This window comes from Actinomadura geliboluensis, assembly GCF_043197915.1.
In the GTDB taxonomy this organism is placed as follows: Bacteria; Actinomycetota; Actinomycetes; order Streptosporangiales; family Streptosporangiaceae; genus Spirillospora; species Spirillospora geliboluensis.
In genome coordinates this window covers 1-111,347 of the sequence record NZ_JBICUA010000004.1, presented here as the reverse complement: position 1 = coordinate 111,347, position 111,347 = coordinate 1, and the positions used below count along the sequence as shown (strand labels likewise).

General features: G+C 72.8%; 106 protein-coding genes (1 of these 106 running past the window's edge). 58 read left to right on the top strand and 48 right to left on the bottom strand.

Annotation, left to right across the window (positions count from 1 at the left end; translation table 11 throughout):
- The 9 genes from ACGFI1_RS14785 to ACGFI1_RS14745 form a co-directional block, all read right to left on the bottom strand.
- Positions 1-708, bottom strand: partial view of a LamG-like jellyroll fold domain-containing protein gene (locus tag ACGFI1_RS14785; protein WP_392785680.1) — the 5' portion only. Its footprint begins 225 nt before the window's first position; only the first 708 of its 933 coding nucleotides appear in the window; it begins with the start codon at positions 706-708; its stop codon lies beyond the left edge, outside the window.
- A 62-nt stretch (positions 709-770) separates the two neighbouring features.
- A complete protein-coding gene (locus ACGFI1_RS14780; RefSeq protein ID WP_392785679.1) occupies positions 771-2,864 on the bottom strand; it encodes a PQQ-dependent sugar dehydrogenase in 2,094 nt (697 codons plus the stop codon).
- Between the two features lie 126 nt (positions 2,865-2,990).
- Positions 2,991-4,244, bottom strand: coding sequence for a hypothetical protein (locus ACGFI1_RS14775; protein ID WP_392785677.1), 1,254 nt, complete (start codon positions 4,242-4,244; stop codon positions 2,991-2,993).
- The gene (locus ACGFI1_RS14770; RefSeq protein ID WP_392785675.1) at positions 4,241-5,044 is read right to left on the bottom strand and encodes a sugar phosphate isomerase/epimerase family protein; all 804 of its coding nucleotides are present in this window, start codon (positions 5,042-5,044) and stop codon (positions 4,241-4,243) included. The genes ACGFI1_RS14775 and ACGFI1_RS14770 overlap by 4 nt, the downstream gene beginning before the upstream one ends.
- Entirely contained in the window at positions 5,041-6,165 is a 1,125-nt protein-coding gene (locus ACGFI1_RS14765) for a dihydrodipicolinate synthase family protein (protein ID WP_392785673.1), read from the bottom strand. Before ACGFI1_RS14765 ends, ACGFI1_RS14770 begins: the two co-directional genes overlap by 4 nt.
- Positions 6,162-7,307 carry a Gfo/Idh/MocA family protein gene (locus tag ACGFI1_RS14760; RefSeq protein WP_138635509.1) on the bottom strand — a complete coding sequence of 382 codons (1,146 nt, stop codon included), beginning with the start codon at positions 7,305-7,307 and terminating at the stop codon, positions 6,162-6,164. Before ACGFI1_RS14760 ends, ACGFI1_RS14765 begins: the two co-directional genes overlap by 4 nt.
- Before the next feature lie 30 nt (positions 7,308-7,337).
- A complete protein-coding gene (locus ACGFI1_RS14755; protein ID WP_392785672.1) occupies positions 7,338-8,144 on the bottom strand; it encodes an ABC transporter ATP-binding protein in 807 nt (268 codons plus the stop codon).
- A gap of 20 nt (positions 8,145-8,164) precedes the next feature.
- Entirely contained in the window at positions 8,165-9,187 is a 1,023-nt protein-coding gene (locus ACGFI1_RS14750; protein ID WP_387074159.1) for an ABC transporter substrate-binding protein, read from the bottom strand.
- 41 nt (positions 9,188-9,228) lie between these two features.
- The gene (locus tag ACGFI1_RS14745; RefSeq protein ID WP_171068902.1) at positions 9,229-10,098 is read right to left on the bottom strand and encodes an ABC transporter permease; all 870 of its coding nucleotides are present in this window, start codon (positions 10,096-10,098) and stop codon (positions 9,229-9,231) included.
- 141 nt (positions 10,099-10,239) lie between these two features.
- Here ACGFI1_RS14745 and ACGFI1_RS14740 point away from each other — a divergent pair, with 141 nt between their 5' ends.
- Positions 10,240-11,295: a LacI family DNA-binding transcriptional regulator gene (locus tag ACGFI1_RS14740; RefSeq protein ID WP_138635506.1), complete on the top strand. Its 1,056-nt coding sequence runs from the start codon at positions 10,240-10,242 to the stop codon at positions 11,293-11,295.
- Between the two features lie 67 nt (positions 11,296-11,362).
- On the opposite strand, the gene ACGFI1_RS14735 is transcribed toward ACGFI1_RS14740, so the two are convergent.
- Positions 11,363-11,488 carry a hypothetical protein gene (locus tag ACGFI1_RS14735; RefSeq protein ID WP_274704593.1) on the bottom strand — a complete coding sequence of 42 codons (126 nt, stop codon included), beginning with the start codon at positions 11,486-11,488 and terminating at the stop codon, positions 11,363-11,365.
- Positions 11,489-11,689: 201 nt separating this feature from the next.
- Here ACGFI1_RS14735 and ACGFI1_RS14730 point away from each other — a divergent pair, with 201 nt between their 5' ends.
- Together ACGFI1_RS14730 and ACGFI1_RS14725 are read left to right on the top strand one after the other, a co-directional pair.
- On the top strand, positions 11,690-12,223 hold the full coding sequence (locus ACGFI1_RS14730; RefSeq protein ID WP_205719146.1) for an NADAR family protein: 534 nt from the start codon (positions 11,690-11,692) through the stop codon (positions 12,221-12,223).
- A 36-nt stretch (positions 12,224-12,259) separates the two neighbouring features.
- Positions 12,260-12,622: a hypothetical protein gene (locus ACGFI1_RS14725; protein ID WP_138635504.1), complete on the top strand. Its 363-nt coding sequence runs from the start codon at positions 12,260-12,262 to the stop codon at positions 12,620-12,622.
- Between the two features lie 4 nt (positions 12,623-12,626).
- Here the strand turns inward: ACGFI1_RS14725 and ACGFI1_RS14720 are convergent, their stop codons facing one another.
- Both ACGFI1_RS14720 and ACGFI1_RS14715 read right to left on the bottom strand, forming a co-directional pair.
- Positions 12,627-13,565 (bottom strand): hypothetical protein, encoded by a 939-nt coding sequence (locus ACGFI1_RS14720; protein ID WP_392785669.1) that lies wholly within the window; start codon positions 13,563-13,565, stop codon positions 12,627-12,629.
- Entirely contained in the window at positions 13,562-14,128 is a 567-nt protein-coding gene (locus tag ACGFI1_RS14715) for an RNA polymerase sigma factor (RefSeq protein ID WP_138635502.1), read from the bottom strand. The genes ACGFI1_RS14720 and ACGFI1_RS14715 overlap by 4 nt, the downstream gene beginning before the upstream one ends.
- Before the next feature lie 201 nt (positions 14,129-14,329).
- On the opposite strand from ACGFI1_RS14715, the gene ACGFI1_RS14710 reads away from it, so the two are divergent.
- Positions 14,330-17,827 carry an nSTAND1 domain-containing NTPase gene (locus ACGFI1_RS14710; protein ID WP_392785667.1) on the top strand — a complete coding sequence of 1,166 codons (3,498 nt, stop codon included), beginning with the start codon at positions 14,330-14,332 and terminating at the stop codon, positions 17,825-17,827.
- Positions 17,828-17,845: 18 nt separating this feature from the next.
- On the opposite strand, the gene ACGFI1_RS14705 is transcribed toward ACGFI1_RS14710, so the two are convergent.
- Positions 17,846-20,005 carry a terpene synthase family protein gene (locus ACGFI1_RS14705; protein ID WP_392785666.1) on the bottom strand — a complete coding sequence of 720 codons (2,160 nt, stop codon included), beginning with the start codon at positions 20,003-20,005 and terminating at the stop codon, positions 17,846-17,848.
- A gap of 124 nt (positions 20,006-20,129) precedes the next feature.
- Between ACGFI1_RS14705 and ACGFI1_RS14700 the strand changes: the two genes are divergently transcribed.
- The 6 genes from ACGFI1_RS14700 to ACGFI1_RS14675 all read left to right on the top strand — a co-directional run bounded on the left by ACGFI1_RS14700 (position 20,130) and on the right by ACGFI1_RS14675 (position 26,839).
- The gene (locus ACGFI1_RS14700) at positions 20,130-20,501 is read left to right on the top strand and encodes a phage holin family protein (protein ID WP_364551141.1); all 372 of its coding nucleotides are present in this window, start codon (positions 20,130-20,132) and stop codon (positions 20,499-20,501) included.
- Positions 20,502-20,538: 37 nt separating this feature from the next.
- Positions 20,539-21,405 carry a Cgl0159 family (beta/alpha)8-fold protein gene (locus ACGFI1_RS14695; protein WP_138635498.1) on the top strand — a complete coding sequence of 289 codons (867 nt, stop codon included), beginning with the start codon at positions 20,539-20,541 and terminating at the stop codon, positions 21,403-21,405.
- 49 nt (positions 21,406-21,454) lie between these two features.
- Positions 21,455-21,985, top strand: a complete 531-nt coding sequence (locus ACGFI1_RS14690) for a 2Fe-2S iron-sulfur cluster-binding protein (protein ID WP_138635515.1) — start codon at positions 21,455-21,457, stop codon at positions 21,983-21,985.
- Entirely contained in the window at positions 21,982-22,962 is a 981-nt protein-coding gene (locus tag ACGFI1_RS14685; protein WP_392785664.1) for an FAD binding domain-containing protein, read from the top strand. Before ACGFI1_RS14690 ends, ACGFI1_RS14685 begins: the two co-directional genes overlap by 4 nt.
- Positions 22,959-25,016: a xanthine dehydrogenase family protein molybdopterin-binding subunit gene (locus ACGFI1_RS14680; RefSeq protein ID WP_364551145.1), complete on the top strand. Its 2,058-nt coding sequence runs from the start codon at positions 22,959-22,961 to the stop codon at positions 25,014-25,016. The genes ACGFI1_RS14685 and ACGFI1_RS14680 overlap by 4 nt, the downstream gene beginning before the upstream one ends.
- Positions 25,017-25,195: 179 nt before the next feature.
- Positions 25,196-26,839, top strand: coding sequence for an L-lactate permease (locus ACGFI1_RS14675; protein WP_364551147.1), 1,644 nt, complete (start codon positions 25,196-25,198; stop codon positions 26,837-26,839).
- A 31-nt stretch (positions 26,840-26,870) separates the two neighbouring features.
- On the opposite strand, the gene ACGFI1_RS14670 is transcribed toward ACGFI1_RS14675, so the two are convergent.
- Positions 26,871-27,116 (bottom strand): DUF2630 family protein, encoded by a 246-nt coding sequence (locus tag ACGFI1_RS14670; RefSeq protein WP_138635494.1) that lies wholly within the window; start codon positions 27,114-27,116, stop codon positions 26,871-26,873.
- A gap of 106 nt (positions 27,117-27,222) precedes the next feature.
- Here ACGFI1_RS14670 and ACGFI1_RS14665 point away from each other — a divergent pair, with 106 nt between their 5' ends.
- From ACGFI1_RS14665 to ACGFI1_RS14650, 4 genes are all read left to right on the top strand, one after another.
- Positions 27,223-27,654 (top strand): STAS domain-containing protein, encoded by a 432-nt coding sequence (locus ACGFI1_RS14665; RefSeq protein WP_364551149.1) that lies wholly within the window; start codon positions 27,223-27,225, stop codon positions 27,652-27,654.
- A 181-nt stretch (positions 27,655-27,835) separates the two neighbouring features.
- Entirely contained in the window at positions 27,836-28,681 is an 846-nt protein-coding gene (locus ACGFI1_RS14660) for an acetate uptake transporter family protein (RefSeq protein ID WP_364551151.1), read from the top strand.
- A gap of 88 nt (positions 28,682-28,769) precedes the next feature.
- Positions 28,770-28,967 carry a hypothetical protein gene (locus ACGFI1_RS14655; protein WP_364551153.1) on the top strand — a complete coding sequence of 66 codons (198 nt, stop codon included), beginning with the start codon at positions 28,770-28,772 and terminating at the stop codon, positions 28,965-28,967.
- A gap of 144 nt (positions 28,968-29,111) precedes the next feature.
- Positions 29,112-30,875 (top strand): hydroxysqualene dehydroxylase, encoded by a 1,764-nt coding sequence (locus ACGFI1_RS14650; protein WP_387074140.1) that lies wholly within the window; start codon positions 29,112-29,114, stop codon positions 30,873-30,875.
- 51 nt (positions 30,876-30,926) lie between these two features.
- Here the strand turns inward: ACGFI1_RS14650 and ACGFI1_RS14645 are convergent, their stop codons facing one another.
- Entirely contained in the window at positions 30,927-32,120 is a 1,194-nt protein-coding gene (locus ACGFI1_RS14645; protein WP_392785662.1) for a PucR family transcriptional regulator, read from the bottom strand.
- 97 nt (positions 32,121-32,217) lie between these two features.
- Here ACGFI1_RS14645 and ACGFI1_RS14640 point away from each other — a divergent pair, with 97 nt between their 5' ends.
- From ACGFI1_RS14640 to ACGFI1_RS14630, 3 genes are all read left to right on the top strand, one after another.
- Positions 32,218-33,078 (top strand): SGNH/GDSL hydrolase family protein, encoded by an 861-nt coding sequence (locus tag ACGFI1_RS14640; protein WP_392785660.1) that lies wholly within the window; start codon positions 32,218-32,220, stop codon positions 33,076-33,078.
- Between the two features lie 298 nt (positions 33,079-33,376).
- A complete protein-coding gene (locus ACGFI1_RS14635; RefSeq protein WP_138635489.1) occupies positions 33,377-34,465 on the top strand; it encodes a TOMM precursor leader peptide-binding protein in 1,089 nt (362 codons plus the stop codon).
- The gene (locus ACGFI1_RS14630; RefSeq protein ID WP_392736890.1) at positions 34,462-35,766 is read left to right on the top strand and encodes a hypothetical protein; all 1,305 of its coding nucleotides are present in this window, start codon (positions 34,462-34,464) and stop codon (positions 35,764-35,766) included. The genes ACGFI1_RS14635 and ACGFI1_RS14630 overlap by 4 nt, the downstream gene beginning before the upstream one ends.
- Here the strand turns inward: ACGFI1_RS14630 and ACGFI1_RS14625 are convergent.
- The 6 genes from ACGFI1_RS14625 to ACGFI1_RS14600 all read right to left on the bottom strand — a co-directional run bounded on the left by ACGFI1_RS14625 (position 35,759) and on the right by ACGFI1_RS14600 (position 40,245).
- Complete coding sequence (locus ACGFI1_RS14625) at positions 35,759-36,217, bottom strand: S24/S26 family peptidase (RefSeq protein ID WP_392785658.1); 459 nt, start codon at positions 36,215-36,217, stop codon at positions 35,759-35,761. The two genes, ACGFI1_RS14630 and ACGFI1_RS14625, sit on opposite strands and share 8 nt — an antisense overlap.
- Positions 36,214-38,100, bottom strand: coding sequence for an ABC transporter ATP-binding protein (locus tag ACGFI1_RS14620; protein ID WP_392785656.1), 1,887 nt, complete (start codon positions 38,098-38,100; stop codon positions 36,214-36,216). The genes ACGFI1_RS14625 and ACGFI1_RS14620 overlap by 4 nt, the downstream gene beginning before the upstream one ends.
- Positions 38,101-38,111: 11 nt before the next feature.
- Complete coding sequence (locus ACGFI1_RS14615) at positions 38,112-38,711, bottom strand: peroxiredoxin family protein (RefSeq protein ID WP_392785654.1); 600 nt, start codon at positions 38,709-38,711, stop codon at positions 38,112-38,114.
- 25 nt (positions 38,712-38,736) lie between these two features.
- On the bottom strand, positions 38,737-39,279 hold the full coding sequence (locus tag ACGFI1_RS14610; protein WP_392785653.1) for a MauE/DoxX family redox-associated membrane protein: 543 nt from the start codon (positions 39,277-39,279) through the stop codon (positions 38,737-38,739).
- A 114-nt stretch (positions 39,280-39,393) separates the two neighbouring features.
- A complete protein-coding gene (locus ACGFI1_RS14605) occupies positions 39,394-39,597 on the bottom strand; it encodes a hypothetical protein (RefSeq protein ID WP_392736898.1) in 204 nt (67 codons plus the stop codon).
- A gap of 117 nt (positions 39,598-39,714) precedes the next feature.
- Complete coding sequence (locus tag ACGFI1_RS14600) at positions 39,715-40,245, bottom strand: redoxin domain-containing protein (RefSeq protein ID WP_392736900.1); 531 nt, start codon at positions 40,243-40,245, stop codon at positions 39,715-39,717.
- 211 nt (positions 40,246-40,456) lie between these two features.
- Between ACGFI1_RS14600 and ACGFI1_RS14595 the strand changes: the two genes are divergently transcribed.
- Positions 40,457-41,254: a maleylpyruvate isomerase family mycothiol-dependent enzyme gene (locus ACGFI1_RS14595; protein ID WP_392736902.1), complete on the top strand. Its 798-nt coding sequence runs from the start codon at positions 40,457-40,459 to the stop codon at positions 41,252-41,254.
- Between the two features lie 149 nt (positions 41,255-41,403).
- Positions 41,404-42,297, top strand: a complete 894-nt coding sequence (locus ACGFI1_RS14590) for an MHYT domain-containing protein (protein WP_392785651.1) — start codon at positions 41,404-41,406, stop codon at positions 42,295-42,297.
- A gap of 4 nt (positions 42,298-42,301) precedes the next feature.
- Here the strand turns inward: ACGFI1_RS14590 and ACGFI1_RS14585 are convergent, their stop codons facing one another.
- Both ACGFI1_RS14585 and ACGFI1_RS14580 read right to left on the bottom strand, forming a co-directional pair.
- Positions 42,302-42,814 (bottom strand): nuclear transport factor 2 family protein, encoded by a 513-nt coding sequence (locus ACGFI1_RS14585; RefSeq protein WP_392785649.1) that lies wholly within the window; start codon positions 42,812-42,814, stop codon positions 42,302-42,304.
- Complete coding sequence (locus ACGFI1_RS14580) at positions 42,811-43,686, bottom strand: TIGR03619 family F420-dependent LLM class oxidoreductase (protein ID WP_392785648.1); 876 nt, start codon at positions 43,684-43,686, stop codon at positions 42,811-42,813. The genes ACGFI1_RS14585 and ACGFI1_RS14580 overlap by 4 nt, the downstream gene beginning before the upstream one ends.
- 178 nt (positions 43,687-43,864) lie before the next feature.
- Here ACGFI1_RS14580 and ACGFI1_RS14575 point away from each other — a divergent pair, with 178 nt between their 5' ends.
- The gene (locus ACGFI1_RS14575; protein WP_386874258.1) at positions 43,865-44,812 is read left to right on the top strand and encodes an IclR family transcriptional regulator; all 948 of its coding nucleotides are present in this window, start codon (positions 43,865-43,867) and stop codon (positions 44,810-44,812) included.
- 46 nt (positions 44,813-44,858) lie between these two features.
- Here the strand turns inward: ACGFI1_RS14575 and ACGFI1_RS14570 are convergent, their stop codons facing one another.
- Positions 44,859-45,458: a flavin reductase family protein gene (locus ACGFI1_RS14570; protein ID WP_138635284.1), complete on the bottom strand. Its 600-nt coding sequence runs from the start codon at positions 45,456-45,458 to the stop codon at positions 44,859-44,861.
- 339 nt (positions 45,459-45,797) lie between these two features.
- Here ACGFI1_RS14570 and ACGFI1_RS14565 point away from each other — a divergent pair, with 339 nt between their 5' ends.
- From ACGFI1_RS14565 to ACGFI1_RS14550, 4 genes are read left to right on the top strand one after another with little or no spacing between them, the layout of a single operon-like run.
- A complete protein-coding gene (locus ACGFI1_RS14565; RefSeq protein ID WP_364544818.1) occupies positions 45,798-46,667 on the top strand; it encodes an alpha/beta fold hydrolase in 870 nt (289 codons plus the stop codon).
- Positions 46,664-48,334 carry an FAD-binding protein gene (locus tag ACGFI1_RS14560; RefSeq protein ID WP_392785646.1) on the top strand — a complete coding sequence of 557 codons (1,671 nt, stop codon included), beginning with the start codon at positions 46,664-46,666 and terminating at the stop codon, positions 48,332-48,334. The genes ACGFI1_RS14565 and ACGFI1_RS14560 overlap by 4 nt, the downstream gene beginning before the upstream one ends.
- Positions 48,331-49,344 carry a ferredoxin--NADP reductase gene (locus ACGFI1_RS14555; protein ID WP_138635287.1) on the top strand — a complete coding sequence of 338 codons (1,014 nt, stop codon included), beginning with the start codon at positions 48,331-48,333 and terminating at the stop codon, positions 49,342-49,344. Before ACGFI1_RS14560 ends, ACGFI1_RS14555 begins: the two co-directional genes overlap by 4 nt.
- A 34-nt stretch (positions 49,345-49,378) precedes the next feature.
- Positions 49,379-50,551 carry an acyl-CoA dehydrogenase family protein gene (locus ACGFI1_RS14550; RefSeq protein ID WP_301174714.1) on the top strand — a complete coding sequence of 391 codons (1,173 nt, stop codon included), beginning with the start codon at positions 49,379-49,381 and terminating at the stop codon, positions 50,549-50,551.
- A gap of 81 nt (positions 50,552-50,632) precedes the next feature.
- Here the strand turns inward: ACGFI1_RS14550 and ACGFI1_RS14545 are convergent, their stop codons facing one another.
- On the bottom strand, positions 50,633-51,469 hold the full coding sequence (locus ACGFI1_RS14545) for an SDR family NAD(P)-dependent oxidoreductase (protein ID WP_392785644.1): 837 nt from the start codon (positions 51,467-51,469) through the stop codon (positions 50,633-50,635).
- A gap of 146 nt (positions 51,470-51,615) precedes the next feature.
- Here ACGFI1_RS14545 and ACGFI1_RS14540 point away from each other — a divergent pair, with 146 nt between their 5' ends.
- From ACGFI1_RS14540 to ACGFI1_RS14520, 5 genes are read left to right on the top strand one after another with little or no spacing between them, the layout of a single operon-like run.
- Positions 51,616-52,527 (top strand): VOC family protein, encoded by a 912-nt coding sequence (locus ACGFI1_RS14540; RefSeq protein WP_301174712.1) that lies wholly within the window; start codon positions 51,616-51,618, stop codon positions 52,525-52,527.
- 5 nt (positions 52,528-52,532) lie between these two features.
- On the top strand, positions 52,533-54,005 hold the full coding sequence (locus tag ACGFI1_RS14535) for an FAD-dependent oxidoreductase (RefSeq protein WP_392785642.1): 1,473 nt from the start codon (positions 52,533-52,535) through the stop codon (positions 54,003-54,005).
- 10 nt (positions 54,006-54,015) lie between these two features.
- Positions 54,016-54,897: an LLM class F420-dependent oxidoreductase gene (locus tag ACGFI1_RS14530; protein WP_392785640.1), complete on the top strand. Its 882-nt coding sequence runs from the start codon at positions 54,016-54,018 to the stop codon at positions 54,895-54,897.
- 11 nt (positions 54,898-54,908) lie between these two features.
- A complete protein-coding gene (locus ACGFI1_RS14525) occupies positions 54,909-55,358 on the top strand; it encodes a nuclear transport factor 2 family protein (protein ID WP_392785638.1) in 450 nt (149 codons plus the stop codon).
- On the top strand, positions 55,351-56,157 hold the full coding sequence (locus tag ACGFI1_RS14520) for an SDR family NAD(P)-dependent oxidoreductase (RefSeq protein WP_392785636.1): 807 nt from the start codon (positions 55,351-55,353) through the stop codon (positions 56,155-56,157). The genes ACGFI1_RS14525 and ACGFI1_RS14520 overlap by 8 nt, the downstream gene beginning before the upstream one ends.
- 6 nt (positions 56,158-56,163) lie before the next feature.
- Here the strand turns inward: ACGFI1_RS14520 and ACGFI1_RS14515 are convergent, their stop codons facing one another.
- From ACGFI1_RS14515 to ACGFI1_RS14495, 5 genes are all read right to left on the bottom strand, one after another.
- Positions 56,164-57,126, bottom strand: coding sequence for an ABC transporter ATP-binding protein (locus ACGFI1_RS14515; RefSeq protein WP_392785634.1), 963 nt, complete (start codon positions 57,124-57,126; stop codon positions 56,164-56,166).
- Positions 57,126-58,100 (bottom strand): ABC transporter ATP-binding protein, encoded by a 975-nt coding sequence (locus ACGFI1_RS14510; protein WP_392785632.1) that lies wholly within the window; start codon positions 58,098-58,100, stop codon positions 57,126-57,128. Before ACGFI1_RS14510 ends, ACGFI1_RS14515 begins: the two co-directional genes overlap by 1 nt.
- An 8-nt stretch (positions 58,101-58,108) precedes the next feature.
- Complete coding sequence (locus tag ACGFI1_RS14505; protein WP_392785631.1) at positions 58,109-59,146, bottom strand: ABC transporter permease; 1,038 nt, start codon at positions 59,144-59,146, stop codon at positions 58,109-58,111.
- Entirely contained in the window at positions 59,139-59,987 is an 849-nt protein-coding gene (locus ACGFI1_RS14500) for an ABC transporter permease (protein ID WP_392785629.1), read from the bottom strand. Before ACGFI1_RS14500 ends, ACGFI1_RS14505 begins: the two co-directional genes overlap by 8 nt.
- A gap of 113 nt (positions 59,988-60,100) precedes the next feature.
- Positions 60,101-61,708: an ABC transporter substrate-binding protein gene (locus ACGFI1_RS14495; RefSeq protein WP_392785627.1), complete on the bottom strand. Its 1,608-nt coding sequence runs from the start codon at positions 61,706-61,708 to the stop codon at positions 60,101-60,103.
- 128 nt (positions 61,709-61,836) lie between these two features.
- On the opposite strand from ACGFI1_RS14495, the gene ACGFI1_RS14490 reads away from it, so the two are divergent.
- Both ACGFI1_RS14490 and ACGFI1_RS14485 read left to right on the top strand, forming a co-directional pair.
- Positions 61,837-63,426 carry an AMP-binding protein gene (locus ACGFI1_RS14490; protein WP_386874246.1) on the top strand — a complete coding sequence of 530 codons (1,590 nt, stop codon included), beginning with the start codon at positions 61,837-61,839 and terminating at the stop codon, positions 63,424-63,426.
- Between the two features lie 48 nt (positions 63,427-63,474).
- Positions 63,475-65,118 (top strand): serine/threonine-protein kinase, encoded by a 1,644-nt coding sequence (locus ACGFI1_RS14485; protein ID WP_392785625.1) that lies wholly within the window; start codon positions 63,475-63,477, stop codon positions 65,116-65,118.
- Positions 65,119-65,139: 21 nt separating this feature from the next.
- Here the strand turns inward: ACGFI1_RS14485 and ACGFI1_RS14480 are convergent, their stop codons facing one another.
- The gene (locus ACGFI1_RS14480) at positions 65,140-66,063 is read right to left on the bottom strand and encodes an NADP-dependent oxidoreductase (RefSeq protein ID WP_392785623.1); all 924 of its coding nucleotides are present in this window, start codon (positions 66,061-66,063) and stop codon (positions 65,140-65,142) included.
- 52 nt (positions 66,064-66,115) lie between these two features.
- Positions 66,116-66,580, bottom strand: coding sequence for a nuclear transport factor 2 family protein (locus tag ACGFI1_RS14475; protein WP_392785621.1), 465 nt, complete (start codon positions 66,578-66,580; stop codon positions 66,116-66,118).
- A 25-nt stretch (positions 66,581-66,605) separates the two neighbouring features.
- Between ACGFI1_RS14475 and ACGFI1_RS14470 the strand changes: the two genes are divergently transcribed.
- Positions 66,606-67,199 (top strand): TetR/AcrR family transcriptional regulator, encoded by a 594-nt coding sequence (locus tag ACGFI1_RS14470; protein ID WP_392785619.1) that lies wholly within the window; start codon positions 66,606-66,608, stop codon positions 67,197-67,199.
- Positions 67,200-67,208: 9 nt separating this feature from the next.
- Here the strand turns inward: ACGFI1_RS14470 and ACGFI1_RS14465 are convergent, their stop codons facing one another.
- Genes ACGFI1_RS14465 through ACGFI1_RS14450 form a run of 4 tightly spaced genes read right to left on the bottom strand, consistent with a single transcriptional unit; the run spans position 67,209 to position 70,193 of the window.
- On the bottom strand, positions 67,209-67,997 hold the full coding sequence (locus ACGFI1_RS14465; RefSeq protein WP_392785617.1) for an SDR family NAD(P)-dependent oxidoreductase: 789 nt from the start codon (positions 67,995-67,997) through the stop codon (positions 67,209-67,211).
- The gene (locus tag ACGFI1_RS14460; protein ID WP_138635311.1) at positions 67,994-68,794 is read right to left on the bottom strand and encodes an SDR family NAD(P)-dependent oxidoreductase; all 801 of its coding nucleotides are present in this window, start codon (positions 68,792-68,794) and stop codon (positions 67,994-67,996) included. The genes ACGFI1_RS14465 and ACGFI1_RS14460 overlap by 4 nt, the downstream gene beginning before the upstream one ends.
- Entirely contained in the window at positions 68,791-69,030 is a 240-nt protein-coding gene (locus tag ACGFI1_RS14455; RefSeq protein WP_392785615.1) for a ferredoxin, read from the bottom strand. The genes ACGFI1_RS14460 and ACGFI1_RS14455 overlap by 4 nt, the downstream gene beginning before the upstream one ends.
- Positions 69,027-70,193 carry a Rieske 2Fe-2S domain-containing protein gene (locus tag ACGFI1_RS14450; protein ID WP_387074075.1) on the bottom strand — a complete coding sequence of 389 codons (1,167 nt, stop codon included), beginning with the start codon at positions 70,191-70,193 and terminating at the stop codon, positions 69,027-69,029. Before ACGFI1_RS14450 ends, ACGFI1_RS14455 begins: the two co-directional genes overlap by 4 nt.
- A 146-nt stretch (positions 70,194-70,339) precedes the next feature.
- Here ACGFI1_RS14450 and hsaA point away from each other — a divergent pair, with 146 nt between their 5' ends.
- A complete protein-coding gene (gene hsaA, locus ACGFI1_RS14445) occupies positions 70,340-71,506 on the top strand; it encodes a 3-hydroxy-9,10-secoandrosta-1,3,5(10)-triene-9,17-dione monooxygenase oxygenase subunit (protein ID WP_392785613.1) in 1,167 nt (388 codons plus the stop codon).
- A 42-nt stretch (positions 71,507-71,548) separates the two neighbouring features.
- On the opposite strand, the gene ACGFI1_RS14440 is transcribed toward hsaA, so the two are convergent.
- The 3 genes from ACGFI1_RS14440 to ACGFI1_RS14430 all read right to left on the bottom strand — a co-directional run bounded on the left by ACGFI1_RS14440 (position 71,549) and on the right by ACGFI1_RS14430 (position 75,360).
- Positions 71,549-72,514, bottom strand: coding sequence for a ferritin family protein (locus tag ACGFI1_RS14440; RefSeq protein WP_392785611.1), 966 nt, complete (start codon positions 72,512-72,514; stop codon positions 71,549-71,551).
- Positions 72,515-72,703: 189 nt separating this feature from the next.
- Positions 72,704-73,855, bottom strand: coding sequence for an alpha/beta hydrolase family protein (locus tag ACGFI1_RS14435; protein WP_392786274.1), 1,152 nt, complete (start codon positions 73,853-73,855; stop codon positions 72,704-72,706).
- A gap of 5 nt (positions 73,856-73,860) precedes the next feature.
- Positions 73,861-75,360: an FAD-dependent oxidoreductase gene (locus tag ACGFI1_RS14430; RefSeq protein WP_392785609.1), complete on the bottom strand. Its 1,500-nt coding sequence runs from the start codon at positions 75,358-75,360 to the stop codon at positions 73,861-73,863.
- 166 nt (positions 75,361-75,526) lie between these two features.
- Between ACGFI1_RS14430 and ACGFI1_RS14425 the strand changes: the two genes are divergently transcribed.
- The 3 genes from ACGFI1_RS14425 to ACGFI1_RS14415 are packed head-to-tail and all read left to right on the top strand — an operon-like array spanning position 75,527 to position 77,782.
- Positions 75,527-76,198 (top strand): TetR family transcriptional regulator, encoded by a 672-nt coding sequence (locus ACGFI1_RS14425; RefSeq protein WP_392785607.1) that lies wholly within the window; start codon positions 75,527-75,529, stop codon positions 76,196-76,198.
- A 48-nt stretch (positions 76,199-76,246) separates the two neighbouring features.
- Positions 76,247-76,996, top strand: coding sequence for an SDR family NAD(P)-dependent oxidoreductase (locus ACGFI1_RS14420; protein WP_392785605.1), 750 nt, complete (start codon positions 76,247-76,249; stop codon positions 76,994-76,996).
- A gap of 9 nt (positions 76,997-77,005) precedes the next feature.
- Complete coding sequence (locus ACGFI1_RS14415; RefSeq protein ID WP_392785604.1) at positions 77,006-77,782, top strand: SDR family oxidoreductase; 777 nt, start codon at positions 77,006-77,008, stop codon at positions 77,780-77,782.
- A 111-nt stretch (positions 77,783-77,893) separates the two neighbouring features.
- On the opposite strand, the gene ACGFI1_RS14410 is transcribed toward ACGFI1_RS14415, so the two are convergent.
- A complete protein-coding gene (locus tag ACGFI1_RS14410) occupies positions 77,894-78,814 on the bottom strand; it encodes an SDR family NAD(P)-dependent oxidoreductase (RefSeq protein WP_392785602.1) in 921 nt (306 codons plus the stop codon).
- A 172-nt stretch (positions 78,815-78,986) separates the two neighbouring features.
- Between ACGFI1_RS14410 and ACGFI1_RS14405 the strand changes: the two genes are divergently transcribed.
- The 5 genes from ACGFI1_RS14405 (at position 78,987) to ACGFI1_RS14385 (ending at position 84,809) form a co-directional block, all read left to right on the top strand.
- On the top strand, positions 78,987-80,585 hold the full coding sequence (locus tag ACGFI1_RS14405) for an acyl-CoA synthetase (protein ID WP_392785601.1): 1,599 nt from the start codon (positions 78,987-78,989) through the stop codon (positions 80,583-80,585).
- 110 nt (positions 80,586-80,695) lie between these two features.
- Positions 80,696-81,856, top strand: coding sequence for a steroid 3-ketoacyl-CoA thiolase (locus ACGFI1_RS14400; protein ID WP_392785599.1), 1,161 nt, complete (start codon positions 80,696-80,698; stop codon positions 81,854-81,856).
- A 3-nt stretch (positions 81,857-81,859) separates the two neighbouring features.
- Positions 81,860-84,007: an acyl-CoA dehydrogenase gene (locus tag ACGFI1_RS14395; RefSeq protein ID WP_392785597.1), complete on the top strand. Its 2,148-nt coding sequence runs from the start codon at positions 81,860-81,862 to the stop codon at positions 84,005-84,007.
- Positions 84,004-84,615, top strand: coding sequence for a PaaI family thioesterase (locus ACGFI1_RS14390; RefSeq protein ID WP_392785595.1), 612 nt, complete (start codon positions 84,004-84,006; stop codon positions 84,613-84,615). Before ACGFI1_RS14395 ends, ACGFI1_RS14390 begins: the two co-directional genes overlap by 4 nt.
- A gap of 26 nt (positions 84,616-84,641) precedes the next feature.
- Complete coding sequence (locus ACGFI1_RS14385) at positions 84,642-84,809, top strand: hypothetical protein (RefSeq protein WP_392785593.1); 168 nt, start codon at positions 84,642-84,644, stop codon at positions 84,807-84,809.
- A gap of 43 nt (positions 84,810-84,852) precedes the next feature.
- Here ACGFI1_RS14385 and ACGFI1_RS14380 read toward each other — a convergent pair whose 3' ends face one another.
- From ACGFI1_RS14380 to ACGFI1_RS14370, 3 genes are all read right to left on the bottom strand, one after another.
- A complete protein-coding gene (locus ACGFI1_RS14380; protein WP_392785591.1) occupies positions 84,853-85,776 on the bottom strand; it encodes an RNA polymerase sigma-70 factor in 924 nt (307 codons plus the stop codon).
- On the bottom strand, positions 85,773-86,552 hold the full coding sequence (locus ACGFI1_RS14375; protein ID WP_392785589.1) for an SDR family NAD(P)-dependent oxidoreductase: 780 nt from the start codon (positions 86,550-86,552) through the stop codon (positions 85,773-85,775). Before ACGFI1_RS14375 ends, ACGFI1_RS14380 begins: the two co-directional genes overlap by 4 nt.
- 123 nt (positions 86,553-86,675) lie before the next feature.
- Entirely contained in the window at positions 86,676-87,455 is a 780-nt protein-coding gene (locus ACGFI1_RS14370) for a class I SAM-dependent DNA methyltransferase (protein ID WP_392785587.1), read from the bottom strand.
- 73 nt (positions 87,456-87,528) lie between these two features.
- Between ACGFI1_RS14370 and ACGFI1_RS14365 the strand changes: the two genes are divergently transcribed.
- Complete coding sequence (locus tag ACGFI1_RS14365) at positions 87,529-88,491, top strand: ArsR/SmtB family transcription factor (RefSeq protein ID WP_392785585.1); 963 nt, start codon at positions 87,529-87,531, stop codon at positions 88,489-88,491.
- A gap of 20 nt (positions 88,492-88,511) precedes the next feature.
- On the opposite strand, the gene ACGFI1_RS14360 is transcribed toward ACGFI1_RS14365, so the two are convergent.
- Complete coding sequence (locus ACGFI1_RS14360) at positions 88,512-89,993, bottom strand: aldehyde dehydrogenase family protein (RefSeq protein WP_392785584.1); 1,482 nt, start codon at positions 89,991-89,993, stop codon at positions 88,512-88,514.
- 164 nt (positions 89,994-90,157) lie between these two features.
- Between ACGFI1_RS14360 and ACGFI1_RS14355 the strand changes: the two genes are divergently transcribed.
- Positions 90,158-90,955 (top strand): SDR family oxidoreductase, encoded by a 798-nt coding sequence (locus ACGFI1_RS14355; RefSeq protein ID WP_392785582.1) that lies wholly within the window; start codon positions 90,158-90,160, stop codon positions 90,953-90,955.
- Here ACGFI1_RS14355 and ACGFI1_RS14350 read toward each other — a convergent pair.
- The gene (locus tag ACGFI1_RS14350; RefSeq protein WP_392785580.1) at positions 90,933-91,952 is read right to left on the bottom strand and encodes a YeiH family protein; all 1,020 of its coding nucleotides are present in this window, start codon (positions 91,950-91,952) and stop codon (positions 90,933-90,935) included. The two genes, ACGFI1_RS14355 and ACGFI1_RS14350, sit on opposite strands and share 23 nt — an antisense overlap.
- A gap of 71 nt (positions 91,953-92,023) precedes the next feature.
- On the opposite strand from ACGFI1_RS14350, the gene ACGFI1_RS14345 reads away from it, so the two are divergent.
- Positions 92,024-92,923, top strand: coding sequence for a LysR family transcriptional regulator (locus ACGFI1_RS14345; RefSeq protein ID WP_392785578.1), 900 nt, complete (start codon positions 92,024-92,026; stop codon positions 92,921-92,923).
- A gap of 51 nt (positions 92,924-92,974) precedes the next feature.
- Here ACGFI1_RS14345 and ACGFI1_RS14340 read toward each other — a convergent pair whose 3' ends face one another.
- Together ACGFI1_RS14340 and ACGFI1_RS14335 are read right to left on the bottom strand one after the other, a co-directional pair.
- Positions 92,975-93,475 carry a DUF4240 domain-containing protein gene (locus ACGFI1_RS14340; RefSeq protein WP_392736984.1) on the bottom strand — a complete coding sequence of 167 codons (501 nt, stop codon included), beginning with the start codon at positions 93,473-93,475 and terminating at the stop codon, positions 92,975-92,977.
- A gap of 73 nt (positions 93,476-93,548) precedes the next feature.
- On the bottom strand, positions 93,549-95,150 hold the full coding sequence (locus ACGFI1_RS14335; protein ID WP_387074031.1) for a class I adenylate-forming enzyme family protein: 1,602 nt from the start codon (positions 95,148-95,150) through the stop codon (positions 93,549-93,551).
- Positions 95,151-95,400: 250 nt separating this feature from the next.
- On the opposite strand from ACGFI1_RS14335, the gene ACGFI1_RS14330 reads away from it, so the two are divergent.
- From ACGFI1_RS14330 to ACGFI1_RS14265, 14 genes are all read left to right on the top strand, one after another.
- Positions 95,401-96,162, top strand: coding sequence for an SDR family NAD(P)-dependent oxidoreductase (locus ACGFI1_RS14330; protein WP_392785576.1), 762 nt, complete (start codon positions 95,401-95,403; stop codon positions 96,160-96,162).
- Positions 96,163-96,405: 243 nt separating this feature from the next.
- Complete coding sequence (locus tag ACGFI1_RS14325; protein ID WP_387074025.1) at positions 96,406-97,815, top strand: ABC transporter substrate-binding protein; 1,410 nt, start codon at positions 96,406-96,408, stop codon at positions 97,813-97,815.
- A gap of 42 nt (positions 97,816-97,857) precedes the next feature.
- Complete coding sequence (locus tag ACGFI1_RS14320) at positions 97,858-100,068, top strand: branched-chain amino acid ABC transporter permease (protein WP_392785575.1); 2,211 nt, start codon at positions 97,858-97,860, stop codon at positions 100,066-100,068.
- On the top strand, positions 100,061-100,825 hold the full coding sequence (locus tag ACGFI1_RS14315) for an ABC transporter ATP-binding protein (protein WP_392785573.1): 765 nt from the start codon (positions 100,061-100,063) through the stop codon (positions 100,823-100,825). The genes ACGFI1_RS14320 and ACGFI1_RS14315 overlap by 8 nt, the downstream gene beginning before the upstream one ends.
- On the top strand, positions 100,818-101,567 hold the full coding sequence (locus ACGFI1_RS14310; protein WP_386874217.1) for an ABC transporter ATP-binding protein: 750 nt from the start codon (positions 100,818-100,820) through the stop codon (positions 101,565-101,567). Before ACGFI1_RS14315 ends, ACGFI1_RS14310 begins: the two co-directional genes overlap by 8 nt.
- A gap of 6 nt (positions 101,568-101,573) precedes the next feature.
- On the top strand, positions 101,574-101,927 hold the full coding sequence (locus tag ACGFI1_RS14305; RefSeq protein WP_386874216.1) for a hypothetical protein: 354 nt from the start codon (positions 101,574-101,576) through the stop codon (positions 101,925-101,927).
- 89 nt (positions 101,928-102,016) lie between these two features.
- Entirely contained in the window at positions 102,017-103,216 is a 1,200-nt protein-coding gene (locus ACGFI1_RS14300; protein ID WP_392785571.1) for an NADH:flavin oxidoreductase, read from the top strand.
- Positions 103,209-104,864 carry an AMP-binding protein gene (locus ACGFI1_RS14295; protein WP_392785570.1) on the top strand — a complete coding sequence of 552 codons (1,656 nt, stop codon included), beginning with the start codon at positions 103,209-103,211 and terminating at the stop codon, positions 104,862-104,864. Before ACGFI1_RS14300 ends, ACGFI1_RS14295 begins: the two co-directional genes overlap by 8 nt.
- Positions 104,865-104,895: 31 nt before the next feature.
- Positions 104,896-106,059: an acyl-CoA dehydrogenase family protein gene (locus tag ACGFI1_RS14290; protein WP_392736997.1), complete on the top strand. Its 1,164-nt coding sequence runs from the start codon at positions 104,896-104,898 to the stop codon at positions 106,057-106,059.
- Entirely contained in the window at positions 106,056-107,039 is a 984-nt protein-coding gene (locus ACGFI1_RS14285; RefSeq protein ID WP_392785568.1) for a bifunctional MaoC family dehydratase N-terminal/OB-fold nucleic acid binding domain-containing protein, read from the top strand. The genes ACGFI1_RS14290 and ACGFI1_RS14285 overlap by 4 nt, the downstream gene beginning before the upstream one ends.
- The gene (locus ACGFI1_RS14280) at positions 107,039-108,130 is read left to right on the top strand and encodes an acyl-CoA dehydrogenase family protein (RefSeq protein WP_392785565.1); all 1,092 of its coding nucleotides are present in this window, start codon (positions 107,039-107,041) and stop codon (positions 108,128-108,130) included. Before ACGFI1_RS14285 ends, ACGFI1_RS14280 begins: the two co-directional genes overlap by 1 nt.
- Before the next feature lie 11 nt (positions 108,131-108,141).
- On the top strand, positions 108,142-108,588 hold the full coding sequence (locus ACGFI1_RS14275) for a MaoC family dehydratase (RefSeq protein ID WP_240807857.1): 447 nt from the start codon (positions 108,142-108,144) through the stop codon (positions 108,586-108,588).
- Positions 108,585-109,760 (top strand): lipid-transfer protein, encoded by a 1,176-nt coding sequence (locus ACGFI1_RS14270; RefSeq protein WP_392785563.1) that lies wholly within the window; start codon positions 108,585-108,587, stop codon positions 109,758-109,760. Before ACGFI1_RS14275 ends, ACGFI1_RS14270 begins: the two co-directional genes overlap by 4 nt.
- Positions 109,757-110,602: a MaoC/PaaZ C-terminal domain-containing protein gene (locus ACGFI1_RS14265; protein WP_392785561.1), complete on the top strand. Its 846-nt coding sequence runs from the start codon at positions 109,757-109,759 to the stop codon at positions 110,600-110,602. The genes ACGFI1_RS14270 and ACGFI1_RS14265 overlap by 4 nt, the downstream gene beginning before the upstream one ends.
- Positions 110,603-110,671: 69 nt before the next feature.
- Here ACGFI1_RS14265 and ACGFI1_RS14260 read toward each other — a convergent pair whose 3' ends face one another.
- Positions 110,672-110,950 (bottom strand): ATP-binding protein, encoded by a 279-nt coding sequence (locus tag ACGFI1_RS14260; RefSeq protein WP_392785559.1) that lies wholly within the window; start codon positions 110,948-110,950, stop codon positions 110,672-110,674.
- Positions 110,951-111,347 lie beyond the last annotated feature (397 nt).

Genomic DNA, 111,347 nt, shown 5'->3' with positions numbered 1-111,347 from the left:
CAGCGGCGCGCCGTTCTTGTAGAGCGCCATCTGCCCGGTGTCGTAGTCGAACGTCGCGGCGAGATGCACCCAGGTGTTCTGGGGAAGGACGCTCTGCCAGTCCTCGCTCGCCGCGAACGTCTGCGACTTCGACCCGTCCACGCGGCGGCCCAGCGCGACGACGCGCAGGGTGCCGGACACGTCGATGATCTCCAGCAGGGCGCGCACGCCGTGCCCGTCGGAGTCGCCGGTGAGCAGGCCCGACAGCCCGATCGCGTTGTACTTGTCGTCGGGGTTCGCGGTGACGGTGTTGGGGCTCGGGTTGGTGCCGGTCATCTTGAACCAGCCCATGAGCGTCGCGCCCTTGGCGGCGTTGAACGCGTGCAGGGACGGGACGCCCGTCGCCGAGTAGATCCCCGCCTTCCAGTCGTCGTTCCCGTTCGCGGACGGGTCCACCTGCTTGAGCTGGATGGCGTGCCGCCGCGCGCCGTCCTTGACCCGCATGGCGGCGCCGCCGTTGATCAGGTCGATCGTCGTGCCGGAGCGGCCGCGGTCGGCCTCGCGGGACGGGTCGCCGGGCACGGGGTGCTCGAAGTCGTAGTAGGAGATCAGGTTCTTCTTCAGGGGCGGGAAGACGCCGCCGGTCGATGCCTGGGCGGGGGCGGCGACGGTGAGGGAGGCGCCGAGCAGCACGGTGGCGAGCGCTGCGGGGCCGCGGCGAATCAGCATTGTGGACTCCTTGGAGCCCTCCGGGCGGGCGCCGGTGCCCGCCGCCCGCCCGGAGGAGGCCGTTACTTCGCTGGGGTTCCGCGGACGGTCAGGCCGCGGAGCCGGCCGGTGTTGTCGAACGAGCCGAAGCCCACCCGGCCGGAGCCGAGGGTCGTGTCGAGCGCCGTGAACACGGGGCGGGACGAGCCGTCCACGTACACGGCGGTCTCGCCGGTCTCGGCGCAGCGGTCCACCCGGACGCCGTGCCACGCCTCGTCCGTGATGGACGGCGGCGCGCCGTGCGACCGGTTGGCGTTCCACTGCTGGTCGATGCGCTGCCGGTCGGCGCCGTTCACCAGGAAGATCCCGTTGTGCGGGTAGATGGTGTTGTCGCTGGACAGGTGCGCGTAGTAGAAGTGCGTGTCGTCCTGGTAGCCGAAGACGACGATGACGTCCCGGTTGCTGACCGACACCGGTGTGTCGAGCCGCACCTGCGCCTCGATCCGCGTCGAGCCGAGCACCGGTCCCTTGGTGAGCACCGCGTACTCGAACGGGCGGCGCGGGCCCGGGCGCTGCTCGCCGGCCTCGGCGAGGACGACCTCGCCACCGGTGAACGTCCACTTCGACGGCGTGACCGGCGCCCAGCTCCCGGCGTCCGTCGCGTGCTTGACCTGGACCGGGCCCGCCTTGCAGGATGCGACCCGCTTCGTCCCGACGACCTTCCAGATCTTGCCGTTGGCCTTGGCGAGCAGGTACGGCTCGCCCTTGGCGTCCATGCCGTAGCGCAGGTCGACGCGCTCGTCACCGGCCAGCTCCCGCATCGTGACGGGCTTGCCGGAGGTGTCGTAGGCCGCCAGCTCGTAGATCTGCGCGCGGTTCTTGCCGGACGCGTCGTGCTTCATCTCCGACTCTTCGGTGTACATGAGCCGGCCGTCGACGATGTCGGTGAACAGGTACTTGCCGCGCAGCGCGGGCAGCTTCGCGCCCCGGTAGACGTAGCCGCCGGAGATGGCGTGGCCGACGTCGCTGCGGCAGTCCCAGTCCGGCGGCGGGTCGTGGTCGTAGGCCGCGAGCGGGTACTCGTAGTCGTACTTGTCGTCGTCCAGCGGCAGCGGGTACAGGTGGCAGCGGTCGTCCTTGCGGAAGGTGAACGCGCCCTCCCGCTCGCTCCAGCCGATGTTCGCGCCGGGGTAGATCTCGTGGATCGACTCGATCTCGTGCTCGCCGATGTGCGCGAGGAACATCCGGTGGGTGCCGCCGGTGTCCCAGCTGAACCGGTGCGGGTCGCGCATGCCGTAGGCGTAGATCTCGCCGAGCTTGCCGGCCTGCCCGGCGAACGGGTTGTCGGCGGGGACGCCGTACTTGCCGTTCGCGCTGTTGGTCCCGGCCGGGTCGATGCGCAGGATCTTCCCCTGCGGGACGGCGAGGTTCTGCGGGTCGCCGCCGTTGTCGCCGACGTTGCCGTTGCCGCCGTCGCCGACCGTCAGGTAGAGCATCCCGTAGTCGGCGTCGCCGGGACGGGCGTTGGGGTTGAAGTCGATCTGCTGGAGGTTGTGGATGCGCCCGGAGAACCCGATGCGCAGGACCTCGCGGTGCGTCCCGGAGAACGTGCCGGCCTTCGGGTCGGACGCCGTCCACTCGTCGATGACGCCGTGGTAGCCGGTCTTCGGCTGCGGCGTGAGGTCGGGCGTCTTGGTCTTCAGCGCGTCACCGGCCTCGACGTGCGCGGTGTAGAACTTGCCGTTCTCGCGGAAGTCGGGGTGGAACGCCACGAACCCGAAGCCCTGCCCCAGCCCGGCCTGGGAGAAGAAGTCGGGCGCGAACGTCTCGCCGACGTCCAGGTAGACGCGCGGGGTGCGGGTCTTCTTGTCGAGCAGGTACAGCTTGCCGTTCAGGTCGGGCACGTACAGCCGGCCCGAGTGGTCGGGGACCTCGCCGACGTAGTTGATGCGGTTCCACCGCAGCAGCCGGGGGTCGGTGGGGGTTCCGGTGGGCTTCGACTGCGGGAGCTGCGCGACCTCCTGCAGGACGAGGCCGAGGCCGGAGGGGGCGGGGTCGTCGGGGATCGGGTCGAGGATCGGCGCGTCGTCGCGCGCCTGCGCCGCCGGGGGTACGGCGAGCAGCGGCAGCAGCAGCGCCGCGAGCGCGAGGAGACACCAGTGGAGCCTTCGTTGCATTCCGGCCGTCCAAAGGGGGTTAGGTGGTGGCTGGAAAGCGCTTTCTGGAAGCGCTTTCTCGAACGTACGACCGCCCCCGCCCGGCGTCAAGAACGAATTTCGGACTTGTCGCATGTCCACATCGGGTCACGCCCTCGCCCGGCGGCGCCACGTGTGGGCGAGCGTCCCGGCCACGGACACGAGCAGGCCGACGGGGGCCGCCGCCGCGTGGCCCGCCACGGTCAACGCCACGGCCACCGCCGCTCCGGGGGCCCAGATCCAGGTGGCCACGGGGCGCGCGGGCCGTCCGCGCCGCCGCCGTGCCGCCTCCGCCGCCATCGGCGGGACGAGCGCCGGCAGCGCCGCCGCCAGCACCGTCAGCCAGTCGAGCAGCATCCGGTCCACGCGCAGCGCGGCGAGCACCGCGCCCGGCACGGCGATCGCCAGGACGGCCACCGTCTGCCGCGAGCGCAGCCGCGCCATGACGGCCGCCGGCCGTCCGGCGTCCGGGCGTTCGGCGGGCAGGAAGCGGCGGACGGCGAGCGCGCCGGAGTGCACGGCGGCCAGCGTCGGGGCGATGACCGACGCGGCGACGAACAGGTTCGCGGCCGGCAGCCCGTCCGGCCCGGCGAGGACGGCGACGACGTCGGTGGAGCCGCTCGCCGCCGCCACCCCGGCGCCCACGACGGAGGCCGCGAGCGCCGGGACGACGAGCAGCGCGACGCAGGCCGCGAGGTCGCCGCGCCCGCGCAGGCCGACCGTGAAGTCCGGGGCCCGGACGGCGAACACCGACACGTAGCCGATGTATCCGGCGAGGTCGGCGGCGAGGACGCCCGGCGGCCCGTCCCGCGCGAGCGACACCGGGGACGCGGGCGGCGCGAGCTTCACCGCGACGATGCCGATCAGCGCGATCGCGGTGAGCGTGGTGACGACCGCGATCGCGTTCCACCGCCCGCCGCCCGCGATCAGCACCGCGACCAGCGGGACGGCCAGCGCCGTGACGCCGACCGCGTCCGGGACGCCGCCGAGCGCCGCGGCCGCCGCGCCGCCGAGGCCGAGGTTGAACCCGAACCAGCCCACCATCGCGACCGCGAGCAGCGCGGTGAACGCGCGCTCGGCGACCGGCGGGAGGTAGCGCGGCGCCAGCTCGGCCATGCCCGCGTCCTCCCCGGCGGGCGCGCGCAGGCCGAGCCGTCCCTGCGCGAGCAGCAGCACCGTCATGACGGCGCCGCCGACCAGCAGGACCAGCAGCGGCAGCGCGCCGCCGTGCCGCCCGCCGACCTGCGCGCCGAGGACGAGCGCGCCCGGCGCCGTGCCGATCCCGAGCCACGCGCCGGACGCCGCCCGCCACGTCCGTCCCCCGTCCCCGGGCGCGCGCGGACGGGCCGGCGCGGACGTCACGCGACGTGTTCCGCGAAGCGCGCCAGCGTGAGGGCGAGGGCCTCCGCGCCGGGCATCGCCCAGAGCGCGTCGTTGAAGATCTCGACCTCGATCGGCCCGGTGTAACCGGTCGCGTCCACGGCCTCGCGGAAGCGGCGCAGCTCCACGCACCCGTCGCCGAGCATGCCGCGCCCGGTGAGGACGCCCTCGGGCAGCGGCGTCACCCAGTCCGCGACCTGGAACAGCGAGATCCGGCCCTCGGCGCCCGCGCGGGCGATGCCCGCCCAGGCGTCCGGGTCCCACCACAGGTGATAGGTGTCGATCATGACGCCGACCTGGGCGGCCGGGAACGGCGCCGCCAGGTCGAGCGCCTGCGCGAGGGTGGAGACCACGCAGCGGTCGGAGCAGTACATCGGATGCAGCGGCTCGATCGCGAGCTGGACGCCGTGCTCGCCCGCGTAGGGCGCCAGTTCTGCGAGGAGGTCGGCGACGCGTGCGCGCGCGCCGTCCAGGTCACGGGAACCGTCCGGCAGTCCGCCGCTCACCAGGCACAGGGAGGGCGCGCCAAGTTCGGCGGCCTCCTCGATGGCGCGCCGGTTGTTCTCCAGCGCGTCCGGCTCCTGGAAGAAGCCGCCCCGGCACAGGGACGTGACCGCGAGCCCGTGGTCGCGCATGAGCTTGCCGGTGCGGGCCAGGCCGTACTCGGCGACGGGCTCCCGCCACAGGCCGACGCCCGTCACACCGGCCGCGGCGCAGCCTTCGGCCAGGTCGGGCAGGGCCCAGTGCCGGGTCGTCCACTGGTTGAGACTGAACCTCGTCATGCGGCTCCTTGGACGGTCAGCCAGGCGCGCATCCGGTGCGCCGCCAGCCCGGGGTCGGGGAAGAGGCCGGCGGTGTCGGCGAGCTGGAACAGGCGCACCATGTGCGGCACGGGACGCGCGGTCTCCAGCCCGCCGACCATGCGGAAGTGCGGCTGGTGGCCGGTCAGCCAGGCCAGGAACACCACACCCGTCTTGTAGTAGTAGGTGGGCGCCTCGAAGAGGTGGCGCGACAGCGGCACGGTCGGGGCGAAGATCTCCTCGTACGAGGCGAGGTCGCCGCCGTCCAGGGCGCGCAGGGCCGCGGCGGCGGCGGGCGCGATCGGGTCGAAGATGCCGAGCAGCGCGTGGCTGTACCCCTCGGCGTCGCCCTTGATCAGCTCCGGGTAGTTGAAGTCGTCGCCGGTGTAGAGGCGCACGCCTTCCGGCAGCCGCCGCCGGAAGGCGATCTCCCGGTCGGCGTCCAGCAGGGAGATCTTCACCCCGTCGATCCGGGACGCGTGGTCCTCGATGAGGGCCAGCAGCGCGCCGGTCGCCACGTCGAGGTCGGGGGAGCCCCAGTAGCCGTCCAGCGCCGGATCGAACATCGGCCCCAGCCAGTGCAGGACGGCCGGCCGCTCGACCTGCGCGAGCAGCCGCCCGTAGACGTCGGCGTAGTCCTCCGGGCCGCGCGCCGCGGCGGCCAGGTGGCGGCTCGCCATCAGCACGGGGACGGCGCCGGCCGACTCGATCACCGCGAGCTGCTCGGTGTAGGCCGCGACGATCTCCTCCAGCGTCGCGGGGCCGGGCGGGAGCTGGTCGGTGCCCGCGCCGCAGACGATCCGGCCGCCGACTGAAAGCGCTTCCCGACCGCTCCGCAGAATGAGCTCGCGGGTCACCGCCCAGTCCAGGCCCATGCCGCGCTGCGCGGTGTCCATCGCCTCCGCGACGCCGAGCCCGTACGACCACAGGTGGCGCCGGAACGCCAGCGTCGTGTCCCAGTCGAGCGAGTCGCCGGACAGGTCGGGCACCACGTGCGCGGCCGCGTACGCGACCCGCGCCGTGCTCGGCCCCGGAGGCGGCTCGTAGGTGCGCGGTTCGCCCATCGTGTAGGGCGTGAGCGAACCCGGCAGATCTATCTTCACAGGTCCGGAACCTCCAGCCGGCGGCCCTCCCGCCAGGACCGCAGCCCCAGCTCGGCGAGCTGCACGCCGCGCGCACCCGCGTAGAAGTCCCACGGGAACGGGCCGTCGTCGGCGACGTGCCGCAGGAACATCTCCCACTGCGCCTTGAACCCGTTGTCGAACTCGACGTTGTCGGGGATCTCCTGCCACTGCGAGCGGAAGTCCTCGGTGGCGGGCAGGTCGGGGTTCCACACCGGCTTCGGCGTCATCGACCGGTGCTGGACGCGGCAGCGCCGCAGCCCGGCGACCGCCGAGCCCTCCGTCCCGTCCACCTGGAACTCCACCAGCTCGTCGCGGAACACGCGGGTCGTCCAGGACGAGTTGACCTGCGCGACGATCCCGCCGTCCAGCTCGAAGATGCCGTAGGCGGCGTCGTCGGCGGTCGCCTCGTAGGGCTTGCCGTCCTCGTCCACCCGCTCGGGGATGTGCGTCGCCCCGAGCGCCTGGACGGACCGGACGGGCGCGACCACCCCGTCCAGCACGTACCGCCAGTGGCAGAACATGTCGAGGATGATCCCGCCGCCGTCCTCGGCCCGGTAGTTCCAGCTCGGCCGCTGCGCGTCCTGCCAGTCGCCCTCGAACACCCAGTAGCCGAACTCGCCGCGCACCGACAGGATGCGGCCGAAGAAGCCGCCGTCCACCAGCCGCTTCAGCTTGAGCAGGCCCGGCAGGAACAGCTTGTCCTGGACGACGCCGTGCTTGATGCCCGCCTCGTCGGCGAGCCGGGCCAGCGCGAGCGCCTCGTCCAGGTCCTCGGCGAGCGGCTTCTCGGTGTAGACGTGCTTGCCCGCCGCGACGGCCGCCCGGATCGCGTCCACCCGCGCGCCGGTGACCTGCGCGTCGAAGTAGACGTCGATGCCCGGACGCGCCAGCGCCTCGGCCAGGTCCGTCGTCCACGCGGTCAGCCCGTGCCGCTCCGCGAGGTCGCGCAGCTTGGCCTCGCTGCGCCCGACGAGCACCGGCTCCGGCCACAGCACGGTGCCGTCGCCCGTGCGCACCCCGCCCTGCTCGCGGATCGCGAGGATCGAGCGGAGGAGGTGCTGGCGGTACCCCATCCGGCCGGTGACGCCGTTCATGACGATCCCGATGGACCTGCGTTCCATCCCGTTCCTTCCCAACCTGTGGTGTACGTGTCAATCGGCCGCGGCACCCGCGCCGAGCAGACCTCGGACGCGACTGGTGACGCGGGCGAACTCGGGGCGGGCCATGGTGGCGGAGTAGTCGCGCTCGGCCGGCAGGCCGACGTCGATGACCTCCTCGATCGTGCCGGGCCGGTCGCTCATCACCACGACCCGGTCGGCCAGGTAGGCGGCCTCCGCGATCGAGTGCGTGACGAGCAGGATCGTCGTGCCCGTCTCCCGCCAGATCCGGTTCATCTCGACGTTGAGCTGCTCGCGGGTGAGCGCGTCGAGGGCGCCGAACGGCTCGTCCATCAGCAGGACGGGCGGCTCGTGCAGCAGCGCGCGGCACAGCGCGACCCGCTGCTGCATGCCGCCGGACAGCTCGTGCGGCAGCGCGTCCTCGAACCCGGTCAGCCCGGTCATCTCGATCAGCTCGGCGGTGCGCCGGCGGGCCTGCTCGGCCGGCATCTTGCGCATCTCCGCCTGGAGCAGGATGTTCTTGCGGGCGCTGCGCCACTCCAGCAGCGCGGCGCGCTGGAACACGTAGCCGATGTCGTGGCGCGGTCCGGTGACCTTGTCGCCGCGCAGGAGAACGTTCCCGGTCGAGGGCTTCAGCAGGCCCGCGACCAGCTTCAGCATGGTGGACTTGCCGCAGCCGGACGGCCCGACGATGGCGACGAACTCGCCCATCGCGACGTCCAGCGACACCTCGCGCAGGGCGGTGACGTCGCGCTTGCGGCTGCGGAACTTGACCGCGACCCCGTCGAGGCTGACGGCGGTCTCCCGCCCGGTCTCCGGTTCCGCCGCCGATTTGCTCATGGTCTTCATCGCTCGTCCCGTCATGCCTGCGGAGCGGCCGACGCCTGCCAGTACTCCGACGGCGGCTGCGCCTTCTCGATGACTCCGGCCTGCTGGAAGGTGGTGATGGTCGTCTTCCAGTCGTCCTCGGCGTTCACGCCGGGGGCCTTGCCCTGCGTCGCGGGGGTGTGCAGCAGGGTCAGCGTGGTCTTGAACTGCTCGGTGATGACCTTCTCCGGCGGGAGCTGCTCGGACGCGCCGGCCATGCTCGCGACGGCGCCCGCCTGGTCGCCCTCCGCCGCCGTCCACGACTCGCTCGTGGCGGCGACCATCTTCTTGACGAGGTCGGCGTCGCTCTTCAGCTTCCGCTCGCCGACGATCAGGCCGTTGGAGAAGAAGTTCAGCCCGAAGTCGGCGTACCGCAGGTACGAGACGCCCTTGCCGGACTTGTCGGCCATCGTCGGGCCCTGGTCGTTGGCGAAGCCCATCAGCCCGGCCGTCTTGCCGGACAGCACCGCGGCCATCTTCCCGGCCGGGTCGGTGTTCTGGACGGGCACCTCGCTCGGGTCGATCCCGTTCTTCTGCAGGAACACCGGGAAGGTGCGCGCCAGCGCGTCCCCGGCCGTCCCGGCGATCTTCTTGCCCTTCAGGTCGGCGGGCTTCTTGATCCCGGACGAGGTGAACGACTGCACCGACGCGGGCGTGGTCTGCAGGAACACGCCGACGCTCTTGACCGGCATGCCCTTGTCGACGGCGGCGAGCAGCGCGGGCGTGTCGGCCCAGCCGAAGTCGGTCTGCCCGGCGGCGGCGGCCTGGACGGTCTTCTGCGACCCCTGCCCGGCCTTGATCTCCAGGTCGATGCCGTGCTTCTCGTAGATGCCCTTCTTCTTGCCGTAGTAGAACGGCGCGTGCTCGCCGTACGGGTACCAGTTCAGGGTCAGCGTGACCTTGGTCAGCTTCTTGCCCGAGGCGCTCGTGGTCTCGTCGGAGTCCCCGCCGCAGGCGGTCCCGGCGAACGCCACGACCGGTGCGAGGACGGCGATGGCGAAGGTGCGGAGTTTCATATCGGACGGCCCTCCGTATGGGGTGGGGTTGCGGCGGGGGGTCAGTAGGTGGTGGTGACGGCTTCGCCGCGGTTGCTCGCGTGCCAGGGCAGCAGCAGCTTCTCCGCGACCTCGACGACGACGAACATCACGACGCCGATGGCCGACATGACCAGCAGCCCGGCGAACAGCATCGGGGTGTCGAGGTTGCCGTTGGCCTGCAGGATCACGTAGCCGAGCCCCTCGTTCGCGCCGACGAACTCGCCGACGACGGCGCCGGTGACGGCGAGGGTGACCGCGACCTTCAGGCCGGAGAACAGGTGCGGGAGCGAGGCGGGCAGCCGGATCTTGGCGAACGTGGCCAGCGGGCTCGCGCCCATCGTGGCCGACAGCTGCAGCATCTCCGGGTCCACCGCCTTCAGCCCGGCGACCATCGAGATCACCACCGGGAAGAACGCGATCAGGACCGCGACGACGATCTTGGGGCCGATCCCGAAGCCGAGCCACACCACGAACAGCGGGGCGATCGCGATCTTCGGGATGACCTGCGCGAACAGCAGGATCGGGTAGAGGGTGCGCTCGACCGTGGACGAGTACACCATGATCACCGCGGCCGCGACCCCGATGAGCACCGCGAGCGCGAAGCCGATCAGGGTCTCGTACGTGGTGACCCACGTGTGGTGCCAGATGTAGCCCCATTTGTCGGCCATCAGCCGCAGCGTCGCGCCGGGCGAGGGGACGAGGTACTCCTCGACCAGCTTGAACGCGCTGACGGCCCACCAGGCCGCGAAGCAGGCCAGCAGCAGCGCGACCGGCCGCCACGACCGCTCCAGGCCGTCGCGTAGCCGCTCGCCCGCGCCGGGCCGGCCGCGTTCGACGACGCCGGGCGCGTCCGCTGGGGACGGCGCGGTCGTCGTGCCCTGACTCACCATGGGGTCCTCCGGGACGGGTGCCTGTGAAAGCGCGTTCAGAAAGCGCTTTCTGATGTACCGTAGGAAGCGACGCGCACCGCGGTCAAGAGGGTCTTTTTCCGAGACCCCCCGCGCCGAGCGGCGTCGACCGAGGGGGCGGTGATGACCGAAGCGGCCGAGGAGGAGCGCGCGGAGCGGGCCTACGTGACCCTGCAGGACGTGGCCCGCGACGCCGGCGTCTCCCTCGCCACCGCGTCCCGCGTCCTGAACGGGACCTCGCAGGTCCGCGCCGACCTCCGGGAGCGCGTGCTCGCCTCCGCCGGACGGCTCAGCTACACGCCGAACGCGCACGCCCAGGCGCTGGCCAGCGCGTCCAGCACGTCCGTCGGGGTGATCTGCCACGACGTCAGCGACCCCTACTTCGCCGCCGTCGCCCGCGGCGTGATGCGCACCGCCGCCGACCACGGGATGCTGGTGATGCTCGCCAGCACGTTCCGCGACCCGGCCCGCGAGATCGAGTACGTGGCGATGCTGCGCGCCCAGCGGGCCCGCGCGATCCTGCTCATCGGCTCCGGCTTCGAGGACCGCGACTGGGAGCGCTCGATGGCCGCCGAGCTGGACCCCTACCAGCGCACCGGCGGCCGCGTCGCCGTCCTCAGCCGGCACCGCAGCCTCAAGGTCGACGCCGTGCTGCCGCAGAACCGGGAGGGCGCCGCCGCCCTCGCCCGCGCGCTGCTCGACCTCGGCCACCGCGACTTCGGCGTGCTGTCCGGCCCGCGCGCCCTGACCACCGTGTCCGACCGGCTCGGCGGCTTCGCCGACGCGCTCGCCGACGCGGGCGTGCGGATCCCCCCGGAGCACATCGTCGAGGCCGCGTTCACCCGCGACGGCGGCTACGCGGCGGCGACCGAGCTGCTGCGCCGCGACACCCCGCCCACCTGCGTGTTCGCCGTCACCGACGTGATGGCGATCGGCGCCCTCGCCGCCTTCCGCGACAGCGGCCTGTCAGTGCCCGGCGACATCTCCCTCGCGGGCTTCGACGACATCCCGATCGTCCGCGACCTGACCCCGCCGCTGACCACCGTCGCGCTGCCGCTCGACGCGATGGGGGAGCGCGTCATGGGCCTCGCCCTGCGCGAGCCCTCCGCCCGCCGCAGCCGCATCGAGCGCGTCGCCGGCGAGGTCGTGCTGCGCGCCAGCACCGCCGCACCCCGCTGAGACGCGAAGAGCCGAGACGCGAAGAACCCGCCCGGATCGACCGGACGGGTCCTGATCTATGCGCAGATCAGCGCGCCGCGAGATCCTCGCCGGCCTCGGCCTCGGCGGGACGCTCCGCGTCCGCGTCCATCGGCCGCCGCTCCGGCCACGAGTCGATCTTCGTGCGACGAGGGTTCGCCAGGGCATTCTCCATTGGTACCGCAGTCCTCCCAGTTCGAGCCGGGGTCCAATCAGCAAATGTTCCCGGCCACCGGCCCGCTTTCGCAAAATGGTCTAGACCGCGTCCCTCCCCCGAGCAGGGACGCGGCAGGACCCCCAACGCCGGGAATTGATCATCCATTCCCGACCGGGAAACCCGATGGCCGCCGCGCCCGCGCCCTGGCACCCTTCTCCCATGGACGCAGCCGAACTGGCCCGCCTGCAGAACAAGGGCGCCCGCCTGAAGTTCCTGTTCTTCTGGGGCCATCAGACCCCTGGTCGCGGCTACCTCAGCCAGTGGTGGCCGTCCCCGTTCACCGTGGACGGCGTCACCTATCGGACGGCCGAGCACTACATGATGGCCGGGAAAGCCCGCCTCTTCGGCGACGAGGAAACGGCCGCCGCGGTCATCGCCGCGGCCCATCCCCGCCGCGCGAAAGACCTCGGCCGCCGCGTCCGGAACTTCGACGAGGAAACGTGGCGGAACCATCGTGTGGCGATAGTCACACGGGCCAACGAGGCGAAGTTCGCCCAGCACGAAGAACTGCGCGACTACCTCGCCGGCACCGGCGACCGCGTCCTCGTCGAGGCGAGCCCCCTCGACCGCGTCTGGGGCATCGGCCTCGCCGCCGACGATCCCCGCGCCGAGCAGGTCGCGTCCTGGCGCGGCGAGAACCTCCTCGGCTTCGCCCTCATGGCCGTCCGCGAGTCGCTGTTACCTCCGGGGTAATCGATCCGCGCCGCGGGCTTTGGCAGGGTCGGCGGCATGGAACGCGCACTGGAGATGTTGGCGGGCGGCCGGGTCGCCTGGGGGACGCTGGCGCTCGCGGCGCCCGGCCTCAACCTGAAGCTGGCGGGCATGGGCTCCCGGGACACCCCCGAGCTCCGCTACCTCATCCGCGTCTTCGGCAGCCGCGCCGTCGCGCTCGGCGCCGGCTACCTGATGAGCGACCCGGCGGCGCGGCGCCGGTGGCGGCGGCTCTGCCTGCTGGTGGACGCGTGCGACACCGCCGCGGGCCTGGTCCACCTGGCCCGCGGCGACGTCCCGCGCGGCTCGATGGCCGCCCTGGTCGCGATCACCGGCACCTACGCGGCCCTCGACACCCTCGCCCTCAGCCAGGGCGACTGAGCCGTCAGCCGGTCGGGCCCTGGCCGGGGAGGGCCGGGGCCGGTGCGGGCCGCTCCTTGGGGGTTTCGCCCACGAACAGGAGGACCTGGCCCTTGGCCCAGGGGACCGCGTCGTGGACGTACCACGACTCCGGAACCTGGCCCGGGTACAGGGCCTTGCTCTCGTTGCCGTCCATGTAGCGGTACTCGGGCACCGAGACGTGGCGCTTCTTCAGGGCGGCGAGGACCTCGCCCACGCGGTGGCCCCGGAACGTCATGCCGTGCATGGCCTCGCCCGGCGCGGTGACCGGGGCGCTGCTGTTGTACTGCTCGCCCGGACGGGCGGCGCGGGCGAACACGATCTCGGCGCTGCCCTTGTAGTCGGTGCGGACGCGGACGCCGACCGGGCAGACGTCGCCCCCGCCGCCGGTCTCGCACTCGCCCTTCGCGGTGATGGTCGTGACGTCGTCCGGCTTCGTGCCGTCGCTCGTGTCCATCATGACGACGGTGCCGACGATGGACGGCGACCCGGGGACGAAGGACAGCTTGACCTTGAGGCCGTGCTGGGCGAACTCCTCCCGGTACCGCTGCGGGTCGGCGAGCGGGTCGCGGACCTTCACGTCGATGTAGCCGCCCTTGCGCGTGAAGGACAGGGCCGCCACGAGGGAGACGTTCGGGTTCGGCTTCGCGGTGGTGACGGCCGGGGTGCGCTCGGGTCCGCCGTCCGAGGGGAGGACGGCCACCGCGACGGCGGCGGCGCAGGCCACGCCCGCGGTGGCCAGCGGGAGGCCGAAGGTCAGCAGCGGTGAGCGCCGCCTGCGGGGCGCCGCCGGCGCGGGGCCGGGGGCGGCGGCGGTGATGCGGTCGGCCAGGTCGGCGGCGGCGTCGTCCGGCAGCAGCCGCGCGGCCTGGGCGTCGGTGACGGTGGCGAGCCGGGCGATCTGAGAGTCGATGTCACGGTTCATGCGTGTTCTCCGTTCGGGATGCGCGCGGCGGCGGGCAGGGCGGGCGCGTCCGCGCCGTCCAGCGCGCGGGCGAACCGGCGGCGGGCGCGGTGCAGGCGGATCCGCACGGCGTTGCGGGAGCAGCCGAGGACGGTCGCGATCTCGCCGTGGTCCAGCCCCTCCCAGCCGACCAGGGACAGCAGCTCCCGGTCGCGCTCGGGCAGCGTGCGGAACGCGGCGGCGACGTCGGCGAGGCCCGCCGCGTCCGGGGCGGCGGGGGCGGCGGTGCGCAGCCGGGCGCCGAGGTCGGCGGCCAGCGCGGACCGGCGGCGCTCGCCGCGGTGGTGGTTGGCGAGCACCCGGCGCGCCGTCCCGTACAGCCACAGCCGCGCCTGCCCGCCGGGCGGGACGTCGTCGAGCCGCCGCCACGCCGTCAGGAACGTCTCGGCGAGGACGTCGGCCGCGTCCTGCGGGTCGGCGGTGCGGCGCATCGCGTACCCGAGGATCTGCGCCCGGTGGGCCGCGTAGATCTCCTCGAAGCGGCGCCGCCGGTCATCGGGCGGATCGTCGTAAGGGGATGGCAATCCCGCTCCTCTCGTCGCGCGCGCCGAGGCGCGGCGGATTCGGCTGACACCCCCCACATGTCCGCGCGGCGCCGGGCATTTCGCGGCACCCGGCGGCGAACCGGCCCGGAAGTAGCATGAAGGGTCGGGTGATGATCGAATTCCGGGTCCGGAGGACGGTAAATGGGGCGTCGGCGGGGTCCAGTGTTCCCGGGGTACCTGATGATCCTGCTGGTGGCGCTGCTGGGCCTGGCCTTGCAGGTCTCCCCGCAGACGACCCACGCCGTGCAGGAGTGGGCGCTGCCCGTCATCGTCCTGTGCATGCTGCTGATCCCGCTGGTCCTGGCGTGGGAGAAGGCGCAGGAGCGGCGGTCCCTCGCACGGCCGGTGTGGCAGACCGACCGGTCGCCCTACCCGGGCCTGGACGCCTTCACCGAGGAGGACGACGGCGTCTTCTTCGGCCGCGACGGCGAGGTCCACGAGCTGATCGAGCGGCTGCGGCCGGGCGGCGGCACGCGGTCGATCGCGGTGACCGGGCCGTCCGGGGTCGGGAAGTCGTCGCTGCTGCACGCCGGGGTGCTGCCCCGGCTCCGGCAGCAGCGGGCCTGGATCGTCCTGCCGTCGCTGACCCCGGAAGACGACCCGTTCCGCTGCCTCGGCTACGTCCTCGCGGACGCGGCCGGCGGGACCGGCGACGCCGAGCGCATCGCCGCCGGCCTGCGCGACCGCCCCGGCGACCTGCGCCGCCACCTCGACGCGCTGCGGCGCGGCCGGCGGAACCGGTCCCTGCTGCTCGTCGTCGACCAGGCCGAGGAACTGCTGACGCTCACCGACCCGGAGCGCAGCCGCGCCTTCCTCGGGATGCTGCGGGACGGGCTCGACGCCGACCCGAAGCTGTGGGTCGTGCTGGTGTTCCGCGCCGAGTTCCTCACCGCGTTCCTCAGCGGCGAGCACGCCGCCCTGTTCCGGCACCCGTTCACGGTGACCGCGCTCGACCGGGCGGCGCTGCGGACGGTGATCCGGGAGCCGGCGGAGCGGGCGGGCATCGTGTTCGAGCCGCCGGAGCTCGTCGCGCAGATGGCCGACGACACCGGCGACGGGACGGCGCTGCCGCTGCTCGCCTACCTGCTGCACGAGCTGTACCTGCGCGTCGGCCGGGACGGCACCATCACCGCCGAGCACTACCGCCGGACCGGCGGCGTCGACGGCGCGCTCACCCGCCGCGCCGACCGGGTGATGCGCGAGCTGGAGGCCCTCGACCCGGCGCCGCCCGTCCTGGAGACGCTGCTGAAGTTCGTGCGGTTCACCGAGGGCCGGCCGACGCGCCGCCGGGTGCCGGCGGGCGAGCTCGACGCCGCCGGCCGGCTGGTCGTGGACGCGTTCGTCCGGGAGCGGCTGTGCACCAGCGGCGAGGAGGGCGACGAGGCCGTCTTCGACGTCTCGCACGAGGCGCTGTTCTCAGCGTGGGCGCCGCTGCGGCAGACGATCGCGCTGCACGCCGAGGCGCTGCGACGCCTCGCCGACCTGGCGCAGTGGGCCGCCGAGTGGGACCGCTACGGCCGCCAGGAGGCGTACCTGCTGCGCGGCGAGCGGCTCGCGGCCGCGCGCAAGTGGCTCGCCGAGGCCGACGGGCTCGCCGCCGCCGAGCCGCTGGTCACCGAGTTCGTGGAAATCTCGCACCGGTCCGACGGGGTCGCGATGCGGCGGCTCGCCGACTCGATCGCCCGGCAGGCGCTCACCGGCTTCCGCACCGACCCCGAGCACAGCCTGCTGCTCGCCCTGGCCGCGCACGAGGAGTGCGCGCCGACGCCGCTGGCCCGCCGGGCGCTGTCGGCGGCGCTCGCGGTGTCGCGGGTGCGGGGCGTGCTGCGCGGCCACGACGACCGCGTCTGGGCGGTGGCCTGGTCGCCGGACGGCGCCCTGGTCGCGACCGCGTCCTCGGACCGGACGGTCCGCGTGTGGGACGCCCGGGGCGGCGAGGTCGCGGTGCTGCGCGGGCACGAGGCCCCGGTCGTCGCCCTCGCCTGGTCGCCGGACGGGCTGCGGCTCGCGTCCGCGTCCGACGACGGGACCGTCCGGGTCTGGGACACCGCCGCCCGCACCCGGGTGGCGCTGCTGCGCGGCCACGGCGACATGGTGTGGGGCGTGGCCTGGTCGCCGGACGGCACCCGGCTCGCCTCCGCGTCCCGCGACGGCGACGTCCGGGTCTGGGACCCGGCGGACGGCACCACCACGGCCACGCTGAGCGGCCACGACGGCTGGGTCCGCGACGTGGCGTGGTCGCCGGACGGGACGCGGCTCGCCAGCGCGTCCGACGACCGCACGATCCGGATCTGGGACGCCGCGGACGGCCGGGAGGCCGCCGTGCTGACGGGCCACGAGGACACCGTCCGCACGGCCGCCTGGTCGCCCGACGGCACCCGCATCGCCAGCGGTTCCTACGACCGCACGGCGCGCGTGTGGGACGCGGCGACCGGCGCGGTCGGCCTGGTGCTGACCGGGCACGCCGACATCGTCTGGGCCGTCGCGTGGTCGCCGGACGGCGCGCGGCTCGCCACCGCGTCCCACGACCGGACGATCCGGCTGTGGTCGGCCGCGGAGGGCACCGAGCTGGCGGTGTTCCGCGGGCACGCCGAGGCGCTGCGCGCGGTGGCGTGGTCGCCGGACGGCGCCCGCCTCGCGACCGGCTCCAACGACCGCACCGTCCGGTTCTGGGACGCCGAGCGCGCCGCCGAGGTCGCGGTGATGCGCGGGCACGAGCGCGCGGTGTCGGCGGTCGACTGGTCGGCGGCCGGGATCGCCTCCGCCTCGCACGACGGCACCGTCCGGATCTGGGACGGCGCCGTGATGGGAGGCGGCCCGCGCGTGCTGACCGGGCACACCGACGAGATCTGGGACGTGGCCTGGTCGCCCGACGGCGCCCGCATCGCGACGGCCTCCCGCGACCGGACCGTCCGGGTCTGGTCGGCGGACGGCGCCGAGGAGAGCGTCCTCGCCGAGCACGGCGACTGGGTGCGGGCCGTGGCGTGGTCGCCGGACGGCGCCCGGCTGGCCAGCGTCTCCGACGACCGCACCGTGCGGGTGCAGGCGCCCGACGGCTCCGCGCCGCTCGTGCTGGACGGCCACGAGGACACCGTGCGCGCCGTCTCCTGGTCGCCCGACGGCGAGCGGATCGCCACCGGCTCGCAGGACGGCGCGGTCCTGATCTGGGAGGCCCGGACGGGCCTGCGGGTCACCGCGCTGACCGTGCCGCAGGGCGCCGTCCGCGCCGTGGCCTGGTCGCCGGACGGCGCGCACATCGCCGCCCTCTCCGGCGACCGGGCGGTGCGGGTGTGGAACGCCGCGGAGGGCGCGGAGGTGTCGGTGCTGTCCGGGCACGACGGCTGGCTGTGGTCGGTGGCGTGGTCGCCGGACGGCCGGGTGCTCGCGACGGCGTCCGCCGACCGGACCGTCCGGCTGTGGGACGCCCTGGCCGGCCGGGAGCTGTCGGTCGCCGCCGTCCACGACGACGACATCTGGGACGTGGCGTGGTCGCCCGACGGCGCCCGCGTCGCGACAGCCTCCGGCGACCGCACGGTCCGGGTCTGGGAGGTCGTCACCGACGGCGCGGCGCTCGTCGAGCGGGCCCGGACGCGCGTGTTCCGGCGCCTGACGCCCGACGAGCGCCACACCCTCATGATCCCGGCGCCGCGTCCCGCCCCCGAGCCCGCCGACGCCTGATCCGGGCGGCCGCCCCGGTCACCGGGGCACGGGGTTCCCGCGCCCGCCGCGGCTGAACAGGTAGAACGCCGATGTGCCGATGCCCCTCGGCGTGGGCAGGGCCGGCCGGCGCTCGTCGTAGCGGTCGGACTCGCGGTGCCACTTGAGGATGCCGGCCATCCAGTCGCGGAGTTCGCCGACGTAGGCGTCCAGGGACGCGCGGGCGGTGTCGTCCAGGTCGAGCTCGTCGGCCAGCGCCGGGAGCTCGTGGGCGGCCAGGTGCTCGAACTGGCGGCGGCGGGACGTGATGAGGTCGTTGACGATCGGCAGCGCCTCGTCGCGCCCGCAGCCGAAGAAGTTCTCGATGGCGAGGACGCCGTTGTTCAGCTCGCCCTCGTACTCGATCTCCTTCTGGTAGGAGAAGCAGTCGTTCAGCAGGCAGGCGACGTCCATCACCGACACGTCGATCTCGCGGAGCGTGCGGGTCCGGAACACCTCCGGCGGGATCTCGTGGGAGTGGTCGATCCGGCACAGGGCCATCGTCATCTCGGAGCCGAAGGTGTGCCGCCGCATCTCGACGTAGTCGACGGGGTCGGGGATGCGCGACTGGAGGTGGTTGTTCAGCTCCCAGACCCAGCTCTCCACCATGTGCTCGACGGCGGCGCGGAACTCGCGGCGGCCCCGGTCGTCCATGGGCAGGGCGGTGCGCGGCCACAGGTCGGCGAGCGCGGCCTCGAAGGCGTTCTCGGGCGGGGGAGTGGAGCCGCAGTCCAGCGGCATGAAGCCGCCGACGCGGGCGTTGAACAGCTTCGCCCCGGCGATGTCGCGGTCGCGGTTGTAGATCGCGGGGAAGAAGTCGTCGCCGTAGGTGCCGAAGGCCAGCCACTGGGTGGCGAGGTCGAGCCCCTCGGCGCTGGCATCCGGGTTCAGCGACGCGGCGCAGATCTCCAGCGCCATCCCGGTGAGCCGCTCGGCCGACCACACCGACACGGGCAGCCGCGGATGCGGCGAGAACATGCCCATCTCCCGCGCCCACACGACCACGTTGCGGCCGGCGGCCTCGCGGTGCGGGTTGACGCGCGGCGCGTACGGGATGTCGAACTCCGGCAGCGGCGTCGGGCCGACCTTCTGGAACGGGACGTGCGGCAGGCTGATCCGGGCCGATTTCAGCAGCGCCGGGATGCGGGCGGCCGACATCCCGAGCGACTTCTTGTTCATGTAGCGGCTGGAGCGCATGTGCCACTCGTGGCCGCCGGACTGCCAGTCCTGGAGGGCCTTGACGTAGGCGGCCACGCTCGCCTGCTCGGCCGGGTCGAGCGCGTGGTCGGCGACGATGTGCGGCAGCTCGGTGACGGCGGTGTTCTCGAACTGCCGGAGCCGCGACGTCAGCAGGTCGTTCACCGTGTTGGCGGCCGTCTGCGGCGCCACGTCCAGGAACCGCTCCATCACCAGGACGCAGTTGTTGACCTCGCCCTCGGACTCGGTCTCGCGCTGGTAGGAGAAGATGTCGTTGCGCAGGTGGACGCCGTCGGAGAAGGTGTCCTTCAGGACGCGCAGCGGCCGCGTCCCGACGACGCGCTCGGGGATCTCGACCCCGGCGGCGTGCTCGGCGAGGTCGGCCGACCAGGGCGCCCCGCCGACCTTGCGCCGCATCTCGATGTACTCGACGGGGTTCGGGATGCGCCCGGTGCTGATGTTGGACAGCTCCCACAGCGACTCGCGCAGCAGGTTCACGGTGCTCACCGAGAAGCGCTCGCGCCAGGCGTCCGACTTGGCCGGGACGGTCCGCGCCCACAGGTCGGCCAGGCCGCGCTCGACGGCGTTCGTCGCCTCGGGCGGTTCGAGCGACATGAACAGCGGCAGCCGGTCGAGATAGGTGCGGGCGCCCTCCTGGTCCTGGGTCTTCTTGAACACCTCAAGGAAGTGGTCGTCGAAGTAGAACACCCAGACGTACCAGTCGGTGATGAGGTCGAGTTCGGGGCCGTCGCAGTCGGGATGGGTGTAGGCGCACAGGAGCGCGTAGTCCATCGCTTCGAGCGCCGGCTCGTCCCAGATGTCGGGGGTGCCGGGATCCCGGTCGTCGTCCAGCATCCTCATCTCGCGGGCCCACTCCATCGTGTGCTTCCGCGCGCCCTCCAGGTGCGGGTTCAGCCGGGCGGGATACGGGACGTAGAAGTCGGGCAGCTCGAAAGGTTGCATCGACCGGCCTCTCTGTCGGCTCCGGGGCGTGGTCCGGTCGGAAACCTAGCGCAGTCATCAGGTGACCGAGGGTGACACTTTGCTCTCCCGGTTCCTTCGCCCTCCTGCGGGTAAGCCGGAGGTCATGACGGAGTCGAGCGAACCCGCGGAGGTCGGCGGCTCGCTGGAGCAGAACCTGGTGCTCGCCCGGCGGGTGGTCGACGCCGCGCAGCGGGAGATGGCGGAGAAGGCCCGGCAGCGCGTCCCGGCGCTGCGGCTGGGCGCGGTCGCCGGGGTCTGCGGGGCCCTCGCGACCGCCGCGACCTACCGGATGAACGTGCTGCTGCTGGAGAAGAAGCTGCCGCCCGAGCTGGCGTCGTTCGTCGCGGCGGCCGTGTACGGCGGCGGGGCGGGCGCGGCCGCGCTCGCCGCGTCCCGCAAGTGGCGGGGCCTGCCGCCGCCGCTGCCGGCCGACACGGCCCGGCAGGTCGTGGAGATACTCTCCGACACGGACTGATTGACACACGGTAGCGGGCGTCAGCAGACTCGGCGGCGTGCGCATCAGCGAGCTGACCGACGTGCGGGCCGCGCGGCCGGGCGCGATCGCCGAGGCGGCGGCCGCCCGGCGGCGCCGCGACGCCCCGCTCGGGCCGTCCGGCCGGCTGCTGATCGTCGCGGCCGACCATCCGGCCCGCGGCGCGCTCGGCGCCGGCGGCGACCCGGTCGCGATGGCGGACCGCGCCGACCTGCTCGACCGGCTCCGCACCGCGCTGGAGCACCCCGGCGTGGACGGCGTCCTCGGCACCCCCGACGTCCTGGAGGACCTGCTCCTGCTCGGCGTGCTGGACGACCGGCTCGCGATCGGGTCGATGAACCGCGGCGGCCTCGCCGGGACGTCCTTCGAGATCGACGACCGGTTCACCGCCTACGACGCCGACGCGGTCGCGGCGGCGCGGCTGGACGGCGGCAAGATGCTGCTGCGCGTCGACGACGCCGACCCGGCGACCGCCCGCACGCTGGAGGGCTGCGCGCACGCGGTGTCGGGCCTCGCCCGGCACCGGCTGATGGCGATGGTGGAGCCGTTCGTCGCGCACCGGATCGAGGGCCGCGTGCGGAACCTGCTGACGCCGGAGGCGATGATCCGCGCGGTGTCGGTGGCGTCCGGGCTCGGCACCACGTCGGCGTACACGTGGCTGAAGCTGCCGGTCGTGCCGGAGATGGAGCGGGTGATGGCGGCGACGACGCTGCCCGCGCTGCTGCTCGGCGGCGAGGTCGCGGGCGAGCTCGGCCCGGTGCTGGACGGGTGGCGCCGCGCGCTGCGCATCCCCGGCGTGAAGGGCCTGGTCGCGGGGCGCTCCCTGCTGTACCCGCCGGACGGCGACGTCGGCGCCGCCGTGGACGCCGCCGTCGAACTCCTCTAGCCGGACTCACCCCGGCGGTTCCGGGTAGGGGCGCAGCATGGACACGCCTATGCACGCCGACATCACCCTGGTCGTGAACGGCACCGAGCACCGGCTCAGCGTCGACACCCGCGCGTCCCTGCTGGACGTCCTGCGGGAGGACCTCGGGTTGACGGGTTCGAAGAAGGGCTGCGACCACGGCCAGTGCGGCGCCTGCACCGTCCTGCTGGACGGGCGCCGGGCGAACGGCTGCCTGGCGCTGGCCGTCGCGCACGACGGGGCCGACATCGTCACGGTCGAGGGGCTCGAAGAGGACGGGCGGCTCAGCCCCGTCCAGGAGGCCTTCATCGAGCAGGACGCCTTCCAGTGCGGGTACTGCACGCCGGGGCAGCTCTGCTCCGCCACGGCCGTCCTCGCGGAGGCCGAACGCGGCTGGCCCAGCGCCGTGACCGAGGACCTGGGGTCCGATCCGGTGCTGGACGACGACGAGATACGCGAGCGCATGAGCGGCAACCTGTGCAGGTGCGGCGCCTACGCGGGCATCGTCGCGGCGGTGCGGCAGGCCGCCGCCGCTCGGGCGAGGGAGGCGGCGCAGGCATGAGGCCCTTCGCGTACGAGCGCGCCACCAGCGCCGAGGACGCCCTCGAACGGCACGACGGCGGCGCCGTCTACCTGGGCGGCGGGACCAACCTCGTCGACCTGATGCGGCTCGGCGTCGAGGAGCCGGGCAGGCTCGTGGACGTCGCGCACCTCCCCTACGGCGAGATCGAGCTGCGCCCGGACGGGAGCCTCGTCATCGGCGCGGCCGTGAGCAACAGCGACCTCGCCGCCGACCCGACCGTCCGGGAAGGCCACCAGATGCTGGCGCAGGCCGTCCTCATGGGGGCGTCCGGGCAGATCCGGAATGTGGCCACGGTCGGCGGCAACCTCCTCCAGCGCACGCGCTGCTCGTATTTCCAGGACACTGCCAAGCCGTGCAACAAGCGGAACCCCGGAAGCGGATGCCCGGCCAGGGAGGGCGAGCACCACAACCTGGCGATCCTGGGGCATTCTCAGGCATGCGTGGCGACGCACCCGTCCGACATGGCGGTGGCACTGGCGGCCCTGGGCGCGTCCGTACGCGTCATGGGGCGCGCGGGGGAGCGGACCATCCCCATCGAAGACCTGCACCGGCTGCCAGGTGACGAGCCGCAGCGCGACACCACGCTTGAGAACGGCGACCTCATCACGGCCGTGGAGGTGCCCGCGCTGGGCATGGCGTCGCGGTACCGCAAGGTGCGGGAGCGCGCGTCGTTCGCGTTCGCGCTCGTCTCCATAGCGGCGGCCCTGGACGTACAGGACGGCCTCGTGCACGACGTCCGGCTGGCCTTGGGCGGCGTAGCCCACAAACCGTGGCGGGCCTGGCGCGCCGAAGAGGCGCTGCGCGGCGCCGAGGCCACCGAGGAGGCGTTCCAGCGCGCCGCCGAGGCCGAACTGGAGGCCGCCGAGCCGCTGCGCGACAACGGCTACAAGGTGCCGCTCGCGCGCAACCTCATCGTCCGGACGCTGTCGGAACTCGCGGGAACGGGGGCATCATGACCGAGCGCTTGGAGAGCCGCGAGAAGGTCACCGGGCGGGCGCGGTACGCGTTCGAATACCAGGTCGAGAACGTCGCCTACGCCTCGGCCGTCCAGGCGAGCGTGGGCAAGGGCGAGGTCAGGTCGGTCGACACCGAGGCCGCGCTGCGGATGCCCGGTGTCATCGCCGTCCTGTCCTGCGAGAACGCCCCGGCGCTCAGCGACACCTCCGACGGCGAGCTGGCCCTGTTCCAGTCGCGGACGGTCTCCTACCGGGGCCAGTTCATCGCCGCCGTGGTCGGCGAGACGCTCGAGACCGCGCGGGAAGCGGCCCGCCTCGTCAAGGTCGAGTACGCGGAGGAGCGGCCCGACGTCACGCTCCGCACCGACCACCCCGGCTTCTACAAGCCGGACAAGGTGAACCCCGTCTTCCCCACCGACACCGAGCAGGGCGACCCGGAGGACGCGTTCAGCAAGTCGGCCGTCTGCGTGGACGTCACCTACACGACCCCGGCCGAGCACAACAACCCGATGGAGCCGCACACCACGCTCGCCCAGTGGAACGGCGACGGCTCCCTCACCCTCTACGACTCCACGCAGGGCGCGTCGCCCGTGCAGGCCACGCTCGCGAAGGTCTTCGGCCTGGACCCGTCCCAGGTTCGCGTGGTGGCTCCCCATGTCGGCGGTGGGTTCGGCTCCAAAGGGACACCCAGGCCGAGCGTCGTGCTGGCCGCGATGTGCGCGCGCGCCGCGGGACGTCCGGTCAAGTTCGCCGTTCCCAGGCAGCAGATGTTCGCCACGACCGGCTACCGCACGCCGACCATCCAGCGCATGCGGCTCGGCTCCGACGAGAACGGCCGGCTGAACGCCGTCCTGCACGAGGTGTTCGAGCAGTCCTCCACCGTCAAGGAGTTCGCCGAGCAGACCGCGACGCCGACCCGCGTCATGTACCAGGCGCCTCATCGCCGCACGTCCCACCGCCTGGTGCGCCTGGACGTGCCCACACCGTCCTGGATGCGCGCCCCCGGCGAGACGCCCGGCATGTACGCGCTCGAATCGGCGATGGACGAGCTGGCCGGCGCCGCCGGCATCGACCCCGTCGAACTGCGCGTCCGCAACGACACCGACCGCGAGCCGGGCAGCGGGCTGCCGTTCAGCTCCCGCAACCTGGTCGCGTGCCTGCGGGAGGGCGCCGACCGGTTCGGCTGGGACCACCGCGACCCCGCCCCCGGCTCCCGCCGGGAGGGCCGCAAGCTGGTCGGGATGGGCGTCGCCGCGTCCACCTACCCCGCCTACCTGCAGCCCAACAGGGCGATGGCGCGCGCCGAGCCCGACGGGACGTTCACCGTCCGGATCGCCGCCGCCGACATCGGCACCGGCGCCCGCACCGCCCTCACCCTGATCGCCGCCGAGACGCTCAAGTCCGACCTCGACCACGTCCGGCTCGAGATCGGCGACAGCTCGTTCCCGCGGGCGTCCGTCGCGGGCGGCTCGTCGGGGACGGCGAGCTGGGGCATGGCCGTCGTCCGCGCGTGCGAGGCGTTGAAGGGCAAGCTGAACGGCGCGGTGCCGCCCGAAGGGCTGGAGGCGTCCGCCGACACCACCGAGGAGGTCGGCGGGCGGGACGAGTACGCGCGGCACGCGTTCGGCGCGCAGTTCGCCGAGGTCGAGGTGGACGCCGACACCGGCGAGACCCGCGTCCGCCGCATGCTCGGCGTCTTCGCCGCCGGCCGGATCATCAACCCGACGACCGCCCGCTCCCAGTTCATCGGCGGCATGACGATGGGCATCGGCATGGCGCTGATGGAGGAGAGCGTCATGGACCGGGAGTTCGGCGACTTCCTCAACCGCGACCTCGCGCAGTACCACGTCCCGGCCTGCGCGGACGTCCGCGACATCGAGGCGGCGTGGCTGGAGGAGTCCGACCCGCACCTGAACCCGATGGGCTCGAAGGGCATCGGCGAGATCGGCATCGTGGGCGCCGCGGCGGCCGTCGGCAACGCCGTCCACCACGCGACCGGGATCCGCGTCCGCGACCTGCCCATCACCCCGGCGAAACTGCTCCCCCACCTCTGAACCGCGCCACCACCTCTGAACCGCGCCACCACCTCTGAACCGTGCCACGGCCCTGACCGGGGACGGAGGTCCTGACCGGGCTTGACTGATTGAAAAGTTCACTATCAAGGTGATCTGCGTCACGCGGGTGGGTATCGATCACGTGCTCGGGGGCGCTCCCTACCCGCGAGGTGATCGCCGTGTACCAGCAGGTCCTCGATCCCATCGCCGATTCGCTCGGCTGGAGCTCACTGGTCGCCGCACTGCCGCTCGCCGTGCTGTTCGTGCTGCTCGGCGGCGTCCGCATGCGCGCGTGGCTCGCGTCCCTGATCGCGCTGGCCGTCTCCCTGGCCGTCGCGATCTGGGCCTACGGCATGCCCGCCGGCCAGGCGCTCCTCGCCGGCACCGAGGGCGCCGCGTTCGGCTTCTACCCGATCCTGTGGATCGTCATCAACGCGCTCTGGGTCTACAACATCACCGTCACGACCGGCCACTTCGACGTGCTGCGCCGCTCGTTCGCGCAGGTCAGCGACGACCACCGGCTCCAGGCCGTGCTGATCGCGTTCTCCTTCGGCGCGCTGCTGGAGGCCCTCGCGGGCTTCGGCACGCCCGTCGCGGTCACGTCCGTCATGCTCATCGCGCTCGGCTTCCAGCCGATCAAGGCCGCCGTCCTCGCCCTCACCGCCAACACCGCCCCCGTCGCGTTCGGCGCGATGGCGACGCCGATCCTCACCCTCGGCAAGGTAACCGGGGAGTCCAGCGACACGCTCGGCGCGATGGTCGGGCGGCAGACCCCGATCCTCGCGGTGTTCGTCCCGCTCGTCCTCGTCGCCATCGTGGACGGGCGGCGCGGCCTGCGCGAGACCTGGCCCACCGCCCTGCTGTGCGGCGCCGCGTTCGGCGCCGCGCAGTACGTCACCGCCAACTTCATCTCGGTGCCGCTCGCCGACGTCGTCGCGTCGCTGGTCTCGGCCGCCGCGGTCGTGCTCGCCGTCCGGCTGCGCCCGCGGCCGGCGGCCCGGCCCGCGCCGGTCGCCGGCGGCGCCGCCGACGAGCCCACCCCCGAGTTCGCCGCGCGCGTGGAGAAGGGCGGCGAGCCCGACCCGCGCGCCGAGGTCGCCCGCGCCTACGCCCCCTACGCGATCATCATCGCGGTCTTCGTCGTCTGCCAGATCGACCAGGTCAAGGAGCAGCTCGACAGGGCCACCCGGACGTTCTCCTGGCCCGGCCTCGACCTCACCGGCCCGACCGGGAAGCCGCTCACCCTGCCGACCTTCACCTTCAACTACCTGACCACGCCCGGCACGCAGATGCTCGTCGCCGGGCTGATCACCATGGCCGCGCTCGGGGTCGGCCTCGGCAAGGCCCTGCGCGCCTACTGGACGACCCTCGTCCAGCTCAAGTGGGCGATCATCACGGTGATGGCGGTGCTCGCGCTGGCGTTCGTGATGAACGCGTCCGGGCAGACGGTCACGCTCGGCACGTGGATGGCCGGGGCTGGCGGCGCGTTCGCGCTGCTGTCCCCGGTGCTCGGCTGGCTGGGGACGGCCGTGACCGGGTCGGACACCTCGTCCAACTCGCTGTTCGGCGCGCTCCAGGTCACCGCAGCGAACAAGGCGGACCTGTCGCCGGTGCTGATGGCCGCGACCAACAGCTCCGGCGGCGTCCTCGGGAAGATGGTGTCACCGCAGAACCTCGCGATCGCGGCCGCCGCCGTGGGGCTGGACGGGCGCGAGGGCGACATCTTCCGCCGCGTCGTGCTGTGGAGCCTGCTGTTCCTCGCCGGGATGTGCCTGCTGTCGGGCCTCCAGGCGACCGGCGTGCTCGGCTGGATGGTCCCGTGACCCGGATCCCCGCGACCCGGATCCCCGCGGGCTACTGCAGGTAGCCCTCGACCTCACCGGCGGGGCGGACCTCGGCGTCGTCCGGGTTCTGCCCCGCCGCCATCCGGGCGCGGCGCTGGCGCAGCAGGTCCCAGCACTGGTCGAGCGCGACCTCCAGCCGGCGCAGCCGCTCCTGAGCCTCGGCGCTGGTCGTCTCGGCGCGCTCGTGCGCCTCCCGCAGGCCGTGCTCCTCCTCGATGAACGCGTTGATACGGTCCAGAATGGCCTTCTCGTCCATGAAATCCGCCCGGTTGGGTTCATAACGTGCCGACAGGTGAGAGCCTGGCATACACGGGGCCGCGCACGGTAGCGGCGCCCCGTCCATGGGCGAGGTGCGCAACGACATGACCATCTGGCGGATCGGCGGCGGCGAGGGCGGCCCCGGCTCGGGGGAGCGCCCGGTTCCCCCGTCCGGCGAGGCGCCCCGCTGCGACGTCGTCGAACTCGACACGGCGCTCCTGCACATCGCCGCCGCCTCGTCCTCGCCGTGGCTCCGGATGTCCGGCGAGATCGACGTCTCCAACGCCCCGGACGTGGGCGCCGCGCTGCACGCCGCGCAGGCCCGCGTGCCCGGGGACCTGCACGTCGACCTGGCCGCGATCGCCTTCATGGACGTGGCCGGGCTGCGCGCTCTCACCCTCGCGGCCCGCGAGCTCCACGAGCACGGACGCCTGCTCGTCCTGCACGCGGTGCCGCCGTACCTCGACCGGCTGTTCCGGCTGATCGGGTGGCACCTCACCCCGGGCCTGGCGATCCACTGCCGCCCGCGCGGCTGACCCCGGCCGCCGTGCGCCGGTCCCCCGTGAGGTCATCGGGGGACCATCCCCGCGTCGAGGTCCGGTAAACGAGGCGCCGTGCGGGCGTCTTTCCCGTTCTATCCCGGTTCGTGGCAGTTTGACTGCTCAAACCACGGTTAGGAGGGGTTCTACAGCTCTCCGATTCCAGAGGAGGGATCTCATGGCAAGGCGAAGAGAGCACGCGCAATCGCCGATGTCCGGCGAGCGCGCCGCACCGTCGACGCCCGCGCAGGGCGCCGCCACCCCCGCTCCCGGCGCCGCCACGGCGGTACCGGGCAGGGGCGCCAATGAGCCGGGCGAGCACGCGCTCTGGGAGGACCGGACGCGCGTCATGCTGCAGCCCATCGCGGCTCCGTCCATCCTCGGGCTTTTCGGCTTGGCGGGCGCGACCATGATGGTGGGCGCCTGGCAGGCGGGCTGGTACGGGACCGCGGCCACTCCGCTCATCCTGTGGCCGTTCGTGCTGCTGTTCGGCGGCCTCGCCCAGTTCCTCGCGGGCATGTGGGCCTACCGTGCGCGGGACGGGCTCGCGACCGCCGTGCACGGCCTGTGGGGCTCGTTCTGGTTCGCCTGGGGCCTGTTGTTCCTGCTGGTCAGCGCGGGCGCGGTACCGATCGCGCTGGCACCAGTGCTCGGCGTGGCGAGTCAGGGCTTCGCGTTCTGGTTCATCGCCCTGGCGGTGATCACCGGGCTGACCGCGCTGGCGGCGCTCGGCGAGAACATCGTGATGGCGCTGCTGCTGGCGTGCCTGGCCGTGGGCTCGGGCTTCACGGCGGCCGGTTTCTGGGCGCCGTCCGGCTGGAGCCTGGACGTCGGCGGCTGGCTGTTCGTCGCCACCGCGGTCATCTCGCTCTACGCCGCGGGCGCGCTGATGATGGAGAACACCTTCGGCCGGACGATCCTGCCCACCGGCAAGTACCGTGCCGGCGGCAACATCCCGGGCGGTCGCGGCGTGCGGCCGCTGGAGTACCGGTACGGCGAGCCGGGGGTGAAGATCGGCCAGTGAGTTCGCCGGTCACCGGCGTTTCGCCTTGACATTCCCGTTGCCTTATCCTGGGCCGATCTGGAAGGTTCGGCCCGGAGGGGGAGCGGGAATGTCATCGGCGGTCCGGCGGACGTGGCGGCGCCTCGTCCAGTCCTACATCACGCTCTGCGCGCGCGACGACGCCGCGAAGCACGGCTACAGCATTCCGACCGGCGTCTGGTCGTGCGTGCGCTGCAACCAGCCGCACCTTGAGCTCTCCACGCTCAACCACCACCTCCGCACCGAGCACGGTGTGATCGCGGGCTGAGTCCCGCCGTTTCGGTCTGTCCTCTTCTGAGTGATTTCCCGTGCGGGGCAGACCCGCTGCGGCCGCCTTATTGGCGGTGTGCTAATAGCGTGTTACAAGTAACCCAACACTTATTGGGTCGGGGGCCTGGCACGGGAGGTCGCCGTGACGACACGCAGAAGGTTCCTACGAGACGCGGGCGTGGTGGGCGCCGCCACCGCGGGCGCGATGGCCATGGGGCCCGTCCCCGCGCGGGCCGCGAGCGGGGGAAGGGTCGCCGTCCTCGGGGCGGGCGTCGCCGGCCTCACCGCGGCGCACGAGCTGATCGAGCGCGGCTTCGAGGTCGAGGTCTACGAGCGCACCGCCCTCGGCGGCAAGGCGCGCAGCATCTTCCCGCCGGGCACCGGGACGGGCGGCCGGCTCGACCTCCCCGGCGAGCACGGGTTCCGCTTCTTCCCCGGCTTCTACTTCAACCTCACCGACAACATGCGGCGCACGCCGTTCCCCGGCAACGCCAAGGGCGCCTGGGACAACCTCGTCCGCGCCGACGCCTACATGATGTCGCGGCAGGGGCGCCCCGACCTCACGATCCCGTTCCCCTTCCCGCTGCCGCCGGAGTCGCGGATCTACGACACCAACAGCTTCCTCGCCACGATCACCTCGGGGCTCCAGACGATCGCGAAGCTGTCGCTGACCGAGGCCGCGTTCGCCGCGCAGAAGCTGCTCGTGTACGTCACCAGCTGCGACGAGCGCAAGCTCGGCCAGTGGGAGAACATCACGTGGGCCGACTACATCCGCGCCGACCGGTTCTCGGACGAGTACAACAAGTTCATCGCCGACGGGACGATCCGCAACCTCGCCGCCACCAAGTCCAAGGACGCGAGCACCCACTCGATCGCGATGGTCGGCGAGGCCACCGTGTGGAGCATCCTCGGGCTCGGCAACGAGCCCGGCGGGTCGGTGGACCGGGTGCTCAACGGGTCCTCGTCCGAGATGTGGCTCGACCCGTGGATCGCCCACCTGCGCGATCTCGGCGTCAAGTTCAACGTGGGGTACGAGGTCACCTCGCTCAGCGTCTCCGGCGGGCGGATCGCCTCCGCCGGCGTCAAGGGCAAGGCGCCGATCTCCGCCGACTGGTTCGTGGTCGCGATGCCGTGCGAGCGGGTGTCGGGCCTGCTGAGCGACGCGGTGCTGAGCGCCGACCCGTCGCTCGCGGGGATCAAGGGCCTGCGCACCGACTGGATGACCGGGCTGCAGTTCTTCCTCAAGAAGAAGCTGCCGCTGGCCGCCGGCCACGTGAACTACGGCGACTCGACGTGGGCGGTCACGTCCATCAGCCAGGAGCAGTTCTGGAAGCGGGACTTCTCCACCTACGGGGACGGCACCGTCCAGGACTGCCTGTCCTCGATCATCTCCGACTGGTTCACGCCGGGCACGTTCAACAAGAAGCGGGCGACCGACTGCCTGCCCGACGAGATCGCCGCGGAGACGTGGAAGCAGATCAAGGCGCACCTCAACGACACCGGGGTGCAGCTCACCGACGCCGACCTGCACTCCTGGTTCCTCGACCCGGCGATCGTCCCGAACGGCAGTGGCGGCGTCACCAACGACACTCCGCTGTTCATCCAGCAGCCGGGGTCGTGGAAGCTGCGCCCGAACTCGGGGACGAAGATCCCGAACCTGTTCCTCGCGGGGGACTGGGTGAAGACGCCGATCAACGTCACCACGATGGAGGGCGCCAACCAGGGCGGCCGGCAGGCCGTCAACGCGCTGCTGGACGCGGCCGGCTCCAACGCGGCCCGGTGCGACGTCCACGAGCTGTTCGAGCAGCCGCTGTGGGCGCCGTTCAAGGCCAACGACAAGATCCGGTACGCGCTTCGGCTGCCGCACCAGTTCGACGTCCTCGACACGCGCTGGCCGGGGAGGTGACCCTCGGCCGCAAGCACCGCTAGGGCCGAGCCCGGCTAGCACCGAGCCCGGCTAGTGCAGGGACCGGCGGGCGACCAGCGCCGCGTTCAGCAGCTGCAGGTCGCTCGGCCGGGCCGGGTCGAGCCCGGTCAGCGCGCTGATCCGGCGGACGCGGTAGGCCACCGTGTTCGGGTGGACGTGCAGCGCCGCGCCCGTCGCCCGCCGGTCCAGGTCGCAGGCCAGGTACCGCTCCAGCGTGCGGAGCAGCTCCGGCTTGCGGTCGAGCGGCGCCAGCAGGGCGGCGAGCCCGGCGAGCGCGCCGCTCGGCCGGCTCAGCTGGTAGTCGAGCAGGACGTCCGCGAGCCGGTACAGGCCGGGCGGGCGGCCGGCCCGGCGGACCAGGTCCATCACCTCGGCCGTCCGGACGGCGGCGGCGGGGATCCCGGCGGGGCCGGTGATCTCCGCCGCCGCCGTGACATCGGTGTCGGCGCACTTGGCGGCCCGCGCCACCAGCTCGCACAGGACGTCCCAGCCGGCCGAGAACGGCAGCAGGGCCGTCCCGCCGGCGCTGTCCAGGGCGGTGAGCGCGGGCTCGTCGGCGACCTCGTCCAGCGCCGTCCGGATCCGCCGGATCTTGCGCCGGGCCGCGATCCGGGCGCGCTGGCCCGTGCCCGCCTCGTCCGGGTGCGGGGCGAACGCCAGCGTCAGCACCGCGTAGCGGGGCGCCGGGCGGTGCCCGGCGGTGTCCCCGCCGAGCAGCGCGGTCATCAGGGCGTGCCGCCCGCCGTGCTCCTGGCTGTCGATGATCTGCCGGACCTCCAGGTAGGCGGAGCTGACCGCCGACAGCAGCAGCCGCTGGAAGTCCAGGAAGTAGCCGAGCGCCTCCTGGAAGGCGGGCAGGTCGGACGGCCGCGCCCCGGCGGTCAGCTCCTCCCACGCCATCGCGGCGCCGATCTGGTACGCGGTGAGGATCGCGTCCAGCGGCACCTCCTCCTCGGCGCGCAGCGCCGCCGAGTCGCGCTGGTCGCCGAACTCCTCCGGTGCGGCCGGGCGGCGCCGCTCCAGCACGTCCGCGAACTGCCGCAGGCTGTGCTGGACGATCCCGGCGATGTCCCCGGCGACCTCCTCCTGCGGCAGTTCCGCGTAGACGGGCAGCTCGGTGAGCAGCCGCGCGACGACCCGCCGGGTCAGCCGCGGGGCGCGGGCCCGCAGATGCGCCGCCATGGGCCGTCCCGCCATGCACAGCACCGTGTTGTCCCGCGTCACAACGGCTCCCGCAAGAGTCTGTTTTCACGCCAATTGAACGGTCTGTCCAGATTCTGGACGATCACGGCGACATCGTCCATGACGCCGGGAGTTTGGCATGAAGCGTCTGTTGCACGGCATGGTCGGCGCGCTCGTCCTCGCGGGCACGGCCCTCGTCGCGTCCCCCGCCCACGCGGCTCCGCTCGCGGAGGGGCCGGTGGAGTACGTCGCCCTGGGCGACTCGATGGCCTCCGGGCCGCTCATCCCGAACATCACCGGTCCGATCGGGTGCGGGCGGTCCACCCACAACTACGCGCACGAGCTGGCCGCCGCGCTGGGCGCGAACCTCCGCGACGTCACGTGCAGCGGCGCCAAGAGCAGGCACATGACCGAGCCGCAGAGCACGAGCGTCGCCGGCGTCGACACCGGCACCGTCCCGCCGCAGTTCGACGCGCTCACCGCCTCGACCACCCTCGTCACCCTCACCATCGGCGGCAACGACGTCGGCCTCGTCGGCATCGCGGAGGACTGCGTCAACCTCGACCCCACCGCCACTCCCTGCAAGGGCGAGTTCGAGACCGAGGTCGCGCAGCGCACCCAGGAACTCGGCCCGCGCCTCAGTGCCGTCCTGGACGGCATCCGCGCCCGCTCCCCGAAGGCCCGGATCGTCGTGACGGGCTACGGCCTCTACATCAAGCCGAACGGCTGCTGGCCCGTCCAGCCCGTCCTGCCGACCGACGCCAACTTCCTCCAGGGTGCTGTCAACGCCATGAACGGCGTCATCCGCGACCAGGCGAACGCGCACGGCGCGACGTACATCGACCTGGTCACGCCCAGCGCCGGCCACGACGCGTGCCAGTCGGCGACCAAGCGGTGGGTGGAGGGCTACGTGCCCCTCAACCCGGCCGCTCCGCTGCACCCGAACGCCAGGGGCGAGGCCGCCTACGCCGCCATCATCGGGAACACGCTGAGTGCCTGACCCGCGACGCAAAGATCTGCCCTAATTGATCTTCCCAAGTGTTGATCTTGAACTTATGATCAACATCACAGCGCGCGAGACCGCGCGCCGGCACCGCGGTCCTCCGGGAGGTCCCATGCAGAAGGTCGAACAGGCGAAACCGGCCCCGAAGGCCAAGAAGATCAAGCTGGAGATCAAGCGGCTGGAGAAGGTCGAGACGACCGGTCTCCGCGAAGGCGGCTGATCCTCCCCGAGTGCGTACCGGCCGGCCAGGCCTCGGCCTGGCCGGCCTTTCCCTGTCCACGACCGGAAGGCTCGCATGCGGCTCCCTCGAATCAAACGCGTCCACCAGCCCCTCGCCCTGCCCGGCGACCGCATCCTCATCGGCCTGATGCAGCAGGGCGTCGCCGCGGAGATCCAGGACAGCGAGGACGGCGCCGTCGCGCGGCTCATCACCCTCCTGGACGGCACCCGCACGGTCGACGAGGTGTGCGCCGCGTTCGCCGAGACCCATCCCGGCGTGGACGAGGACAGCGCCCGCGAGGTGATCCAGGACCTGACCGACGGCGGCTTCGTCGAGGACGCCGGTGCGCCGCTGCCCGGCAACCTGGACGAGGCCGAGGCCGAACGCTACGAGCCCGCCCGCAACTTCTTCGCGTGGATCGACACGACGCCGCGCAGCTCGCCGTACGAGATCCAGTCCAAGGTCAAGGACGCGCGGGTCGGCCTGCTCGGCCTCGGCGGCACGGGCTCGGCGGTGGCCGCCGGGCTGGTGGCCAGCGGGATCGGCGCCCTGCACGTCGCCGACTTCGACGTGGTGGAGGAGTCCAACCTCACCCGGCAGCTCCTCTACACCGAGGGCGACATCGGCAAGCCCAAGGTCGACCGCGCCGTGGAGCGGCTCCGCGCCATGAACGGCCTCGTGAAGGTGACCGGAGACACCGTCAAGGCGGACGGCCCGGATGGAATCGCCGCGATGATGGAGGACTGCGACCTGTTCGTCCTCTGCGCCGACGAGCCGCACCCCGACATCATGTTCTGGACGAACGAGGCGGCGCTGCGGACCGGCACCCCCTGGTTCGTCAGCTTCTACACGGGGCCGATGGCCGTCGTGGGCGGCCTGGTGCCGGGCGAGACGGGATGCTGGGCGTGCCTGCGCCGCCACGAGGACCAGCGCGAGTTCAAGGCCCACGGCCGTTCCCTCACCGAGGAGCGCCCCAACGCGGTGATCGCGGCCAGCGCCAACGTCAGCGGGCACCTCTGCGCGCTGGAGGTGCTCTACCACCTCGGGGGACTGCCCACCCAGGCACGCGGCAAGGTCTTCCACTGGAACTACGCGATGTGGGACCACTCGTACTTCATCGAGATCCCGCAGGACAGTGACTGCCCCGCCTGCGGGAAGCCGTGACCGCGGTCGAGTTCCACCCGCTGGTGGTCCGCCCGGACGACGACGACCCGGACGCGGTCGTCGTCGGCCGGCTGCGGATCGGCGAGTTCGTGGAGCTTCCCGCCGTGTACGGGGACGGGATCGTCCTCCTGCGCGACGGCCTGACGGTCGCCGCGGCCGAGGAGCGCATCGCCGCCGAGCACGACATCGAGGTCGACCTCGGCGAGCTCGTCGAGGCCCTCAGCGACCTCGGGTTCGTGCGGTCCGTCGACGGAGAGCCGCTCCCGGACCCGGCCGAGGACGCCCCGCGCAGCCACTTCGCCCGGCTCACCGAACGGAACACGGCCTGGCTGTTCGGCCTCCCGGCGAAACTCCTCTGGTCGGCGGCGGTCGGCGCGGCGCTGGTCACGCTCGTCCTGCGCCCCTCGCTGCTGCCGAGCTACTCGGACTTCTTCTGGAACGACTACGTCGGGTTCACCGTCCTGGTCAACACGGTGATGATGTCGGTGTCGATCAGCGTGCACGAGCTGATGCACCTGATGGCGGCGCGCTCGCTCGGCGCGCCCGGACGCATCGGCTTCGGCACCCGGCTGCACAACCTCGTGGCGCAGACCGACGTCACGGGGGTGTGGGGGGTGCCGCGCCGCTCCCGGTACCGGGTCTACCTCGCCGGGCTCGCCTGGGACCTGCTGCTGATGTCGGCGCTGGTGCTGCTCGTCGCCCACGCCGGGCTGCCCGGGACCGTGGACGCGCTGCTGCAGGCGCTGGTCATCACCGTCCTGATGGCGATCCCCTTCCAGCTCCAGGTCTACATGCGCACCGACCTCTACTTCGTGCTGCGCGAACTGCTGCGGACCCGCAACCTCTTCGACGACGGGCTCGCCTACGCCAGGTACCTGCTCGCCCGGTCGGCCGCCGCGGTGCGCCGACGTCCGGGCGCCGTTGAGGACCCGACGGCCGGGCTGTCGCGGCGGGAACGGCTCGCCACCCGCGTCTACTCGTTCTTCCTCGTGTTCGGCGCCGGCATCACGCTCACCTCGTTCGCGCTGTTCGGCGCGCCGATCGCGGTCACGGCGTTCCTGCGCGCGGTCGAGGGCGTCGCCGACGGCTTCACCGGCGGGCCGGTGCTCCAGGCCCTGGACTCGGCCCTGCTGATCCTCATCGAGGGCGCCATCCAGGCGCTGTTCGTGGTCACCTTCGTCCGGACGCACCGGCACTGGTTCCGCCGCCGCGGCCGGCGGGGCGCCCCGGCCGACGCCTCGGCCGAGGCGGACGCACAGGCCGAGGCGGACGCGCAGGCCGAGGCGGCGCCCGCTAGCTGACCTTCTCGCCGGTGCGCAGCCGCACCAGCACCACCCCGTACATCCGGTCGGACGGGCACAGGCCCCACTGCTTGGAGTCCTCCGACCGGGGGTGGTCTCCGCGCAGCGCGAGCATGCCCCGCGGGACGTCGCCGGTCAGGTCGCCCGCCACCCAGGACGGCACCGGGTCCCCGGCCGCCGCGAGGACCCGCTTGACGTACCAGCCGCCGCCGCCGGAGGGATCGGCGGGGCCGCGCCATCCGGTGCGCCGGTCGGGCCGCTGGACGACCACGATCCGGCCGGGCCGGGCCCGGCGCCGGTGGCGCAGCACCAGCAGCACGTCACCGTGGTGCAGGGTCGGGGTCATGCTGCCGCCCCGCACGGTGACCGTCGAGAGCAGGCTCCGGGCCGCCAGCGCCGCCGCCCCGGCGGCCAGCACCGAGGGGACCGCCCAGCCCAGTGCACGGTTCATCCGGCGGTCACCGCGTCCTCCTGCGGGCTCTGCTCCTGGTAGCCCTCCGCCTGGTTGCGGAAGAGGCGGGCGTAGACCCCGTCCGGGGACGCGGTGAGGGACGCGTGGTCGCCGCTCTCCAGGATGCGTCCGTCCTGCACGACGACGATCCGGTCGGCCTGCCGGACGGCGCTGAGCCGGTGCGAGACCAGCACGCTCGTGGCGCCCGCTCGCAGCTCCCGCAGCCGGTCGTGGACCTCCCGCTCGGCCACCGCGTCGAGGCCGGAGCTGGGCTCGTCCAGGATCATCAGGTCGCGCCCCCGGCGCATCAGGCCGCGGGCCAGCGCCAGCCGCTGCCACTGGCCGCCCGAGAGGCGGACCCCGTTCGTCAGCGCGGCGTCCTCCGGGTCGCCGTCCGCGTCCCCGGCGTGGAACAGCCGGCTCAGCATCGTCCGGTAGCCGACCGGGAGCCGCTCGATGGTCGCGTGGACCCCGGCGCGCTCGGCGGCGTCCCGGATCCGGGCCTGGTCGTCGAGCGCGTCCAGGTCCCCGAGCCCGATGTTCTCGGCGGCGGTGAGGTCGTAGTCCATGTAGTCCTGGAAGACCGCCCCGATCCGCTGCCGCAACTGCTCCACGGGGACGTCGCGGACGTCCACCCCGTCCCACAGCACGGCGCCGCGCTGCGGGTCGTAGAACCGGCAGAGCAGCTTGACGAGCGTGCTCTTGCCCGCGCCGTTGAGACCCACCACGCCGAGGGTGGTGCCGTGCGGGATGGTCAGGTTCAGCCCGCGCAGCACCCACGGGGCGTCGTCGCTGTAGCGGAACCACACGTCGCGGAACTCGATGGCGTGGGACAGCGGGGCGAGTTCCCGTGGCCGGGTAGGCCCGGCCAGGTCGTCGTCGCTCCCGACGACCATCAGGTAGTGGTGGAAGAGCAGCGCGGCCTGGTGCCCCTGGGCGATGCCCTCCACCAGGGCACCGAGCCCTGCCTGGAGCCCCGCCAGCGACGCGATGAACACCGACACGTCGCCGACGCTGATCGTCCTGGTGGCCGCGGCGTGCACGGCCCACAGCAGGCCCACCGCCGCCAGCACCGCCCCTAGCGCGGCGAGGAGGATCTGGACGCGCACCACGCTCCGCTCCAGCCGGTCCTCGGCGTCGTTGGCCGCGCGCAACTCGGTGAGCATCCGGCCGTGCAGGAGGTTTCCCAGCCCGAACAGGCGGACCTCCTTGGCGGCCTGCAGGTCCGTCAGGAGCATCTGGTAGAAGAGCTTGCGCCGCAGGCCGGGGCTCATGTGCCAGAGCAGCCCGGCCCGCCGCCGGCTCAGCGTCAGATGGGCGAACAGCGCGGGCGCTGCCGCCGCCAGCGCGGCGCCCGCCATGACCGGGCTGATCGCCACGAGCGCGCCGAGGAACCCGGTGACGGCGAGGGTGCCCCGCAGCGTGGCGAGGCCCATCTGCACCAGCTGGTCGGGGGCCTGCTCGGCGGACTGCTGGGCCAGCCGCAGCCGGTCGTGGTAGCGCGGCTCCTCCAGGCGGGCCAGCCCGTTCATGCGGTTGACCGCGGCGAACATCCGGTCCTGGGAGTGCAGGCCGATGGCGCGCCGGGCCCGCCCCTGCGCGTACGTGGTGACGGCCGAGGTGACGGCCGTCGCGATGCCGAAGGCGCCGATGGCGGACGCCAGCCACACGAGCGTCCCGGTGCGGGGGTGCGCGGCGGTGAGCTCGTCGATCGCCACCTTGGTCAGCCATGCGGTCGCCACCGGCGCCGTACCGCCGACCACCGCCATGGCGAGCTGGAGGGCCAGCATGCCGGGGCAGGCGCGCCATGCCAGCGCGTAGGCCGCCTTCATGCCGCGCAGGACGGAGACGCCGGGCTCCGTCCCGTCACTCGGCTCCGTCACGTCGCCGCCGCTCATGGCACCGACGGGTGCAGGGCCGCGTCCAGCCCGTCCAACCCGACGCCGGCGGCGGTGGCGACGCCGTCCGGGCCGTAGTGGGCGAAGCCGGGGTAGAGGCGGACGCCGAAGGCGGCGCCGAGCGGCGCGTCGAGGAACTCGGGCACCACATGGTCGGCGACGTCGGCGAGCTGGGCGGCCAGGTCGCTGACGGCCGCGTCGACGCCGACCACTGTGGCCAGCACCCGCCCGCCCGCGTCCCGGACGCGCCGGGCGTGCTCGGCGAAGCCCGGCACGCTGTCGTCGCAGCCGGGGCACTCCAGGGACAGGAAGGCGAGCAGCGCCGGACGGCCCGCCAGGTCGGCCGCCGTGACCGTTGTGCCGTCGGCGGCCGTCGCGGTGAAGGCCGGCATCCGGTCGCCGGGCGCGATGCCCAGCTCCGGCTCTCCGCCGCCGTGCCCGTGGTCGTGGTCGTGGTCGTGGTCGTGGCCGGGATGGCCGCCGTCCGGTGGGGCGGTCGCGTGGGCGCGCCAGCGGCGCACCGCCGCCACGGTGAGCAGGAGGTTCAGCGCGGTGAGCGCGGCGGCCAGGAGGAGCCCGGCGACGAGGTATTCCACGGATGTCCTTTCCGGCTCCGGCGACTCACCGGCCCCCGCCCCCGGCGGGGACCGGGGACCGGAAGAGCGCGGCGATGTCGTCGACGAAGACGGCCAATGTGGTGAGCAGGGCCGCCGCCACCACCGCCAGGGCGATCCCCGGCGGCTCGCCGGGAACGCCGCCGCCGCGGGTCAGCGCCACGGCCGAGCCCAGGCAGGCCGCCGCGAGCAGGACCGCGTTGCGGGCGATGTGCACACCGCCCATGGGCGTCTCGGAGGCGCCGAAGCAGGTGCACGCGACCTGCTGCCCGCGGACCACGACGAGGGTCGGGACGGCCGTCAGGCCGCAGCAGAACAGCGCGGCGGCGAGGAAGCCGGCGGTGACGGTGGCGGGGAGCGCCAGCAGCAGCGCGATGAGCAGTTCGGCGGCCGGGACGAGCACGGCGAGCGGGCGGCGCAGCCGCGCCGGGACGAAGCCGAACCCCTCCAGGGAGGCGGCGAAGGCGCCCGGCGCGCGGAGCTTGGCCACCGCCGCCAGCGTCATCACCGCCGCCAGGGCGAGGCGGCAGGCGAGCGAAACGAAAAGCACGGGGGCTCCTGGACGGGGCAGGGCGAGGGGAGAGCGGTGCCGGGGCGCGGCGTTCCTCGCCCGAGGGCCGCCGCGCCCCGGCGTCAGGCGGGTGTCACACCCGCCCGCGCGGCGTCAGCAGTTGTTCTTGTTGGTGCTCTCCCAGAGGCCGCAGTAGACCTTGCAGGCGCCGTTGGTCGAGCAGGTGCGGCCGAAGCAGACGCCGCCGATCGTCTTGAACTCCATCCAGGAGTCCGGCGGGCAGCCGGCGTCGGCGGTGGCGGTGGGGAGCATCCCCTCGATGGCGCGGGTGACGCGCCGGGTCACGCTCTGGAGCATGGTTCCTCCTTGTGGTGGGGGTGACTGATTCCGCGCACGGGCGGGTACCGCCGAGAAAAAGGGTGGATCGCGGCGGAGGGTGCCCGTGGGGCATTTGGTAGCGGCTTTTCCAGCGCGCTAAGAAGTGACCAGTTCGGTACGCAGAGCGGCGATGCCCGCGCCCGCCGAGGTCACCATTCCATCGGCTCCGTACCAGGCATAGGTCGGATAATTCTTGGCGCCGTACCGGCGCGACAGCTCGGCGTTCGCGTCCTCGGTGATCACGAGGTCCATCACCTCGTCCAGCGCCGCGGCCAGGTCGCTGCCGGCCGCGCCGTCCCCGTGGACGATCGCCAGCGAGACGCCCCCGCCGGCGCGCAGCCGCTCGGCGTGCCCGGCGAACAGCGGCACCGAGTCGACGCAGGCCTTGCAGGTCAGGGAGAAGAAGCCGACCAGGGTCTCGCGGCCGAGCAGGGTCCGCTCCGTCACCGGGGTGCCGTCCGCGGCGCGCGCGGAGAAGGCCGGGATGCGGTCGATCATCCGGACGCCGCCGGCGGCCCGCGCGGCGGGCGGCCCGGCCGCCTCCGCCAGTTCCCGCCACCGCCGCAGCATGATCAGCAGAATCGCCAGGTTGAGCACGCTGACGATACCGACCAGTACGAGCCCCACTGATGCGAATATCACGACAGGCGTCCTTTCCCATAACCTGGGTCACCGGTCGGCCGCGGCCACTCGCCCATGATCACCTAGGAATGATCATTAAGCAATACCCGATTTTCGGACCCGGCGCCGCGGCGGGGATAAACGCCCGCTGTGCCATCATCGTCGCAACGCGTTCGACGCCTGGCCGCGAGGCCCGGGCGGCCGATGGAGGGCTGACATGAACGACGCGATGCGCGCCAACACCGCCGCCTACGAGCAGACGATCCGCTCCTCCCTCGCGCTCGCCGCGACGCTCGGCGAGGACGACTGGGACCGTCCCACCGAATGCCCGGGCTGGACGGTCAAGGACCAGTTCGCCCACCTGGCGGGGGTGGAGCTGAGCATCCTCGGCGATCCCGGGCCCGAGGTCGAGCTGCCCGAGTTCGCGCACGTCCGCAACGACTTCGGGCGGGTCATGGAGGCCCAGGTGCACGCGCGGCGCCCGGTCCCGGGCCCGGCCGTGGCGGCGGAGCTGGCGGCCGCCCTCGACCGCCGGCTGGCCGAGCTCCCGTCCATCGACCCCGACCGCGTCGTCATGTGCCCGGACGGCAAGGAGGGCCCCTACTCGCGCTTCATGGAGTTCCGGGCCATGGACTGCTGGACGCACGAGCAGGACGTCCGCCGCGCGACCGGCCGCCCCGGCAATCTGGACGCCCCGGCGGCGCGCTGCTTCTGGGACCTGCTCAGCGCCGCGCTGCCGTTCCTGGTCGCCCGCCGCGCGAAGGCGGCGCCGGGCGAGTCCGTCGGGCTCGTGATCTCCGGCCCGCCCGACTTCGCGGTGGCCGTCGAGGTCGACGCGGACGGCCGCGCCGCCTGGACGTCCGGGGGCCCGCACACCGCCGAGCTGGCGATGGACTGGGAGAGCTACGTCCGGCTGGCCGCCGGGCGCTGCGGCCCCGGCGACGTCTCCGTGACCGTCTCGGGCGACCGCGACCTGGCCGCGCGGCTGCTGGCGGTCATGGCCGTCACGCCCTGACACGACACGTTCCGGCGTCCTTGACGACACCTGCCGGTCGTCCGATATCGGCCAGAACCACACTCGGTTTTCTGTCGGGATTCGGCTGATCTGCGCTGGTCAGCGTGCCATGATGCGGCGGTCGCGGTTGGAACGTTCCGGGGGAGCCCATGACCGAGGTCCACCACTTCTCCTACGGCCTGGTCACACCGGTGGCCGCCTACCTCATGTCCTTCGTCGGCTCGCTGCTCGGGCTGCTGTGCACGGCGCGGGCGCGGGCCACCGCCGGCCGGTCCCGGGCGTCCTGGCTCGGCCTCGCGGCGCTGGCCATCGGCGGCACGGGGATCTGGGTCATGCACTTCATCGCGATGCTCGGCTTCAGCATCCCGGACACCGAGATCCGCTACGACGTGCCGCTCACGCTGCTGAGCTGCGCCACCGCGATCGCGGTCGTCGCGGTCGGGCTGTTCATCGTCGGCTTCGCAGGAGAGGGCGCGCCGGTGGTCGTCACGGGCGGTGTGCTCACCGGCATCGGCGTGGCGAGCATGCACTACACCGGCATGACGGCGATGAAGATGGGCGGCGACATCGGCTACCAGCCCGGCCTCGTCGCGCTGTCGGTGGTGATCGCCCTCGTCGCGGCCACCGCGGCGCTGTGGTTCGCGCTCAAGGTGCGCGGCCTGCTGCCGACCGCCGGCGCCGCGCTGATCATGGGCGTCGCGGTGACCGGCATGCACTACGTCGGGATGGCCGCCATGCGCATCACGCTGCACGAGCACGCGCACGGCACGCCCCGGGGCGGCGTGGAGCCGACCGACTTCCTGCTGCCGCTCGTCGGCGGCGTCGGCGCGGTCGCGACGGTTCTGCTGATCATCATCGCGATGGCGCCCGGCGAGGACGAGATGCGCGTCGAGGCCCAGCTCCAGGAGCGGCTGGCGGCCCACCGGCAGCGCCCGCGGCCGAGCGCCCCGGCCGACCCCGCCGACCCCGGCAGCGCCGCGGACGCCGCCGAGCGGGGCCGCACCGCCGGCGAGTGGTTCGGCGGCGGCGCGCCCCCGCGCTGACGCGTCAGCGGTGGCGGACGGCGCCCGGGAAGTGCGAGGCGAGGAGGTCGGGGGACTCCTCGCGCCCGTCCAGGACCCGGTTGGTGCGGTCGACGGCGCGCCAGCCCCGGTCGGTGCGGCGCAGGCGCCAGTGGTTGGCGGTCGCGCGGCGCAGCACGAAGCCGTCCCTGTTGACGATCATGAGGGTGTAGCCGACGGCGGTGGCCTCGTCGCCGTCCACGGTGACGTGCGGCGGCCCGACGACGTGGGCGCAGCCGCCGGAGATCCAGCGCTGGTGGTTGCCGGACCGGACCATCGCCTCGATCTCGTCCGCGCCCCGCATGAGGATCTCGTCCACGTCGTAGACGCCGTCCTCCTCCCACAGGCCGGCGACCTCGGCGGCGCAGCCGCTGTCGACGAGCGGGCCGTAGGACAGGATCAGCCGGGTGATCTCCCGCTCGTCCTCCAGCGCGCGCAGGCGACCCTCCAGGGCGGCCGATCGGTCTTCAAGTGCCGCAAGGCGGTCCTCGACGGTCACGGCTTCTCCTCGAAGGTCAGCCCGTAGGCGCCGGACAGCTCGCGCAGCGCGGCGAGCTGCTCGCAGTAGTGCTCGGCGGACGAGGATTCGAACTTGACGCCCGCGATGGTCGCGCCCGCCTCGCGGAGCCGGGCCAGGGCGGTCCCGGCGGCCTCCGGGTCGCCCAGCGGGTCCAGCGGGCGGGACGGGGCGAGCACCACGTCGAACCCGGACGGGACGTCGGCGCCGGCGAGCATCTCGGCGAGCGTCTTCAGCGGCAGCCCGAACGGGACCCAGCCGTCGGCGGTCAGCGCGCGGCGCAGGGAGCGCCCCGACCGGCCGCCGATCCACAGCGGGAGCCGCTCCTGGACGGCGTGCGGCTCCACGACCAGGCCCTCGAAGTCGTAGTGCGGGCCGTGGTACTCGGGGACGCGCCGCCCCAGGGCGGCCCGGAGCGCGGCGAGGGCGTCATCGGCGCGGGCGCCGCGCCCGGCGAAGGGCGCGCCGAGCAGGTCGAACTCCTCCTCCAGGCTGCCGACGCCGAGCCCGAGCACGAGCCGGCCGCCGCTGACCCGGTCGAGCGTCCCGTACCGCTTGGCGATGGCGAGCGGGTGGTGGTAGCCGAGCACGAGGACCTGCGTGGCGAGCCGGATCCGGGACGTCCGGGCGGCGAGGTAGCCGAACGTGGCGAGCGGGTCCCAGTAGACGCCGCCGCGCTGCTCGGCCGCCTCGGCGGGGACGGCGACGTGCTCGCTGCAGGTGACGTGGTGGTAGCCGAGGCGGTCGGCCGCCTCCGCGATCCGGGCGATCTCCTCGATTCCCGCGTCCCGCTCCCATGCGGCGTTGCCGGGCGGCGGCTGCGCCACCACCGGCGTGACGATACCGACACGCATCGTTGCTCCCCTCCTCGGCAGGAAAACGTTCTATCACGGGGTTCGCGGCGCCCCGGGCGGCGGATCCCACTGCATGGACTTCGCTGACCTGGTCTTATGGGGGGTCTTCCCATGGCAACAAGCGGTTGCTACATTCCAGGTAACAAGAATTCATTTCAGTCATGTTCTGGGAGGTGCGATGACCGAGGCGATGATTCGCGGGGCAGCGACGCCGGAGGCCATGACGGCGGAGGGCCTCACGGGTCCGGAGCTGAGCGGCGCGCGGCGGGAGTCGCCGCCGTCGATGATCGAGCGGATGACGCTGATCCTGGACGCGTTCAACGGGCCCACCGCCCGGCTGACCCTGGAGGACGTCGCGCGCCGCACCCGGCTGCCGCGCTCGACCGCGCACCGCATCCTGGACCAGCTCGTCCGGCAGCGCTGGCTCGCGCACCACTCGTTCGGCTACGGCCTCGGCCAGCGCGCCCTCGGCCTCGGCGGGCAGGACGGCGGGCACGGCAAGATCCGCGAGGCGGCGGCGCCGCTGCTGCACGAGCTGCAGGTCACCACCGGGCTCGTCGCGCACCTGGCCGTCCTGGACGGCGCCGAGGTCTTCTACCTGGACAAGCTCGGCGGGCGCCTCGCCACCTCGGTGCCGTCGCGGGTCGGCGGGCGCGCCCCGGCGCACTGCACCGCGCTCGGCAAGGCGATGCTGGCCTGGCTGGAGCCCGAGCAGGTCGACGCGCTGCTCGGCCCGGAGATCACCCGGTTCACCAACCGGACGATCGGCGAGCTCGGCACGCTGCACCAGGAGCTGCACCGCATCCGGCAGCGCCGCGGGCTGGCGTTCGAGCGCGGCGAGTCGTTCCCCGGCATCGCCTGCGTCGCCGCCGCGATCCGCAGCGCCGAGGGCCCGGTCGCCGGCATCTCGCTGGTCGGCGACATCCGGACGCCGCTGGAGAACGTCGCCCCGCTGGTGGTCACCGCCGCCCGCGAGACCGCCCAGATCCTCTTCCCCGGCTCGGCGCCCGGCGCCGACCGCCCGCGCGGCCGGCGCGGGATCCGCCGCGCCGGCGAGGCGCCGACCTGGTCGCCGGAGACGATGAACCGGCTGCTCGCCGTGGACGGACGCGGCGACTGGATGTGAGCGGCCCCGGAGACGGCGCCCGGCGCCGCGGTGCCGGGGGCGGGGCTCAGCCCCAGCCCCACCGGTCGCCGAGGCCCCAGGGGTCCGGGGCGATCGGCGCGTCCGGCTCGCCGACGCCGAACCGGCTGCGGAAGAACACCATCGGCCGCCGCCACGCGCCGTCCCGGACGTCGTGCCGCTCCACCTGCAGCACCCGCCCGATCACCACCTCGTGGTCGCCGGCCTCGTGCACGTCGTGGACGACGGCGTGGACGGCCAGCAGGACGTCCGGCAGCGTGGGCGCGCCCCACGCGGACACGCCCCAGTCCAGCCCCTCGAACTTGGCGCCCCGGCTGGAGCCGAAGCGCTCGCACAGGTCGCGCTGCTCCTCGCCGAGCACGTTGACGCAGAAGTGCTCCGCCGCGCGGATCCGCGGCCAGGACCGGCCGCGCTTGTCCGCGCAGAACAGGATCAGCGGCGGTTCCAGGGACACCGACGCGAACGACTGGCAGGCGAACCCGACCGGTTCGCCGCCCTCGCAGGCCGTGATCACGGTGACCCCGGTCGCGAACTCCGCCATGGCCTTCCGGAACTCCGCCGGGTCCGGCGCGGCGGCGTCGGAGGGCGTGCGGCCGTTCTCTGCGGTCAGCGCTGGCTCGGCAGGCATCTGTTCCCCTCGGGGCTCGGTGGGCGGGACGGTCCCCGTCAGCGTCCCTCGTCGTCGACGTCCAGGTTCAACAACAACATGTCCGTGAACAATGCCCTATAAGCAGCAATGTCCGATAAGCAGGGTCGGAGCGGTGCCGTTCCCGGCGCCGGTCGAGGCCGACCGTAGGCATGCCCCGGACGGCCGGCGCGCACCGATCCCGATGAGTGGAAGCGCGCGCGGAGGCACCCTCGGACGGCCCCGCTGAGACCCGCGTCCCGCTGATCGGGATCCGCGGGGTGACCTTGCCCCGACCAGAATTACGTTCACGTCAAGCCACCGTCGAAGGACTGGGAGATCATGCCTGCGGAGCTGACCTACGAGTCGACGTTGCGCGAGCTCGCCACCGACCAGGGCGTCCTGCGCTACCACGAGGCCGGCGACGGCCCGCCGCTGCTGATGCTGCACGGGTCCGGTCCCGGCGTGACCGGCTGGCGCAACTTCCGCGGCAACCTCGCCCGGTTCGCCGAGCACTTCCGGTGCCTGGTCCTGGAGTTCCCCGGCTTCGGGGTCAGCGACCCGACCGACGAGCACCCGATGATGGCCGCCGGCGGTTCGGTGATCCGCTTCCTGGACGGCCTCGGCCTATCCCAGGTCGACGTGATCGGCAACTCCATGGGCGGCATCATCGGCGCCCAGGTGGCGCTGGAGCACCCCGACCGCGTCGGCCGCCTCGTCACGATCGGCGGCATCGGCCGGAACGTCTTCAGCCCGTCGCCGGGCGAGGGCATCAAGCTGCTGATGGAGTTCACCGACGAGCCGAGCCGCGAGCGCCTCGTCCGCTGGCTGCACTCGATGGTCTACAACCCGCGGATCGTCACCGAGGAGATGATCGAGGAGCGCTGGCGGCAGGCCACCGACCCCGAGACCCTCGCCGCCGCGCGCCGCATGTACGGGTCGAAGGCGATGGCCGCCCGCGCCAAGGCGATGGCCGCCTCCGACGAGCCGCCCTACTGGGCGATGCTCCACAAGCTCAAGGCCAAGACCCTCATCACGTGGGGCCGGGACGACCGGGTCAGCCCGGTCGACATGGCGCTCATCCCCATGCGGACGATCCCCGACGTCCAGGTGAACATCTTCCCGAACTGCGGGCACTGGGTGATGATCGAGCAGAAGGCCGCGTGGGAGAGCGCCGTCCTCGCCTTCCTGACCACCAAGGAGCAGGGATGAGCGACGGCGTGGAGTGGGACCACGAGTACGACCTCGTCATCGTCGGCAGCGGCGGCGGCGGGATGACCGCCGCGCTCACCGCGCACGACGTCGGCATGTCCGCGCTGATCGTCGAGAAGGGCAAGCGGTTCGGCGGCTCCACCGCCGTCTCCGGCGGCGGCATCTGGATCCCGAACAACCCGACGCTGAAGGCGCGCGGCCACGACGACAGCCGCGAGTCGATCCGCGCCTACCTGGACGAGCTCACGCAGGGCCGCGTCCCCGGGGAGCGCCTGGACGCCTTCATCGACAACGGCCCCGCCGCGATGGAGCTCATCGGCAAGAGCAAGTGGATGCAGTTCTTCTGGACGAAGGGCTACGCCGACTACCACCCCGAGTACGAGGGCGGCCGCCCGCTCGGCCGGTCCATCGAGGCCAAGCCGTTCGACACCCGCAAGCTCGGCGAGGACGAGAAGTACCAGCGGCCGAACAGCATGAAGGGCCCGCTCGGCCTGTGGATCACCGCGAAGGACTACCACGACCTCGCGATGGCCAAGCGCACCTGGGCCGGCCGGCGCGCGTCGCTGGTCGCGGCGTGGCGCGTCTCGTCCAACATGGTCCGCCGCCGGCACATGTCGACCGGCGGCCGGGCCCTCGCCGCCCGGCTCCGGATGGCGCTGAAGGACGCCGGGATCCCGCTCTGGCTGAAGACCACCATGACCGAGCTGGTCACCGACGACGACGGCCGCGTCACCGGGATCGTCGCGACCCGCGACGGTGCGACGGTCCGCATCCGCGGCCGCAAGGGCGTCCTGCTCGCGACGGGCGGGTTCGACCACAACCAGGAGATGCGCGACAAGTACCTCCCGAAGGGCGGCCAGGAGGACTTCGCGATGGGCGCCCGCGAGAACACCGGCGACGGCATCCGCGCCGGCGAGAGCGTCGGCGGCGCCCTGGACCTGATGGACGACGCCTGGTGGATGCCGGCCGTCCGGCACCCGGCCGGCGCCGTCATCCCGCTGCTGTCGGAGCGGTGCATCCCGCGGTCGGTGATCGTCGGCCAGGACGGCCGCCGGTTCACCAACGAGTCGGCCCCCTACGTCAACTTCGTGCACGACCAGCTCGAGGGCGGGCACGTCCCGTGCTGGTTCGTGATGGACGCCAAGGCCCGCGCCCGCTACCCGTTCGCGCAGGTCCTGCCGGGCGCGCCGATCCCGAAGGCGTTCTACGACAAGGGCATCGCGTTCAAGGCGGACTCGCTGGAGGAGCTCGCCGGGAAGATCGGCGTCCCGGCGGACGCGCTGGCCGACACCGTCCGGAAGTTCAACGGGTACGCCCGCGCGGGCAAGGACCCCGAGTTCGGCCGCGGCGACTCCGCCTACGACCGCTACTACGGCGACCCCAACCTGAAGAACCCGAACCTGGACGTCATCGAGGGCGGCCCCTACTACGGCTTCCGGATGGAGGTCGGCGACCTCGGCACCAAGGGCGGCCTCGTGTCGGACGAGCACGCCCGCGTCCTGCGCGAGGACGGCTCGGTCATCGAGGGCCTGTACGTGACGGGCAACTCGTCGGCGTCGGTGATGGGCAACGAGTACGCCGGCCCCGGCGCGACGATCGGCCCGTCCATCGTGTTCGGCTACATCGCGGCGCGGCACGCCGCCGGAAAGGCCCCGGAACGGTCATGACGGCTCTGAAGGCGCGGGTGGTGGAGGTCGTCCGCGAGACGGCCGACGCGCACTCGCTCGTCCTCGAACCCGCCGAGGGCGACCGGGACCGGTTCGCCTACCGCCCCGGGCAGTTCCTCACGGTCCGGGTCCCGGCCGAGGACGGCTGGGCGGCGCGCTGCTACTCGCTGTGCAGCTCGCCGCTCACCGACGACCGGCTGAAGGTCACGGTCAAGCGGGTCGCCGGCGGTCTCGGGTCCAACTGGATCTGCGACAACGTCACCGCCGGCGACGTGCTGGAGGTGCTGCGCCCGGCGGGGACGTTCACCCCGGCGTCGCTCGACGAGGACCTGCTGCTCGTCGCGGGCGGCAGCGGCATCACCCCGGTGATGTCGATCCTGAAGTCGTGCCTGGCCGGCGGGACCGGCAAGGTCGCGCTGCTGTACGCGAACCGGGACGAGAAGTCGGTGATCTTCGCGGCCGAGTTGCGGGAGCTGACCGAGCGGCACCCCGACCGGCTCACGGTCGTCCACCTGCTGGAGTCGGTGCAGGGGCTGCCGACCCCGGCCGTCCTGCGGTCGCTGGCCGCGCCCTACACCGGGCGGCAGGCGTTCGTGTGCGGGCCCGAGATCTTCATGGACCTCGTCACCGGCACGTTCACCGACCTCGGCGTCCGCGTCCACGTCGAGCGCTTCTTCTCGCTGGAGAACGACCCCTTCGAGGAGCCCGAGGACCCCCCGGAGGACACCGGGGACGCCGGCGAGGTCGAGGTCGAGATGGACGGGGAGACCCGCACCGTCCCCTGGGCGAAGTCGGAGCGCCTCCTCGACGCGCTGCTGCGCGCCGGCGTCGACGCCCCGTTCTCCTGCCGGGAGGGCAACTGCTCGGCCTGCGCCTGCATCCGGCTGGAGGGCGAGGTCACCCTGGACGCCAACACGGTCCTCGACGAGCAGGATCTCGCCGACGGCCTCATCCTCGCCTGTCAGGCGAGGCCGGTCACCGACCGGCTGAAGATCACCTACGACGGCTGAAACACATCACGGGAGACAGGCGATGGCGAACCGCGTGCTTGACACGATCATGGAGAGGGCGGAGCAGATCCGCGAGCTGGGGCCGGCCAACGAGGCCCTCGGCCGGCTGGACGACAAGGCCGCGTCGATCCTGCGGGAGGCCGGCGCGATCCGGCTGCTCCAGCCGAAGGAGTACGGCGGCCTGGAGGTCCACCCCCGCGAGTTCGCCGAGACGGTGATGGGGATCGCGTCCCTGGACGGCTCCACCGGCTGGATCGCCGGCATCGTCGGCGTCCACCCGTGGGAGATGGCCTACGCCGACCCGAAGGTGCGCGAGGAGATCTGGGGCGCCGACCCCGACACCTGGATCGCGTCCCCGTACGCGCCGATGGGCATCGCCCGCCCGGTCGACGGCGGCTACGTCTTCAACGGCCGCTGGCAGTTCTCCTCCGGCACCGACCACTGCGACTGGATCTTCCTCGGCGCGATGCTCGGCGACGACGAGGGCAAGATGGCGCAGCCGCCGCGGTCGCTGCACATGATCCTGCCCCGCTCCGACTACGAGATCGTCGAGGACTCGTGGGACGTCGCCGGGCTGAAGGGCACCGGCAGCAAGGACATCATCGTCAAGGACGCCTTCGTCCCGGCCTACCGGACGCTGGAGTACTCCAAGGTCGTCGACGGGTCCGCGCCGCGCGAGGCCGGGCTGACCAACCCGTCCTACCTGATGCCGTTCTCCTGCGTGTTCCCGCTCGGCATCACCTCCGCGGTGATCGGCATCGCCGAGGGCGCGCTGCACCACCACCTCGCCTACCAGCGCAACCGCGTCCAGATCACCGGCACCAAGATCAAGGACGACCCGTACGTGCTGTACGCGATCAGCGAGGCGGCCGAGGAGATCAAGGCGTCCCGGACCGCGCTGCTCGACAACTGCTCGCGGATGTACGACATGGTCGCCGCCGGGCACGTCCCGACGTTCGCCGAGCGCGCCGCCGGCCGCCGCACCCAGGTGCGGGCCGCGTGGCGGGCCTGCCAGGCGATGAACGAGATCGTCGTCCGCTCCGGCGGCAACGCGATGCGCAACGACAACCCGATCCAGCGCTTCTGGCGGGACGCGCACGTCGGCCTCGCCCACGCGATCCACGTGCCGGGCTCCGTCTACCACGTGAGCGCCCTGACGGACCTGGACATCGAGCCGCCCCAGGGCCCGATGCGCTCGATGATCTGACCGTCCTCCAGATCCCCCGCCCCCTAGACGGCGTGCCGTGGTCGGAGCGCCTTCACGACCACGGCACGCCTTCCAATCGGGTCAGTCCAGGAGCCCGAGTTCGGCGACGAGCTTGGGCGTCCAAATGACCCGCCCCAGGAACTTCTCGGCCTCCGGGTGCGCGACCAGCCAGACGATGGCCGCGCCCGGGGCCTCCTCCGGCGTCGCCTCGAAGCCCTTGCCCTTGAGCGCGTCGATCCCGCCGCGCGCGGCGCCCGCGTCCGTGACCACGAAGCCGGGGTCGAGGTTGAACGCGCGGATCCCGCGCCCCCGGTACTCGGCGTTGACCGCGCCCGCGAGCCGTCCGAAGGCCGCCTTGGACGCCGAGTACGCCACGCCCCAGCCGCCCTCGCCGGGCGGCGCCGGCGGGTCGCTGGTGGCCGACCCCGAGCACAGGTTCACGATCGTCCCGCCGCCCTGCTCCACCATCGCCGGGAGGACGGCCTGGAGCAGGACGATCTGGTTCAGGTAGTTGCCTGCGGCGACCTGCTCCGCCACGTCCACGTCCAGGTCGAGGAACCGCTCGTGGGTGCCCGGGATGTGCGCCACCGCGTTGTTGACCAGGACGTCGATCCGTCCCCACGCGTCCAGCACGGTCCGCGCCGCGGCCCGGACGCTGCCGCGGTCGAGCAGGTCCATGCGCACGGGCAGGGCCCGCGCGCCGAGCGCCTCGATCTCCGCCCGCGTCCGCTCCAGGCTGCCGGGGACGGGGATCGCCGCCGCCGTGCCCTGCCGCGGCGGGATCCGGCCCTCGCCCTCCGCGACGGTCCGCGCGGTGAACGCGACGTCGTGCCCGGCGGCGGCCAGCGCGAGCGCCGTCCGCCGGCCGATTCCCCGGCTCGCCCCGGTCACCAGCGCGACCGGCCTCGTTGCTGTCATCACAGGATGATGACACCGGCCGCCCGGCCGCGGCCGCCGCGCGACTCTCACTCAGCGGGAAGCCGCGGGCGCGCCACCACCGCGTTTGGCAGGTTGAGCGTTGACCGCCGTCCGCGCGGGCCGCGACACCGAAGGGATCGAGGACAGTGACGCAGATCCGAGGGCTGGGTTATCTCAAGGTCCAGACCCGCCACATCGACCGCTGGCGCGAGTTCGCCCTCGACGGGCTCGGATTCGCCGAGGGAAGCGGCCCGAATCCCGAGGGCCTGTACCTGCGCATGGACGAGCGCCGGTCGCGCCTGCAGGTGCTGCCCGGCGACAGCGACCGGGTGCTGGCCGTGGGCTGGGAGGTCCGCGACCAGTTCGCGCTGGCCGCCGTCCGCGAGGCCGTCGAGAAGTCCGGGACGGCCGTGACGGCGCTGTCGGCCGAGGAGGCCGCGGAGCGCGACGCCGAGGAGGTCATCGCGTTCACCGACCCGGGCGGCACGCCCGTCGAGGTGTTCTTCGGCCCGGTGCTCGACCACAGCCCGGTCCGCACCGGCTTCGCGCAGACGTTCGTCACCGGCCCGATGGGCATGGGGCACGTCGTCCTGCCGACGCCGAACTTCGCCGAGACCGTCACGTTCTACAACGAGGTCCTCGGGTTCCTGCCGCGCGGCGCGATGAAGGTCGGCGGCGGCGCCGTCCGCATCCGCTTCATGGGCGTCAACCAGCGGCACCACAGCCTCGCGATCTGCCCGGCCCCGCACGACGGCGACCCGGGCCTCGTCCACCTGATGGTGGAGGTCGACACCCTCGACGCGGTCGGCATCGCGCTCGACACCGTCAAGGAGAAGGGCTTCTCCATCTCCTCCACGCTCGGCCGGCACACCAACGACAAGATGGTGTCGTTCTACGTCCGGGCCCCCGGCGGCTGGGACGTCGAGTACGGCTGCGAGGGCATGCTCGTGGACGAGACGTACTACACCGCCGAGGAGATCACGAAGGACAGCTACTGGGGCCACGACTGGTCGGGGTCCGAGCCGCTGGCCGCGTTCACCCCGCGGAAGAAGGGCTGACGCCGATGGCCAAGCCCTCGGTGGAGCCGGTCGGCGCCGCGGAGGTGGAGTTCGACCACGAGTGCGACGTGCTCGTGGTCGGCTTCGGAGCGGCCGGCGCCGCCGCGGCGTACGAGGCCGCGGCGGCGGGCGCCGACGTGCTCGTCCTGGAGCGGTCGAGCGGCCCCGGCGGGACGTCCGCCCAGTCCGGCGGGGAGCTGTACCTCGGCGGCGGCACGCGGGTGCAGCAGGCGTGCGGCTTCGACGACACGCCGGACGACATGTTCGCCTTCCTCAAGGCGGCGCTCGGCCCGCACGCCGACGAGGAGAAGCTGCGGCTGTACTGCGACGGCAGCGTGGAGCACTTCGAGTGGTTCCGCGCGCGCGGCGTCCCGTTCAAGGAGAGCCTGTTCGAGGCGCCGTGCTGGATGCCGTACACCGAGGACGGCCTGATGTGGCTCGGTGAGAACGCCTGGCCGTACAACACGATCGCCCGCCCCGCGCCGCGCGGCCACCGGCCGGAGACCCCGATGTTCGCCGGCGGGATCCTGATGGAGAAGCTGATCGCGGCCGTCGCGGAGGCGGGCGCCGTCACCCACCAGGACACCTATGCCACGAACCTCGTCGTGGACGGCTCCGGCCGCGTCACGGGCGTCGTCGCGCGCAAGTTCGCCGACACGGTCGTGTACCGGGCGCGCAAGGGCGTCATCCTGACCTCCGGCGGGTTCGTCGACAACGAGGAGATGCTCGCCGACCACGCCCCGGTGCTGCTCGGGCACGACAAGGTCAGCGACGGCAGCAGCGACGGGTCCGGCATCCGGATGGCGACCGCGCTCGGCGCCGCGACCCGCCGGATGGCCGCCGTGGAGATCGCGCTCACCGCCAACCCCGCCGTCATCTGCCGGGGCATGCTCGTGGACGGCCTCGGCCGCCGCTTCATCAACGAGGACGTCTACCCGGGCCTGTTCAGCCACCGGGCCGTCCAGCACCAGCCCGGACCCTACTGGGCGATCATCGACGAGACCGGGCACGACGAGATCTCCGAGGCCGACATGTGGGGCGTCCGCCCCAAGCACGCGGCGGAGACCCTCGCCGAGCTGGAGGAGTCCCTCGGCCTGCCGCCCGGCTCGCTGGAGGCGACCGTCGAGACCTACAACCGGTTCGCGGAGCGGGGCGAGGACCCCTACTTCCACAAGGACCCCAAGTGGCTGCGCCCGCTGAAGGGGCCGTTCGCGGCGATCGACCCGGCCGACGGGTTCTTCGGCGCGGGCAAGCACGGCGCCGGGACGGGCGCCGCCGGGTTCACCCTCGGCGGCCTGGACACCACCGTGGACGGCGAGGTCCGCAACCACTCCGGCGAGCCGATCCCCGGCCTGTACGCCGCGGGGCGCACGGCCGCCGGCATCCACGGCGAGGGCTACATCAGCGGGACGTCCCTCGGCGACGGCACGTTCTTCGGCCGCCGCGCCGGACGCGCCGCCGCCGCATCTTCGAACTGAGAGGTATTGCATGAAGTACGCCGTCCTGCTCCCCGTCGCAGCGGGCGTGACCGCCGATCCGGCCTGGATCGGCGCGTACGTCCGGCACGCCGAGGTCTGCGGCTTCGAGTCGGTCGGCGCGGTCGAGCACGCGGTGGTGGCGAGCGGCTACTCCAGCGTCTACCCGTACGACACGTCCGGGAAGATGGAGCTGGCCGACGACCTGGACATCCCCGACCCGCTGGACCTGCTCGCGTTCCTCGCCGGGCAGACCTCGCGGATCGGGCTCGCCACCGGCGTGCTCGTCCTCCCGAACCACCACCCGGTGGTGCTGGCCAAGCGGCTCGCGACGGTCGACGCGCTGTCCGGTGGGCGGCTGCGGCTGGTCGTCGGCATGGGCTGGATGCGCGAGGAGGTCGAGGCGTGCGGCGCCGACTTCGACTCGCGGGGCCGCCGCGCCGACGAGCAGCTCCAGGTGCTGCGCAAGCTGTGGGCCGACACCGCCCCCGAGGGCGCCGCCCACGACGGTGAGTTCTTCCAGTTCAAGGGTGCGATGAGCTACCCGAAGCCCGTCCAGGAGGGCGGCGTGCCGATCCACGTCGGCGGGCACACCAAGGCCGCCGCGCGCCGCGCCGGCCGGTACGGCGACGGGCTCCAGCCGCTCGGCGTCGCCGGTGACGAGCTGCGCGCGCTCGTCGCGCTGATGCGCGAGGAGGCCGAGAAGAGCGGCCGCGACCCCGACGCCCTCGAACTGACGCTCGGGCACACCTTCGCCGGGATCACCCCGGAGAAGTCGGAGAAGCTCGCGGCCCGGGGCGCGAGCCGCCTCGTCCTGCGCGGCAACCCGACCACGGACCTGAACGAGGCCAAGGACGAGCTGTCGGCCTGCGCCGAGCGCCTGGGCCTGGCATGACGCTGGGAGTCGTGGACCAGATCGCCCTCGGCGATCTGGTCGCCCGGTACGCCCTCCACGCCGACCGCCGCGAGATCGACGCGATGGCGGCCCTGTTCGCCGAGGACGCCGTGCTCGTCCTGCCCGACGCCCCCCGCGACCTCGACCCGGTGCGCGCCTTCAGCGGCCGCGAGGAGATCACCGCGACGCTGTCGGTGCTGAACGGCATACCCGTCACGTTCCACGCCCTCGCCGGGCAGGTGTTCGACGTCGGCTCCGAGCCGGGCACGGCCACCGGGGAGATCGCCTGCGTCGCCCACCACCTGACGAAGCGGGAGGACGGCACCGTCTCCGACCTCGTCTGGCACTGCCGCTACACCGACACCTACCGGCTGGACGGCCAGACCTGGCGGATCGCCCGGCGCGAGCAGCGCATCGACTCGATCGAGACCCGTCCCGTCCGGAGGTGGCGCGGTGAGTGAGAGCCCGCGGGTCAGCGTCGTCACGGGCGGCGCGCTCGGCATCGGCGGCGCGATCTCGCGCCGCCTGGCCGCCGGCGGCGACCTGGTGGTCCTGAACGACATCGACGCGGACGCCGCCGCCCGCGCCCAGGCCGCCATCGAGGAGGCGGGCGGCCGCTGCGTCACCGTCATCGGCGACATCGTCGAGGACGAGACCGTCGCGAAGGTTGTGGCGGCGGCAAAGGGCCGCGTGGACGTCCTGGTGAACAACGTCGGCGACTTCCGCCCGGCCGCGCCGTCCTTCCAGGACAGCACGCCCGACCAGTGGCAGCGCCTCTACGAACTGAACCTGCTGCACGTCTTCAAGCTCACCCACGCGCTGCTCCCCGGCATGATCGAGAGGCGCTCCGGCAGCATCGTCAACAACTCCACGGTCGAGGCGTTCCGCGGCATCCCGCAGCACCCGGTGTACTCGGCGTTCAACGCGGGCGTGTCGGCGTTCACCCGCAGCCTCGCGGTCGCGGTCGGCCGGCACGGCGTGCGCGTCAACGCCATCGCGCCCGACCTCGCCAACACCGAGCAGACCCCGGTCGAGTGGATGCGGCGCGGCTACGACGAGGGCCTGGAGCACACCTGGGTCCCGCTGGCCCGCTTCGGCGAACCCGACGACTACGCCGCCGTCGTCGCGTTCCTGGCGTCCGACGACGCCCGGTTCGTCACCGGCCACACGATCCCGGTGGACGGCGGCACGCTCGCCGCGTCGGGCTGGTTCGTCCGCGCCGACGACCAGGGCTGGACGAACCGCCCCCACCGCGCCTGAGCCGGCTCAGACCAGGTGGCAGGCCACGTGGTGGCCGTCGGCGGTTTGGCGTAGTTTCGGTTCTTCCTCGGCGCAGCGGTCGGTGGCGAGGGGGCAGCGGGTGCGGAAGCGGCAGCCGCTCGGCGGCGCGATCGGGGACGGTAGTTCCGACTGCTCCTGCTCCGCCGCGTCCTGTGGCGCGTCCGGGACCGAGGCGAGGAGGAGGCGCGTGTAGGGGTGGAGTGCCGACCCGGCCAGGGCGCCGGACGGGACGACCTCGCACACCTTCCCCAGGTACATCACCATGATCCGGTCGCTGACGTTCTTCACCACGGCGAGGTCGTGCGCGATGAAGATCATGCTGAGGCCGAGCCGCTCCCGCGTCGCCTCCAGCAGGTTGAGGATCTGCGCCTGCACCGACACGTCCAGGCTCGACACCGGCTCGTCGCAGATCAGCACGCGCGGGTCGAGCAGCAGCGCGCGGGCGATGCAGACGCGCTGGCACTGCCCGCCGGACAGCTCGTGCGGACGGCGGTCCCAGACGGTCGCCGGGTCGAGGCCGACCGCCTCCAGCGCCGCCTCGATCGCGGCCCGGTCCGGCTTGCCGCCCCACACCACGGGCCCCTCGGCGACGAGGTCGGCGACCTTGCGGCGCGGGTTCAGCGCGGCGACGGGGTTCTGCAGGATCATCTGCATCCGGCGGCGCCGCTCGCGCAGCGCGGACCGTCCGAGGCCGGTCAGCTCCGCGCCGTTCAGCTTCACCGAGCCGCCGGTGGGCGGCGGCAGCTGCATCACCGCTCGCCCGGCGCTGGACTTGCCGCAGCCCGACTCGCCGAGGATGCCGAGCGTCTCGCCGTCCAGCAGGTCGAAGCTGATGCCGGAGACGGCGTGCACGGTCCGGCCGCGTCCCGCCGGGAACTCGACGACGAGGTCCTCGACGGACAGGACACGCTCGCCGCCGCGCAGGTGGGTGGTTCCGGTGCCGGCCATCAGGCGCCTCCGATGCTGACGGGGTGGTGGCAGGCGACGGCGTGCCCGCCGTCCGCGACGAGGTCGGGGGCCGTGCCGCAGGCCGCCGTCGCGTACCGGCAGCGGGGCGCGAACCGGCAGCCGGGCGGCGGCGCCGCCATGTTCGGCGGGGCGCCGTCGATCGCCTGGAGCGGGGAGTGCGGCGGGTCGGCGAGGCGCGGCACGGACGCCAGCAGCGCCTCGGTGTAGGGGTGGCGGGGGCCGCCGAACAGCGCCTCGGCCGGGGCCAGCTCCGCGAGCCGTCCCGCGTACATCACCGCGACCCGGTCGGCGCGCCCGGCGACGACCGCGAGGTTGTGGCTGATCAGCATGATCGCCGTGCCGAGCTCCGCCTGGAGCCGGCCGAGCAGGTCGAGGATCTGCTTCTGCACGGTGACGTCCAGCGCGGTCGTCGGCTCGTCCGCGATCAGCAGCGACGGCTCGCCGGCCAGCGCGACCGCGATCACGACGCGCTGCCGCATGCCGCCGGACAGCTCGTGCGGGTACTGGCCGAGGCGGCGGCGCGGCTCGGGGATGCCGACCAGCCGCAGCAGCTCCTCGGCCCGGTCGCGGGCGGCGGCGCGGGACAGGCCCCGCATGCCCTCGGTGAGGTGCCGGCCGACCTTCTTGACGGGGTTGAGCGCGGTCGACGGGTCCTGGAAGACCATCCCGACCTCCGACCGCCACAGCCGCCGGCGCCCGGCGGCCGAGAGCGCGTGCACGTCCTTGCCGTTGAGGACGACCTTGCCCGACACCGTCATCGTCGGCCCGGAGGTGTAGAGGCCCATGACGGTCCGGCCGAGCACCGACTTGCCGGAGCCCGACTCGCCGACGATGCCGAACATCTCGCCGGGGCGGACGGTGAAGGACACGCCGTCCACGGCCTTGAGCGGGCCCCGGGCGGTGCGGATCTCGGTGCGCAGGTCCTCGACCGTGAGAAGGGGGCTGTCGTTCATAACCGCTCCTAGAGCTTCGCCTGGCGGGGGTCCCAGCGCTTGCGGGCCTTCTCGCCGATGAGGTTGAACGCGAAGACGGTCAGGAAGAGCGTGATGCCGGGCACCAGCACGATGTGCGGGTACCGGGTGAAGGCGTCATTCTCCTCGCCCTCGGCGATCATGTTGCCCCAGGACGGCGCGGGCGGCTGGACGCCGAGGCCGAGGAAGCTCAGCGACGCCTCGGCGACGATCAGCACCGACACCATCACCATGCCGTAGGACGCGAGCGGCAGCAGCACGTTCGGCAGCAGCTCCCGCGTCATGATCCGCCACCGGGACGCACCGATCGCCTCCGCCGCCGTGACGAACTCGCGCTGCGCGAACGCCAGCGTGCTCGCCCGCGCCATCCGGATCATGCTGGGGATCGCCAGCAGCGACAGCGCGACGGAGATGTTGCGCAGGTTCGGCTCCAGCACGGTGCCGAGCGCGATGAGCAGGATCAGGGGCGGCACGGCGAGCAGCGCGTTCGTCAGCACCCCGACGCCCGCGTCGGTGGCGCGCCCGAAGTAGCCGGCGACGATCCCGACCGTCCCGCCGACGACGATGCCGATCGCGACCGCGCCGAGCGACACCACGAGCGACGACCGCGCCCCGTAGACGACGCGGGACAGCTGGTCGAGGCCGAAGTTGTTGGTGCCGAGCGGGTGCGAGGTGGACAGGTCGGGGACGGCCATGCCGGGCGTCCCGAGCGTTTTGACGATGTCCTGGTGCTCGCCGAGCGGCAGCGCCGGCGCCAGGACCGCCGCCCCGACCAGCAGGACGAGCCACACCGCGCACAGCCAGAACATGAGGTCGAAGGAGGCGCCGAACAGGTCCCGCCCGGCCGCGTTCAGCCCGGCGTAGGCGGCGGCGAGGCCCGCGACGACCGCGGCGGCCTGCGTCCAGCCGTCGCCCGCGAGGACCGTCACCGACAGCCCGAACACGGCGAGCCCGGCGACGGCCAGGGCCCCGCCCCACCAGCGGCCCGCCGGCCGCGACGCGGCCGGCGCTACGGAGATGTCAGACATGTGCCCGCCTGATTCGTGGGTCGAGCCGGCCGTAGGACAGATCGATCAGCGCGTTCACCAGCACGTAGATCAGCGCGATCACGAGCACCGCGCCCTGCACCATCGGCACGTCGCCGGCGTCCGCCGCGCCGATGATCAGCGTGCCCATACCGGGCAGCGCGAACAGGTACTCCACGATCACCGTGCTGCCGATGAGCCGGCCCAGGCTGATCCCCATCAGCGTGATCAGCGAGAAGGACGAGGGGCGCAGCGCGTCCCTGACCAGCACGTGGACCGGCGTCATCCCCTTCGCCTTCGCCGACAGGATGAAGTCCTCCTGAAGCGTCGTGATGAGGTCGCCGCGCAGCACGCGGGTGAACGTCGCCGTCTCCATCAGGGCGATCGTCAGCGCCGGGAGGAACGCGTGGTAGAGGTTGTCGCCGATCCCGTCGCCGAGCCGCGCCCACTCCAGCCGGGGGAACCAGCCGAGCCGCTCGGCGAACAGCGCGATCAGCAGCATGCCGGCGAGGAAGCTCGGCACCGACAGGATCCCGAACGTCCCGGCGCTGACGATCCGGTCGACGAGGCCGCCGGCCCGGTACGCCGACCACATCGCCAGCGGTACCGCCAGCAGCAGCGCCATCAGCATCGCGAGGACCGCCAACTCGGCGCTCACCGGCAGCGCCGCCGCGACCCGGTCGGCGACCTCGCCGTTCGGCGGGACGAACGAGGTGCCGAGGTCGCCGGTCAGCGCGTCCCCGAGCCACGTCCCGTACCGGACGGGCAGCGGGTCGGTCAGCCCCATCGCCTCCCGCTGCGCCGCGTACTCCGCCGCCGTGTGGCCCTCGCCGAGCACCACCACCGCGGGGCGCCCGGCATCAGGTCCACCAGCGCGAACGTGCCCATGCTCACGATCAGCAGGACCAGCACCAGCTCGACGAGCCGCCGCACAAGATCACGCGCCATCTCGTCCCCCTAGCCCTTCGCGAGCCATGCGTCGTCCAGCAGGACCATGCTGTTGACGGTGCCGACGACGCCGTGGACGTCGTCCGTCCAGGCGACGAGTTCGGGTTGCGGGCCGAACACCAGCGCGGGGACGTCCTCGTTCCATTGCTCCTGGACGCGGCCCATGACCGCGCGCTGGTCCTCCAGCGACCCGGCGCCGCGCAGTTCCTCGATCAGCGCGGACATCTTCGGCGTCGTCGGCATGCCGACCGTGAGGTTGCCCTTGCCGTGCAGCGTCGCGTACATGCGGCCGAACGGGCCCGCCTCGCGCCAGCTGATGCCCCAGCCGGACACGTCGTAGCTCTTGCGGACCGACACCTTCGTGATCTGGTCGGCGATCGAGCGGACCAGGTCGAGTTCGACGTCGAAGCCGACGTTCTCCAGCATCGCCTTGGCGGCGAGGGCCGTCGTGCGGGACGCGGGGTCCTGCGCGTCCAGCCAGGTGACCTTGCCGTCGTAGCCGTCGGCCTTCGCCTGCTTGAGCAGCTCGCGGGCCTTGTCCGGGTCGTAGGGGAGCGGCTTGACGCCGGTGTGCCAGACCGAGAACTCGGGGAAGAGCGCGTTGCTCGCGAGGCCCGTCCCCGGATAGGCGCGCCGGTAGATGACCTCGGGCTGCATGGCGTAGTGCATGGCCTTACGGACGCGCGGGTCGGCGCCCGGATGCCCGGGGGTCGCGTTGATGACGGCGACGTTGCCGAGCGCGACCATGCTCAGGTAGCCGTGCTTGCCGTCCTTCAGCGCCTTCTGGACGACGACCGGATCCCGCAGGAACGCCGACTGGATCCGCTCGGTGTTCAGCGTGTCCAGCGCGGCGTTCGGGTCGTCGACGTAGACCATCCGGATGCGGTCCAGGTGCGGCTTGCCGTCCCAGTAGTCGGCCCGCGCCTTCAGGACGGTCTCTTCCTTCGGCTTGTAGCTCTCGAACGTGAACGCGCCCGCGCCGACCGGGGTGAACTTCCCCTTCGCGTCGGACGACTTCGCGACGATCATCCCGGGCCCGGTGGTGAGCATGAACGGGAACGTCGGCCACTTGTGGGCGAGCTTGAACACCACGGTCAGGTCGTCGGGCGTCTCGACGGCCGTGACGTTGTTCTTCCAGAGCGCCGCTTCGTCGGCGCCCTTCTTGACGTAGCGCTCGATGCTCCACTTCACGGCCTGCGCGTCCAGCGGCGTCCCATCGCTGAACGTGACGCCGTCGCGGAGGCCGAGCGTGAACTCGGTGGCGTCGCCGTTCGCCTTGAGGTCCTTGGCGAGCTGCGGGTGGAGTTCGCCGGTCTTGCCGTCCCAGCGCATGAGCACGTCGTAGATGGCGGCCATCTCCACGCCGCCCGTCGATCCCGCGACGATCGTCTCGGCGGGGTCGAGCAGCCCGGCCTCGGCGTAGGCCGCGAACGTCATCGTGCCGCCCTCGGCGGGCTTCTCGCCCCCGGCGTCGCCGATCATGCCGACCCTGTACTCGGCGGGCTTCCCGGCGCCGGCGTCCCGGCCCTCGCCGCCGCTCTGCCACGCGCACGCCGACGCCATCACCGCGACGGCGAGGAGCCCGGCGGCGCGGCGGCTCTTCCCGGAAGTCTTCACAGTCCTCCTGCTGCCTTTATGTCGGGCCGGAACGACATAAACAGGGCAGTCCGCATCGAGTGCACCCCCGGTCCCGCTGAGTGGGATCTGGATCACAGTCGGTGCCCGCGGTGGCCACCGTGGTCGGCGTGGAACAGGAGAAGACCGCCGTCCTGGGCGACGACCGCCCGGGCCGCGAGACCGCGTTCGCGGAGCTGGTCGCGGCCCGCGCCGGCGACGACCGCACGGCCCTGGCCTTCGAGGACGCGTCCTGGACGTGGCGCGAGGTGGTCGCCGAGTCCCGGCGCCGCGCCGGGCTCGTCCGCGGGCTGCGCGGCCACGCCGGGCTGTTCCTGGAGAACGGCCCCGAGCACCTGTTCTGGCTGCTCGGCCTGGCGCTCGCGGGGATCCCGGTCGTCGAGCTGAACCCGACCCGCCGGGGCGCCGAACTGGCCCGCGACATCGCCCACACCGACTGCGGGCTGCTGGTCACCGAGACGTCCCGCGCGCCGCTGCTCGACGGCCTCGCCGACATCCGGACGCTGACCGTCGACACCCCCGGCTACCGCGACAGCCTGGCCGCCGCCGAGCCCGCGCCGCCCGTCACCGTCTCCCCGGAGACGATCTTCTCCCTGGTCTTCACCTCCGGCACGACCTCGGCGCCCAAGGCCGTCATCTGCTCGCAGGGCAGGCTCGGCCGGATCGCCGTCCAGCAGCGCGACCGCCGCGCGCTCACCCGCGACGACGTCTTCTACGTCGTCATGCCGATGTTCCACTCGAACGCCCTGATGGCCGGGATCGCGCCCGCCGTCGCGACGGGCGGCCGCATCGTGCTGCGCCGCAAGTTCTCCGCCTCGGGCTTCCTGCCGGACGTCCGCCGCCACGGCGTCACGTTCTTCAACTACGTCGGCAAGCCCCTCAACTACATCCTGGCCACCCCGGAGCGGCCGGACGACGCCGACAACCCGCTGCGCATCGCGTTCGGCAACGAGGCGAACGAGCGCGACATCGCCGAGTTCGCGCGCCGCTTCGGCTGCAGGGTCATCGACTCCTACGGCTCCAGCGAGGGCGAGATCCGGCTGAACCGCGTCCCGGGCACGCCCCGGGGCTCGCTGGGCGTCGCCGAGGCCGGCACCCTCGTCATCGACCCGGACACGCTCCAGGAGTGCCCGCGCGCCAAGTTCGACGAGAACGGCACGCTGCTCAACGCCGCCGAGGCCATCGGCGAGATCGTCGACACCGACGGCGCCGGCAAGTTCGAGGGCTACTACAACAACCCGGAGGCGACGGCGAAGCGCGTCCGCAACGGCTGGACGTGGTCGGGCGACCTCGCCTACCGCGACGAGGACGGCTACTGGTACTTCGCCGGCCGCGACGACGAATGGCTGCGCGTGGACGGCGAGAACTTCGCCGCCGCCCCCGTCGAACGCCTCCTGGCCCGCTACGAGCCCTTCACCGACGTCGCCGTCTACGCCGTCCCGGACGCGCACGTGGGCGACCAGGTGATGGCCGCCGTGACGCTCGCCGAGGGCCGCACCTTCGACCCCGCGTCCTTCACCGCCTTCCTGGCGGCCCAACCGGACCTGGGCACGAAGTGGACGCCCCGCTACCTCCGCCTGGTGGACGCCCTGCCCCGCACCCCCACCAACAAAGTGATCAAACGCACCCTCCGCGACGCGGCCTGGAACACCCCCGACCCCGTCTACGAGTACCGCGACGGCACCTACGAACTGACCTGAGCCGCACTGCCCGAGATCGTCATCTGACAGGATCCTGATCATCGGCGGGTGCGGGAGGGCGTGCGGGTGTCGAGCGAGAAACTGAAACCGCTCCAGGCGGGCGACCCGAAGAAGATCGGCGAGTACCGGCTGCTGGCACGGCTCGGGGCGGGCGGCATGGGCCGCGTCTACCTGGGCCGCTCGAAGGGCGGGCGGCCGGTCGCGGTCAAGGTGATCCACCCCCACCTCGCCGAGGACGCGCAGTTCCGCCGCCGGTTCGAGGCGGAGGTCGCCGCGGTGCGGCGCGTCGGCGGCATCCACACCGTGCAGGTGGTGGACGCCCGCGCCGACGCCGATCCGCCCTGGCTCGCCACCGAGTACATCGCGGGCCCGTCGCTGCACGAGGCCGTCACCGAGCACGGCGCGTTCTCCGCTTCGGCGGTCGCGGAACTCGGCGCCGGCCTCGCCGAGGGCCTCATGGCGATCCACGAGCGCAACGTCGTCCACCGGGACCTCAAGCCCGGCAACGTGCTGCTCGCGCAGGACGGGCCCCGCATCATCGACTTCGGCATCGCCCGCGCGCTCGACGCCGCCTCGCAGACCACCACCAGCACCGTCGGCACGCCCGGGTTCATGTCGCCCGAGCAGCTCCGGGGGCGCGAGGTCGGCCCGGCCAGCGACGTGTTCTGCCTGGCCGCCGTGCTGGCGTTCGCCGCCACCGGGCGGCGCCCGTTCGGCGACGGGCCGATCGAGGCCCTCGGCTACCGCGTCGTCAACGAGGAGCCCGACCTGACCGGCGTGCCGGAGCCGCTGCTCCCGCTGATCACGGCCGGCCTGGCGAAGGACCCCGCCGACCGGCCCGCCCCGGCGGAGTTCCTCGACCGCTGCTCCGCGCTCGCCCAGGACGAGGACCCCGCGCTGCCGGAACCCGTCACCACGATGATCGCCACGCGCGTGGCGGAGACCGAGGTGGTGGCGCCGCCGCCGGGGAGCGCGCCGCGGATCCCGCCGCTCGGCCGCCCGAAACCCCCGCTGCTCGCGGCCGCGGCGGCGCTGGCGGGCGTCCTGCTGGTCGCCTTCGCCGTCTGGGCCCTCGGGAGCGGCGGCGAGGCGCCGACCGCCCCCGCCGCCGGGGCCACGACCGCCGCGACGTCCCTCACCCCTTCTGCGACGCCCACCCCTCAGCCGTCGGAGACGGCGAGTGCGTCCGACAGCGCCTCCGCCGCCCCCGACCCCGTCCGCAAGGCGTTCGAGAAGATCTCGCCGGGCGACTGCCTGGACGCCTACGAGCGCCCGTCCGGCAAATGGAGCAGGACCAGGCCGCGCGCGGTCGGCTGCGGCCGCCCGGACGCCTACATGAAGGTGTACAAGGTGGTCCGCGACCACGGCGAGTGCTCCAGGGGCGAGCGCGGCGAACTGGACGGCGAACTGTGGTGGACCCATGGCGAGGAGGACGACGAGATCGCCCTCTGCGTGCAGCGCCAGTTCCACACGGGCGAATGCTTCCTCGCAGACAAGGGCGCGGAGGAGAACACGGTCGCCATCAGCAACTCCGACCTGATGACCTCATGGCCGTGCGGGAAAGCCCCTCCGGAGGACTACGACTACGTCCTCCGCATCACCGCGTACACCACCGCGTCCTCCTGCCCGCCGGGCGGCAGAAGGGTCGACTGGGAGATCCGCGGCCGAACCCTCTGCACCCGCATCGTCTGACCGCCCCGCCCGTCCCGGCGGTCAGGTCAGGAGGACGACCTTGCCGCGGCCGTGGCCGGTGGCGACCTCGCGGTGGGCGTCGGCCGCGCGGTCGAGGGGGAACACGGCCCGCACGTGGATGCGCAGGCGGCCCTCGTCGTAGAAGCGGGCGGCCTCCGCGACGCGGGACGCCGAGCGCTTGTGCGGCGTCGTCCGGACGCCCAGTTCCTCGGCGCGGTGGTGGTCGACCAGCGTGAAGACGCGGTCGCGGTCCTTGACGAGGTCGAGGGACACATCCAGGGCGTGGCCGCCGGCGCCGTCGAGCGCGGCGTCGACGCCGTCCGGGGCGAGGGCGCGGACGCGCTCCTCCAGGCCGTCCCCGTAGGCGACCGGGGCCGCGCCGATCGAGCGCAGGTAGTCGTGGTTGGCCTCGCTCGCGGTGCCGATGACCGCCGCCCCGGCGATGCGGGCGAGCTGTACGGCCACCGTCCCGACCGCGCCCGCCGCCGCGTGGACGAGCAGCGTGGTGCCCGGCCCGACGCCCATCTCCTCCAGCGCGATGTGCGGAGTCATGACGGCGGCGGGGAAGCCGCCCGCCACCTCCCAGGGCATGCTCGCGGGCTTGGCCGCGAGCGCCTGCGCCGGGACGACGACGTACTCGGCGTAGGCGTGGAAGAGGCAGTAGCCGAGCACCTCGTCGCCGGGCCGCGTCCCGGTGACGTCCGGGCCCACCGCGTCGACCACGCCCGCGAACTCGTTGCCGGGCACGCGCGGGAAACCCTCCGGCGTTCCGGGCGGCGACCAGCCCTCCCGGACGGCCAGGTCGTACGGCTGCACCCCGGCGGCCCGCACCCGCACCCGCACCTCGCCCGGTCCCGGCTCCGGCACCGGCAGCTCCAGCGTCTTCAACACGTCCGGCCCGCCCGGCTCATCGAAACCCATGGCCTTCATGACGTCCCCCTTCATCAGTGATCAATAGCGATCAAGGACGACGCTAAGACCTCGACCAATCTTGAGGTCAAGTCGTGCGGGAGCGGAGCAGCCGCGGCCAGCCGGACGGGCGGCGGAGGCCGGTGAGCAGCACGGGGAGCGGGTCGGAGTAGGAGGCGCGGGACCGGATCGTCCCGCCGGAGATGGCGAACCGGTCGCAGACCCGGAAGTGGACGGGCTTCCGCCCGAGGTTCGCGGTGCAGTCGGACTCGATGAACACGGTGCCGCCCTGCACCGCGCTGCTCCGGACGGTCAGCGCCATGTCGGGGAACAGGGCGAACAGCCGCCGGAACATGCCCTCCACCTCGGAGCGCCCGTGCGCGTCGGGGAACATCGGCTGGGTGAAGACCGCCTCGCCGTGGATGAGCGGCCGGAAACGGTCGAGGAAGGCGTCCGGCTTGGGCAGCGCCCAGCCTTCGGCGAAAACGGCGGGGAAGTCGTCCGGCGTCATCGGGCCGCCCTCTTCATGACCGGCAGTCGAAAACTGACTCATGGTCGAAGACTGTAATCTGGTCGGCATGCCCGTCAAGAGCCGCCGTGCCGAATACAGGGAACTCACCCGGGGCGCGGTGCTCCAGGCCGCGCGGGAGCTGTTCACCGAGCGGGGCTTCGCGGCCGCCACGATCGACGACGTCGCCGACGCGGCGCGCGTCAGCAAGGGGTCGGTGTACTACCACTTCACCGACAAGGCCCACCTGTTCGAGGCGGTGTTCACCGAGGGCCAGAACCGGCTGGTGGAGGCGGTGGCCGCGGCGGCGGCCCGGCACGAGACCCCGTGGGAGCAGCTCATGGCGGCCCTGGACGCCTACATGGACGGGACGGTCGCCGATGCCGCGCACCGCTCCCTGCTGCAGCAGGCGCCGGCCGCGCTGGGCGTCGAACGGTGCCGGGAACTCGACGCGGAACTGGGGCTGCCCGCCGTCCGCGCGCTCCTTGAGAGCCTCGCGGCGGCCGGCGAACTCGCCGTCGACTCGATCGACATGCTCACGCGCCTGCTGTTCAGCGCGCTGTGCGAGGCGGCCATGACCGCCGGGGCCGCCGCCGACCCGGCCCGGGCACGGGACGAGGCGGCCGGCGTCCTCCGAGCGATCATGGCCGGCCTGCGGACCTGATCGGCGGGGCTAGGACGGGTCGGGCAGCATTCGCTTCATCGCCTCGTGGGCGCCGAGGACCTTGCGGTCGCGGGGGAAGCCCGCCCGCTTCCGCGCCGCCTCGTAGTTGCCGCCCGCGACCCAGATCGGGCCGTCCTTCAGGTGCTCCAGGCCCTCGCGGGCGATGTCGTCGGGCTCGGCGACGTTCAGGCCCGGCATGTCCATGTTGAGGCCGGCGCGTTCCATCGCCGGGGTGCGGGTCACGCCGAGGACGAGCTCCAAGACGTCCACCCCGTGCTCGCGCATCTCCAGCCACAGGCCCTCGGCGAAGACCCGGCCGAACGCCTTGACGGCGGAGTAGATGCTGATCTGCGCCTGCCCCATGTACCCGGCGAGGGAGCCGACGAGCAGCAGGCCGCCGCGGCCCCGCTCCTTCATCAGCGCGCCGAAGTGGTGGGTGAAGGCGAGCTGCGCGGTGATGTTCAGGTCGATGACGCCCTGGAAGCGCTCCAGGTCGCCGGTGACGAACTCGTGGCCGTAGCTGTTCGCGCCCGCGTTGAAGACCAGCAGGCCGACGTCCAGGCCGTCGGTGACCTCGCGGACCTTCTTCAGCGGGTCGGGGGAGATCAGGTCCAGCTCCAGCGTGCGGACCTCCACCCCCTTCGCCCGGACCGCCTCGGCGGTCTCCGCCAGCGGGCCCGGCTTGCGGGCGATCAGCACGAGGTTCAGGCCCGCGTCGGCGAGGCGGTGTGCGAACGCGGCGCCGACCCCCTCCGAGCCGCCGGCGATGACGGCCCACGGGCCATAGGTGTCGATCATTGCTCTCCGTCCAGGTCCGGGGTCCAGGCGACGCCGTTGACGTGCGCGCCGCCGTCCGCGAACAGGGTGTTGCCGGTCAGGTAGCGGGCGTCCTCGGACGCGAGGAACACCGCCACCGGTGCGATGTCGGTCTCCGGGTCGCCGAGGCGGCCCATCGGGTTGGCGCGGTCGGCCGCGGCCTCGATCTCCGGGTGCTCGGACGCCATCCGCCGGAACGCCGCGCTCTTGGCGCCCGGGCAGATCGCGTTCACGACGACGCCCGTCGGCGCCCACTCGCGGGCGGCGGTGCGCGTCAGCGTCCGGAGGGCCTCCTTGGCCGAGTTGTACTCCAGGGTCCCCATGTGGGCGTTGACCCCGTTCAGCGAGCACATGTTGATGACGCGTCCCCACCCGCGCGCCTTCATGTGGGGGAACGCGGCCTGCATCGCCCACAGCGGGCCGTAGTAGCCCATCGCGAAGCCGCGGGCGAGCTGCTCGTCGGTCTTGGTCTCGACGCGGCTCACCGTCCCGGCGCCCCAGGCGTTGTTGACCAGGACGTCGACCGAGCCCCACGCCTCGACGGCCGCCGCGACCATGCCGTGGACCTGCGCCTTGTCGGTCACGTCCGTCCGGACGAACCGCGCCTCGGCGCCGAACTCCGCGGCCAGCTCGCGCGCCACCGCCGCGCCGCTCCCGGCGTTCAGCTCCGCCACCAGGACGCGGGCGCCCTCGGCGGCGAAGCGGCGCGCCACGCCGCGTCCGATGCCGTCGCCCGCGCCCGTCACGACCGCGACGCGCCCGGCCAGCCGTCCGGTCACTCGACCACCTGGACGGCGCCGGTCAGCGCCGCCTCCTGGATCGCCGAGCGCAGCGCCGGGCAGGTCTCGTGCGGGTCCTCGGCGAGGTTCACGCACGCGGCCCGCGCGGCGGCGTTCCACTGGATGCTCGTCTGCTCCCAGCTCGACTTGCGCACCAGCACCTCGGCGGCGCAGCGGCGGCAGGAGACGGGCACCAGCGGGCCGTCCAGGAGGCGTTCGTCCTGGCGTGCCGTCACGCCGAGGCCCCCTCGGCGTCCAGGCGCGCGAGGTTCTCCTCGACCTCCTTCTTCCACGACTCCACCGGACGGGTCGTGTCGATCTCGAACTCGAACCGGTCGGTCATCTCCGGCTTGACGTCGGCGACGTCCACGTAGAACTGCTCGTACCAGCGGCGCAGCTGGTAGACGGGCCCGTCCTCCTCGCACAGCAGCGGGTTGTCGATGCGGGTCTTGTTCTTCCAGATCTCGACGTCCTGCTGGAAGCCGATCAGGATGAACTCCGACAGCTTCTGCGCGGTCGCCTCGGCCGCCTCCGGCGGGAGGGCGTCGCTGTGCTGGACGATGATCCCCGAGTGCAGCGAGAACGAGTTCTCGTCGATCGGGTAGTGGCAGTTGATCAGGACCGAGTTCAGGTCGTACCCCTCGTAGTGGTACGTCAGCTCGTCGATCATGAAGGAGGGGCCGTGGTAGGACGCCACGGAGGTGTTGCCGAGCATCCGCGGCCCGCCGCCGCCGGAGCCCTCGCGCCTGCGGCGGGAGTCCTCCCGGGTCACGCCCTTCATGATCTGCGTGGCGGTCTGGCCCTCGAAGATGTTCTTGAAGTACGTCGGGAACGACTGGTGGATGTAGAAGAAGTGGGCCATGTCGACCACGTTGTCGATGACCTCCCGGGCGTTGGTGTGGACCACCTGCTCCGTCCAGCGCCAGTCGGTCCAGTCGTCGCGGGTCGCGCCCTCGATCACCGGGATCGTCACGTCCGCCGGGGGCTGGTTGCCCTCCGGGTCGTTCCAGACGAACAGCAGCTTGTCCTGCTCCATCGTCGGCCACGCGGCGGTGCGGGCGCGCAGCGGGACGCGGCGCGAGTACGGGATCTTCTTGCAGCGCCCGTCGCCGCCCCAGCGCCAGTCGTGGAAGGGGCAGGCGATCTCGTTGCCCTTGACGGTGCCCTGGGACAGGTCGCCGCCCATGTGCCGGCAGTAGCCGTCCAGGACGTTGGTCTTCCCGTCCTCACCGGTGAACACGACGAGCTTCTGGCCGAACGCGTGGACCGTGTGGGGCTTGCCGTCCTTGAAGGACTCGGCCAGCCCGAGGCAGTGCCATCCCCGGGCGAAACGGCGGGAGATCGCCTCCGCCTCGATGGCGCGGACGGCGTCCGACTCGGTTGCGGTCACGTGGATCATCCCTTCGGCGATGGCTGGGTAAATCGAACGTTAGGTCGCAGGTCACCGTCCCGGCCGGTGAGTCCCGGTGGCCGGGACGCCCGCCCTCGCGGCGGCACGGCAGCATGGTCTCCTGCAGAGGCCGTATCAGGAAGACGGGAGCAGGGATGAGCAACGAGGTCCTGGACGCCGTGCGCGAGCTGCTGCCGGGCATCGCCGAGCGGGCCCGGTCCGTGGACGAGAAGGGGGGCATCCCCGCCGAGACGATCCGCGAGCTGACCACCGCCGGGGTGTTCCGGATGCTGCAGCCCGCCCGGTACGGCGGCGCCGAGGGCGACCCGGTGGCCTTCTACGAGGTGGTCCGGGAGATCTCCGGCGCGTGCGGGTCGACCGGCTGGGTCGCCGCGATCCTCGGCGTCCACTCCTGGCACCTCGGCCTGTTCGACGACGAGGCGCAGCGCGAGGTGTGGGGGGCCGGGCCCGACACCCTCGTCTCCTCGTCCTACGCGCCGATCGGCCGGCTCACCCCGGTCGACGGCGGCTACGAGCTGACCGGCCGCTGGTCGTTCTCGTCCGGCGTCGAGTTCGTCTCGTGGGCGCTGCTCGGCGCGCTCGTCGTCGGCGCGGAGGGCCGCCCGGTCGACTTCATGACGGTGCTCGTCCCGAAGCGGGACTACGAGATCCGCGAGGTCTGGGACTCGATGGGCCTGCGCGGCACCGCCAGCGACGACATCGTGGTGGAGCGGGCGTTCGTGCCGTCCCACCGGGCCATGCGCAACTTCGAGCAGGCGCAGCTGCGCAACCCGGGCCGCAAGGTCAACACCGGCCCGCTGTACCGGATGCCGTTCGGGACGATCTTCACCAGCACCGTCGCGGCCAGCGTGATCGGCATGGCGGCCGGCTGCCACGACCACTACGTGGCGAGGATGCGCGACCGGATCCGGCTCAGCCTCGGCGGCGGCCGCTTCGTCGAGGACCCGCACGCCCAGGTCGCCGTCGCGCGCGCCGCGTCGGAGATCGACGCCGCGATCCTGCAGACCGACCGGAACGTCCGGGAGATCCACGAGTACGCGGCCCGCAACGAGAAGATCCCGATGGAGCTGCGGCTGCGCGCCCGCCGCGACCAGGTCCGCGGCACCGAGCGCGCCATCGAGGCGATCGACATCCTGTTCAAGACCGCCGGCGGCAACTCGCTGCACCGCGGCAACGTCATCGAGCGCGCCTGGCGCGACGCCCACGCGGGCAGCGTCCACGTGGCCAACGACGTCGAGCACGCCCTGTCCATGTGGGGCCGCGGCATCTTCGGCCTCAAGGTCGAGGACAACCTGGTCTGAGTCCGGCGCACGCCCCCGCCGGAGGCGTGCGCCGGATACCCGTCAGGAGTTGGTGCGCCCGGCGGGGCGGTGGTGATGGAGGTGCTTGAGCGCCTTCTTGAACGCCCGCGCGTGCGCGGCCTCGTCCCCGGCGATCTCCGTGAAGAGCGCCGCGGCCTTCAGGTTCCCCTCGGCCCGTGCGGTGCGGGCGAAGCCCGGATACATCTTCGTGGCCTCGTAGGTCTCCCCGGCGATGCTCCGGCGCAGGTTGTCCGCGGTGTCGTGGACGAATCCGGCGAGTACGGCCTCGCCGGCGAAGTGCTCGGTCAGCTCCACCGCGGCCGCGCGCCGGAACAGCTCGGCCACCTTCGGGTGGCGGGCCTTGGCGTGCTCGGCGTACAGCGTGTACTTGGCGTTCGCGAACGCCTCGCCGCGCATCGCGGTCTCCAGGTTGCGCAGCGTCCGCTTCGACCGCACCTTCGGCTTGCCCGCGACGACCCGGACGGGGTCGGCCTTCTGCCCGGCGGGGACGTGCCCGCGGTGGTGCGTGATGGCGTACAGCGCCTTCGTGAAGTCGCGGGCGTGCCGGGCCTCGTCGCGGGCGATCTCGCTGAACAGGCGGGCGGCGTTGTAGTCCTTGTCCTCCCGCGCCTCGCGGGCGAAGCGCGGGTACATGCGCGTCGCCTCCTCCCGCTCGCCCTTGATGCTCTCGCGCAGGTTCGCCGCGTCACCGTGGACGAAGTGGATGAGGCGCGCCTCCTTGGTGAAGTGGTCGTGGAGTTCGGTACGCGCGGCGTCGGTGAACAGGCGGCGCGGCTCGGCCAGATGCTCGTGACCGGCCTGTCCGGCGTAGAAGTGGTAGCTCGCGTGCGCCATGGCCTCACCGTGCATCGCGGTGAGCGTGTTCTGCCGGGTCTTGGGGTGGTTCTCCGCGGCGGACGCCACTTCCGGCGGGAGCGCCGTCCCGATCAGTACCGCCGCCGCGCAGGCGACGCCGGCGCAGGTCCGGGTGAGCCCCGATGTGGTCATGCTCGGTCCTCCTCGATCGTGTGCGCGACGGCAGACCACCGCATACACAGTGAATGCATTTGACCACATTGTGTTACCAGTGCCGGTCGCCTGCGCTACCCGAGGAGGATCGGGATTCGGTCAAACCGCCGTGAGGGCGCGCATCATGCGCGCCCTCACATGCTGCTTCCGTCGGGGTGCCCGCGCCGGTCAGCAAGTCGTGGGCGGGGTCTCGCCGTTCTGGACGGACGTGGCGAACCGCAGGGCCGCGTCGAAGGACGCCGGGATGGCGCCCCGGTGGTCGGCTCCCTCGAACGGCCGGTAGGCGATGCTCCCGTAGCGATTGCAGAGGTCGCCGACGATGTTCTGCGTCGCGGCGGGGGAGACCTCGCGGTCGGCGGTGCCCTGGACGACCAGCGTCGGGACCTTGATGGTGAGGCCGAGCGCCTCCTGCGAGTCGTAGTACCGCTCGAACCGCGTGAGGTCGGCGTCCGGGCGGAACACGTTGTCCAGCGCCAGGTTCTTGCTGAGCTGCTTGAGCTGGAGCAGGCACGCGTCCGTGCGGCCGGCCTTGGCGACGGCGGCGGCGTCGCCGGTCAGCAGGTCCTCGGGGACGAACGTCGGGTCGGCCGCGTTCGCCCCGTTCAGCAGGACGAACAGGAACGGCAGCGCGATCTCGGCGCCGGGGTACTGCGCCTTGACGTACTGCGCGGTCTGGCTCATCAGGGAGCCCGGCGCGATCGCCACAGCGCCCTTCAGCCGCACGTCGCGGGGCTTCTGCGCGGCCGCCGCCGTGTAGAGCGTCGCCTGGCCGCCCTGGCTGTGCCCTGCCACGTACCAGTCGCGTCCGATGCGGTGGTCGGCCTTGCGGGCGGCCCGGACGATGTCGGTGACGGTGTTGGCCTCGCTGTCGCCGTTCATGTACGGGTGCCCGCCGGGCGTGCCGAGGCCCTCGTAGTCGGTCTGGACGACCGCGAACCCGTTCGCGACCCACTTGTCCAGGTACTGCTCGGTGACCGACAGGTAGTCGTGGGCCGGGCCGTCCGCGGTGTCGGCGGACGGCGCGCACCGGTCGGCGGTGCCGGTGGTGCCGTGCGCCCAGCTCAGCACCGGCCAGCCGCCGGGCGGCGGGGTGCCCTCCGGCACGGCGACCGTGCCCGACACCGTGATCGGCTTCCCGCCCACGCCCTCGGAGACGTAGGTGACGAAGCGGTTCGCGGACGCGCTCGGCAGCGCCGCGGCGTTCGCCAGCGGGCGGCTGCTCAGCAGCTTGCCGCGCTGGGCGGGCGCGGCCTGCGCGGGGACGGCGGCGATCCCGGCCGCCGCCGCGCAGGTGACGGCCGCGACCGCGACCCTTCCCATGATCTTCACGTGTGGTCCCTCCTGAGGTGCTGGACGGCGCGGTAGGCGAACGCCATGGCCGACCCGATCGGAACGCCCGGCCCCGGGTAGACGGGGCCGGTGAACGAGGCACTGGTGTTGCCGGCGGCGTAGAGGCCGGGGATGGGGCGGCCCTCGCCGTCCAGGACGCGGGCGTCGGCGTCGGTGCGCAGCCCGCCCTTCGTCCCGAGGTCGCTCAGCACGACCTCCGCCGCGAAGTACGGGGCCTGGTCGACGGCGACGACGCACGGCCTCCCGCCGGAGAAGTACAGGTCGTAGGGGTCCTCGCCGCGGTGGAAGTCGTCGTCGGCGCCGTTGGCGGCGAAGCCGTTGAAGCGCTCGACGGTCGCGGCCAGCGCGTCGGCGGGCAGGCCGATCTTCGCGGCGAGGTCGCCGATCGACCCGGCCTGGACCCAGCGGCCGGACGCCACCTGCTCGTCGGCCGCCAGCGGCGGGACGGAGATCGCGGGCAGCCCGTCCGACCGTGCGTCGAAGATCAGATGGAACGGTCCTTCGGCGGCGGCCATCGTCCGGCCCATCTGGTCGTAGGGGAGCGACTCGTTGGCGAAGCGGCGGCCCGCGCCGTCCACGATCAGCCCGCCCCGGAACCCGAGCGTGAACGCGGGCCGCCCGTCGGCGGTGAGCAGGCCGGGGCAGAACCACGCCTGGTCGAGCAGGCCGGTGGCCGCGCCGATCCGCACGGCCGCCTCGATCGCGTCGCCGGTGTTCGCGCCGTCCGGGGCCATCGTCCAGCCGGCGCCGCCCGGCACGCCGCGCGCCGCCCGCAGCTCGGCGGACGCCTCGAACCCGCCCGCCGCCAGCAGCACGCCCCGCGCGGCGCGGATCCGGCGGCCGCCCGCCTCGACGCCCGCGACCCGGCCGTCCTCGACGATCAGGCCGGTCAGCGGGGTCTCGGTCAGGACGGACCCGTTCCCGGTCGCGGTGATCGCCAGCAGCAGCCGCCCGATCAGCGCGCGGCCCTGCGCCAGCGGCTTCGCCGAGTGGCCCCGCCCGGCCCGGTCGCGGTCGACCGGCGGCCGCACCAGCCCGGCCCGCTCGCCGAGCCGCTCGACCGGCAGTTCCAGCGGCACGAACGACCGGCCCATGTCCATGCGGCCCGGCGCGGCGAAGTAGTCGGGGAACGCCTGGAACCGGAACTCGATCTCCGGGTCCTTCTCCAGGAACTCCACCAGCTCGGGCGCCGTCGCGAGGAACGCCTCCCGGCGCTCCTCCTCGGCGTCACCGAGCAGCGCCCGCAGGTACGTGCGCGCCGCCTCCGTCGAGTCACCGAGCCCGGCCCGCTCCTGCACCTGCGTGCCGGGCAGCCAGATCGCCGACCCCGAGTACGCGGACGTCCCGCCGAGCACCGCCGTCTTCTCCAGGACGGCCGTCCGCAGCCCTCCGGAGGCCGCGGCGAGCGCCCCGGCCATCGCGCCGGCCCCCGAACCGGCCACCACCACGTCGTACTCGTCGTCCCATTTCCCCACGGTGACGTCCCCTCCAGCCTCGCGATCTCGGCGCGGGCACAACGTAAACGTGGCGTGCGACACGGGGGGCCGGCGCGTCCCACTGACCGGTATCGGCGATCGCGGGAAAGGCGCCGAGCCTGGATATTCTTCCTTGTCAGCACACCGATGGACCGGGGGGAGGACCGTGGCGAGGATCGCAGCGGCGAGGATGTCCGCCGAGCCCAGCTCACCCGAGCAGCACGACCGGCGGCAGCGCATCCTCCGCGCCGCGTCGCGCATCGGTACGGAGAAGTCCCTCGAACGCGTCCAGATGCACGAGGTGGCGAAGGCGGCCGGGGTGGCGATCGGCACCCTGTACCGGTACTTCCCGTCGAAGGTGCACCTGTTCACCGCGGTGATGGCGGCGCAGGTCGACCGGCTCCGCGAGCAGGTGTCCGAGCCCGCGCCCGGCGTCGCGCCCGAGGACGCGGTCGCCGACCTGCTGGTGCAGGCCAGCCGGAACCTGATGGCGCAGCCCGTCCTGTCGGCGTCGATGCTGCACGCGTCGAACACCGCGCACGTCGCGACCGTCGCCGACACCGTCCACATCGACAGCACGTTCCGCGAGATCCTGCTGCGCGCCGTGGGCATCGACGTCCCGACCGCGCAGGACGTCACGCTCGTCCGGCTGCTGATGCAGTGCTGGTACGGGGTGCTCCAGTCGAGCCTGAACGGCCGCGCCTCCATGGCGGACGTGGAGAGCGACATCCGGCTCGCCTGCCGGCTGCTGCTCGCCCCCCGCTCCAACGCGTCCGCGAGCGGCTCCGGGGACGACTCCCCGGGCGACTCCGCCGGCGGCGGGGCGGCCTCCCGGTGATCGGGACGGTCCCGGCGGGCCGGCCGGGACCGCGGCTAGCGTGCCGCCATGAATCGCTATGACGGCGTGAAAGTGCTGCTCACCGGGGTGGCGTCCGGCATCGGACGGGCCACGGCGATCCGCCTCACCTCCGAGGGGGCCGCGGTCTACGCCGTGGACCTCGCCGAGAAGGGCCTGGCCGAGACCGCCGCCGCGGTCACCGGGCCCGGAACCATCGCGACCCGCACCGCCGACGTGACCGACGAGCCCGCCGTGATCGCGGCCGTGGCGGACGCGGCGGAGACCCTCGGCGGCATCGACGTCCTGGTCAACGTGGCGGGGGTCCACAAGACCACCCCCATCGAGACGCTGACCGTCGACGACCTGAACCGGCTGTTCTCCGTCAACCTCGTCGGCACCGCGCTGTTCTGCCGCGAGGCGCTCAAGCACCTGCCCGACCGCACCGGCGTGATCGTCAACACCGCCTCGCTGTCGGCGACGCAGGGCAACCCGTACATGACGGCGTACTCGGCGTCCAAGGGCGCCGTCCTGGCGTTCTCCCTCAGCCTCGCCGCCGAGCTGGCCGCGCGCCGCATCCGCGTCGTGCCGATCTCCCCGGGCGCGGTCGACACGCCGCTGGTGCGGTCGCCCGACATGTTCCCGCCCGGCCTCGACCTCGACTACTTCTCCAAGATCCGGTCCTACTACGGCGCCGCGCGGCCCGAGCAGATCGCGGCCGCGATCGCGTTCGCCGCGTCGTCCGACGCCGGCTACTACACCGGTGCCGACTTCCGCGTCGACGGCGGCGCCCACACCTAGGAGAGAGATATGGCACGCACCATCGCCGTCAGCGGTTCGGCGTCCGGCATCGGCGGATCCCTCGCCGGGATGCTCCGGGACGCCGGCGAGACCGTCATCGGCATCGACCTGCGCGACGCCGACGTCTGCGCCGACCTCAGCGTCCCCGAGGGCCGGGCGCGCGCGGTCGCGGAGACGCTGGGGAGGGCCGGCGGGCGGCTCGACGCCGTCGTGGCCTGCGCGGGAGTGTCCGACTTCACGGTCATGCCGGTCAAGGTGAACTTCTTCGGCGTCGTCGGGCTGCTGGAGGGCCTGCGCCCCGCGCTCGCCGCGGCCGAGGCGCCGCGCGCCGCCGTGGTCGGCTCGATCTCCGGCACCCACCCGGTGGACGACGACGTCGTCCGCGCCTGCCTGGAGGGCGACGAGCCCGCGGCGATCGCGGCGGCGACGAAGGTCGAGGAGAGCGGCGCGGGCGGCCGGCTGTACCCGTCGTCGAAGTCGGCGCTCGCGCAGTGGCTCCGCCGGGTCTGCACCACCCCCGAGTGGGCGGGCGCGGGCATCCCGCTGAACGCGATCGCGCCGGGCGTCGTGAAGACCCCGATGAGCGCGCCGCTGTTCGAGGACGAGGGCATGTTCGAGATCATGAAGGAGGCCGTCCCGATGCCGCTCAACGGCTTCGCCGGCCCCGAGGTGATCGCGTCGGCCCTGGACTGGCTGATCTCCCCGGCCAACACCCACATGACCGGCCAGGTCATCTACGTGGACGGCGGCGCCGAGGCGACCTTGCGCGACGCCGCGCACTTCTGACCTGCGCGACGCCGCGCACTTCTGACCTGCGCGACGCTGCGCACTTCTGACGGGCACCGGTGGCCGCCCCTCGCGCCGAGGGCGGCCACCGGTGGGTCCGAAGGCGGGGGGTCAGTACTTGCTGGTGCCGGTGTTGTCGAGCGCGGCGACGCTGTAGGCCGCGTAGGTCTGGTGCGGGTCGCGGCCCTCGAAGTACGGCGTGATCTGCGCGCCGAACTCCTCGACGGAGAACACGCCCTCGGCGGCGGTGAACTTCTGCTCCACGGTCGGCGCCGCCATCAGCGCGACCATGTCGCCGTACACCACGAACACCTGGCCGGTGATCTTCTCGGACGCGGGGGAGGCCAGGTAGCCGACGAACGTGCCGACCCGCTCGGGCGCCATCACGTCCACGCCGCCGGGCGCGGTGCCCTCGGCGAACGTCGCCTCCGTCATCGCCGTCCGGGCGCGGGGGCAGATCGCGTTGGCGCGCACCCCGTACCGGCCGAGCCCGGCGGACGTCGACAGCGTCAGCGCGACGATGCCGGCCTTGGCGGCGGAGTAGTTCGGCTGGCCCGCCGACCCGAACAGGAACGCCTCCGACGCGGTGTTGATCACGCGCCCGTAGACGGGGCCGCCGGCGGCCTTGCTCGCGGCGCGCCAGTGCACGGCGGCGGCGCGGGACACCGACGCGTGCCCCTTCAGGTGGACGCGGACGACGTCGTCCCAGTCCGACTCGGAGAGGTTGAACAGCATCTTGTCGCGCAGCACGCCCGCGTTGTTGACCAGGACGTCCAGCGAACCGAACGTGTCGACGGCCGCCGCCACCAGCGTGTCGCCCATCGACCAGTCGCCGACGTCGCCCTTCACCGCGACGGCCGCGCCGCCCGCCTTCTTGATCTCGGCGACGACGTCGTCCGCAGCCGGGCCCATGTCGTTGACGACGACGTTGGCGCCCTGCGCGGCCAGGGCGAGGGCCTCGGCGCGGCCCAGCCCGGCACCCGCGCCGGTGACGATGGCGGTGCGGCCCGCCAGGGAGAGGTCGGCGTTCATCGAAGCCTCCGGGTCGGTGTGTTCGGTTGCCGGTGACGGAGGCTAGTACGAATTCTACTTCTACCCGGGATCCGGTCCCGCTGAGCGGGTGCCGGAGGTACCCGCCATCGGCGCGACCGCTGAGTGGGACTCTCGTTGCCTCCCGATGAGAACGAATTCTAGTGTGACGGGCATGACGCTGAACCTGGCGACCCTCTTCGAGGCCGTGGCGGCGGCCGTCCCGGACCGCCGCGCCCTCGTCTGCGGCGACCGCGGGCTGACCTTCGCCGAGCTGGACGCCCGCGCGGACGCGGTGGGGCGCCGGCTGCGCGCGGCGGGCATCGCGCCGGGCGAGCACGTGGGCCTGCACATGCTGAACGGCACCGAGTACGTCGAGACGCTGCTCGGCTGCCTCAAGGCCCGCGCCGTGCCGGTCAACATCAACTACCGGTACACCGACCGCGAGCTGCACTACCTCTACACCAACGCCGAGCTGACCGGCCTGGTCGTGGACGACGCGTTCGCGCCCGCCGCCGCCCGCGTCGCCGGCGACTGCCCGGACCTGCGCGCCGTCACCGTCGTCCGGACCGGCGAGACCGCCGAGAAGCCCGAGTGGCCGGACCGGATCAGCGTCGAGGACTACACCTCCGAGCCCGGCGAGCCCGACCCGTCCCTCCGCGAGGGCCGCAGCGCCGACGACCGCTACGTCCTCTACACGGGCGGCACGACCGGGAACCCCAAGGGCGTCGTCTGGCGGCACGAGGACTTCTACTTCGCCGCGCTGAAGGGCGGGAACCCCTACGGCGACCCGCGCCTCACCGCCGGCGAACTCGCCGAGGCCGCGAAGGACGGCTTCGAGCTGAGCTTCCTGCTCACGATGCCGCTGATGCACGGCGCCGCGTCCTACACGCTGCTCATGGCGCTGCTCACCGGCTCCAAGACGATCCTGATGCGGCGCTTCGACCCGGTCGACGCGCTCCGCACGATCGACCGCGAGCAGCCCATGATCGTCGCGGTGGTCGGGGACGCGATCGCGCGCCCGCTCGCCGACGCGATCCGCGCGCACGGCGCCGAGCACGACCTCTCGTCGGTGAAGGTGCTCGGCTCCGGCGGCGCGATCCTGTCGCGCAGCGTCCAGGACGAGTTCGCCGAGCTGATCCCCGGCATCCACATCAACAACGGCTTCGGCGCGTCCGAGTCGGGCGTGGACGGCAACATCAGCGTCGGCGACGACGGCCTGATGCGCCTCGCCGCCGACCCCCGCGTCACCGTCGTGGACGCGGCCATGCGCCCCGTCGCGCCCGGCTCGGACGAGGTCGGGTACGTCGCCCGCTCCGGCAACGTCCCGCTCGGCTACCACAACGACCCGGAGAAGACCGCGAAGACGTTCCCCGTCATCGGCGGGAAGCGCTGGTCGATCCTCGGCGACATGGCCCGCGTCGAGGAGGACGGCACGGTCATCGTCCTCGGCCGAGGTTCCGGCTGCATCAACACCGGCGGTGAGAAGGTCTTCCCCGAAGAGGTCGAGCAGGCGCTCAAGGCGCACCCCGCCGTGATGGACGCCCTCGTCGCCGGCGTCCCCGACGACCGCTTCGGCGAGCGCGTCGCCGCCGTCGTCGAGCTGCGCCCGGACGCGTCCGCCACCGTCGAGGACCTGCGCGCCCACTGCCGCGAGCACCTCGCCGGCTACAAGATCCCCGCGGCGGTCACGTTCACCGACGCGGTCGTCCGCTCCCCGAGCGGGAAGGCCGACTACCGGTGGGCCAAGCGCGTCCTCACCGCGACCGACTGACCCCCGGACCGCCCAACACCGGCCTGATCAGACGGGTCTGATCACACCGGTCTGACCACAGCGGCCCCGGCCCGGCCGGGGCGCCCGCCACGCACTCAAGGAGATCCCCCATGCCCGAGGCCGTCATCGTCGATGCCGTCCGGACGCCGGTCGGCAAGCGCCACGGCGCCCTGTCCGGGCTGCACCCGGCCCAGCTGCTGGGGTTGACGCAGCGCGGGCTGCTCGACCGCGCCGGCGTCGACGCGGCCGCGGTCGGGCAGGTCGTCGGCGGCTGCGTCACCCAGGCGGGGGAGCAGTCCAACAACGTCACCCGCAACGCATGGCTGTACGCGGGCCTGCCCTACACGACCGCGTGCACGACGATCGACTGCGCGTGCGGCTCGTCCCAGCAGGCCGTGCACCTGATCGCCGGGCTGATCGCGGCCGGGACGATCCACACCGGCATCGGCTGCGGCGTCGAGGCGATGAGCCGGGTGTTCCTCGGGCAGGCGCTGACCCCGGAGACCGGCAGCCCCGCCCCCGAGGGCTGGGAGATCGACTACCCCGACCAGTTCACCGCCGCCGAGCGCATCGCGAAGAAGCGCGGCGTCACCCGCGAGGCCGCCGACGCGCTCGGTCTGGCCTCGCAGGCCAAGGCGAAGGCGGCCTGGGCGGACGACCGGTTCGCGGGCCAGATCCTCCCGGTCGAGGCGCCCGTGATGACCAGGGAGGGCCCGACCGGGGAGACCGCCGTGGTCACCCGCGACCAGGGGCTCCGCGACACGACCGCCGAGGCGCTGGCCGGGCTGAGGCCGGTGCTGCCGGACGGCATCCACACCGCGGGAAACTCGTCGCAGATCAGCGACGGCGCCGCAGCCGTCCTGCTGATGTCCGCCGACCGGGCCGCCGAGCTGGGCCTGCGCCCCCGCGCCCGGATCGTCGCGTCCGGCATGGTCGGGTCCGACCCGTACTACCACCTGGACGGGCCGATCGAGTCGACGCGGCACGTCCTGGACCGGGCGGGCATGAAGCTGTCCGACATCGACCTCGTCGAGATCAACGAGGCGTTCGCGTCGGTCGTCCTGTCCTGGGCGTCCGTGCTCGACGCGGACATGGACAAGGTCAACGTCAACGGCGGCGCCATCGCGCTCGGCCACGCGGTCGGCTCGACCGGCGCCCGCCTCATCACGCAGGCCGTGAACGAGCTGGAACGGTCCGACCGGTCGACCGCGCTCGTCACGATGTGCGCGGGCGGCGCGCACTCCACGGCCACGATCATCGAACGGATCTGAGCAATGACCATCGGGCTGACCGAGGAGCACCGCGACCTGCGCGACGCCGTGCGCGCCTTCACGTCCCGGCAGGTGACGCAGGCCGCGGTCCGCGCCAGTGTGGACGCCGACCGCGCGAAGGCGCCGGAGTTCTGGACCGACCTCGCCGCGCAGGGCCTGCTCGGCCTCCACCTCCCCGAGGACGCCGGAGGCGCGGGCTACGGCATCGTCGAACTGGCCGTGGTCCTGGAGGAACTGGGCCGCGCCATGACGCCGGGGCCGTTCCTGCCGACCGTCCTGTCGAGCGCCGTCCTGCACCGCGCCGGCCACACCGAGCACCTGCCGTCCCTGGCCGACGGGACGAAGACCGCCGCCCTGGGCCTGGACGCGGGCACCCTCGAACTCACCGGAACCACCCTCACCGGCAGGTCGGGCCCCATCATGGGCGCCCCCCTGGCGGACGTGCTGATCGTTCCGGCCGAACAGGGCGGCGAGACCGTCTGGGTCGTCCTCTCCCGAGACACGGCCGTGGTGGACGAGCACCCGAGCCACGACCTGACCCGCCGCCTGGCCACCGTCGAGGTGACCGGCGCGCCCGTCACCGTCCTGGACATCGACGCGCAGACCGTCCGCGACCTGGCCGCGGTGCTGTTCGCGGCCGAGGCGTCCGGGCTGGCCGACTGGGCGACGGCGACCGCCGCCGACTACGCCAAGGTCCGCGAGCAGTTCGGCCGTCCCATCGGGCAGTTCCAGGGCGTCAAGCACCGCTGCGCCCGCATGCTCGCGCACGCCGAGCAGGCCCGCGCCTGCGCCTGGGACGCGGCCCGCGCCCAGGACGAACCGGCCTCCCAGGAGGCATCCCTCGCGGCCGCCGTAGCGGGAGCGACCAGCGTCGAAGCGGCGTTCCAGACCGCCAAGGACTGCATCCAGACCCTGGGCGGCATCGGCTTCACCTGGGAACACGACGCGAGCCTGTACCTGCGCCGCACGCAGACGCTCCGCGTCCTGCTCGGCTCCACGGCGTCCTGGCGCCGCCGCGTCGCCCGGCTCACACTCGACGGCGTCCGCCGCGAACTGAGCGTCGAACTCCCGCCGGAGGCCGAGGAGATCCGCACCGGCGTCCGCGCCGAACTGGAGCCCGCCAAGGCCCTCACCGGCAAGGAGCACACCACCTACCTGGCCGACCGCGGCTACACGTCCCCGCACCTCCCGGCCCCCTGGGGCAAGGGCGCGGACGCCGTCACCCAGCTGGTCATCGCCGAGGAGATGCGCGCCGCCGGCCTGCGCGCCCACGACATGATCATCGGCAACTGGGTGGTGCCGACGCTGATCGCGCACGGCTCGGCGGCCCAGCACGAGCGGTTCCTGCCCGGCTCCCTGCGCGGCGACATCCGCTGGTGCCAGCTGTTCTCCGAGCCGGGCGCGGGCTCCGACCTCGCGGCCCTGTCCACCCGCGCGGAGAAGGTCGAGGGCGGCTGGAAGATCACCGGGCAGAAGGTGTGGACGTCCATGGCCCGCGAGGCCGACTGGGGCATCCTGCTCGCCCGCACCGACCCGTCCGTCCCGAAGCACAAGGGCCTGTCGTACTTCCTCCTGGACATGAGGTCCCCGGGGATCGACATCCGCCCGCTCCGCGAGCTGACCGGCGACACCCTCTTCAACGAGGTGTTCCTCGACGGCGTCTTCATCCCGGACGACCTCCTGGTCGCCGGTCCCGGCGACGGCTGGAAGCTCGCCCGCACCACCCTGGCCAACGAGCGCGTGTCGCTGTCCAACGACTCGTCCCTCGGCAGCGGCGGCGAAGCCCTTCTCAAGCTGGCCAAGGACGCCGACGACGAGCGCCTCACCACCCTCGGCGGCATCCTCTGCGACGCCCAGTCCAGCAGCCTGTTCGGCCTGCGCACCACGCTGCGCACCCTCGCGGGCGGCCAGCCGGGCGCCGAGTCGAGCATCGGCAAGCTGATCGGCGTCGAGCACATCCAGCAGGTGTGGGAGACCGCCGTGGACTGGATCGGCCCCGAGGCCCTCACCGGCCGCGGCGAGGGAGGCATGGGCGACCCGACCTGGATGTTCCTGAACTCCCGCAACATGTCGATCGCGGGCGGCACCACCGACGTCCAGCTCAACATCATCGGCGAGCGCATCCTCGGCCTGCCCAGGGACGCCGCATGACGATCGACCTCCCCTCGGGCACCCGGCCCGCCGGAGTGGACGCGGCCGTCGAGGCGGCCCGCCGCGTCATCGACGCCCTCGTCCGCTCCGGCGACATGACGGACGCCGACATGGCGTCCGTCACCGGCCGCCTCAACGCCGTCGCCGACGACCTGGAGGCGACGGCCCCGCCCCTGCGCGACCGCCTGGTCGACATGTGGCGCGGCGACGGCATGACCCGCCACGACCCGGTCACCGGCTCGGAGAACCCGATCGCCCCGCCCGTCGCCTACAGCGCCGTCGACTCCCGCACCATCGAGGGCACGGTCACGCTGGGCCTGCCCTACCAGGGGCCGCCGTCCAGCGTCCACGGCGGAGTCTCCGCGCTCCTGCTCGACCACACCCTCGGCGTGGCGAACGGCTGGGCGGGCAAGTCAGGCGTGACGGCGGAACTGACCCTCCGCTACCACCACCTGACCCCCCTCTTCGAGCCGCTGACGATCACCGCCCGCCAGACCTCCGTGGACGGCCGCAAGATCCGCACCACCGGCGAGATCACGGCGGACGGCAAGACCTGCGTCTCCGCCGAGGGACTCTTCATCGCCAAACATCCGCCACGCCCCCGCTGACGGAGGTATCGGGGCATGATGGACATATGAGCGATGACGAGCGGTCCGAGAACACGGATGGCCGTTGGCGGGCCCTGCCGCCGCGCGTCCAGCTGGAGGACACGGTGCCCGGCCAGGAAGTCCCGCCCAAACCCCAGGTGATAGCGGACCCGAGCAGCGTCCAAGTCGACGAGGCGACCCGCTACCCGATCTAACCCTTCCGGAAATCCTCCCCTCCGGCGCGTGCGGGCGGGCCCATCAATCCGCGAGCGGCTGGTTCGCCGCGCGCAGAGCGTCCCACGCGTCGGCCACGGGGCCGACGTGCCGGAGCTTGTCCGGGTTGTTCACCGTGCGGATCGTCTGGATCCGGCCGTCGAGGACGTCCAGCGCCCACGTGCTGAGGACCTTGCCGTCCCGGTCGCGGACGATCGCGCCCGGCTGCCCGTTCACCTCCCGCTGCTCCAGCACGGCGCCGGCCCGGACGAACCGCGAGACGGACCAGGCGAGCGCGTGCGCCACCTTCTCGATGCCGATGATCCGGCTGCCGAGCTGCGGGGCCTTGCCGCCGGCGTCGCCGACCATCTGGACGTCGGCCGCCAGGAGCTCCCGCAGTCCGTCGACGTCCCCTTCCCGGAAGGCGTCGAGGAACCGCGCGGCGAGTTCCGTGCGCTCGGTCCGGTCGGCGGTGAACCGGGTGCGGCCCGCGTCCATGTGGCGGCGGGCCCGGACCGCGAGCTGGCGGCACGCGGCCTCGGAGCGCCCGACGGCCGACGCGACCTCGTCGAAACCGAACCCGAACACGTCCCGCAGCACGAAGACCGCTCGTTCGAGCGGGCTGAGCCGCTCCAGCAGGAGCAGGGCCGCCATCGACAGCGAGTCGGCCAGTTCCGCCGCGCGCTCCGGGTCCTGGTAGGGGTCGGTCAGCAGCGGCTCGGGGAACCACGGCCCGGCGTACTCCTCCCGGCGCAGCCGGGCCGACCGCAGCACATCGATCGAGATCCGGGTGACCACCGCCGAGAGGAACGACTTGGTGGACGCGGGCCGGGTCGCGGAGGCCGTGTACCGCAGCCAGGTCTCCTGGACGGCGTCCTCGGCCTCGCTGACGCTGCCCAGGATCCGGTAGGCGATCGAGAACAGCAGCGGCCGCAGCTCCTCGAAGGACTCGTCCCCGCCGCCCGTCACCAGGCCACCGGTCCGTCTTCGGCGAAGAAGCCGGCGGTGGACCCGTCCGCGTCCAGCGTGGCCAGGCGCACCACGGTCGCGGCGCCCTGCGCGACGGTGAGGAACCCGGTGTGGTTGTTGCTGTCGGTGTCGACGAACCCGGGCGCCACGGAGTTGACGAGGAAGCCGTCCTTCCGCAGCTCGTTGGCGTAGTGCACGGTCAGCGCGTTGAGCGCGGACTTGGACGGCGAGTACGCCGCCGACGGCAGCAGCGCCGCGAAGGGGCCGTCCGGGTCACTGAGCAGGGTCAGCGACGCGGCGTGGCTGCTGACGTTCACGATGCGGGGCGCCGGGGAGCGGCGCAGCAGCGGCAGCATCGCGTTCGTCACCGCGATCACCCCGAACACGTTGGTCTCGAACACGGCCCTGACCATGTCCAGATCGACCGTACTGGGCACCTGGTCGGTGGCGTCCGCCGGGGAGACCTGGCCCGATCCGGTGATCCCCGCGTTGTTGACCAGCACGTCGAGGCGGCCGGAACGCTCCCCGATCAGGCGCGCGGCCGACGCGGCGGTGGCCGGTTCGGTGACGTCCAGCGCGACCGCGTGCACGTCGCCGCCGCCCGCCTCGCGCAGCGCCGCGGCGGCCTCCTCGCCGCGCCGCGCGTCCCGGGCGCCGAGGAAGACCGTCATGCCCAGCGCGGCGAGCTGCTCGGCCACCCCGCGCCCGATCCCCTTGTTCGCCCCGGTGACCAGCGCGACCTTCCGCTTCCCGACCTGCTCGACCTGCTCGCTCATGGTGTCCCGCTCCTTAGGGTGCTTTTGGTGAACCCGTCTTCGAGACCCGAGACGAGACAGCCGCGCCCCCTGTGACACGCCGAGCGGAAAACCCTGCGAAACGACCTTCGCCAGTCCCAGGGTTCAGCAGTCGGCGGCGGGGTCGTGTTCGTAGACGCTGATGTGGCGCCAGCTCGCGGACGTGTACGGTTCGCCCTCCCAACCGCCCCACCGTTCGCGCAGGCGGAGCCCCGCGAGCCGGGCCATCAGGTCGAACTCGGGCGGGTGGGCCAGGCGGAGCCTGATGGGGTCGAAGGTGATGCTCGACGTGCTGATCCGGACATGGTTCTTGTCCAGGATCTGCGTCACGGGGTCGTACCGGCAGACGTCCAGGCCGACGCTCTCGGCGTCGATGTGCTCCGGGTCAACGAACCGGTGGCCGGGACGGGCCGGGGCGGTGGGGACGCGGCATTCGAGGACGAACGCCCCGTCGCCGTCCAGGTGGCGGGCGGCGTTCTGGAAGCAGCGGACCTGGTCGTCCTGGCCGAGGAGGTTGCCGATCGTGTTGAACACCAGGTAGACGAGCCCGTAGGTGCGCCCGGTCGTGACGCGGGACATGTCGCCCATGGTCACGTCGATCCGGTCGCCGTCCGGCTTCGCGCGCAGCCGGTCGACCATGGCCGGCGACTGCTCGATGCCGTCCACCCGGACGCCGGCGGCCCGTGCCAGCGGCAGCGCGCTGCGGCCGGTGCCGACGGCGAGCTCCAGGACGGGACGCCCGTCCGCCAGGCCGGCGAGGAACGCGACCGTCTCCCGCTCGTCGCCCCGGGTCTCCTCGGCGTCGTAGTGCGCGGCCACGTCCTCGCCGAAGCTGGTCCGCGGATCGAAGCCCTTCATGTGCGCGTCCTTCCGTTTCGGTGCCATGAGCCGTTCGGTGCCATGAGGACGAGTCCACGCCGCGCGCCCGCTCCCGCCAATCGATGTAGCGTGGGGCTTAATGATCAGCTTCGAGCTCGGGGTCGAGGACCTCGCGGACACCCGGTTCGCGCTGTCGCCGCTGGACGAGACGTGCCTGAGCCTGCGCGTCCTACGCGAGCCCGGCCTGCAGACGCTGCACCTGCCATGGCGCCGGGCGGCGCTCGCCCGGCTCGACCCGGACGACGTCCGCCTGCTGATCTCCCTCGTCGGGACGAGACTGGCCATCCCGGACTTCCTGGCGCCCCGCCCGACGACCTTCGCGCCGCGTTTCGAGGACCAGCTGTCCCTCGTCCGGCGGACGCCTCCGGAGAAGGTCCGCAGGGACATGGAGGCGGCCCTCGTCAAGGCGACGCCCCCGGACGACGCCTCGGCCGCCGAGCTCCGCGACGTCGCCTGCGACGTCCTGCTGCGCTACTGGCGGACGGCGGTCGAACCGGTGTGGCCGCAGATGCGGCTGGTGCTGGAGGCCGACATGACATACCGGGCGCGGCAGTTGGCCGTCGGCGGCGCCCGCCTGCTGTTCGCCGACATGCACCCGAACCTGACCTGGCGGGACGGGGTCCTCTCCATCGACAAGATGATCGGACGCCATCACGTCGCGGCGTCCGGGCGCGGGCTGCTCCTCATGCCGGCGGTGTTCGCCCACAAGCCCGCCCCGCCCGTCCACCCGGACGAGCCGCCCAGCCTGTCCTATCCGTGCCGAGGCGCCGCCACCCTGTGGACACCGGCCCCGGCCCCCGACACCGCCGCCCTGTCGGCGCTGCTCGGCGCGCGCCGCGCCGAACTGCTCGCCGTCCTCGACGAGCCCCTGCCCACGATCGAACTCGCGCGCCGCCTGAACGTGACCCCCAGCGCCGTCTCGCAGCACCTGAAGATCCTCCACGACGCGGGGCTGCTCACCCGCGCCCGGGACGGCCGGCACGTCCTGTACCGCCGCAGCGCCCTCGGCGACCGACTCGCGGCCCCGCACCTCGACCAGTGAGGACGAGCCGTCGCGGGGGTTCAGTACTGGAAGTCGCGCGGCCGCTGCTGGAGGCTGACCCAGTGGTTCGTGGTGAACTCGTCCACGACCCAGTCGCCGCCGAAGCGCCCCAGCCCGGACGCCTTCTCGCCGCCGAACGCGATATGGACGTCGTCGTTCACGGTGGTGTCGTCGATGTGGGTCATCCCCGCCTGCACCCGGAGCGCGAAGTTCAGGCCCCGGTCCCGGTCACCGGAGTAGACGCCGCTCGACAGCCCGTACTCGGTGTCGTTCGCCAGCTGAAGGGCGTGGTCCTCGTCGTCCGCCTTGACGATGGTGGCGACCGGCCCGAAGACCTCCTCGGCCGCGGTGGCCACCGTGTTGTCGCCGATGAGCACCTGCGGCGGGAGCACCTGCCCCGTGGGCCCCACCGGGTCACCGCCCAGCAGCAGCTCCGCGCCGTCCTCGACCGCCCGCGACACCTTCTCGCGGATCGAGTCGAGCTGCTTGGCGTTGATGACCGGCCCCAGCTGCGTCCCGTCGCCGCGCGGGTCGCCGTAGCGCAGTGACGCCGCGGCGGAGACGAACAGATCGACGAAGGCGTCGTGGACGGACGCGTCCACGATGATCCGGTTGGTCGCCATGCACACCTGGCCCATGTGGAAGTAGCTCCCGTACAGGGCGCCCGCCACGGCCTGGTCGAGGTCGGCGTCGTCCAGCACCACCAGCGGGCCGTTGCCGCCCAGTTCGAGCGCGAGCCTCTTCAGCCCGGCCTTCGCGGCGATGCCCCGGCCGACCGGCGTGGACCCGGTGAAGGAGACCACCCGCGGGACCTCGTGCTCCACGATCGCGTCGCCGATGTCGCCGCCCTTGCCGATGAGCACGCTCAGCAGGCCCGGCGGCAGCCCCGCCTCCTCGTAGACCTTGGCCAGGAACAGCCCGCCGGTGACCGGGGTGTCGCCCGCCGGCTTCAGCACGACCGCGTTGCCGAGCGCCAGCGCCGGCGCCACGGAGCGGTTCGACAGCTGGACGGGGAAGTTCCATGGGCTGATCACCGCCACCACGCCCGCCGCCTGCCGGTAGACGCGGTTCTCCTTGTCCGGGATGTCGGAGCCCGTGCCCATGAACGTGTTGATCCGGTCGGCCTGCTCGGCGGCCTTCTCCGTGACGGCGCGCACCAGCGCCAGCTCCATCCCGGCCCGGCCCCGCGTCGCCCCGGCCTCGCGCTGCAGCCAGTCGACCAGCTCGCCCTCCCGGTCGGTGAGGACGCGCGCCGCGTTCGCCATCACCTCGGCGCGCTCGGCGGCGGGCCGCGCCGCCCAGTCCGGCTGCGCGTCGCGCGCCGCCCGGTACGCCTCGTCGAGGTCGTCCGCGCCGGCCAGGGGGATCTCCGTCAGCACGTCCCCGGTGTAGGGGTCGGTGTCCTCCCGGCTGCCGCCCGCCCGGCCGGCCCGCCACTCGCCCGCGATGGGCATCCGGTCGAACCCCGTGTAGACGTCGAGCATCGTTCCCCCCGCCATCATGTGTGCCTCCTCGCATCGGCCAGCGGTCCCTCTGCCCTTGCCCGGACGGGCCCGTCCACACCGCCCGCCCGGCAAAAACACCCCCTCGTCCCGGAGATGTCACATTCCGGGCGGCTATCCCGTCCGCACGGTGAAGCCACGGAGAGAGCCCAGTTGGAGGAGTCATGAGCGCGCCCATCCTGGTCACCGGCGGAACCGGCACGATCGGACGGCAGGCCGTCCCGCTGCTGCGCGACGCCGGCGCCGACCTCCGGGTGCTCAGCCGGCAGACCCGCGAGCCCGCCGACGGCGTCGAGTACGTGACCGGCGACCTGTTCAAGGACGAGGGCGTCGAGGCCGCCCTGGACGGGGTCGAGACCGTCCTGCACCTGGCCGGCGGCAACAAGGGCGACGAGGTCGTCGCGCGCAACCTCACGCGGGCCGCGGCGAAGGCGGGCGTGCAGCACCTGGTGCTGATCTCGGTGATCGGCGCCGACCGGGTCCCGCTCGCCTGGATGCGGACCCAGGTGGCGACCGAGCAGGCCGTCGTGGACTCGGGCGTCCCCTACACGATCCTGCGCGCCGCCCAGTTCCACGACCTGGTGCTGAAGGTCGTGGAGAGCATGGCCAAGCTGCCGGTCGTCCCGGTCCCGGGCGGGCTGCGGTTCCAGCCGGTCGACACGCGGGACGTCGCCCCGCGGCTCGTCGAGCTGGCACTCGGCGCCCCGGCGGGACGCGTCCCCGACCTGGCCGGGCCCAAGGTGTACGGGCTGGGCGAACTCGTCCGCGGGTACCTGGAGGTGCGCGGCAAGCGCCGGATGACGATGCCCGTCCGCATACCGGGCAAGGCCGGGCGCGCCTACCGCGCCGCCGACAACCTCACCCTGGAGGGCGCCGACCACGGCACCCGCACCTGGGAGGACTTCCTGGACGAGCGCCTCCGCCAGACCGGCAAGCCCCTCACCGGTGCCCGAGCACGCTGAGCGCGCCCAGCGAGACCGCGCCGACCAGCACCGTCGAAAGGAGGCCGAGGAGGAGGCCGCGCCGTCCCGTCCGCAGCAGCGCGCCGACGCGGACGGACGTCCCCAGCCCGAACATCGCCGCCGCGAGCAGCACCGTCGAGACCTCCTTGGCCCCCGTCACGACCGCGCCGGGCACGACACCGGCGCTGCGCACCAGCAGCAGCACCAGGAACCCCGCGACGAACAGCGGCACGATGGGCGGACGCCTCCCGTCCACGGCGCCCCCGGCCCGGCGCTCGACGACGCCCATCCCCGCCACCATGGGCGCGAGCAGCACCACCCGGGTCAGCTTCACGATCACGGCGGTGCCCACGGCCGCCGCACCGGCGGGGGACGCGGCCGCGACGACCTGCGCGACCTCGTGGACGCTCAGCCCCGCCCACATGCCGACGGTCTCCGGGTCCAGCCCCAGCACGTGCGAGCCGAGGAACGGGACGACGGCGATGGCGGCGCTGCCGTAGATCGTCACGAGCGTGACGGCGGTCGCGACGTCCTCCTTCTCGCTGCGGGCGACGCCGTCCATCGCGACGATCGCCGATGCCCCGCAGATCGAGAACCCGGTGGCGACCATCAGCCCCAGGCCGCGGGACACGCCGGTCAGCCGGGCGAGGGCGAGCGTCCCGGTGAACGCGAGCAGCACGGTGGCGACGACCACGGTGAGCATGCCCGGCCCGAGCCGCAGCACCTCCGCGAGGCTGAGCTGGAGACCGAGGAACACCACCCCGGCGCGGAGCAGCGCGCGGGTCGCCCACCGCAGGCCCCGCGCGGTCACCGCGGGCAGCGCCCCGCCGACCAGCACCCCGGCGAGCACCGCGACGGTGAGCGCGCTCAGCGCGGGGACGAGCCGGTTGACCGCCATCGCCACGCCCGCGCCGCCCGCCGCCACCGCCAGGCCCGGCGCCGTCCGCTCCCACCACGACCGTGCCCGCCCGGTGCGGACCGCTTCCAGAACGCTCATGGATCCGAGGCTTCCGCGCACCCGGCCGTCCCGGTACCGGCCGGTTCGGCCTCACGTCATAGCCTGGGGGCATGACCCCCGAGCCCGACATCGAGTCGCTGCGGCTGCTGGTGCTGGTCGCCGAGCGGGGGAGCCTCACGGCCGCCGCCGGGGAGCTGCGGATCAGCCAGCCGTCGGCGAGCAAGCGGCTGTCCCGGCTGGAGCGCCGGCTCGGCGTCCGGCTCGTCGACCGGACCCGGCGCGGCTCGTCCCTCACCCCCGCGGGGACGGCGGTCACGGGATGGGCGCAGCGCGTCCTGGACGCCCTGGCCGCGCTCGGCGCCGGCGTCGAGGCGCTGCGCCGCGAGCACACCGGCAACCTGACCGTCGCGGCCAGCCTCACCGTCGCCGAGCACCTGCTGCCCGCCTGGATCGGGGAGCTGCGCCGTGCCGACCCCGACCTGCACGTGGGCATGCGGGTGACGAACTCGGCGCACGTCTGCGAGCTGGTCCGGCAGGGCGAGGCCGACATCGGCTTCATCGAGTCGCCGGGCCGCCCGGCGGGGCTGCGCTCGCGGACCGTCGCGCGGGACCGGCTGGTGCTCGTCGCGCCGCCCGGCCACCGCTGGACGCGCCGCAAACGGCCCGTCCCGGCCGCGGAGGTCGCCGCGACCCCGCTGATCAGCCGGGAGGCGGGCTCGGGCACCCGGCAGGCGGCCCGCCAGGCGATGGCCGCCCAGGGCCTGGACCTCGTCCCGCCGCTGCTGGAGTTCGGCTCCAGCACCGCCGTGCGGAACGCGGTCGTCGCCGGCGCGGGCCCCGCGCTGATCAGCGACCTGGTCGTGGGCGGCGACCTCGCCTCCGGCGCCCTCGCCGAGGTCCCGATCGACGGCGTGGCGCTGGAACGTTCCCTGCGCGCCGTCTGGCGGACCGGCACCACCCCGTCCGGCCCGGCCGCCGCCCTCCTCGCCCACGCCCGCCGCGCTCCCTGACCCGCCGGTCCCGCCCGGCGAGGCGCAGCCGGTTGCTCGCGCGTTACTCCGTCAGTCCCGCCAGCCCTCGGGGTTCATGCAGGACTCGCGGGAGATGCCGGAGCCGGTGTCGGGGAAGTCGCCGAAGCGCTCCCGGTGCACGTGCGCGAACAGGTAGCACATCGACTCGCAGCCGGCGTCCTCGACGGCGATCCGCGGGTCGGCGGCGACGGCGGTGTAGAACTCGCGGCCCAGCGCGAGGATGAAGCCGCGCGCGTACAGGAAGCCGTCGTCGGACCCGTCCGTGACCTCGTGGACGTCGCGGCGGTCGATGGCGTGGAGCAGGCGCTCCGCCACCCGGTCGAGGTCGGTCAGCTCCGCCGGGCCGAGGTCGCGGGCGAGCCCGCGGAGGTTGTCGACGAACCCGTTGAGGGCCTTGTCGACCGCCGTGAACTCCGGCATCTCGTAGCCGGCCGACTCCGGGTCGCGGGTGGCGAGCGCCGTGCGCGCCGCGTCGACGCCCAGCGGCGCCCACGCCGCCTCGATCAGGTCCCAGAACCGCTGTTCGTCCACGTCGTCCTCCTTGGCTCGGTGGCCCGCATTCGACCAGCCGCCTCCGACAGAACGCCCGGTGGACGGGGAGATCTCAGGAGATCTCCTCCTCGACCCGCTTGCGGAGGACCTTCCCGGTCGCGTTGCGGGGGAGCGGGTCCGAGGTGATGTGCCAGCGGGACGGGACCTTGAAGTAGGCGAGCCGCTCCCTGGCGAACGCCGTCAGGTCCTCGACCGCGGGGGGCGTGCCGCCGCACACGACGACCGCCGCGACCTCCTGGCCGAGGTCCGGGTGCGCGACGCCGATGACGATGCACTCCGAGACGCCCGGGTACTCGGCGAGGACGTTCTCGATCTCGGTCGGGTAGACGTTCTCGCCGCCGCGGATGATCAGGTCGGAGCGGCGGGTGGTGAGCCGCAGCCGGCCGTCGTCGATCCTGCCGAAGTCGCCGGTGCGCAGCCAGCGGTCGCCGTCGATGGCGCCGGCGGTGGCCTCCGGGTCCCGCCAGTAGCCGATCATGTTGTAGGCGCTGCGGGCGCAGACCTCGCCCTCGGTGCCGTCCGGGACGGGCTTGCCCTCGGCGTCGCGGATCTCCAGCTGGACGCCGATGTTCGGGGTGCCGAGCGTGCCCGGCGCCTCCGCGAGGTCCATCGGGGTGGCGACGGAGATGGCGGTGCACGACTCCGTCAGCCCGTAGCTGTCGACGAGGGCGCCCCGCGCCGGCGGGAACACCGACTGGAGCCGCTCCTTGAACGCGGGCGACGACGGCGCCGAGGCCAGCGCGAACGCGGTCAGCGACGACAGGTCGTACTTCGACAGGTCGCCGTGCTCCATCATCCGGTGCGCCATCGTCGGGACGGCGCCCCAGTTCGTGACCTTCTCCTTCTCGACGAGGCTGAGCACCTTGTCCACGTCGAAGCCGCCCATGTGCATGACCACGGCGGTGCCGGTGGCGAGCCGCGGGACGGCCAGGTTGTGCAGGGACGCGATGTGGAAGAGCGGCAGCGCGAGCAGGTAGCGGCGGGCCGAGGGGTCGATGCCGAACAGGCCCATCAGCGCGTCGTTGTAGCGGTGGTACTCGATCACCGAGGTCAGGTTGCGGTGCGAGTGGACGGCGCCCTTCGGGCGGCCCGACGTGCCGCTCGTGTAGAGGATGACCGCCGGGTCGTCCTCGGCGACCTCGGGCACGTCGAGTTCGGCCCCGGGGTAGCGCGCCATCAGCGACGGGACGTCCTTCTCGATCGTCAGCACGTCCTCGGAGATCAGCGCGGCCCGCTTCTCGTCGGCGATCACGATCTTCGGGTCGGTGTGGCCGAGCGCGTACTCGATCTCGGCCGGCGCCCACCAGGCGTTGTAGCCGACGGCGACCGCGCCGGCGGCGATCGCCGCCCAGAACGACACGATCCACTCGGGGGAGTTGGCCGCGTTGATCGCGATCCGGTCGCCCGGCCGGACGCCGAGGTCGTCGCGCAGCGCCTTCGCCATGGACGCGACGGCGGCGGCGTGCTCGGCGAAGGACAGCCGGCGGGACGCGGTGACGATGTAGTCGCGATCGCCGTGGGCGGCCGAGCGGGCGAGCACCTCGCCGAGGCTGCGGGCGCGGCCGGCGAACACGGGCAGCCGGGTGCCGAGCACCTCCTCCTCGCGCAGTTCGAACTCGCCGCCGGGACCGGTCAGCTTCGCGATGCCGTCCATCGAACCCCCTCCTCCTCGCCGGGACGGCCCATTGTGGGCTGCGGCACACCGGCTCCACCAGGGCATTCCGCTCAGCGGGACGGTCACGGACCGTTCCAGACCGAACTCATTCCCGCTCAGCGGGACTGGAGCTTTTACGTGCGCCGCGTCACATCACCATGACCGCACCAGGACTGAGCAGACCGGACCGGCCGGGCACGACCCCGGCGGACCGGGCTGGGCGCGCAAGCAGGACTGAGCGGGAGAACCAATGGGAAGCCTCAGCGACAAGGTCGCGATCGTGACCGGAGCGGGACAGGGCGTCGGACAGGGCATAGCGCTCGCACTGGCGTCGGAGGGCGCGGCGGTAGCCGTGCTCGGCCGCACCGGAGCCAAACTGGACGCGACCTGCGGGCTGATCCGGGAACGCGGCGCGAAGGCGGAGCCCTTCGTGTGCGACGTCGCGGACACCGAGGCGATCCCCGGGGTGGTGGAGCGGGTCGCCGGCGCGTTCGGCGGCGTCGACATCCTGGTCAACAACGCCTACGCGGGGTCCTACGGCCCGCTGCTGGAGATGAGCGACGCCAAGTTCCAGAAGGGCTTCGTCACCGGCCCGTTCGCGGCATTCGCGTTCATGAAGGCGTGCCACCCGCACATGAAGGCCCGCGGCGGCGGCAGCATCGTCAACCTGGTCACGTCGGCCATGGTCCGGTGGGACCCGGCCACGTACGGCGCCTACGCGGCGGCCAAGCAGGCCCTCCGCTCGCTGACCCGGACGGCCGCGGCCGAATGGGGCCCGGACGGCGTCCGCGCCAACAACATCGCCCCGCACGCCCTGTCGCCGGGGCTGAAGTGGTGGGCCGAGAACAACCCCGAGGCGGCCGAGGAGTTCCGCAAGACGATCCCGCTCGGCTACATCGGCGACTGCGAGGACGACATCGGCAAGGCCGTGGTCGCGCTCGTCCAGCCGGCGATGCGCTACCTGACCGGTGCGACGATCCCGCTGGACGGCGGCCAGGCCAACTTCGGCTGACTCAGGCCCGGACGGAGCCGTCCGGACCTCCCACAAGACACCCGCCGCACCACACCGCGGCTGAACGCACCCCACAACACCGGTAACTCCCTCTGACGCCCGGCCATGCCGCGGTGCGGCAGTGACGCAGCGCCGCAGAGCCCCAGTGCCGCCGGGCCGGATCCCCCTACCCGAGAACCACGTCCCCCGCCTGCCCGAAACACCACTTGCCGCCCCGGCGGCCGGTGAAAGGAGTACGACCGAATGAAGGTCGACAAGATCGGGCGCCTCGCCGCAGGCGCCCTCGCGGTGGCGCTCGTGACCGCGTCCTGTTCCAGCGAGCGCTCGGGCACCGACGGGGTGTCCGGCGGCGACTCCGGCGGCGCGACCGCCGCCGCGAGCAAGACGTTCGGGACGCTGGCATCCCCGTGCGGCCCCGGCGACGCCAAGGGCAAGACCGACCAGGGCGTCAGCGACGACGCGATCACCATCGGCTTCGGCGACGACCGCGGCTTCGCGTCCGCGCCGGGCCTCTCCAAGGAGATGGGCGACGCCGTCGCCGCGATGATCGACTGGTGCAACCAGCAGGGCGGCATCAACGGGCGCAAGATCAAGGGCAACCAGTACGACGCCGCCTACGCGCAGTCCGCGAAGGTGATGCAGGAGTCCTGCAAGCAGGACTTCATGCTCGTCGGGCAGGGCTTCGCGATGGACGAGGCCGCCGAGCAGTACCGGGTGGCGTGCAAGCTGCCGACGGTCGCCGGCTACACCGTCGGCCCGAACGCCGCGATGGGCCCGATGAAGTACGAGGCCGTCCCGTACCCGGTCGACATGATGAACATCGGCGGGCTCCGCCTCGCCGAGAAGCAGTTCCCCGACTTCAAGGAGAAGACGGACCTGCTGCTGTCGACGTCCCCGGCCGTCAGCACCGGCACCGGCAAGATCGCCGGCGCGATGAAGGAGATCGGCGTCAAGCCGCTGGAGTGCGGCGTCCGGCTGAACGACGCGGGCGAGAGCAGCTACATGCCGTTCGCCGAGAAGATCAAGAAGTGCGGGGCGGGCTACCTGTGGTCGTCCGACTCGCCCGACCCCGGCCAGTTCAGCCTGCTGGAGTCGATCGAACGGGCGGGCGCCGAGCCGAAGTACGTGTTCGAGGCGACCTGGTACAGCACGATGGTGTCGAAGTGGAACACCTCGGGCGCCGGTGACAACCTGCACGTCGGCATGATCTTCCAGCCGTTCGAGAACGCCGAGAAGGTCCCCGCGGTCAAGCAGTACATGGACGTCGTCAACGCCAAGCAGGGCAAGGTCGCGCTGCTCGGCATGCAGGCGACCTCCGCGTTCCTGCTGTGGGCGCAGTCCGCGCAGAAGTGCGGCTCCGACCTCACCCGGCAGTGCGTGATCAACGAGCTGTCGAAGGTCCACGAGTGGACGGGCGGCGGCCTGCACGCGCCGACCGACCCGGGCAACAACAAGCCGGCGTCCTGCTCGCTGATGGTCAAGCTCAACAAGACCAAGTACGAGCAGGTCTACCCGAAGAACGTGGGCGAGTTCGAGTGCGGCCCCGAGTTCGTCGTGAAGACCGACCCGAAGGCGTCGGGCGTCCAGCTGAACGGCGACCGGATCTCGACGAAGTTCCTGACCGACGACGTCATCAAGCCCCAGTCCTCCTGATCCGAACCCGCCGGAGGCGGTGACCCACATGGCGGTGAGCAAGTGACGACGTTCCTGACCTACACGATCCTGGGGCTGGTCCTCGGGTCGGTGTACTCCATCGCGGCATCGGGGCTCGTACTGACGTACAACACCTCGGGCATCTTCAACTTCGCCCACGGCGCGCAGGCGATGTTCGGCACGTTCCTGTACTGGCACTTCACCGAGCGGTGGGGCTGGCCGGTCTGGCTCGCGCTGGTCGTCGTGATCGGGGTGGTCGGTCCCGCGATGGGCGCCGCGCTGCACGCCGCGATCATGAAGGGGCTGCGCGGCACCGCCGACGTCACGAAGATCATCGTGACGGTGGCGGTGCTGCTCGGCACCGTCTACCTGGCGCAGTGGATCTGGAATCCGGACGAGGCCCACACCGTCGACATGTTCTTCGGCGCCGGCTCGAAGATCACGGTCGGCGGCGTGGTGGTCCGCTACCACGAGATCGTCTGCCTGGTCGCCGCCGTGGCGATCGCCGCCGGGCTGCGGGTGCTGTTCACCCGCAGCCGGATCGGCGTCGTCATGCGCGGCTCGGTCGACGACCCGGACCTGCTCCGGCTGAACGGCCACGACCCCGAGCGCGCCGCGATGCTGTCGTGGGCGCTCGGCTCCACCCTCGCCGTGCTCGCCGGTGTGCTGATCGTCCCGATCAGCGGTGGCGGCCTGGACGCGAACATGCTGACGCTGCTGGTGATCGACGCGTTCGCGGCGGCGATGTTCGGCCGGCTCCGCAGCATCCCCCGCACCTTCGTGGGCGCGATGGTGCTCGGCCTGGCCGCCAACTACGTGCTCGCCTACCTGCCGTCGGCGGGCACGTTCACCGGCAACCTGCGCGTCTCGCTGCCGATGATCCTGCTGTTCGTGGTGCTGGTGGTGCTGCCCCAGGACCGGCTGCGCGGGGCCGCGATCCGGACCCGCGAGCGGTACCGGGTGCCCACCGTCCGGGGCGCGGCCGTGTGGGGCCTCGTGCTCGTCGCGGTCGTGTACCTCTACAGCCTGCTGCTGTCGGACGGCGCCGTCACCACGTTCGCGCTCGGCATGACGTTCGCGATCATCGCGCTGTCGCTGACCGTCCTCACCGGCTACGCGGGCGAGCTGAACCTCGCGCCGCTGGCGTTCGGCGCGGTCGGGACGGTGGTGGCGTTCCACGCCGGGGTGGCCGGCACCGGCCTGGACGCCCGGATGAACATCCAGGGCGTGCTGCTGGCCGTCGTCGCGGCGGCGGTCGTCGGCGGGCTCGTCGCGCTGCCGGCGCTGCGGCTGCGCGGCCTCTACCTGGCGCTCGCCACGATGGCGTTCGGCGAGTTCCTGTCGAACATGGTGCTGCGCGACACCACCCAGCACGAGCTGTTCGGCGTGAAGTTCACGCTGTTCCCGGACGGGTCGCTGATCGTCCCGCCGCTGAAGGTCGGCCCGCTCGACCTGCGGAACGGGACGACGTCGCTGATGACGGCGACCGTACTGTTCGCGCTGATCGCGGTCGGGCTCGCCGCGCTGCGCAACAGCGGGTACGGGCGGCGGCTCGCGGCGATGAAGGACAGCCCGGCGGCGTCGGCGATGCTCGGGCAGAACCTGGTCCGGCTGAAGCTGAGCGTCTTCATGATCTCCGCGGCGATCGCGGGGCTCGGCGGCGTGCTGATGTCGGCGGCGACCGGCACCGTCGCGCAGGAGAACTTCTCCTTCGTCGGCAGCCTCGCGCTGCTGATGCTCGTCGTGGTCGCCGGCATCGGCTACCTCAGCGGCGCGCTGCTCGGCGGGCTGATGGCGGGCGTCGGCTCCGCCGTCCTCGTGTCGACGTTCGGCGACCTGGCCCTGGACAACGAGGGCCTGGCGACCATCTACACGGCCCTCGGCCACCTCGTCCTCGTCGGGACGGCGCTGGTCGGGATGGGCGTCGGCCGCAACCCGAGCGGCTTCGTCCACGACATCATCGACGGCTACCGCGCGACGCGGGACGCCAAGCCCGTCCTCTACGGGGCGGGGGCGTTCGGCGCGGTCCTCTACGTCCTCGCCCTCACCGGCGTCATCGGGACGTGGCTGTTCGCGATCATCGCGCTCTGCGCCGTCATGCTGCTGCCGGTCTTCGGCCGCATGTACCTGGACGAGGGGCGGCGCAACCGTCCGACGCCGCTGGAACTCCTCGGCGTGGACGAGCCCTACACCGACGAACTGCGCGCGCGCGTCGACCGCGAACTCGGCCTGAAGGGAGGGGTCCATGCCTGACACGACGTCAGAGCCCGCAGCGGCGCTGCTGGAGACGCGGAACATCACCGTCCGGTTCGGCGGCAACACCGCCGTCGACGACGTCGGCCTCGTGATGGCCGGCGGGCAGATCACCGGGCTGATCGGCCCGAACGGCGCCGGCAAGACCACGATGTTCAACACCATCACGGGCCTGCAGAAGCCCGCGTCCGGCCAGGTGCTCCTGGACGGCGACGACATCACCAAGCTGTCCCCGGCCAAGCGCGCGCGGCGCGGCATGGCGCGGACGTTCCAGCGCCTGGAGCTGTTCCTGTCGCTCTCGGTGCGCGACAACGTCCGCGTCGCGGGCGACATCCTGCGCAGCCACAGCCGCAAGCGCTTCGACCTGGACGAGCAGACCGACATGGTCCTCGAACGGACCGGGCTCACCGACATCGCCGACCGCGATGTGTCCGACATCCCGATCGGGCGGGCCCGCGTCGTGGAGGTGGCGCGCGCGCTGATGACCTCACCGCGCGTCCTGCTGCTGGACGAGCCCGCGTCCGGCCAGACCGAGCGCGAGACGGACGCGTTCGCCGAGATGCTCACCGGCCTCGCCGGGGAGGGCCTCGCGATCTGCCTGGTCGAGCACGACCTGCCGCTCGTGATGAAGCTGTGCGCCACGATCCACGTCCTCGACTACGGCGCGCTGATCGCGTCCGGCACCCCGGCGGAGATCAAGGAGTCGCCGGAGGTCATCGCCGCCTACATCGGCACGGAGGAGGCGTCCCATGCCTGAGTCGAAGGTGGTCCCCGAGCCGCGGGCGGCGGCCGAGGCGGAGGCCGAGCCGCTGCTCGAACTGGCCGGGGTCCGCGCGGGCTACGGCGCGATCGAGGTGCTGCACGGCGTCGACCTGGCGCTGAAGCCCGGGTCGCTGCTGGCGCTGCTCGGCCCGAACGGCGGCGGCAAGTCCACCACGATGCGCGTGTGCGCGGGCCTGCACCCCCCGACCGGCGGGGAGTTGCGGTTCGCAGGCCGCAAGGTGAACGGCATCTCCGCGCAGGACGCGGCCCGCCTCGGCGTCTGCTCGATCCCCGAGGGCCGCGGGATCTTCCCGAACCTGACGGTGCGGGAGAACCTGTGGGCCGCCACCGGCACCGGCGCCCGGCTGGAGGACCTGGAGGAGAAGGCGTACGCCCGCTTCCCGATCCTCGGCAAGCGCCGCCGGCAGCTCGCCGGATCCATGTCCGGCGGCGAGCAGCAGATGCTCGCGCTGTCCCGGGCGCTCGGCACCGATCCGGCGGTGCTGCTGCTCGACGAGCTGTCCATGGGCCTCGCGCCCATGATCGTCACCCGGATGTACGAGACGGTCGCCGAGCTGGTCGAGGGCGGCCTGTCGGTGCTGGTCGCGGAGCAGTTCGCCCGCGCCGTCCTGCCGATCGCCGACACCGCCGCGCTGATGCTGCACGGGCGCGTGGCGGCGGTCGGCCCGCCCGCCGAGATCGAAGACCGGCTGTCCAGCGACTACCTGGGAGGTTGACCCCGAATGCTCACTGAGGAACGACGCAAGCAGTTCAAGGACGACGTGGCCGGCCAGAAGCTGAGGACCGACGGGTCCCGCTTCGACGGCGCCCTGCGCATCGCCGGCGCCCTCGCGATGGTCGCCGGCGTCGTCGGCGCCTTCATCGCCTACAACGTCTCGCTCACCAAGGACGACATGCGGGACGTGGGTTCGCTGCAGACGCTCGCCATCGGGTTCCTGGCGGTGACCGTCCTCGGCGCGGCCCTGTACCTGGCCGCCGCCGTGACCCGCGTCCTGCGGCTGTGGCTGCTGCGGCAGCTGATGGAGCAGCAGGCGCAGGCCGACCAGATCGCCGCCGCGCTCCGCGACAAGGGGTAGCGGGGCAGGTCGACGCTCCCAGTCAGCGGGATGTCCGGAGTGCCCGGACATCCCGCTGATTACCGTCTAGTCCGGATGGAGGACTCTGAATGAACGACCCGAAGCCCGACGTTTTCACCCCGGCCAAGCTCGGCCCGGTCACATTGCGGAACCGCACGATCAAGGCGGCGACGTACGAGGGCCTGACCAAGGACGGCCAGGTCACCGACGCGCTGATCGACTTCCACGTCCGGCACGCGCGCGGCGGCGTCGGGATGACCACCGTCGCCTACTGCGCGGTCGCGCCGGAGGGGCGCACCGACCGCAGGCAGATCCACTGGCGGGACGATGCCATGCCCGGCCTCCGCAAGCTGACGGACGCCGTGCACGCCGAGGGGGCCGCCGTCCAGGCGCAGATCGGGCACGCGGGCCCGGTCGCCAACCCCAAGAGCAACAAGCTCCCGGCGCTCGCGCCGAGCCGCCACTTCCACCTGACGACGCAGACCGTCGCGAAGGCCGCCACGCACGGCGACATCGCGCGGGTCGTCGAGGCGCACGCGCGGGCCGGCCGGATGGCGATCGAGGCGGGGTTCGACTCCATCGAGATCCACATGGGGCACAACTACCTGACCAGCTCGTTCCTCAGCCCCAAGGTCAACCACCGCAAGGACGAGTACGGCGGGTCGCTGGCGAACCGGGCCCGGCTGGCGCGCGAGATCGGCCGCGCCGTCCGCGACGCCGTCGGCGACCGCATCGCGGTCACCGCGAAGCTGAACATGGACGACGGCGTGCCCGGCGGCTTCTGGATCGACGAGGCCATCCAGGTCGCGCGGTGGCTGGAGGAGGACGGCTCGGTCGACGCCCTCCAGATGACCGCGGGCAGCTCCCTGCTGAACCCGATGTACCTGTTCAAGGGCGACGCGCCGCTGCACGAGTTCGCGTCCGTGATGAAGCAGCCGACCAAGCTCGGCATCAAGCTGATCGGCAAGCACTTCCTGAAGTCCTACCCGTACGAGGACCTGTACCTGCTGAGGGACGCCCGGCAGATCCGCGCGGCGGTGAAGCTGCCGATGATCCTGCTCGGCGGCGTCACCGACAAGGCGGGCATGGACACCGCGATGGCGGAGGGCTTCCAGTTCGTCGCGATGGCCCGCGCGCTGCTGCGCGAGCCCGACCTGATCAACCGGATCCAGGCGGAGCCCGCGACCGAGTCGCTGTGCATCCACTGCAACAAGTGCATGACCGCGATCTACGGCGGCACGCACTGCGTCCTGTCCACCGAGCCGGCCTGGGGTGCCGCGAGTGCGTGACGAGACGATCGCGGCGATGCTGCTGAACCGGGTGGGCGACACCCGGCACGGCCTGCGCAGCCGCGAGCGGACGTGGACGTGGGACGAGGTCGTCCGGGAGAGCGCCGCGCGCGCGTCGCTCGCCCGCGAGCTGCGGCGGGACGGCCCGTTCCACATCGGGGTGCTGCTGGAGAACGTGCCGGAGTACGTCCTGTGGCTGGGCGCGGCGGCGCTCAGCGGCGCGACGATCGTCGGGATCAACTCGACGCGGACCGGCGCCTACCTGGAGCAGGAGGTCCGGCACACCGACCTGCAACTGCTCGTCACCGACCAGGCCGGGCTGAAGCTCCTGGACGGCCTCGACATCGGCGTCCCCCGCGACCGCTTCGTCCTCATCGACGACGAGGGCTACGCCGCGCGGGTCGAGGCCCACGCCTGCGAGCCGTGGGTGGACGCGTCCGTCACCCCCGAGACGCAGATCCTGCTGCTGTTCACGTCCGGGACCACGGGCGCGTCGAAGGCGGCGCGCTGCTCGCAGGGCCGCCTCGCCGAGCTGGGCCGCAACAACAGCGCCAAGTACGACATCAAGCGCGAGGACATCAGCTACTGCTCGATGCCGCTGTTCCACGGCAACGCGCTGATGGCGCTGTGGGCGCCGTCGCTCGCGGTCGGCGCGACCGTCGTTCTCGCGCCGAAGTTCTCCGCGTCCGGGTTCCTGCCGGACGTCCGGTTCTACGGCGCGACGTTCTTCAACTACGTCGGCAAGGCGATCGGCTACGTCCTCGCCACGCCGGAGCGGCCGGACGACGGCGACAACACGCTCACCCACGGGTTCGGCACCGAGGCGTCCCCCGAGGACAAGGCCGAGTTCCTGCGCCGGTTCGGCGCGCGGCTCGTGGAGGGCTACGGCTCCAGCGAGAGCGCCGGCATGATCAAGCGGGACCCGGCCGCGCCGCCGACCGCGTTCGGCCGCCCCGCCCACGACGGCGTCCGCATCGTCAACCCGGAGACGCGCGAGACCTGCGCCCGCGCCGTCCTGGACGAGCACGGCCGCGTCACCAACGCCGAGGCCGCCGTCGGCGAGATCGTCGACGTGCACGGCGCCGCCAAGTTCGAGGGCTACTACAAGAACCCGGAGGCGGACGCCGAGCGCGTCCGGCACGGCTGGTACTGGACGGGCGACCTCGGCTACATCGACGGCGACGGGTTCCTGTACTTCGGCGGCCGGTCCGGCGACTGGATCCGGGTCGACTCGGAGAACATCTCGGCGCTGCTCACCCAGAACGTCGTCCGCCGCCACCCGCGGATCGTGGACGCGGTCGCGTTCGGCGTCCCCGACCCGCGCTCCGGCGACCAGGTGATGGCCGCGATCGAGATCCCCGCGGGCGTCGCGTTCGACGACCTGGACCTCCCCGCGTTCCTCGCCGCGCAGGACGACCTCGGCACCAAGGGCGCCCCGCGGTTCGTGCGCGTCTCGCACGCGCTGCCGACGACGGGCTCGGGCAAGCTCAAGAAGAAGGAGCTGCAGCTCGACGGCTGGCGCACGTCCGACCCCGTCTACCGGTGGGCGGGCCGCGGCGCCCCCGAGTACGTGCTGATGACCGAGGCGGACAAGGCCGCGCTCCGGGACGAGTTCGTCGCCGCCGGACGCGTGCGCTTCCTCCCATGAACTGTGGCTCCGTAACCGAGAAAGGGCAGGTATGGATCTGCGTGAGTCCGACGCGCATCGCGAACTGCGCGCGGAACTGAGGGCGTACTTCGCGGGCCTGCTGCCCGAGGACGTGCGCCGCCGCGCCGGCGAGCAGGGCGTCGGCGGCGACCGGTTCCGCGAGATCGTCAAGATGCTCGGCAACGACGGCTGGCTCGGCTACGGCTGGCCGACCGAGTACGGCGGGCAGGGCAAGTCGATCGCCGAGCAGTACGTGTTCTTCGACGAGGTGCAGCGGGCCGGGCTGCCGTTCCCGTTCGTCACCGTGAACACGGTCGGCCCGACGCTGATGCGCTTCGGCACGGACGAGCAGAAGAAGAAGTACCTGCCCGGCATTTTGTCCGGCGACATCGTCTTCGCGATCGGCTACACCGAGCCCGACGCCGGCACCGACCTCGCGTCGCTGCGCACCAGGGCCGTCCTGGACGGCGACGAGTTCGTCGTCGACGGCAGCAAGGTGTTCACCAGCGGCGCCAACACCGCCGACCACATCTGGCTCGCCGCCCGCACCAACCCGGACGCGCCGAAGCACAAGGGCATCTCGATCCTGATCGTCCCGACCGACGCGGACGGGTTCTCCTGGAGCCCGATCCCGACCGTCGGCGGCATGGTCGTGACCTCGACGTACTACCACGGCGTCCGGGTGCCCGCGTCCTCGGTCGTCGGGGACGTCGACGGCGGCTGGAGCCTCATCACCACCCAGCTCAACCACGAGCGCATCGGCCTCGCCGCCCTCGGCGGCCGGATGATCCGGCTGTGGGAGGACGTCCGGGACTGGGCCCGCGAGAACGGCGTGATCGACCTGCCGTGGGTGCGCGCCGACCTCGCCCGCGCGTACGCGCGGCTGGAGGCGATGCGGCTGATGAACTGGAAGATGACCATGGCGGTCGACGCCGGGGAGCTCACCGGCGCGCAGGCCGGGGCCACCAAGACGTACGGGACGGAGACGCACATCTTCGTCCAGCGGACGCTGACCGGGGTGCTCGGCGCGGCCGGGCGGATCCGTCCCGAGTCGCCGGGCGCGGTGCTGCACGGGCAGATCGAGCAGCTGTCCCGGCAGGGGATCGTCAACACGTTCGGCGGCGGCGTCAACGAGGTGCTCCGCGACATGGTCGCCGTCCAGGGCCTGGGCCTGCCGAGGGTGAAGCGGTCATGAGCGACTACGCCGTTACGGATGATTACGAGGAGAGGCTGCAAGCCTGGGTCGGCAAGGAACTGCTGACCCGGCGGTTCGGGCAGGACCCGGTGAACGTCCCCATGATCCGGCACTGGGTCGAGGCCATGGAGGACGGCAACCCGGTCTACCTGGACGAGGACGCCGCCCGCGAGACCGGCCGCGACGGCGTCGTGGCGCCCGCGTCGATGGTGCAGGCGTGGACGATGCGCGGCTACGCGGCGTCCGTCCGCCCCGACCCGGAGCCGACGGGCTCCGACGAGCTGACGGCGCTGCTCGCCGAGGGCGGGTACACCTCCGTCGTCGCCACCGACTCGGAGTTCGAGTTCGTCCGCGAGCTGGTGCCGGGCGACCGCGTCAGCGTCGAGGAGGTCGTGCAGGCGATCTCCCCGGAGAAGAAGACCGGCCTCGGCGCCGGCCGCTTCATCACCACCCTGCGGACCTACCGCGACGCGTCCGGCGAGGTCGTCGCGACGCAGGGGTGGCGGCTGCTGCGCTTCCGCCCCCCGGAGAAGGCGGCCGGGCCGGCGGACGAGGCGAAGCCGAAGGCGCTGCGGCCGCGGCCCGCGATCAACCTGGACAACGCGTTCTGGTTCGAGGCGGCGCGCGAGCACCGGCTCGTCATCCAGCGCTGCGCCGACTGCAAGTCGCTGCGGCACCCGCCCGGCCCCTGCTGCCCGCAGTGCGGCTCGTTCGAGTGGGACACCGTCGAGGCGCAGGGGAACGGCCACGTCCACAGCTACGTGGTCAACCACCACCCGCGCCACCCGGCGTTCGAGTACCCGCTGGTCGTCGCGGTGATCGAGCTGACCGAGGGCACCCGGCTGATCGCGAACATGACCGGGGTCGCGCCGGAGGACGTCGAGGTCGGCATGCCCGTCGTCCTCGACTGGATCGACCCGGACCCCGACCTGTCCCTGCCGGCGTTCCGCCCGGCCGACGCAGACGCTAAGGAGCGCTGATGGACTTCACCCTGGGCGAGGAGCTGGAGGCCGTCCGGGACCTGGCCCGCCAGATCTTCACCGATCAGGCGTCCCAGGCGCGGATCAAGGCCGCGGAGGCGTCCGAGCGCGGCGTGGACGAGGGCCTGTGGGCCGAGCTCGGCGAGACCGGGCTGCTCGGCGTCGCGGTGGCGGAGGACGCGGGCGGGGCCGGGCTCGGCGCCGCCGGGCTGGCCGTCCTGCTGGAGGAGCAGGGCCGCGCGGTCGCGCCCGTCCCGGTCTGGCCGGTCGTCGTCGCGGCGATGACGCTCGCCGCGCACGGGTCGGCGGCGCAGCGGGAGATCCTGCCGCCCGTGCTGGACGGGTCCGTGCGGCTGACGGTCGCGCTGGAGGAGTTCGGGCCGTCCGACCCGGCCGCGCCGCGCTGCGCCGCCGTCCGCGACGGCGCCGTCCGCGACGGCGACGGGTGGCTGCTGACCGGCACGAAGGCGGTCGTCCCCACCCCGTTCGGGACGAGCCACGTGCTGGTGTCGGCGTCCGCGCCGGACGGCCCCGGGCTGTTCCTGGTCGAGACGTCCGCCGCCGGGGCCTCCTGGGAGGCGACCGAGACCACCACGCACGACAAGGCCGGCCACCTCACTCTCGACGGCGTCCCGGCGCGGGCCCTCGGGGAGGGCGCGCTGGCGGAGGCGCTGCGGCTCGCCCGCGTCTCGGTCGCCGCGCTCCAGGTCGGCGTGGCCGAGGGCGCGCTGCGGATGGCCGCCGACTACCTGTCCGGGCGGGAGCAGTTCGGCCGCCCGCTCGCCACGTTCCAGGCCGCGCAGCACCAGCTCGCCGACTGCTACATCGAGATCGACGCGCTCCGCGTCTGCCTCTGGCACGCGGTCTCGCTGATCGGGGCCGGTGAGGACGCCGAGACCGCCGTCCTCACCGCCAAGTGGTGGTCGGACGAGGGCGGGCTGAACGTCGTCCACCGCGTCCAGCACCTGCACGGCGGCATCGGCGTGGACGTCGACTACCCGGTGCACCGCCACTTCCTGTGGGGCAAGCAGCTCGCCGGGACGCTCGGCGGCGCGTCCGCCGACCTCGACCTGCTGGGGGCGGCCCTGTGAGCGAGAACGCTGTGAGCAAGAACGCTGTGAGCCGCGCCTACGCCGACGTCGCGGTGGGGGAGGAGCTCCCCGAGCTGCGCGTCCCGCTGACCCGCACGATGATCGTCGCGACCGCGCTGGCGAGCCGCGACTACCAGGACGTCCACCACGACCCGTCGCTCGCGGTCGAGCGCGGCTCCAAGGACGTCTTCATGAACATCCTGACGACGAACGGGCTCGTCGACCGGTACGTCACGGGCTGGGCCGGGCCCGCCGCCGTGGTCAAGGCCATCAAGATCCGGCTCGGCGCGCCGAACTACCCGGGCGACACGATGGTCCTGACCGGCACCGTCACCGAGAAGCGGGACGGTGGCCGGGTCGAGATCAAGGTGCGCGGCGTGAACGCGATCGGCCCGCACGTGACCGGCACCGTCGTGGTCCAACTGCCCGTCGTCCAGCTGGAAGGGAGCGGGGCATGAGCGTGCTGCCCGGAGCGGCCGCGATCGCCGGGATCGGCGCCACGGAGTTCTCCAAGGAGTCCGGGCGCAGCGAGCTGCGGCTCGCCTGCGAGGCCGTGCTCGCCGCGATCGTGGACGCGGGCCTCCAGCCGTCCGACGTGGACGGGATGGTGACGTTCACCGCCGACACCAGCTCCGAGATCCACATCGCCCGCAACCTCGGCATCGGCGAGCTGAAGTTCTTCTCCCGCGTCGGGCACGGCGGCGGCGCGGCCTGCGGCACCGTCCAGCAGGCCGCGATGGCCGTCGCGACCGGCGTCGCCGACGCCGTCGTCTGCTACCGGGCGTTCAACGAGCGGTCCGGCACCCGCTACGGCCTCGGCCAGGCGAACCGGCCGATGGACGTCAGCGCCGACAGCGCCGCGTACGCGTGGATGAACCCGTTCGGGCTGTCGACCCCCGCGCAGTGGGTCGCGATGTTCGCCCGCCGCTACATGTACGAGTACGGCGCGACCAGCGAGGACTTCGGCCGCGTCGCCGTCGTCGACCGGGCGCACGCCGCGAAGAACCCGGCCGCGTGGTTCCACGGCCGCCCGATCACCCTGGAGGACCACCAGGCGTCCCGCTGGATCGCCGAACCGCTCCGGCTCCTCGACTGCTGCCAGGAGAGCGACGGCGGCCAGGCGCTGGTGATCGTCTCCGCCGAGCGCGCCCGCGACCTCCCGCACCGTCCCGCGCTGATCTGGGGCGCCGCGCAGGGGTCCGGCAACGACCAGCACATGATGACGAGCTACTACCGCTCCGAGATCACCGGCATCCCCGAGATGGGCCTGGTGGGACGGCAGCTGTACGCGCAGTCGCGGCTCACCCCGGCCGACGTCCAGGCCGCGATCCTCTACGACCACTTCACGCCGCTGGTGCTGCCGCAGCTCGAAGAGCTCGGCTTCTGCGCCAAGGGCGAGGCCAAGGACTTCATCGCGGACGGCAACCTCGAACTCGGCGGCCGGCTCCCGTTCAACACCCACGGCGGGCAGCTCGGCGAGGCGTACATCCACGGGATGAACGGCATCGCCGAGGGCGTCCGCCTGGTGCGCGGCACGTCGGTGAACCAGCCGGGCGACGTCCACAACGTCCTGGTCACCGCCGGCACGGGCGTCCCGACCAGCGGCCTGATCCTGGGAGCGGACGAATGACCGAGCGAAGCGAGCCGGGGGGTGCGGGGGGCCGCCCCTCCACAGGAAACACGAGCGAGTGGATCGGCAAGGACCTCGGCACCCGGACCGTCACCTATGACGAGACCCGGGCGATCCTCTACGCGCTGGCGGTCGGCGCGGACGCCTCCGACCTCGACCTGGTCTTCGAGGAGCGGCTGCGCGTCCTGCCGACGTTCGCGCTGACCCTCGCCCAGTGGGCCCTGGACGCCCTCGGTTCGGCGGGCGCGTTCGACACCGGGACGGCCGTCCACGGCACTCAGCGCCTTCACGTGCTGAAGGATCTGCCACGCTCGGGGGCCGTCGAGATGAGCGCCCGCGTGGCGGACGTCTGGGACAAGGGCTCGGCGGCGGTCTTCGACGTGGCCGTGGAGAGCGAGTACTTCGAGGCGACGTGGTCGGTGTTCGCGCCGGGCGCGGGCGGCTTCGGCGGCGACCGCGGCCCGTCCGCCCGCCGCCGCCCCGAAACGCCGCCGTCCGCCACGCTCGACATCCAGACGGCCACGAACCAGGCGGCCCTCTACCGCCTCCTGGGCGACCGCCACCACCTGCACATCGACCCGGAGGCGGCGAAGACGGCCGGGATGCCGCGCCCCATCATGCACGGCCTGTGCACACTGGCAGCGATCACCCTGCCCCTGGCCTCGTCCGTTGGCGCCCACCCAGCCGACCTACGCGAACTGGAGGGCCGCTTCGCCGCCCCCGTCTTCCCAGGCGACGCCCTGCGCGTCGAGACCTGGAAGGACGACGCCGGGGCAACCCTCTTCGAGGCCGCCGCGGACGACCGCACGGTCATCTCCGCCGCCCTCGCCCGCTTCGCCTGAGTCCAATCCTCGCGGGGGGCTCGGCAACACACCGCGTCCCCCGCGTGCCCTCGCTCTCTTGACACGGGGTCAGGCGGGCATCTGGGCCCAGACGATCTTTCCTACGCCGGTGGCGGAGGGGCGGGTGCCAGTCTCCTTGGCGTAGGCGGAGACGATGGCGAGGCCGCGTCCATTCTCGGCCGTGAGGGACGGCGGGGCCGGGGCCGGCAGATCGGGGGACGGGTCCCAGCACTCCAGGAGAGGGGTCCCGTCCTCCAGAGCGCAGCGGAGCCGGATCTCCCGGCCGCGCGCCGCCGTGACGGCGTTGGTGACGATCTCGCTCATCACGAGGGTCGAGTCGTTGATCACTGCGCGGCTGGGAGGTGGCGCGATACACCCGTGGGGGAGCGATGAGTGTTCGAGAGTCGATCGACCCGGCGTCCTCACTGTGGGCCTGGCTGGCCTTTGACCTGTGGTTTCATCGCACCCAGCGAGGTCTCTCGCTCGCACAGACCGCCATGGTCGTCCACGTGACCGGGCGACCGTATCGAATTGGGAGGCCGGTCGCCTTCGGCCGCGCGATACAGACATGAGGCGGCTCGACCAGGCATGGGAGACCGGCGGTCACTTCGAGAGAATGCACATGTTCGCGTGCGGTGGGCACGACCCGGACTGGTTGTGCGACGTGAAGTCGCACGTTTCGAGTGAATGCATGATTGGAGGTCGATGGAAGGTCGGAATGCATTCCAGGCTAGTGCTTGAGCCT

What these genes read in the sequence shown, in the direction of transcription:
- ACGFI1_RS14780 (WP_392785679.1), bottom strand. Translation starts at nt 2,864, where the DNA reads ATGCAACGAAGGCTCCACTGGTGTCTCCTCGCGCTCGCGGCGCTGCTG.
- ACGFI1_RS14770 (WP_392785675.1), bottom strand. Translation starts at nt 5,044, where the DNA reads ATGACGAGGTTCAGTCTCAACCAGTGGACGACCCGGCACTGGGCCCTG.
- ACGFI1_RS14760 (WP_138635509.1), bottom strand. Translation starts at nt 7,307, where the DNA reads ATGGAACGCAGGTCCATCGGGATCGTCATGAACGGCGTCACCGGCCGG.
- ACGFI1_RS14755 (WP_392785672.1), bottom strand. Translation starts at nt 8,144, where the DNA reads ATGAGCAAATCGGCGGCGGAACCGGAGACCGGGCGGGAGACCGCCGTC.
- ACGFI1_RS14750 (WP_387074159.1), bottom strand. Translation starts at nt 9,187, where the DNA reads ATGAAACTCCGCACCTTCGCCATCGCCGTCCTCGCACCGGTCGTGGCG.
- ACGFI1_RS14745 (WP_171068902.1), bottom strand. Translation starts at nt 10,098, where the DNA reads ATGGTGAGTCAGGGCACGACGACCGCGCCGTCCCCAGCGGACGCGCCC.
- ACGFI1_RS14740 (WP_138635506.1), top strand. Translation starts at nt 10,240, where the DNA reads ATGACCGAAGCGGCCGAGGAGGAGCGCGCGGAGCGGGCCTACGTGACC.
- ACGFI1_RS14735 (WP_274704593.1), bottom strand. Translation starts at nt 11,488, where the DNA reads ATGGAGAATGCCCTGGCGAACCCTCGTCGCACGAAGATCGACTCGTGG.
- ACGFI1_RS14730 (WP_205719146.1), top strand. Translation starts at nt 11,690, where the DNA reads ATGGACGCAGCCGAACTGGCCCGCCTGCAGAACAAGGGCGCCCGCCTG.
- ACGFI1_RS14725 (WP_138635504.1), top strand. Translation starts at nt 12,260, where the DNA reads ATGGAACGCGCACTGGAGATGTTGGCGGGCGGCCGGGTCGCCTGGGGG.
- ACGFI1_RS14720 (WP_392785669.1), bottom strand. Translation starts at nt 13,565, where the DNA reads ATGAACCGTGACATCGACTCTCAGATCGCCCGGCTCGCCACCGTCACC.
- ACGFI1_RS14710 (WP_392785667.1), top strand. Translation starts at nt 14,330, where the DNA reads ATGATCCTGCTGGTGGCGCTGCTGGGCCTGGCCTTGCAGGTCTCCCCG.
- ACGFI1_RS14705 (WP_392785666.1), bottom strand. Translation starts at nt 20,005, where the DNA reads ATGCAACCTTTCGAGCTGCCCGACTTCTACGTCCCGTATCCCGCCCGG.
- ACGFI1_RS14700 (WP_364551141.1), top strand. Translation starts at nt 20,130, where the DNA reads ATGACGGAGTCGAGCGAACCCGCGGAGGTCGGCGGCTCGCTGGAGCAG.
- ACGFI1_RS14690 (WP_138635515.1), top strand. Translation starts at nt 21,455, where the DNA reads ATGCACGCCGACATCACCCTGGTCGTGAACGGCACCGAGCACCGGCTC.
- ACGFI1_RS14685 (WP_392785664.1), top strand. Translation starts at nt 21,982, where the DNA reads ATGAGGCCCTTCGCGTACGAGCGCGCCACCAGCGCCGAGGACGCCCTC.
- ACGFI1_RS14680 (WP_364551145.1), top strand. Translation starts at nt 22,959, where the DNA reads ATGACCGAGCGCTTGGAGAGCCGCGAGAAGGTCACCGGGCGGGCGCGG.
- ACGFI1_RS14670 (WP_138635494.1), bottom strand. Translation starts at nt 27,116, where the DNA reads ATGGACGAGAAGGCCATTCTGGACCGTATCAACGCGTTCATCGAGGAG.
- ACGFI1_RS14665 (WP_364551149.1), top strand. Translation starts at nt 27,223, where the DNA reads ATGACCATCTGGCGGATCGGCGGCGGCGAGGGCGGCCCCGGCTCGGGG.
- ACGFI1_RS14660 (WP_364551151.1), top strand. Translation starts at nt 27,836, where the DNA reads ATGGCAAGGCGAAGAGAGCACGCGCAATCGCCGATGTCCGGCGAGCGC.
- ACGFI1_RS14655 (WP_364551153.1), top strand. Translation starts at nt 28,770, where the DNA reads ATGTCATCGGCGGTCCGGCGGACGTGGCGGCGCCTCGTCCAGTCCTAC.
- ACGFI1_RS14640 (WP_392785660.1), top strand. Translation starts at nt 32,218, where the DNA reads ATGAAGCGTCTGTTGCACGGCATGGTCGGCGCGCTCGTCCTCGCGGGC.
- ACGFI1_RS14635 (WP_138635489.1), top strand. Translation starts at nt 33,377, where the DNA reads ATGCGGCTCCCTCGAATCAAACGCGTCCACCAGCCCCTCGCCCTGCCC.
- ACGFI1_RS14625 (WP_392785658.1), bottom strand. Translation starts at nt 36,217, where the DNA reads ATGAACCGTGCACTGGGCTGGGCGGTCCCCTCGGTGCTGGCCGCCGGG.
- ACGFI1_RS14605 (WP_392736898.1), bottom strand. Translation starts at nt 39,597, where the DNA reads ATGCTCCAGAGCGTGACCCGGCGCGTCACCCGCGCCATCGAGGGGATG.
- ACGFI1_RS14595 (WP_392736902.1), top strand. Translation starts at nt 40,457, where the DNA reads ATGAACGACGCGATGCGCGCCAACACCGCCGCCTACGAGCAGACGATC.
- ACGFI1_RS14590 (WP_392785651.1), top strand. Translation starts at nt 41,404, where the DNA reads ATGACCGAGGTCCACCACTTCTCCTACGGCCTGGTCACACCGGTGGCC.
- ACGFI1_RS14580 (WP_392785648.1), bottom strand. Translation starts at nt 43,686, where the DNA reads ATGCGTGTCGGTATCGTCACGCCGGTGGTGGCGCAGCCGCCGCCCGGC.
- ACGFI1_RS14575 (WP_386874258.1), top strand. Translation starts at nt 43,865, where the DNA reads ATGACCGAGGCGATGATTCGCGGGGCAGCGACGCCGGAGGCCATGACG.
- ACGFI1_RS14570 (WP_138635284.1), bottom strand. Translation starts at nt 45,458, where the DNA reads ATGCCTGCCGAGCCAGCGCTGACCGCAGAGAACGGCCGCACGCCCTCC.
- ACGFI1_RS14565 (WP_364544818.1), top strand. Translation starts at nt 45,798, where the DNA reads ATGCCTGCGGAGCTGACCTACGAGTCGACGTTGCGCGAGCTCGCCACC.
- ACGFI1_RS14560 (WP_392785646.1), top strand. Translation starts at nt 46,664, where the DNA reads ATGAGCGACGGCGTGGAGTGGGACCACGAGTACGACCTCGTCATCGTC.
- ACGFI1_RS14555 (WP_138635287.1), top strand. Translation starts at nt 48,331, where the DNA reads ATGACGGCTCTGAAGGCGCGGGTGGTGGAGGTCGTCCGCGAGACGGCC.
- ACGFI1_RS14545 (WP_392785644.1), bottom strand. Translation starts at nt 51,469, where the DNA reads ATGACAGCAACGAGGCCGGTCGCGCTGGTGACCGGGGCGAGCCGGGGA.
- ACGFI1_RS14535 (WP_392785642.1), top strand. Translation starts at nt 52,533, where the DNA reads ATGGCCAAGCCCTCGGTGGAGCCGGTCGGCGCCGCGGAGGTGGAGTTC.
- ACGFI1_RS14530 (WP_392785640.1), top strand. Translation starts at nt 54,016, where the DNA reads ATGAAGTACGCCGTCCTGCTCCCCGTCGCAGCGGGCGTGACCGCCGAT.
- ACGFI1_RS14515 (WP_392785634.1), bottom strand. Translation starts at nt 57,126, where the DNA reads ATGGCCGGCACCGGAACCACCCACCTGCGCGGCGGCGAGCGTGTCCTG.
- ACGFI1_RS14510 (WP_392785632.1), bottom strand. Translation starts at nt 58,100, where the DNA reads ATGAACGACAGCCCCCTTCTCACGGTCGAGGACCTGCGCACCGAGATC.
- ACGFI1_RS14505 (WP_392785631.1), bottom strand. Translation starts at nt 59,146, where the DNA reads ATGTCTGACATCTCCGTAGCGCCGGCCGCGTCGCGGCCGGCGGGCCGC.
- ACGFI1_RS14480 (WP_392785623.1), bottom strand. Translation starts at nt 66,063, where the DNA reads ATGAAGGGGGACGTCATGAAGGCCATGGGTTTCGATGAGCCGGGCGGG.
- ACGFI1_RS14475 (WP_392785621.1), bottom strand. Translation starts at nt 66,580, where the DNA reads ATGAGTCAGTTTTCGACTGCCGGTCATGAAGAGGGCGGCCCGATGACG.
- ACGFI1_RS14470 (WP_392785619.1), top strand. Translation starts at nt 66,606, where the DNA reads ATGCCCGTCAAGAGCCGCCGTGCCGAATACAGGGAACTCACCCGGGGC.
- ACGFI1_RS14465 (WP_392785617.1), bottom strand. Translation starts at nt 67,997, where the DNA reads ATGATCGACACCTATGGCCCGTGGGCCGTCATCGCCGGCGGCTCGGAG.
- ACGFI1_RS14450 (WP_387074075.1), bottom strand. Translation starts at nt 70,193, where the DNA reads ATGATCCACGTGACCGCAACCGAGTCGGACGCCGTCCGCGCCATCGAG.
- hsaA (WP_392785613.1), top strand. Translation starts at nt 70,340, where the DNA reads ATGAGCAACGAGGTCCTGGACGCCGTGCGCGAGCTGCTGCCGGGCATC.
- ACGFI1_RS14440 (WP_392785611.1), bottom strand. Translation starts at nt 72,514, where the DNA reads ATGACCACATCGGGGCTCACCCGGACCTGCGCCGGCGTCGCCTGCGCG.
- ACGFI1_RS14435 (WP_392786274.1), bottom strand. Translation starts at nt 73,855, where the DNA reads ATGGGAAGGGTCGCGGTCGCGGCCGTCACCTGCGCGGCGGCGGCCGGG.
- ACGFI1_RS14420 (WP_392785605.1), top strand. Translation starts at nt 76,247, where the DNA reads ATGAATCGCTATGACGGCGTGAAAGTGCTGCTCACCGGGGTGGCGTCC.
- ACGFI1_RS14415 (WP_392785604.1), top strand. Translation starts at nt 77,006, where the DNA reads ATGGCACGCACCATCGCCGTCAGCGGTTCGGCGTCCGGCATCGGCGGA.
- ACGFI1_RS14410 (WP_392785602.1), bottom strand. Translation starts at nt 78,814, where the DNA reads ATGAACGCCGACCTCTCCCTGGCGGGCCGCACCGCCATCGTCACCGGC.
- ACGFI1_RS14405 (WP_392785601.1), top strand. Translation starts at nt 78,987, where the DNA reads ATGACGCTGAACCTGGCGACCCTCTTCGAGGCCGTGGCGGCGGCCGTC.
- ACGFI1_RS14400 (WP_392785599.1), top strand. Translation starts at nt 80,696, where the DNA reads ATGCCCGAGGCCGTCATCGTCGATGCCGTCCGGACGCCGGTCGGCAAG.
- ACGFI1_RS14395 (WP_392785597.1), top strand. Translation starts at nt 81,860, where the DNA reads ATGACCATCGGGCTGACCGAGGAGCACCGCGACCTGCGCGACGCCGTG.
- ACGFI1_RS14390 (WP_392785595.1), top strand. Translation starts at nt 84,004, where the DNA reads ATGACGATCGACCTCCCCTCGGGCACCCGGCCCGCCGGAGTGGACGCG.
- ACGFI1_RS14385 (WP_392785593.1), top strand. Translation starts at nt 84,642, where the DNA reads ATGAGCGATGACGAGCGGTCCGAGAACACGGATGGCCGTTGGCGGGCC.
- ACGFI1_RS14375 (WP_392785589.1), bottom strand. Translation starts at nt 86,552, where the DNA reads ATGAGCGAGCAGGTCGAGCAGGTCGGGAAGCGGAAGGTCGCGCTGGTC.
- ACGFI1_RS14370 (WP_392785587.1), bottom strand. Translation starts at nt 87,455, where the DNA reads ATGGCACCGAAACGGAAGGACGCGCACATGAAGGGCTTCGATCCGCGG.
- ACGFI1_RS14365 (WP_392785585.1), top strand. Translation starts at nt 87,529, where the DNA reads ATGATCAGCTTCGAGCTCGGGGTCGAGGACCTCGCGGACACCCGGTTC.
- ACGFI1_RS14360 (WP_392785584.1), bottom strand. Translation starts at nt 89,993, where the DNA reads ATGATGGCGGGGGGAACGATGCTCGACGTCTACACGGGGTTCGACCGG.
- ACGFI1_RS14355 (WP_392785582.1), top strand. Translation starts at nt 90,158, where the DNA reads ATGAGCGCGCCCATCCTGGTCACCGGCGGAACCGGCACGATCGGACGG.
- ACGFI1_RS14350 (WP_392785580.1), bottom strand. Translation starts at nt 91,952, where the DNA reads ATGAGCGTTCTGGAAGCGGTCCGCACCGGGCGGGCACGGTCGTGGTGG.
- ACGFI1_RS14345 (WP_392785578.1), top strand. Translation starts at nt 92,024, where the DNA reads ATGACCCCCGAGCCCGACATCGAGTCGCTGCGGCTGCTGGTGCTGGTC.
- ACGFI1_RS14335 (WP_387074031.1), bottom strand. Translation starts at nt 95,150, where the DNA reads ATGGACGGCATCGCGAAGCTGACCGGTCCCGGCGGCGAGTTCGAACTG.
- ACGFI1_RS14330 (WP_392785576.1), top strand. Translation starts at nt 95,401, where the DNA reads ATGGGAAGCCTCAGCGACAAGGTCGCGATCGTGACCGGAGCGGGACAG.
- ACGFI1_RS14325 (WP_387074025.1), top strand. Translation starts at nt 96,406, where the DNA reads ATGAAGGTCGACAAGATCGGGCGCCTCGCCGCAGGCGCCCTCGCGGTG.
- ACGFI1_RS14315 (WP_392785573.1), top strand. Translation starts at nt 100,061, where the DNA reads ATGCCTGACACGACGTCAGAGCCCGCAGCGGCGCTGCTGGAGACGCGG.
- ACGFI1_RS14310 (WP_386874217.1), top strand. Translation starts at nt 100,818, where the DNA reads ATGCCTGAGTCGAAGGTGGTCCCCGAGCCGCGGGCGGCGGCCGAGGCG.
- ACGFI1_RS14305 (WP_386874216.1), top strand. Translation starts at nt 101,574, where the DNA reads ATGCTCACTGAGGAACGACGCAAGCAGTTCAAGGACGACGTGGCCGGC.
- ACGFI1_RS14300 (WP_392785571.1), top strand. Translation starts at nt 102,017, where the DNA reads ATGAACGACCCGAAGCCCGACGTTTTCACCCCGGCCAAGCTCGGCCCG.
- ACGFI1_RS14290 (WP_392736997.1), top strand. Translation starts at nt 104,896, where the DNA reads ATGGATCTGCGTGAGTCCGACGCGCATCGCGAACTGCGCGCGGAACTG.
- ACGFI1_RS14285 (WP_392785568.1), top strand. Translation starts at nt 106,056, where the DNA reads ATGAGCGACTACGCCGTTACGGATGATTACGAGGAGAGGCTGCAAGCC.
- ACGFI1_RS14280 (WP_392785565.1), top strand. Translation starts at nt 107,039, where the DNA reads ATGGACTTCACCCTGGGCGAGGAGCTGGAGGCCGTCCGGGACCTGGCC.
- ACGFI1_RS14270 (WP_392785563.1), top strand. Translation starts at nt 108,585, where the DNA reads ATGAGCGTGCTGCCCGGAGCGGCCGCGATCGCCGGGATCGGCGCCACG.
- ACGFI1_RS14265 (WP_392785561.1), top strand. Translation starts at nt 109,757, where the DNA reads ATGACCGAGCGAAGCGAGCCGGGGGGTGCGGGGGGCCGCCCCTCCACA.